Below are 111,648 nucleotides of genomic sequence, written 5' to 3'. Positions count from 1 at the left end.
ATCGGCGACCGTGGAGGTGATCACGCCGTCGGACATGAGCCGGTTGCTCCCGCATTCGTCGGCCCCTGCGATCCGGGCGGCACGGGGCTGAGCCGTAGCGCAGAATCGGGGAATGAAGCGCCTCGCCCGAATCCTCGACGCCTCGGATCCGGGGCAGGTACGGCTGCGCAGCGCGTCGGCGACGACGCTGACGGTGCTGTTGGCGATGGTGCTCACCACGCGCGCCATCGGTCAACCCGTGACCGTGGCGATGCTCGGAACCGTCGTGGCGATGCAGGCGTCTGCAGCAGTGAAGGACAAGGACCAGCGCAGTCGGCTGATCACCACCGCGCTGATGGCGCTGCCCGCATCGGCGGCGGTGGCGTTGGCGGCGTTGCTCTCCGAGCTCGGCAAGGTGGCCGACGTCGGATTCATCGTGGTGCTGTTCGCGGCGGTGTGGGTGCGCCGGTTCGGCCCCCGCGGTACGGCGCTGGGGATGGTGTCGTTCATTTCGTACTTCTTCGCGCTGTTCCTGCGCGCGACCCCGGGGCAGCTACCGATGTTGATCGCAGCCATCCTCGGCGGCTTGGTGATCGCCCTGTTCGTGCGAGCCGTCGTCTTCCCGGACCGGCCGGTCGTGGAGGTGCGCCGGCTGCTGTTCGCGATGCGGGCGGTATCGGCCTCTGTGCTCGAGGCGGCGTCGGCAGGGGAGAGCCGCGACCTGAACCTGGTGCGCCGCAGGCTCGATCGGCTCGGCAACACCGCGTTGATGATCGACGACTGGCTGGACCGACACGATGCCGGGCAGCTGCTCAGCGTCACCAGTGCCGATCTGTCACTGCGAGTGTTCGACGCCCAGATCGCGACCGAGCAACTCGTCAGCTCGCTGTGGGCTCTCGATCCCGCCAAGCCGTGGCCGACGTCCCTGGGACAGGCGACCACCGCGCTCGGGTCCTGTCTGCAGAACACACCGTCCTCGGAACAGCTGCGGGCGGCTCGCCGATTGGCGGCGGCAGCAGCCGAGCGAGCCGACCCGTCCACCCCCGCCGGCATCACGACGGTTTCTGCGCAGCGAGCCGTGCAGGCGCACATCGCGATTCATCACATCACCACCAATGCGGTTGCCGTCGATGCGGGTCCTCGAGTCGTCCCCGAACCTGCCACGAAGGACGCGCCCAGCGGACTGAACCCCAGCACGAAGGCCGCGATCCAGGTGGCCGTCGCCACCAGTGCGGCGACGGTGCTGGGTGAACTCGTCTCTCCCGACCGCTGGTACTGGGCGGTGCTGACGGCCTTCCTGGTGTTCACGGGGGCATCGACGCGGGGTGAAATCCTCACGCGGGCAGGTCAACGCGTTCTCGGAACGATCGCGGGCGTGCTCGCCGGGGTGGTGATCGCCGCTCTGGTGGGCAACGATCAACCCCTGCAGCTGGTGTTGATCGTCGTCTGCGTATTCTTCGCGTTCTACCTGGTGACGGTCGCCTATGCGCTGCTGTCGTTCTTCGTGACCATCCTGCTCGCAATGCTGTACGGGCTGCTGGGCACGTTCAGCATCGAGGTGCTCGAGCTTCGGATCATCGAAACCGCCGTCGGTGGTGCCGTCGGAATGGCGTCGGCGTACTTCATCTTCTCGACGAGTACTCGAAAGACGTTGATCGAGAAGGTCGATACGTACCTCGAACAGCTGGATGCGCTGATCGAATCGAGCGTCGAATCGGTTCTCTCACCGGGCGGCGCAACCGACCTGGTGGCGTCGACGCGGACGCTCGACAATGCGCTGAAAGATGTTCTGACATCAGGAAAGCCACTCGTGCTCGGGCCGACCACCCGCAGCAGACGTGGTGCCAAGCGACTGTTGCGGGTGCTGGCCGTCAGCAGTCGATCGGCGCACGCACTGGCCCGTGCCGGGGTGCTCGCCTCCCGCGCCGACACGCAGACGGCTCCGTCGGACGAGACTGCCCAGGCGCTGCGCGAGGCTGCGGCTCTGGTGCGCGACACCGTGCGCCAGGTGGAGGCAGCCGTTGCCGGGGAGCACGTCGACCCGCCCGAGAAGATCACCGAGACAACGGTATTGGATGTACTACTCACCTCCACCAACGCGCCCGGTCCGCTGCGGGGTGCGGTGCGGGCACTGAACACGATGAACCGAACACTGGCCGATGTGTTGACTCGGGCTTGACCTTCACACCGTGACAAGGTCTTGGCTGACCGTCATGAACTCGATGAATCTCGTAGGTGGGGCACTTCAGCACAGCAATCCGTCGGTGCGGCTTCGGGCCGCGCTCGACATCGGTACGACACCGGATCCGCGGCATCTCGACGCCCTGGTGCAGCGGTGCTCCGTCGAACCGGATTTTCAGGTGCGGGAGATGTTGACGTGGGCGTTGATCCGACTGCCCGCGTCACTGACGGTTCCGCGTCTGATCGATCAGGTGCGATCCGGCGGGGCACAGGCTCGCAGCCAGGCGTTGCACACGTTGTCCAAGATCCAGGACCCGTCGGCGTGGCAGGCGATCACCTCTTCCGTGCTTGCTGATCCGGACGACGAAGTGGCCCGCAGCGCATGGCGGGCGGCGGTGGTCCTGGTGCCGCCCGGGAGTGAACCAGCATTGGCGACGATGCTGGCCACTCGACTCGGCCGAGGTGGGCACGACGTCCAGCGAAGCCTCAGCCGTGCGCTCGTTGCGCTCGGATCGGTGATCGAACCGATGCTGCGGGAGGCCGCGTCGAGCAGGGATGTTGCCGTTCGCGCTCACGCGCGAGCGACCGAGGCGCTGCTGCTGGACCCGGATGCCGGGTTCGCCGTCTTCGAGGCCAAACGTGTCGATGCCCTTGGCGTAGTCGACTCGGCGGGGTGAGATAGAACGATGCTGATCGGTGAGGTGGCGCGGCGGTCGGGTGTCAGTGCGCGCATGCTCCGGCACTACGACCGGCTCGGTCTGGTGCAGCCGACGTCTCGCAGCGGCACCGGCTACCGCGAGTACTCGCCGGACGATGTGCGACGCCTCTTCCACGTCGAGTCTCTGCGTTCGCTCGGGTTGTCGCTGCACGACGTCGGTCGCGCGCTCGACGATCCCAGTTTCGCGGCGTCGGGACTCGTCGACGAGCTCGCTGCCCAGGCCGAGGAACGCATCGCTCGGGATACCGAGTTGCTCACGCGGTTGCGTCGAATCGGCGACCCGCGGCCGCAGGACTGGGAGGACGTACTCGGCACAGTGGCGATGCTGAATGACCTCGGGTCGGTCAGTGCTGGGAAGCGGCAGACGGCGGCACTGGCGTCCGCCGGCGATCGACCCATTCCGGCGGACGCTCTGGCCGAGGCGGTGCTGCGTGAGCCGGCACCGAATGTGGCCGGTGCGCTGCGGTGGGCTCTCGCGCACTCGGGTGGTGACGCGATCGGGCCGCTGCGGGAAGGGCTGAACTCACCGGACCCCGATGTACGACGCCGCGCCGTGGACACCGTCGTCGAGATATCCCACCCCGATTCCACCGTCGTGCTGCGGGAAGCGCTCTGTCACGACGACGATCAGGTCAGGCGGGTCGCTGCGCTGGAATTGGCGACTCGGGGCATCGCCGACGCCATCCCGACGCTGATCGAGATGGTCCACGACGGAACGAACGATGTGGACGCCGCCGATGCCCTGGGCATGCTGGGATCCGCCGACTCGATCGTGGCGGCATTGATGGATGGCATCGACGACTCCGTGGTGCGACAGAGAGTGGCGCAGGCGTTGGCGAGCATCCCTGGTCCGGCAGCAGTGCACGCGCTGCAGCAGTTGAGCCAGGATTCGGAACGATCGATTGCACTGACTGCCGAATACATCCTCGGCCGGAGGGAATGAGCCCTTTGGGTACCGTCGGAGTCATGAAGGCATTCGGGCTCCTCGCGGCATTGATGATCACGTCGACCCTGACTGCCTGCTCGACCGCAACCACCCCGGCCGCGCCCACCGAACCGGTCGCCGAGAACCAGGTCACCGTCGCGGATCGGATGTACTCGCCGAAAACGCTGACGATCTCCGTGGGAGACACCGTCACCTGGGTGTTCGCCGACCGCGGCATGGCCCACAACGTCGTCGCCGACGACAACTCGTTCCGGAGTCAATTGATGGAGACCGGTCAGTTCACGCACACCTTCGACACCGCGGGCACCTTCACCTACCACTGCACCCCGCATCCGGACATGACGGCATCTATCGTCGTCGAGCCCTGAAACTCCTAGGCTCAGGGGCATGACGGCACCGACCCGAGGACGCAGCATCGCCGCGCCCCTCGGCGTCGCCGCTGCCGCTGTCGGTGGGGCCGTACTGCTGCACGTCCGCGACCCGCGAACCTCGACATATCTGCCCTGCCCGCTCCACGCGCTGACCGGACTGTGGTGTCCCGGATGCGGCACGACCCGGGCTCTCGGCGACCTCACCCGCGGAGACATCGCGGCGGCCGCGTCGAGCAATGTCGTTGCGGTCGTCCTTGCCGTCGTCGCTGTGGCGGTGTGGGCACTGTGGCTGCGGGCTCGCTGGGCCGGACGCCCGCTGGTGCTCCCGCGATTCGACCGTTCGACGGTGGTTGTCCTGCTCGTTGTTCTGACCTTCTTCACCGTGGTGCGCAACACCCCGTGGGGCACCGCGATCGCCCCGACCTGACACCTCTAGGAGTTGGACATGCTGCTGGAAATCTTCTCGATCATCGTGCTGCTGGGCGTGCTCATCGCGCTCATCCCCACGGCCCGCCGCGTCTTCAAGAAGGGTGACGACGAATGAGCGACACACTGAAGGATCGCGTTCGCGCGAAACTCCTCGCACAACTCGCCGACGACGGAGGCACGGCCGCCGAACAAGCGGAGGGCGACGACCCGCGTCTGAACGCACTGCGCGACGACCTCGAAGCACTGGAGTCGGCGCAGGACGGGGATCCGGTGATCGACGACATCGCTGCGAGGCACTGGGTGCCCTGACTGCCCGGCCCCCTGGGGAGTCAATGTGACGTTCGGTGGCCTTTTCGGTAGTCAATGTCACGTTGAGTGGACTTTTGCGGGTCCCGAAATTGGTGCACAGTTGAGGTGCATCTAGTATCTATGTTGTGTCCGAGACGAAATCTGCCGCCGATACGGCGTATGTGACGGTCAAGGAGCTCATTGTCTCGGGTGAACTACCCGGCGGTGAGCTTGTCAGTGAGGGTGAGATCGCGACCCGGCTCGAGATCAGTCGCACTCCCGTACGCGAGGCATTTCTGCGTCTGCAGGTAGAGGGGTGGATGCGGCTGTACCCCAAGCGCGGGGCACTGGTGGTGCCGATCGCGGTGGGTGAGGCGGAGAGTGTCGTCGATGCGCGTCGCCTCGTCGAGGCAGGAAGTGTTCGCGCGTTCATCTCCGACGAGACGGCCCGCAGTACCGTCGTGCATGCGCTGCGCGAGAACCTGCAGTTGCAGGAGAAGCTGGCGGTCGACGGCACCGCCGCGCAGTTCAGCGCCGCCGACGCCGACTTTCACCGCATCGTCGTTCGAGCAGGGGGCAACCCCTTGCTCGACGCGTTCTACGACGGACTTCGCGAGCGTCAGCGCCGGATGACCGCAGCCTCGTTGACGCGTGATCCGGGCCAGATCTCCCGCATCGTCGACGACCATCGCCGACTCACCGACCTGATCGAGGCCGGCGACGCAGACGGATTCGAGCGGACCGTCGAACAACACATGCTCGGGGTGCACGGCCTCCGACCGGACAGAGGGGGAGCACGATGAGTGAAACGCTCACGAACGATCGCGACATCGAGCTGACTGCGCGACGCTGGCTGCTGGTGGCGTCGGGCATGTTCGCTGTTGCATGGGGCGGTAACGAGTTCACGCCGTTGTTGGTGATGTACCGGCTCGATCACGGCTTCTCGGCCGTGGTGGTCGATACGTTCCTGTTCGCCTACGTGCTGGGCATCATTCCGGCGATGCTGATCTGCGGGCCGCTCTCGGATCGACTCGGCCGACGCCCGATCATGTTGCCCGCCCCCGCCATTGCCGCAGCCGGGTCGATCCTGATCGCGGTGGGACCGGACAACGCGTACCTACTGTTCGGTGGTCGCGTGCTCAGCGGCATCGCACTCGGTATCGGCATGGCCGTCGGCGGCAGCTGGGTCAAGGAACTCTCCAGCCGCGACGCCACCGCCAAGCCCGGCGCCGGAGCGCGCCGCGCCGCGATGTCGCTGACGGCGGGCTTCGCGCTCGGTGCCGGAGTTGCCGGCGTGCTCGCACAGTGGGCACCCTGGCCGACGCACCTCGCCTACAGCGTGCACGTGCTCATCTGCATCGCCGCCGGCATCGGCATGCTCTCGGTTCCCGAAACCCGTACTGCTACAGCCGCATCCAAGAACAAGCGTCTGCTCGACGACCTGAGGATTCCGTCCGCATCGCATCGCCGGTTCCTCTTCGTCGTGCTTCCGTTGGCCCCGTGGGTGTTCGGTGCCGCCAGCGTTGCCTATGCGGTGCTGCCGTCACTGATGGCCGATGCTCTCGCCGACGAGCCCGGCGGCGGCTATCCCGTCGCCCTGTCCGCCGCGATGGCGGTGATCGCTCTCGGGTCCGGGTTCGCGATCCAGGCCGTCGGGCGTCGAATCGACACTCCGGCCAACGCGAGGGGCGCTCTGGTCGCGCTGACACTGCTGGTGGTCGGCATGGCTGTCGCGGCGTGGGCGGCGTCGGTGTTGACAATCGCCGCGGCGTTGATCGCGGCAGCAGTGCTGGGGTGTGGCTACGGCATGGCGTTGGTCTCGGGTTTGCAAGAGGTGCAACGCATTGCGGGCCCCGACGACCTCGCCGGCCTCACCGCGGTGTTCTATTCGCTGACGTACCTCGGCTTCGCGGTGCCTGCCGTTCTGTCGGCGCTGACCGAGACCTGGCCCGGCGTTGTCACGTATCCGATCATCTTCGGGTTCGGCGCGGTGATGGCCGGCATCTGCGGACTGGTGGTTCGGGCGAAGACGTCGGCTCACTTGCCGAGCGCGTAGGGGCGGTCCGGCTCTAGGATCAGCGGCATCATGCTGCAGTCCTCGCGCACTGCCCCGCCGCATCGGGTGCCTCCGACGGTGGCGTCCGCGGGTGCCACCGTATGGAACCGGCGCGAGGCGTACTGGTTCCTGATCGCCGTGATCGTGCCGGCGGCCTGCTGGTCGAGGTACCCCGCGCTGGTGCCGTACGTGTTCGCGATCGTTCTGCTCGGAGCCCTGGGGTTTCGCTGCAGACGGATTGCTCAATGGGTGTCGATGCTGCGTTGGGGCGTGATCGCCGACGTCGAGACCGTGGACACGGCGCTGCGCGGCGACCGCAACCTTCGCCTCGCGCACGCCACCGGCTGGAACGTCCAACGGCGTTGGTACACAGGAGTTGTCACCGAATCTGCGGTGCGGTATCGGGCCGGGGAGGCGCGCGGTCACCTGTTCGTTCGGGGACTGCCGTTCACCACCGGGGTGGTGCTCGCGCACTCGAAGAATCCTGGATCTGCCATGGCCATCAGCGACTTCCCCTGCGATCTGCAACTGGACGGCAGGGGACGCTGGGCGGCATCGTTTCCGACGGGCTTCTGGCGTCAAGCACTGGCAACGGCAGCGCTGTACGGCTACGCCGTGGCTGGGCTGATCATCTCGCTCGGGTAGCGATGAGGTGAACAGTCAGGTTTGCACCCCAAGGGGTTGACGGCCCCGCCGCCATTTCAATACTTTGGTTAAGGAAATGACGTGCTGAAACCGAAGGGGAATGATGACCAAGCGCAACGCATCACGCATCGCTACCGGAATCTTCGTCGCCGCAGCAGGATTCGGCTCCATAGTGGGGGCAGCAGTTCCTGCGCAAGCGCAGACCGTGGATTCGCCCGCCCTCGGAGTCGCCAAAACCAGTGACAGTGACTTCTCTGTGGCGTTGGTCGGCTACGACGTCGCAGTGGCAGACGACGGAACAGCCACGGCAAAAAATATCGAGACGGGTGCGACGGAGTCGCTGCCTACGCACGCCACCGCCGCAGATGGCAGTCAGGTCGAGGTTCAGTACGCCGTTTCGGGCTCCGCCCTCCGAGTGCACGCGGTGGCGGTGCCCAGCGACGGTGAGGTCACCACGCTGAGTATCGGAAATTGCCTGGCGGGGATCGGGGGAGGTGCGGTGTCCGGGGGCACCGCGGCCGGGCTCGCAGGAGCCGGTGTGGGGACCGTGACGCTCCCGGTCGTGGGTACAGTCGGAGGCGGCTTGGTCGGCGCAATCGGCGGAGCTGTCGGCGGTGGCCTGACCGGTGGAGCAACGTTCTGCTGAGGGAGCGAGCATGAAGTACAACTACTCCGGACCCTGGCCGATTTTCGCCGTGCTGGGCGTCATCGTGTGCTGGGTGCTGTTTCAGGTCGTGGCACTCGATGCGAGTGTCGGCCGTGCCATCGCGTCGCCGATCAATCTTTTCGCGTTGATGTCGGCTGGCTTCTTGACCATCGGCTACGCGCAGAAGCGGCGTCGTCGGGTCTGACCGGCGGATCGGCTCCCCGGATTCGGAAATATGCCTCCGATTGCAGGCCGATATCCGAAACTGGGGAGCCGATCTGCCGCCGAGACCTACGGCAACGACGGCAACTGCTTGTCGATCAACCATGCGTCCCACAGAGTTCGGGGGCAACCGAAGCGGGAGGCGAGGTCGGTGAAGTCCGCGGTCGCCACCGTCGAGTAGCGGTATTTGGAGGTCCATTCCTGGATCAGGCCGAAGAAGCGCTCGTCGCCGATGGTGCGTCGTAGTGCGTGCAGTGCCAGTGCACCGCGTTTGTAGACGCGGTCGTCGAAGATGCGTGCAGGCCCGGGATCGGTGAGCTGCATGTCCATGGCCAATCCGCGCTGAATGGTGTGCGCGCGCTTGGCCTTGTCGTGAGCCGTTGCGCCGCCGGAGTTCTCGGCCCAGATCCATTCGGAATAGCAGGCGAATCCCTCGTGCAGCCAGATGTCGGCCCACTTGCCGAGGGTCAGGGAATTGCCGAACCACTGGTGCGCCAACTCGTGCGCCACCAGACGCTCGTAGTACCGGGAACCGGAACAGTGATTGGCACCGAAGATCGACAGCCCCTGTGCCTCGATCGGAATCTCCAGATCGTCGTCGGTCACCACCACGGTGTACGACGCGAAAGGGTAAGGGCCGTAGAGCCGTACGAAAGTGTCCATCATCTGCGGCTGTCGACCGAAGTCGTGATCGAACTGCGTTCGCAGGCGCGGCGGAGTGATGGCCTTCATCGGCACCGGCCCCGGACTGACGATGCGATGCTCGTACGGACCGATCTGGATGGTCGCGAGGTAGCTGGCCATCGGCTCGGGCTGCTCGTACACCCACGTGGTGCGGCTGGCGCGAGTCTGCTTGCGCACCAACGTTCCGTTGGCCACCGCGTAGTACGGGGAATCGGTGGTGATGGTGATGCCGTAGCTGGCCTTGGACACCGGATGGTCGTCGCACGGAAACCACGACGCAGCACCGTTGGGTTGGCTGGCGACGAGCGAGCCCTCGGTGAGCTCTTCCCAGCCGACCTCACCCCACAAACCGTTGATGGGCTTGGGTGTTCCGCCGTACGCCACGGTCACCACCAGTGCCGCACCCGACGCGATGGGCTTGGCCGGGGTGATCTTCAGCTTGCCGCGCTGGTGGCTGAACTTCACCGAGCGTGAGCCGTTGACCGACACCTTCGACACGTTCATAGCCGGACCGAGATCGAGCGCGAACTTCGACACCGTCGCCGTGGTGACCGCGGTGATCTTCGCCTTACCCGTCAACCGGTTGCTCTCGACCTTGTACTCGAGGTCGAGTTCGTAGCGCGAGACGCGATAGCCGCGGTTGCCGTTCTGCGGAAGGTACGTATCGATCGGATTGTCACTGGAGTCGACGTCGAACACCGGTGCCACGAGCCTGTCCGGCACGGTAGATCACCCCTCGTTTCGGTCGTCGCGAATACGCGGGAAGGGATCACCCTTGGCCCACGGCGCGATCGGATTGCCCTGCCAACGAGTATGCGCGGGAACCGTATCGCCGCGCATCACCAGGGAGGCAGGCCCCACCGTCGCACCATCACCTATACCCGATGCAGGCAGCGCGACACAGTGTGGTCCCAGTGTTGCGCCTCTGCCGAGATCGACCGTGTCCATGGACATGATCCGATCATGGAACAGGTGCGTCTGCACAACGCACCCTCGGTTGACCGTCGCACCGTCGGCCAACGTCACCAGATCGGCCTCGGGAAGCCAGTACGTCTCACACCAGACGCCACGGCCGATGTCCGCACCGAGCCACCGCAACCACATGTTCAGCACCGCGGTGCCCTCCGCGGCGCGAGCGAACCACGGTGCGGCAACGGTCTCGACGAACGTGTCTGCCACCTCGTTGCGCCACACGAACGAACTCCACAGCGGATGATCGGTCTTGCCGATCCGGCCCACCCACAACCACTTCGCCAACGCCGACACCGCCGCGGCCACGAAACCGGCGACGAGCAGGACGACGCCACTGAGCAGTGCCGCCAACCAGTACCCGACGGCGTCGGCGAGCGCGGTGAGCGAGAACAGCACTCCGAGCCCGATGCCGAAGGTCACGACGACGGGGAGCAGTCGACAGGTCTCGACGAACGCCCGGGCGACCTTCAGCTTCCGCGGCGGATCGAACGTGCGCGACGAGTCCGCACTACCGGCGGCCCGGCGCAGCCGCACCGGCGGACTACCGAGCCACGAGGAGCCGGACTTCGCCTTGTCCGGCGTGGCGGACAGAACGGCGACGAGCCCGTTCTTCGGCACGGTTCGTCCCGGCCCGGTCATGCCGGAGTTTCCGAGGAACGCCCGCTTGCCCACCTTGGCGTCGCCCAGATGCATCCAGCCGCCGCCGAGTTCGTAGCTGGCGACCATGGTGTCGTCGGCGAGGAACGCGCCGTCGGCGACGGTGGTGAACTTGGGGATCATCAGCACCGTCGACGCCTCGACGTCCTTGCCGATCTTCGCGCCGAGGAGCCGGAGCCAATGCGGCGTCAACAGAGATGCGTAGAGCGGGAACAGAAAGGTGCGCGCGGAGTCCATCAGGCGTTCGGTGGCCCACACCTGCCAGCCGATGCGGCTGCGCACCGGGTGATAGCCGCCGACGAGACCGATGCTGAGCAACCGCACCGCGACTACGGTGATCACCGCGAACACCGCAAGCGAGACCATCGTTGCGACGGGCAACATCACCAGCCCACGTTCGAAGGCGTCGAGCACGGAGTCCGCGGTGTGAATCCACCAGCCCATCAGCACCAGGCTGACGCCGATCGAGAACAGTGCCATGCCGGACAGGAACAGCGACGCGACGCCGTACGCGAACACCCACTTCGTCGCGCGTGGCGGCGTTTCCGCGGGCCACGGATGATCGGCCTTGCCGACCTTCTGGGCAGGCGAACCGGACCACATCTGACCGGCCTTCACCCGTCCGACGACGGCGGAGCCTGCCGTCACGACGGCGTTCTTGCCGACCTTGGTGCCGGGCAAGAGTGTCGAGCGGGCACCGACGGTGGCACCGGCACCGATCTCGACGCCGCCGATGTAGACGAGATCTCCGTCGATCCAATGCCCGGACAGATCCACCTCCGGCTCGATGGAACAGCCGTCGCCCAGCTCGAGCATGCCGGTGACCGGCGGCATCGTGTGCAGGTCGACGCCCTTGCCGATCTTGGCCCCCAGAGCGCGCGCGTAGTAGACCATCCACGGTGCGCCCGAGAGGTTCGACGCACCGCTGGCATCGGTCAATCGTGTTGCCGCCCACAGCCTTATGTGCATGCTCCCGCCGCGTCGATACGCGCCGGGTTTCAGCCCGGCCAACAGGATGCGAGATCCGATCACCGAGATCGCCATCCGGCCGACCGGAGTGATGAACAGGACGAATGCCACGAGCACCCACCACCACGACAGCGTCGGAGCCCAGGGCACGTCGCCGAACCAGGACATGACGTTGAACAGCAGCCCGAGCCAGGTGACCCACTGCAATCCGGTGAGGGTGGTCAACGGAACCGTTGCCGCGATCTGCGCCCATTGCGCGGTGCGTGACGTAGGGGCGACCTCACGAGGAACGGCCTCGACGACAGGCTTCAGATCGTCGAGATACTGCGCCAGCGAACCCAGCCGCGGATGGTCGTAGAGCTGCGCGACGGTGATCTCGGGGAACCGCTCGCGCAACGCGGTCACCAACTGAGCGGCCGAGAGCGAACCGCCGCCGTTGGCGAAGAAATCGGCGTTCTCGTCGGAAACCTGGGCACCGAGGATGTTGGTCCACAGCTCCGCCACCCACCCTGCCGTCCCGCCGAGCGAGGATGCCCCCGCCATGCCGGGCAGGGGCCACGGCAGGGCATTGCGGTCGACCTTTCCCGAGGTGCGCGTGGGCATCTCGTCCACCAGCGCGAGCCGGGGGACCAGCGCTGCAGGCAACTGCTCGGCCAGCAATTCGCGAGCGGCTTCGAGGTCGAAATCGGGGTTGGTGCTGGCGAGGTATCCGACGAGCACCGAGTTGCCGGCGGCCGTCTTGCGGATGGCGGCCGCCGCACCGCCGACGCCCGGAAGTGCTTGCAGCGCATTGTCTATCTCGCCGAGCTCGATGCGTCGACCGCCGAGCTTGACCTGATCGTCGGCGCGACCCTGGAACAGCAGACCTTCGAGCTCGAGCTTGACCAGATCGCCGCTGCGATACGCCCGTTCCCACCCGAGGGACGGCATGGGGGCGTACTTCTCGGCGTCCTTGGCCGGGTCGAGATACCGAGCGAGTCCGACGCCGCCGATGACCAACTCACCGATTTCGCCGACCTGCACCGGGGTGCCGGAGCCGTCGACCACAGCCAGGTCCCACCCGTCGAGGGGCAATCCGATGCGGACGGGCCCCTTCCCGTCCATGATCGCCGCGCACGCGACGACCGTTGCCTCGGTGGGGCCGTACGTGTTCCAGACCTCACGGCCTTCGACGGCGAGCCGCTCGGCCAGCTCCGGCGGGCAGGCCTCGCCACCGAAGATGAGCAGCCGCACCGCTTCCAGCGCCACCGCGGGCCACAGCGACGCCAGCGTCGGCACCGTCGAGACGACACTGATGTCGCGGGAGACGAGCCACGGACCCAGATCGAAACCGGACCGAACCAACGACCTGGGCGCGGGAACCAGACACGCACCGTGCCGCCACGCGAGCCACATCTCCTCGCACGACGCGTCGAACGCCACCGAGAGCCCGGCCAGCACTCGATCGCCCGGACCGAGCGGGTCCTTCTGCAGAAACATGCGGGCCTCGGCGTCGACGAACGCCGCCGCGTTGCGATGACTGACCGCAACGCCCTTGGGAGTGCCGGTCGAACCCGAGGTGAAGATGACCCACGCGTCGTCCTCCGGGGTGGGCAGTCCGGCATTGCGTTCGGGGAGGTCGTGCTGAGGAACGTCCTGTTTGGGGGCAGTACCTGCGGCGATGCCGCCCGCAGTGACGATGGCCGTCACCTGTGCTTCGCCGAAGACCAACTCGGCGCGCTCCTCGGGATCGTCCGCATCCACCGGCACGTACGCGGCACCGACCGCAAGGATCGACAAGATCGCGACATAGAGGGAGAAGGAACCCGACGGCATGCGGATGCCGACGCGATCGCCGCGCCTGACGCCGGCATCGGCGAGCCACTTCGCGCCCTCGGCGATGTCGTCCAACAACTCCGAATAGCTGACCGACACGGCACCGTCGTCGATGGCGGGGGCGTCGGGAAAACGATCGGCGGTGTCACGGAGAACGTCGATGAGCGTCCGGGCGGGAGGGGCGAGAGACGAGCGAAGAAACTCCGCCGGTGCAGGCGCGACATCCGCGCTCGAACCCGGCAGATCGTTCTCTTGATGCACAGACAACCGGGCGCCCTTCTCGTTTCTTCTCGACATGACTCTGTGGTGCTGGCGAGCAGCAGCGCCGTTGGTTATCTCACGTTCTGTTTGCCAGCAGGTGAACGAGCGCGCCTTCCCACCGCGGGAATCCTACTGCTGCCCACGGGTGAGTTCCGGCTTGACAAAACCGCAGCGAGTTTGCAAATGTCTTCCCCACGGTCACGAGTACCAGCATCAAGCCCCGGCTCGCTGGTCGGCAACCCTCCTCCGCGGTGGGGTGCTCCGGGTGACGACCAGGCTGACGCCGGAAAACCGGCGCGGCAAGCGCGGACTCGTTCACGAACTCCTTTCGGTTGCGGGTCCCTCGAACGTGAGGGCTTGATCTGTCATGACATCCGTACTCTCCCGCCCCTGTGCTCCTTTTGCCCCTGTTTCGGGCACGGATCTACAGGTACCGCTGGTGCAGGGCGGCACCTGCACGTATGCCAACTTCGACTACGCGGCCAGCGCACCGGCTCTGGCGGCGGTGACCGATCGGATCGCGGAACTGCTGCCGTTCTACTCGAGTGTGCATCGCGGTGCCGGATACGCCTCACGGGTCTCCACGGCGGCGTACGAGAAGGCTCGGGTGACCGTCGCCGATTTTGTTGGTGCGCACAAGGATTCGGTGGTGGTGTTCACGCGGAACACCACCGACTCGCTGAACCTGCTGGCCGCGTGTGTGCCGGGCGACACCGTGGTGCTCGATATCGAACACCACGCGAACCTGCTTCCGTGGCGGGACCGAAGAGTGGTGGTTGCTGCGTCGACCCTGGCCGAGACCATCGAGCGTCTCGACGCCGAACTCGCCGCGAAACCCGCTGCGCTGCTGGCGATCACGGGCGCATCGAACGTCACCGGTGAAGTTCTGCCGATCGCGGAACTCGCGGCACTGGCGCACCGGCACGGCGCGCGGATCGCGGTGGACGGTGCTCAGCTGGTTCCGCATCGTCGGGTCGACATCGGCGCACTCGGCGTGGACTACCTCGCGTTCTCAGGGCACAAGCTCTACGCCCCGTTCGGCGCGGGAGTGCTTGTGGGCGCACGTGATTGGTTGGACCTCGGTGAGCCACACCTGGCCGGCGGTGGCGCGGTACGCAGCGTGGGCCTCGACCACACCGAGTGGGCTCCGGCACCGCAGCGGCACGAGGCGGGCACACCCAACGTGCTCGGCGTTGCCGCCTTGGCTGCGGCCTGCGAGGCCATTGCCGGATTCGACGATGCCGAGTTGCAGGCGCACGAGCGGGATCTGTCGTCCCGCTTGCGCGACGGGCTGGCCGCACTGGACGGTGTCGAGCAACTCGAGGTGTGGGCCGATGCACCCGACAGTGTCGGCATCGTCACCTTCACCGTCGCCGGACGCGACCCCGGTGAGGTCGCTGCATACCTCTCCGCCGAACACGGCATCGGTGTGCGCGACGGAAAGTTCTGCGCGCACCCACTGCTGAGCAGGCTGGGGCACGCGGCCGGAGCGGTTCGAGCCAGCATCGGACTCGGCAGCTCGTCCGCCGATGTGGACCGACTCGTCGACGCACTCGCCGCCCTGGTCGAGTCGGGACCGAACTGGCACTACTCGGAGGACGCCGGCTGGTGGAACCCCGTACCCGACCCGCGACCCTTCCCCGAGCTGGCCGACGGAGCCGCCGGGGTTGGATCCCCGTGCACCCCTGCCGACAGTTAGCATGGCGTCATGACCGTGAGTGTCGTGTGGACGGGCAACCGCCACTGGTGCAACAGATACGTGGATCTGTGCCGCACTGCGTCCGGTTCGTGTTCGAGTTCGGCTCCGCTCCGACCGAATACCACCGACTGAAGAATCAGGACCACCACTCATGTCGCACAACTTCACCCGCGTCGCCGTCGAGTTCACTGCAGGTTGGACCGAACTGACCGCCGCTCCCGAGACGGACGTAGTCCGAATCCAGGCCTCGGACCTGCGAGAATCCCAGCAACACCTGGCCCGGGTACGGGCCGAGGCAGTCGACCGCGGTGAATCCGCCGACAGCACGGCAGTGTTTCTCGACCTCGAGATCCACATCGCGGTCGATGCCCGGACGGCCCGTCGGGAATTCGCCGCACTGGATGCACCGACCAGCCCGTCGTCGATCCGTTACGTCGGAACACCGGCGGGATTGGCCAGTCTGATCTCCGACGTCACCGCGGCCGATGTGGCCGACGGTGTGACGTTGACAGTGCTCGGCGATGCGGCTCGGCAGTCGGTTCTGATCAACAACGCAGTACTGCCGCTGCTCGAATCCCGCGGCACCCGACTCGACATCGACGTTGTCGACGCGGTCCTCGGCGCACCGATCGCCCCGACGCTCGCGTCCTGATCAGACGGTCAGGTGACGTCGATCGCCAGACCTGCCGTGATGCGCACCAACTCGGTGAACGTGGACCGGAAGATCGTGTTGGTGTGACCGGCGGCCGCCCACACCTCGGCGTACCCGGCCAGATCCTGGTCGACGAACGTGTCCAGGTTGGTGGGGTGGCCGACCGGGGCGATCCCCCCGATCGGCTGCCCGGTGGCATGCTTGGCCGTGTCGAGAGGTGCGCGCGTCAACGTGCCGCCGAGACGCTCACCGGTGTGCTCGAGATGAACGTTGTGGGCACCGGAGACCAGTAGCAACACCGGCTCGTCGCCCAGCAGAAACACCATCGACTTCACGATCGCGCCCACCTCGACGCCCAGTGCCGCAGCAGCATCGGCGGCCGTGTGGGTGCCCTCAGGACTGTTCACCACCACCCCGTGATGACCACGTGAAATCAGAGTGTCGGCCACATGGGCTGCATTCGGATGAAGTAGCCGGGACATGAACCAACCCTATTGCCCCAGCCTTCTTTACGCAGAAGGCTTGCCAACTCCGGTCATTCCGCAGGCTCCACTCCTGCCAGATCACCGAACAGTCTCAATCGCGCCATGCCGCCGTCGGGGAAGATGTCCATCCGAACCTCCGAGACCGGAGTGTCGTGGTCGAGCACGAAACGATGCCGGGTGTCCGGCTGCAACGTCGTGCGCGGCAACAGTTCGATCCATTCGCCGTCGCCGAGGCGGCCCCGCAGCGATGCCGCACCCGGCGCGTTTCCGAGGAAGCAGGTGGTGTCGAGTTCGGCGAGAGAGATGTGCCCGGTACCGGCGAGCTGCACCTGAACCCAGTCGTTCGCGTCGTTGCGTCGACGCGAGGTCTCCCAGCCCTCACCCATCGACCGCGGGGGACCGGGGAAGAGCAGGTTGTTGGGTGAGCTGTAGAACATGTTGGAGCACGCCGAGACGTACGCGCCGTTCTCGAGGGCAGCCAGGTCGACCGGCCCGGCAGCGAGGAACTTGGGGTCGGGCTTGCCGCGGCCCAGCACCCGCAACCGCGCCACTCCGCCGTCGGGATAGATCGACAGTTTCACGTGCGTCCACCGCGCATCGGAGGCAACGGCGAACCTGTTCTCGCTGTCGCCGTTGACCGGGCTGCGCGGGACGATGGTGGTCCATTCGGTCTGGGCGTGCAGCTCTTCCGGTGACGGAAATCCGTCGACCTCGGCGGCCTCGATCGAGATCTCCGGCGGATAGTTTCCGGTGAACCACGCGGTGTCGACGACGACCGCCGAGACGACCCCGGGCGCTCCGAGACGCACGATCGCCTCGTCGTAGCCGGCCTCGCGTCGGCGTCGCGTCTCCCACCCGTCGTAGATCTGACCCTTGTGCCCGAACGTCGCCGTCGAATAGTCGGCTTTGCCCGGCCTGACCAGATTCTCCTTCTCCGCGAACGTCTCGTCGTTCGCCCACACGACTGCGCCTCCGAGTGTGCGGACGGCGAGATCGGGCAGTGGCAACGGGAAGGTGGAGGTCATGGGATCACACTTTACTGGTCTCGCGTGAGCTCACCGGGTTGTGTGCAGACCGACGCCGCAGGGACGCCGCAACCATCAGCAGCGCGCCGATCACGACGTAGAGCGTCAGGCCCAGTGCAGGCTGCCCCAGCCCGGTGCCCGAGAAGTACACGATGCTTCGCACGCCCTCGGTGCCGATGCCCGGGGTGATCCATCGACCGATCGACGCGTAGAGCGACGGTAGGACATCGGCCCCGAAAGCGCCTCCTGCGCTCGGGTTTCCGAGGATCACGAAGAGGACGATCGCGGCGGGAACCGCGGCGACGCCGATCAGTGCGCGCAGGCCCATGGTGAACAATCCGGTGGCGAAGACCACCGCGGTACCCAGCAGGGTGAGCGGAAACCAGTGGCCGGCAAAGGTTTCCAGGACATGAGTGGTGAGGAAGGCTCCGAGCGCACCCGATGCGGCCGAGTACACCGCGAGAATGCCGACGTGGACGCCGGTTTCGCGGCGCGAGGTCGGTGCGCCGATGAGCAATCCGAAGGCGGCGGCCAGCAGGTACCCGCCGACGACCCAGCCGACCGAGAGGTAGAAGCCGGACAGCCCTCGGTTGTCGTGCACGCCGACCGGAATCTCGTCTCGGACCACGAACTGGCGACCCTGCGCGGCGTCGACCTCGGTGAAGATCGATTCCAGCGCGGTGGCCACGGAACTGCCCGCCGCGCTCGCGGTGATGAGGGTGTCCGTTCCGTCGGCTCCGACGACGTAGGCCCCGAGAATGTCTCGATCGCGGAGCAGTGAACGGACCTCCGCGGTATCGGCCGCGGTGCGCGCCTCGAGCGGAGTGCCGTCGATGGCGTCGAGGCGGTCGGCGGTCTGTCGGTCCAGTCCTTCGGGGAGGCCGGCCTCGGTGACCACCGCGATCGGGATCGCGTGCGGAGTCGGCTGATGGAACGCCGAGACGTAGCTGAGGATGAAGCCGAGCTGAAGGACCAGCACCGCGGCGGCGAGCAGTGACATCTTGCGCATGGGTGACTCCTGAATCTTGTCGATACCCGAGGTATTCAATACTCTAGGTATCGTGAATGCCGACGAGCAAGAAAAGTGGGGGTCGACACAGGACCGGCGACGACCCCAACGCACCGACGTACGGGACCGGCTGCTCGCCGCGGCAGCCGACGAATTCACCGAACGTGGCTATGCCGCAGCCAAACTCACCGACATCGCAGACCGGGCCGGCTTCACCAAGGGAGCCGTCTACTCCAACTTCGAGTCCAAGCAAGCGCTCTTCGCCGAACTGCTCGCCCGGCGCTCCCTCGACCTCGCCGCCCGCGTGCTGGCCCATATTTCCGATCTGGACCCCGGCGCGGCAGCCGGAGCCGGCGGTGGAGAGATCGCGTCCTGGGTGGTCGCCGAACCTCGATGGCCGCTGTTGACCGTCGAGTTCGGCATCCTCGCCGGACGCGACCCGGCCGTCGCCGAGCGCTACCGCACCGACCGTCGAGCATTGCGGCTCGAGCTCGAACGCCTCATCGCCGAGCGAGCAGACTATTGGGGCGTCGGCGAGAACTTCGATGCCCGACGCCTCGCGACGTCACTGGCGGCATTGATCTCCGGATTGGCCGTCGAACATTCGGTGGATCCGGAGGAAATCGACGAGGGAGTCATCGCCGACGCGGTGTCGGAATTGTTCGCGGGAGCGATAGCTAGGGCACATCTCGATTGAGGGACACCGCACCGGGTAACCGGGGCAGATGAATGCTCAGAATCCGGATCCCGACGTCACCGCAGGACTCGAAGCGGGAGGCAGCGTCACGCCTGGAGACACCCCGCCCGCCGAAACGGGAATCGGCGGCCCCAACCACGAACCGCCGCAGCGCAGCCGCGTGATGCCGATCGTCATCATCTGTGTGGTGGTGTTGCTGGCGATCCTGATCGCGGGTGGCCTGATCGGTCGCGTCGTCGGTCTGTTCGGCTGACCCCGGTTCGGTTGCCGGCGGTCAGTACTGCGGCCAGCCGCCCTCTGGCCCCAGCATGCGATCCAGTCGGATGTGGTTGATCTTCGACATCTCGTCGCGCATGATCTTGCGCTCGGTCTGGTCGTCGTTGTCGAGACGATGGCCCAGATCCACCAGGATGTCGCGCGGCTCGAAGCCCTCGGGCTCGAACAACCGACTCGACACGTACGGGTAGCCGAACCGATCGTCGTACGCCCTGGCGGCAGTTCCCAATGCTCCGCGAGTGTCGGAATCCATGGCCGCGCACACCTTGCTCGGCTCCGGGAGTGTCTCGGCGAGCGAATCCACATCGGCGTCCGAGAGTTCGGCGAGTTCGGCGTCGCCTGCCGTGAACAGGTCTGTTCGAGAGCGATACCTGCGGCCGTCCGCCACCCTGGACGCCCACGCCACCGAGCAACAGCACGCGTACAGCGCATGCACCGCCTTGCGGCGCGGCAGATCGTTGAACGTCTCCAGGCCGAGTCCCTGATGCATCAGCATGAGTCGATGATGGGCTCGATTCGGCGTATGTACCAGAGCTGAGCAGGGACTTAGCGCAGACGTTACGCGCCGTAACATGCGGTGCGGGAATGTGCGACGCTGCCGCTAGGCTCGCAGGCATGACGGAACTAACCTGGAAAGCCTTCTCGGTGGAGATCGCGGACCACATCGCGCAAGTGACACTTCTCGGGCCCGGCAAGGGCAACGCAATGGGCCCCGACTTCTGGAGCGAGAGCACCGAGCTGTTCGCGCAGCTCGACGCCGATCCCGAGGTTCGGGCAGTGGTGCTCGCCGGCTCCGGCAAGAACTTCACCTACGGACTGGATCTGGCCGCGATGGCCGGAACGTTCGGTCCTCTCATGGCAGACCAGGCACTGGCCGGTCCTCGGACGTCCTTCCACGACACCATCAAGACGATGCAAAAGGCGATCAACGCCGTCGCGGACTGCCGCAAGCCCGTCGTCGCTGCGATCCAAGGCTGGTGCATCGGCGGTGGCGTCGACCTCATCACCGCCGCCGACGTGCGATACGCCAGCGCCGATGCGAAGTTCAGCGTGCGCGAGGTGCGGGTCGCGATCGTCGCCGACATGGGTTCTCTGGCCCGTCTCCCCGCGATCATCGGTGACGGCCACCTGCGTGAGCTCGCATTGACCGGCAAGGACATCGACGCCGCGCGCGCCGAGAAGATCGGTCTGGTCAACGACGTGTTCGAGGACCACGACGCCGCCCTCGCCGCTGCTCGCGACTGCGCCGCCGCCATCGCTGCCAACCCGCCTCTGGTGGTGCAGGGCATCAAGACGGTGCTGGATCATTCTCGCTCCTCCAGCGTCGACGATTCGCTTCGCTACGTCGCGGCCTGGAACGCCGCCTTCCTCGCCTCGCACGACCTCACCGAGGCGATCACCTCGGTGTTCGAGAAGCGACCGGCGCAGTTCACCGGTAACTGACGTGGTCGAGTTCGCCGAGGAACTGGGCACACAGCTGGTTCGGCTGCAACGCCTGCGTGAGCGCAACATCGCTGCGATCTCGTCCTCGGGAGGTGTGGACGGCGCTGCGTACGTATGCTTGTTCAGGCTCCTGCGCGACGGACCGATGCGGTCCAGTGAACTCGCCGCGATGGTGAATTCCGATCCGTCGACGGTGAGCAGGCAGGTGGCTCAGCTGGTCGAACGGGGGCATGTCGAGCGGCTGCCCGACGAACGTGACGGTCGAGCATTCGTGCTCGCGGTGACGGAGTCGGGTCGGGAAGCGGCGGCGGCGATCCAGCATCGACGAACCGACAATCTCGGACGAGTCATCGAGGGGTGGACACGGGAGGACAGAGAATCGCTGGTCGCGTTGCTCGATCGCTTCTTGACCGATTACGAAACGATCAGGCCGGACCTGCCCGAGCGGCGCGCCGGTAACGTCTGATGCGCAAATGAACGATCGCGCTACCTGACACGCTCGTCGACCGGCCGCCGCACAGGTCCGCATGCTCGCCCGAACAGTCAGAACGGACGGAGGGGAACGCGGTGCCATTCGATCGCGATCGACCGCCGCACAGACGGGTGAACGGGCCTCGACCAGGCTCGGTGCGGCTCGAACGATTCGTCGCCCTGGGAATCGCCGCCCTGGTTCCGTCGTTCGGTCTGATCGGGGTCATTGCGATGTTCTCCGCCGACGGACCCGAAGGCAATGCGGCCAAAATCGCCTGCACACTGGTGCTGATCTCGACCGTTCCGGTGGGGGCGTGGTGGTTTCTTCGCTCGGCGGACGTGTCGCACATGCCCGGATGGTTCGTGGTGTACGCCGACGTGGGCGTCGCGGCGATGCTGCTCACCTTCGCAGGCCGAGACCTCGCACTGAATGTGGCGGCACTGTTCGCGGTGATCGGCATCTACATCGTCTACTTCTCCCGGCGCCGAGTACTCGAATTCCACATGCTGTTCGTCAACGCAGTGGTCGTGGCGCTGGCAGCACTGGCATTCGCCGAGGACACACACGACCTGGCATCGACCGTCGCCAGAACTCTTGCCACGCTGTTGGTGGTCAACTCGGTGCTCGCGTTCCGGGCAGTGATCCAGCGTCAGCTCGATCTCGCCAACACGGACTCGCTGACCGGACTGCTCAACAGACGCGGCCTGGAATTGCGGCTGCAACGCATGATGAACTCGCTGGACGAGGAACGCTCGGTCGCGCTCATGGTGGTCGATCTCGATCAGTTCAAACGAGTCAACGACACCTACGGCCATGCAGCGGGTGATCGGGTTCTGCGCCGTACGGCCCGCAGGCTCAACGCGGTCACGGGCGGACGGCCGTGTGTGGCACGTACCGGCGGTGAGGAGTTCACGATCGCGCTACCGGTCGACGATGCCGCCGCGCACAGGATCGCCCACGAGATTCTCGAGTCCATTCACGACCCAGCCGACGACGTACCGGTGACGGTCAGTGTCGGGGTGGCCCTGCTGGACGGCGGCCGATGGTTCGCCGCCGCCGAGTCCGGTGACGGTGCCGACCTGGTCCACAACGTGCTGCTCGACGCCGACACGGCCATGTACGAGTCCAAGCACGCGGGCGGAAACAGAGCAACGGTGTACGCCGGCGAATGATTCGCAGGCGTACACCGTTCGACGTTCGGGGAAGAACGTGTGCCGTGCGTCAGCGCAAAGCGCTCTTGGGGTCGTTCCACAGCTGATCGGTGAAGTCCTCCAACGCGACGAGCACGATGGTGTCCTCGGTGCGGCGCAGGATCGACTTGCTGGCGCGCACCTGCACGATATCGCCGGTCTTGTCGGTCATCCGCCACAGAGAATCCGCGCGGGTGGCCACCGTCGTGAGGAACATGTCCGCGACGTTGACGCCCTCCGGTGCCCGGTCGGGGAAGATGTCGTGCAGGTGGAAGTCCTCCCGCTCGCTGCGGTCGAGACCGAACAGATCGTCGAAGGCCTCGTTCGCGAACACGATGGCACCGGTGGGATCGACCGCGAGGATCGGCACCGGGATCCGGTCGAGGACGACCGTCACCGGCAGATCGGGAAACTGCGTCGGATCCGAGATCGGTCGCGAATCGAGATTGCGCCGATCACCGTTGGAAGTGCTGTCGGTCATACGTCTCCCCAAACTATGTTTCGTCGGCGCACGGCCGAGACGAGGTGTGGTGCCGAAACGATCAGTGACCCGGATTGTCCGTCAAGCGCTTGAACGACGCAGCGATTTCGGCCTCGGCCTCGGCGCGGCCAACCCAGTCTGCCCCGGTGACGTGCTTGTTGGGTTCGAGATCCTTGTAATGGACGAAGAAATGCTTGATCGCGTCGAGCTCGAACGTCGAGACGTCGCTCAGATCCTGGATGTGATCCCAACGGGTGTCGCCTGCCGGGACGCACAGAACCTTGTCGTCGCCGCCTGCCTCGTCGACCATCTTGAACATCGCCACGGGGCGGGCCTCGACGATGACACCGGGGAAGACCGACTCCGGCAGCAGCACCAGTGCGTCGAGGGGATCGCCGTCCTCGCCGAGCGTGTTCTCGATGAAGCCGTAATCGGCTGGATACGCCATCGCGGTGTAGAGGTAGCGGTCGAGGCGAACACGTCCGGTGACGTGGTCTACCTCGTACTTGTTGCGCTGCCCCTTGGGGATCTCGATGGTGACGTCGAACGGCACGTGCAGTCCTCACTGTCTTCGTCGAGCCGAAACGGCCCGAGTCGTTGCGAATGTGTCGATGGTGGCGGCGCAAGGCTACCGGACCCGAGGATACTGTTGACTGAACGATCGTGGGTACGACCACGGCAGATACGGAGGAACAGTGGCGGGGCTGACACGGCGGTTTCTCGGCCCCACAGCGGGTCGACGGCGCAGGAAGAAGCGCATGATCCTGACGCTGTGTGCCGTGTTCGTGGTGATCCTCGCCGTGACGACCGCAGCGCTGGTGCTGCCGTCGGTGTCCGACGGTGCCGAGACCGCGATCGAGCCGCCACCCGACACCGTGCTGCCCGACCCGGCGATCACCCCGTTCCCGGAATCGGCACCGATGCCGAACGCGGCAGGTCTGGCAGCCGCACTCGCCCAGGTGGTCGACGATCCCGCCCTCGGCACGTTCACCGGAACCGTCGCCGACGCGCAGACCGGCCAGGTGCTCTGGTCCCAGAACCCCGACACTCCGATGACGCCTGCCTCGACCACCAAGGTGCTCACCGCGGCGGCTGCGATGCTCGCGCTCCCGGCGGATCACCGCGTCACCACCCGCGTGGTCCAGGGAAGCGGCGAGGGCAACATCGTGCTGATCGCGGGCGGCGACCCGACACTCACCGCGCTGCCGGTCGGAACCGACGGGTTCTATCCCGGCGCGGCGCGCATCGACGACCTGGTCGAGCAGATTCGGCGCAGCGGAACGGTGGTGCGCAGCATCGCCGTCGACACCTCGATCTATTCCGGTGACACGATGGCGCAGGGCTGGTTTCCCGCCGACATCGCCGCTGGTTCGATCACGCCGATCGAACCGATCATGCTCGACGGCGGAAGATCGGACCCGCTCGTCGACGAATCGCCGCGCAGCACCACCCCGGCACTGGACGCGGGCCGCGCGCTGGCCGCGGGGCTGGGCGTCGACCCGGCCGTGGTGACCACCGGCAAGGCGGCCGACGGGGCCGATCAGATCGCATCCGTCGAATCCGCTCCGCTGCGAAACCGCTTGCAGCAGATGATCTATCGGTCCGACAACGTCCTCGCCGAGGCCGTCGGACGTGAACTCTCGCTGGAGATGAACACGGCCGCAAGCTTTTCCGGTGCAGTGGCCGCGATCGGGCAGACCCTCTATTCCGCAGGCTTCGACATGGCCGGACTCCTGCTGGAGGACGCCAGCGGGCTGTCGGTCGACGGCAAGATTCCGGCCAGGCTGCTCGATCAGGTGTTGACCTCGGCCGCCGGAACCGAGCAGCCGGCGCTGCGTCCGATGCTCGACTACCTTCCCGTCGCCGGTGCCACCGGAACCCTGACGGATCGGTACGCCTCGGGGAATCGGACCGGAGCGGGCTGGGTTCGCGCCAAGACCGGGACCCTTTCTGCTGCAAGCGCTTTGGCGGGATATGTCGTCGACGTCGACGGCCGGATCCTGACCTTCGCTCTGATGTCCAACGACCGGCCACCCGACGTCAGTCGCCCCGCCCTCGATGCCGTCGCATCGACCCTGAGATTGTGTGGTTGCCAGTGAACACGGACGCAGCAGCGAAGACCGACGACAGCGAAGCCACCTCCGGTTTCGCCGGTGCCGTCGACTGGTCCGTGGCAGCCAAGGCCGGAGCCAAGCTGGCCCGCCCGGGCCCGGCCACCTCGCGCTACACCGCCGCTGCAGCCGTGGAAGAGCTTGCCGCCGCATCCATTCGGGCCGAGGGGCCGGTGCGCGAGACCACCGGCCTGGCCGACGGACTCCCCGTGCCCGACGCCCAGGTGGTCGACCGTGCCGGCTGGATCGCCGCGGCCGCGGCGTCGATGAAGCACCTGACCGGAGACGACGACGGTACGCCGCCGTCCGGGCTGCTCGGCGGGAAGCCGGCCGGACTGCAGGCCGGAGCGATGCTGGCCTTCCTGTCCAGCGCCATTCTCGGACAGTACGACCCGTTCACCGGCGAGAACGGAACCCTGCTCCTCGTCGCGCCCAACGTGATTGCCGTCGAGCGTGCACTTCGTGTGTCGCCCAGCGACTTCCGCCTGTGGGTGTGCCTGCACGAGGTGACCCATCGAGTGCAGTTCTCCTCCGCTCCGTGGCTCGGCGGCTACATGCGCGAGAACGTCGGGGTCCTCTCCGACGGCACCGACGAGCCGCTCTCCGATGTCGCCAACCGGCTCACCGGCGCGCTGAAGGCCCGAAAGAATCCGAGCGGGTTGTCCAAGTCCGAGGACGCAGGCATCGTCGGACTGCTGCGCGCCACCCAGCCGCAGCCTCAGCGCGACGCCATCGACCGGCTCCTGGTGCTCGGCACATTGCTCGAGGGCCACGCCGACCATGTGATGGACGCCGTCGGACCGGCCGTCGTGCCGACCGTGACGCAGATTCGCGGTGCGTTCGATCAGCGCAGGCAACGCAAGGTGAATCCACTTCAACGCGTCATCCGGGCACTGCTCGGCATGGACGCGAAGATGGCGCAGTACGTGCGCGGCAAGGCATTCGTCGATCACGTCGTCGCCACAGTGGGGATGGAACGCTTCAACACCGTGTGGACCGGGCCCGACACCCTGCCGTTGCTGTCGGAGATCGAGGACCCCGACGCCTGGATCGCCCGAGTTCTGGGCTAGTGCTCCTACCTGAGGGAGTGGAGCCTGCGGAACGACCACGAATGCCTGAAGGGCCTGCTCTGCTGGAGATCAGGCACGCAGTTCGGGGTTGGTTGTCGGTGCATCCCGGGCCGGTGGTCGTCGCATTGTCCGGTGGAGCGGATTCGTTGGCCCTGACCGCAGCGACCGTGGCCGAGGCTCCGAACGTGCGGGCGTTGATCGTCGATCACGGTCTGCAGGCCGGCTCTGCCGAGGTGGCCTCGATCGCGGCGGCGCGTGCCCTCGAGTTCGGCGTCGATGACGCACGTGTTCTGACGGTGCAGGTGACCGGTTCGGGAGGGATGGAAGCGGCCGCCCGAAGAGCCAGGTACGACGCGTTGAACCGGGCCCGCGGCGACGCGTCGGTGCTGGTGGCGCACACCCTCGACGACCAGGCCGAAACGGTGCTGCTCGGGTTGGGGCGCGGATCGGGACCGCGGTCGATCGCAGGCATGGCGGCATTCGATGCGCCCTGGGGTCGGCCGCTGCTCGGGGTTCGACGCAGCGTGACCCGAGCTGCCTGCGTCGAGCTGGGGGTCGAGCCGTTCGAGGATCCGCACAACACCGACACCGATTTCACTCGGGTGCGGTTGCGTCACGAGGTGCTGCCCTTGCTCGAGGACGTGCTCGGCGGTGGTGTCGCCGCGGCGCTCGCGCGGACGGCCGAGCAGTTGCGCGAGGACGGCCGGGTGCTCGACGCGATGGCCGAATCGGTCGTGGACACCGATTCACCGGACCTCGCGGTCGCGGCGCTCGACCCGCTCGATCCCGCAGTTCGCCGGCGAGTACTGCGCCGATGGTTGCTCGGCAGGGGTGTGACGTCCCTGACCGACCGGCAGATCCGGGCCGTCGATGCCCTCGTCGGACGGTGGACCGGCCAGGGCGGGGTTGCGCTGCCAGGCGGAACGCCCGACGCCAGGTTGGTGTGCTCGCGTCGACATGGCAGGCTGAGCGTCGGCCTGGAGAACGAATGAAGGGAAACCCCGTGTACGAGGGCGACATCGAATCGGTTCTCATTTCCGAGGAACAGATCAAAGCACGCACTGCGGAACTCGCAGAAGAGATCGCCCAGCGGTATCCCGAAGGCTCGCCGGAAGGTGACCTGCTCCTGGTCGGCGTCCTCAAGGGCGCGATCATGTTCATGACCGACTTCGCGCGCGCACTGCCCATCCCGGCGCAGCTCGAGTTCATGGCGGTCAGCTCCTACGGTTCGTCCACCTCGTCGTCGGGCGTCGTCCGGATTCTCAAGGACCTCGACCGCGACATCACCGGACGCCACGTGCTGATCGTCGAGGACATCATCGACTCCGGACTGACCCTGAGCTGGCTCAAGCGCAACCTCGCGACGCGCTCGCCCGCCTCGTTGTCGGTGGTGACGTTGTTGCGCAAGCCCGACGCCATCAAGGTCGACGTGGAGGTCGCGAACGTGGGCTTCGACATCCCCAACGAATTCGTCGTCGGCTACGGCCTCGACTACAACGAGCGCTACCGGGATCTGCCGTACATCGGCCTGCTCGATCCCAAGGTCTACAGCTGAGTCCGTTCCTTCGGTCCGCCCCGTTCGCGTGAATGGACCATTGCCGCGCCGAGACGTATGCAATGGTCCATCGATGCGGATAGGGTGCCCAAGAGGTGGGGAACTGCCGGGGGAGTGCAGTCGTTGGAGGGGTAGAAGCGTCGACGCAAACAGGTGCGTGGACGCACAGCGCCAGGTATGAGCGAGTCAGATGTCCGAGTCTCGCGCTAGCCTGGAGTATCCGGCGGGCAGGGAGCAGCCAGCGCGCGGGAGCGGACTGAAAGGACACGGCCGACTCGGCTGAAGCTGTATGAATCGGAAGACAGTAATACGAAATCTTGCCATCGTTTTCGGCATTCTGTTGGTGATCTATGCCTTCAGTTACTTCGGTAACGACACGCGGGACTGGAAGACGGTCGACACCTCGGTGGCGATCGCCCAGCTCGACGACCGCAACGTCGAGTCCGCGCAGATCGACGACCGCGAACAACAGATTCGGCTGACGCTCAAAGAGGCCAACGAGGCCTCGGGCAACGAAACTCAGATCATTGCGAAGTACCCGGACTCGGCGTCCGAGCAGATCTTCGACAAGGTCGACTCACAGGGTCTGACGAGCTACAACACCACCGTCACCCAGGAGAGCTGGTTCAGCTCGTTCCTGCTGCTGATCCTGCCGATGGTGCTGATCCTCGGCGTGATCATCTTCGTGATGAGCCGCATGCAGGGTGGCGGACGCGGTGGCGTCATGGGCTTCGGTAAGTCCAAGGCCAAGCAGCTGACGAAGGACATGCCCAAGACCACCTTCGCCGATGTCGCAGGCGCAGACGAGGCAGTCGAAGAGCTCTACGAGATCAAGGACTTCCTGCAGAACCCGGCGCGCTACCAGGCGCTCGGTGCCAAGATTCCGCGCGGCGTGCTGCTGTACGGCCCTCCCGGAACCGGCAAGACGCTGCTCGCGCGCGCCGTCGCAGGCGAGGCAGGCGTGCCGTTCTTCACCATCTCCGGCTCGGACTTCGTCGAGATGTTCGTCGGCGTCGGCGCGTCCCGAGTGCGCGACCTGTTCGAGCAGGCCAAGCAGAACAGCCCCTGCATCATCTTCGTCGACGAGATCGACGCCGTCGGTCGCCAGCGCGGCGCAGGCATGGGCGGCGGTCACGACGAGCGCGAACAGACGCTCAACCAATTGCTCGTCGAGATGGACGGCTTCGGTGAGCGCACCGGCGTGATCCTCATCGCCGCGACCAACCGCCCCGACATCCTCGACCCCGCGCTGTTGCGTCCGGGCCGCTTCGATCGGCAGATCCCGGTCGGTGCCCCCGACCTGGCAGGCCGTCGGGCGATCCTCAAGGTGCACTCGGCGGGCAAGCCCGTCGCGCAGGACGCCGACCTCGAAGGTCTCGCCAAGCGAACCGTCGGAATGTCCGGTGCCGACCTGGCCAACGTCATCAACGAGGCCGCACTGCTCACCGCTCGCGAGAACGGCACCGTCATCACCGAGGCGTCCCTCGAGGAGTCGGTGGACCGCGTCGTCGGTGGCCCGCGCCGCAAGAGCCGCATCATCAGTGAGCACGAGCGCAAGATCACTGCGTACCACGAGGGTGGCCACACTCTCGCGGCATGGGCGATGCCCGACATCGAGCCCGTCTACAAGGTCACCATCCTCGCTCGCGGTCGCACCGGCGGCCACGCAATGACCGTGCCCGAGGACGACAAGGGCCTGATGACGCGGTCGGAGATGATCGCTCGCCTCGTGATGGCCATGGGTGGCCGCGCGGCCGAGGAGCTCGTCTTCCACGAGCCGACCACCGGTGCGTCCTCGGACATCGACCAGGCCACCAAGATCGCTCGCGCGATGGTCACCGAGTACGGCATGAGCAGCAAGCTCGGCGCGGTTCGGTACGGGCAGGAACAGGGCGACCCGTTCCTCGGCCGTTCGATGGGCCAGCAGTCCGACTTCTCGCACGAGGTCGCCCGTGAGATCGACGAGGAGGTGCGCAAACTCATCGAGGCTGCGCACACCGAGGCGTGGGCCATCCTCAACGAGTACCGCGACCTGCTCGACACCCTTGCCTCCGAGCTGCTCGAACGCGAGACGCTCACCCGCAAGGACCTCGAGAAGATCTTCCACAGCGTCACCAAGCGGCCGCGCATCACCCTGTTCAACGACTTCGGTGATCGCAAGCCCTCGGACAAGCCGCCGGTCAAGACGCCCCGCGAACTCGCCGCCGAGCGCGGCGAGCCGTGGCCTCCGGTGCCGCCGGCCCCGAAGCAGCTTCCGCCGCAACAGTTTCCGCAGCCCAGCTACGCCGGTTCGCCGCAGCTGAGCAAGGGTGGCTACCCGAACGGGAGCAACGGATACAACGGTGCCCCCACCAACGGCGCGCCCACCAACGGCGCGCCCACCAATGGCGCTCCGGCGAACGGTGGCCCGGTCAACGGATCGCCGGGCACCGGAGACGTCAATGCGCCGAACAACGGTGACGGTCGACGCAGCGCCCCCGCAACCGGCGGTTTCAACGGCGGTGGCTACAACGGCGGGCCGAACGGAGGTTACGGCGGCCCGGCCAACGGAGGTGCTCCCAACGGGGGTGGGTACTCCGAGGGCTACCGCAGGCAGGAACCTCGCCCGAGCGGCCCCAGCCAGGGCTCGCGTCCCGATTACGGTGCCCCGGCAGGATGGTCGGCTCCGGGATGGCCTCCGCGTGACCAGTCCTCGGTTCCCCGTTACCAGGGACCGACCACGCCGCCGGCTGCGAATCAACCGAATCGCGAGCAGCCGGAATCGGATCGACCGGATCAGAGCCGGTACGAGCCGCCGCAGGGACAGCCGCCGACGTACCGACAGCACCCCACCTATCAGCAGCCGCAGGCATATCAGCCGCCGACCGCTGCGCCGTCGAACCAACCGCCGTCGAACCAACCGCCGGAATATCAGTCGCCGCAGTATCAGCCGGATCCGTTCCGGCCGGACGCTCGGGACCAGGGTCGTACCTCTCGGCACGAGCCGCCGTACGGCCAGAACCGGGACGATGCCGCGCCGGCCGAGGCGTCGCCTCCCACCTGGGAGGTTCCGACTCCATCGCAGAGCTACCCGCTGCCCGGAGACGATCGTCCCTCGAACAGCGCGCCCGAGGACTCGCGTCGAGACGAGCGAGCCGAGGACGACGGCGACGAAGGTCCGCGCACGCAACGCTGGGAAGGACCGGGCGGCTCGTACCGCTAGGTCGGTCATTAGGCTGACTGGGTCGACCGTTTCGGTCGGCCCAGTCCGTCGTTCGAACCGTGCTGTAGGTCGGCGCAGCTGCTCTGTGAAGAACAGGTGCAGTTCGGCCCAGCTGTCACATTCGCGGAGCCCAACCGGAGGTACGTTCTCGTGTCAGTCAACCGGACCGACGAGTCGTCGAACGACTCGGCAGAAGTCCCAGCAGCGCAGCAACGGGCAGTGGAACAGACAGTGGCCTACGCCACCGGTGCGGTCTTCGACCAGCCTCGGGCCGAGGCCGCCGTACGTGAGCTGTTGATCGCCGTCGGCGAGGATCCCGACCGTCCAGGTCTGCTCGACACCCCGGCCCGCGTCGCGCGCTCCTACCGCGAAATCTTCGCCGGGCTCTACACCGACCCGGACACGGCGCTGAACACGACGTTCGACGAGGGACACCAGGAACTGGTCCTCGTCCGCGACATCCCCATGTTCTCCACGTGCGAGCATCACCTGGTCTCGTTCCACGGCGTCGCACACGTCGGCTACATCCCGGGCAAGAGCGGCAAGGTCACCGGCCTGTCGAAGCTCGCGCGCGTGGTGGACATGTACGCCAAGCGTCCGCAGGTGCAGGAGCGTCTGACCAGCCAGATCGCCGACGCGTTGATGCGCAAGCTCGACCCGCGCGGTGCAATCGTCGTGATCGAGGCCGAGCACCTGTGCATGGCCATGCGCGGGATTCGCAAGCCCGGTGCCAGCACCACCACCTCGGCGGTGCGGGGTCTGCTGCAGTCCAGCGCGGCATCGCGTTCGGAAGCTCTGGACCTGATTCTGCGGAAATGACGCGGCCGGTCGATTCCCGATGAGCCCGGCGCGGAGTATCCCCCCGGCACCCGTCGTCATGGGTGTCCTCAACGTCACTGCCGATTCGTTCTCCGACGGCGGTCGATACCTCGATGTCGAGGCCGCCGTCGAACACGGCCTGGCGATGCATCGTCGCGGAGTCGACATCGTCGATGTCGGTGGTGAGTCGACGCGTCCCGGAGCCGACCGGATCGATCCGACCCTCGAGGCGCGGCGCGTCGTGCCGGTCATCGCCGCGCTGGCCGCAGCAGGGGTGACCACCAGCGTCGACACGATGCGCGCCTCGGTCGCCGAGGCCGCGATCGACGCCGGGGTCTCGATCGTCAACGACGTCTCGGGCGGCCGGGCGGATCCGAACATGGCCGAGGTGGTTGCGGCCGGCGGATTGCCGTGGATCCTGATGCACTGGCGGGCCGCCGGATCCGAATACCGGCACGCAGGTCCGGCCGATCGATACGACGACGTGGTCGCCGACGTTCGCAGCGAACTGCTCGAACAGGTCGATCACGCAGTGGCGGCGGGAGTGGACCCGGCGATGCTCGTGCTCGACCCCGGCCTCGGATTCGCCAAGAACGCCGATCACAACTGGCAACTGCTGCGTGGCCTTCCCGACCTGGTGTCGGCCGGGTTCCCCGTTCTCGTCGGTGCTTCCCGTAAGCGCTTCCTCGGGTCGCTGTTGGCGGACGCCGACGGTTCTCCGCGGCCACCGGACGGACGAGAGGTCGCCACGGCGGTGGTGTCGGCGCTCGCCGTCGCCGGGGGAGCGTGGGGTGTGCGTGTGCACGACGCCCGCGCGTCACTCGACGCGGTTGCCGTCGTACGGGCATGGCAGGGTGATCGAGCATGAGCGAGATCAGCAGCCGCGCCAGCGCAGGGACGCGTCGCGGCGACCGCATCGAGCTGCGTGGCCTGACGGTGCGCGGCAATCACGGGGTTTTCGACTTCGAGAAGCGAGACGGGCAGGACTTCGTCGTCGACATCACCGTGTGGATGGACCTGCGTCCCGCGGCCGAGACCGACGACCTGACCCGAACGCTGCACTACGGAGAACTGGCCGAGCACGCTGCCGCCGTCGTCGCGGGCCCGTCCAGGGATCTGATCGAGACGGTCTCGGCCGAGATCGCCGAGGTCGTGTTGGCGTACGACTCGCGCGTCGAGGCGGTGGAAGTGGTGCTGCACAAGCCGTCGGCCCCCATTCCGCTGACGTTCGGGGACGTTGCCGTGGTGGCGTACCGGGAGCGGCCGTGACCCGTGCGGTGCTGTCCATCGGCAGCAACATCGGTGATTCGCTCGCCCACTTACGCTCTGTCACAGCCGAATTGGGTTCGCGGCTGGTTGTGTGCTCGCCGGTGTACCGCTCCGCACCCTGGGGTGGCGTCGAGCAGCAGGACTTCCTCAATGCCGTGGTGGTGGCCGAGGACGACGGTTTCGACGCCTGGGATTGGTTGAACTTCGGTCAGCGCCTCGAAGAGGCGGCCGATCGCGTCCGAGTGCAGCGGTGGGGGCCGCGGAGCCTCGACGTCGACGTGATCGTGTGCGAAGACGTGATCAGCGACGACCCTCGTTTGATCCTTCCGCACCCGCGCGCACACGAACGAGCGTTCGTCCTGCTGCCCTGGCTGGACGTCGAACCGGACGCAACCCTGCGCGTCGGCGACGACGACGTGCCGGTGTCCGAGTTGCTCGCGCGATCGAGTGCGGAGGAGCGGGCCGGAGTCGTACGTCTCGACGGCAGCGGTGATCGCCTGTGGTGACCAATCCCACCAAGGTCTGGGATGTCCTGGGTCTTTTCCTGGTCGCCTCGATCGGCACGTGGCTGCTGGTTCGGGTCTTCTACGGCTCCTTGCCGCCGATTCCGGTGTACGCCGGCGCGTCGTTGTATCTGGTCGCGGTGGTGCAGGTGGTCACTGCGGTGATCGTTCGCAACCGCATCGCCGAGCATCGGGTGGGCGGCGGTCTGCACGATCTGCATCCGTTGACGGTGTTCAGGGCGCTGGTGCTGGCGAAGGCATCGATGCTGGTGGGAACCGCTGTCGTCGGGGTGTGCGTCGGATTTCTGGTGTACGTGATGCCGCGTGCGGCGACGGTGCGGGCAGCGTCGTCGGATCGGGTCGGAGCCGTCGTTGCGCTCGTGGCCGGACTGGCCGTCGTCGCCGCCGCTGTGTGGCTCGAGCAGTGCTGCCGGACCCCGAAAGACAATGACGACGAGCGTTCTCGGTAACGCCCGAAACATTTGATTGTTACCTCGGTTGTGTAAGTGATCGGTCGAGGATGACTATTTGCGAACGATTTGCCGGTTACCCTTGTGAACATGACAGATCAGACTCGCGCAAAGAAGGGGCGCCGTAAGAGGCGTAGTGCGAGCCAGCTGTTCCTCGCGGCGCTCGTCGTGTTCGGCATCATCGCCAGTGTGTTGTTGCTCTTCACCGAGAGCGTGCAGTGGATGAGGGTCGGTGTTCTCTCGGCGCTGTGGGCTGCGGTGATCGGTGCATTCGCGATGACCAAGTACCGGCGTGAGGCGGCCGCCGATCAGACCAAGGCCAAGGACCTGCAGACGGTCTACGAGCTGCAGTTGGCCCGGGAGATCTCGGCGCGACGTGAGTACGAGATGAGCGTCGAAGCTCGGGTTCGCGGCGAATCGCAGCTCGAGATCGACGAGGTCGCAGCGCTACGCAACGAACTCGCCGCCCTCCGCCAGAACCTGCAGGTGCTCTTCGACGGCAATCTGCCCACCGAGCGCGTCGCACTGCGGGCCGAGGCGATGAGGATGCAAGAACTCGGCGGACGCGGATACGACAGCTACCAACCTGCGCCGTCCGGCCTGTACGTCCCCGGTCGCGGGAACGGCAACGGTTCGATGGCACCGGGAACCGGCCTCAACGGCGTCGGCACTCCGTACGACGAGCCGGTCACGGCGGAGACGTCGGTGGTGTACCCCGAGGATCCGGACGAGATGCCGCAGGCCACGGCTTCGGTAGCGCCGCCGGCGGCTGCCGAGTCGGCTCAGGATCCGTACGACGAAGATGCGTTCGAGCGAACAGGTTACGACACGGACGCCTCCGACGCAGCCGAGGAACCGTTCGAGCGGCCTGCAGCGCAGGCACGTCCCTACGGTGCTCCGAGACCGGCGGGACGCGTCACGCCGCCCAGCTCGCCTTTCACCGCATACGACTTCGAGCAGACACGTCGACCTGCTGCAGAACCGGAACCTGCGGCGGAGTTCGAGCCGCAGGCCACCACCGAGACCTACGAGACCGGGCATGCGGAGGCCGATTCGATCGGTTCGTATCCCACGGAGTCGTTCTCGGCCGAGTCGTTCTCGGCGGAGTCTGCCTCGGAGCCGGCCGAGCAGTACGCAACCGAGCCCGAACACGGATCGGACGCGGTCCCGAACGGCGACGCCCTCTCGGAGTCTCGCGCCTCGTTGCGCGACTCGGCCGACGCGTTCTTCGCGGCCGATCACGACTACGAGACATCGGCCGAGGACACGTCCGTCTCGCCCCGGCGAGGTCGCAGGCGCGCGGAGTCGAGCGACGAGGATGCCACGGGAGCGCACTCCAACGGCCGATCCGTCGCCGAGATCATGGCCGGTCTGCAGGGTGGTGACTCGTCCGACGTGACCACAACGGATCCGGGGACGCGTCGCCGCCGCCGTCGCGCAGACTGAGAACCAGATCACACTGCTCTTCCATGGCCCGCGAGGGCTCACTGTCGCTATTGTTCCCTGCAGGACGTCTGGTACCCGCCACGCGGGACTGGAACGAACGAGAGGAAATTTTCGGTGACCTTTTCTGGCACCGGTGGTCTGTCTCCGGCTCGCTTGACGGTTGGTGTCGTCTCGGCGGGACGGGTCGGTACCGCATTCGGTGAGGCGCTCGAACGCGTCGGGCATGTTGTCGTCGGTGCCGCCGCGGTGTCCGATGCGTCTCTCGCGCGGGTGCGTGGGCGGCTTCCCGAGTCCCAAGTTCTGCCCGTGGACGAGGTTGCTCGTCGCGCGGAACTGCTCGTTCTGGCCGTACCGGACAGCGAGTTGGCGTCGATCGTCGCGGGCCTGGCGTCCACCGGGGCGGTTGCACCGGGGAAGTTGGTGGTGCACACCTCGGGAGCGAACGGAATCTCGGTGCTCGAGCCTCTGGCTGCTCTCGGTGCCGTGCCCTTGGCCATCCACCCGGCCATGACGTTCAGCGGCGGAGCCGAGGACACCGACCGGATGACGGCCGCGTGCTTCGGCATCACTGCAGGCGACGAGATCGGCTACGCAGTGGCGCAGGCTCTCGTTCTCGAGATCGGCGGCGAGCCGGTGCACGTCCCCGAGAACAACCGGGCGCTCTACCACGCCGCGCTCGCGCACGGCAGCAATCACCTCGTCACACTGGTGGTCGACGCCGTCGAAGCGCTCCGAGTTGCGTTGGCCGGACCGGGTTTTCCCGGTTCGGATTCCGAACGCGGTGTGCCCGAGCGTGTTCTGGCCCCGCTGCTCGAAGCTGCGCTGGACAATGCGCTGCGCAACGGCCAGTCGGCGCTCACCGGGCCGGTGGCCCGCGGCGACACCGCTGCAGTCGGCAAGCATCTCGACGTGCTCGAGTCCGTGGATTCGCGGATCGCAGCCGGATACCGCGCGCTGTCGTTGCGATCGGCACAGCGCATCGGCGCCAAGGCAGACCTGATCGAACTTCTGGAAGGGAATCGATGACCCTCGCGGGCAGCTACACCAAGGGGCAGTTGACGGTTCACCACGATCCTGCGGTGATCACGTCGGTGTCGAAAGCACTGCGAGGCGTCGGGAAGCAGGTTGCTCTCGTCCCGACCATGGGTGCCCTGCACGCCGGGCACCTGCAGCTGGTGCGGCAGGCCAAGCTCACCGGGGCAGTGGTGATCGTGTCTATCTTCGTCAACCCTCTGCAGTTCGGTGTGGGCGAGGACCTCGATGCCTACCCGCGGACTCTCGACGCCGATGTGGCACTGCTGCGTGAGGAGGGCGTCGAACTGGTCTTCGCGCCGTCGGCGTCGGACATGTATCCGTCGGGTCCGCGCACCACCGTCAATCCCGGTCCGCTCGGCGCAGAACTCGAAGGTGCAAGCAGGCCTACGCATTTCGCAGGAATGCTCACCGTCGTGGCCAAACTGCTGCAGATCGCTGCACCGCATCGCGCCTACTTCGGCGAGAAGGACTACCAGCAACTGACGTTGATCCGGCAGATGGTGCGCGATCTGAACTTCGACGTCGCCGTCATCGGGGTTCCGACGGTTCGCGAGCAGGACGGACTGGCCTTGTCCTCGCGTAACCGGTATCTCGATGCCGAGCAGCGCGATGCTGCGATGGCGCTGTCGGCCGCGCTGGTCGCCGGGGCACACGCCGCGGCAGGCGGCAGCGAGGCCATCATCGCCACTGCGCGTGCCGTGCTGGACGAGGCACCTCTGGTGCAGGTCGACTACCTGGAGGTACGCAACCCGCATCTCGGACCCGCTCCCGAACGTGGCGACGGCAGACTGCTCGTGGCAGCCAAGGTGGGCACCACGAGATTGATCGACAACGTCGGTGTCGCCGTCGGCACCGGTTTCTTGGAGTACCCGGACGATCCGAAAAGTGGAGAGTGACACGATGTTTCGTACCATGATGAAGTCCAAGATCCATCGCGCCACCGTGACGCATGCAGACCTGCACTACGTGGGCTCGGTGACTGTCGATCAGGATCTGATGGAGGCGGCCGATCTGCTCGAAGGCGAGCAGGTCACCATCGTCGACATCGACAACGGCGCTCGGCTCGAAACGTACGTGATCACCGGTGAGCGCGGCAGCGGTGTCATCGGAATCAACGGAGCTGCAGCGCATCTGGTGAACCCGGGCGACCTGGTCATCCTGATCGCCTACGGGGTGATGAACGAGCAGGAGGTTGCCGACTACGCGCCGCGGGTGGTGTTCGTCGACGAGAAGAACCGTCCGGTCGAGTTGGGCAGCGACCCGGCTCATGCGCCTGCGGGCTCGGGTCTGATCACTCCGCGCGATCTGCGGGCCGATTCCGTGCTGGTCTGATTCGATGCTCCTCGCGATCGATGTGCGCAACACCAGCACCGTGGTCGGTCTGTTCACCGGCACCGGTGATCACTCGAAACTGCTGCGCGATTGGCGAATTCGGACGGACCCGCATGTGACGGCCGACGAGTTGGCTCTGATGTTGCGCGGTCTGCTGGGTGAGGACTCCGAACGGATCACCGGAGTCACTGCGCTGTCGACCGTGCCGTCCGTGCTGCGGGAGATGCGGACGATGCTCGCGCGCTACTGGGATCACGTGGTGCACGTGATGGTGGAACCCGGTGTGCGCACCGGAGTGCCGTTGCTGGTCGACAATCCCAAAGAGGTCGGAGCGGACCGTATCGTCAATACCCTTGCCGCACACGACTTGTACGGGTCGGCGTGCATCGTGGTCGACTTCGGAACCACCACCTGCGTCGACGTCGTCTCGGCCAAGGGCGAATTCCTCGGCGGTGCCATCGCCCCAGGACTCGAGATGTCGGCGTCGGCCATGTCGACTCGCACTGCCACGCTGCGCGAGGTGGAGATGATCCGGCCTCGTTCGGTGTTGGGCAAGAACACTGTCGAATGCATCCAGTCGGGCACCATCTTCGGTTTCGCCGGTCTGGTGGACGGCCTGGTCGGGCGAATTCGACGGGAGGTTCCCGAGCTGACCGGAACGGATGTCGCCATCATCGGGACCGGCGACATCGCTGCGCTGATCCTGCCGGAATCGACGACCATCGAGCACCACGAACCGGATCTGACGCTCGAGGGTCTCCGTCTGGTCTACGAACGTAACATGGCAAAACGGCGTCCGCGCTGAATGTTTGAGCGGCGGCCACGCTGAATGTTTCGGATCAGCGCTGGCGGATCCGGCGTTCGTGTGTCAGAATCGTCGGCGTGATGACGTGCATGGCCACCCAGGAGTGTTGTCGAGGCTGAACCCTGCCTCGTTCGTAACACACCCCTGGAGTAGAGCTTCATGCTTTCCACACCTGTATTTTCTGCACCCTCCCGTACCCGGTTGTCGTCGCGTTCGGTCTCGACGTTGCCGACGCGGCTGCGTCCTCCCGACCTGCTGCGCATCACCGACCAGGGCGCATCCGACGTCCTCGAGGGCCGCTTCGATCACCTGCTTCCCGACGGTGGCCGCTGGCCGACGGACGAGCGCTGGGCCGTCCGTCTGCATTCCGACGACGACCTCGACGTCTGGTTGATCAGCTGGGTTCCCGATCGGTCCACCGAACTTCACGATCACGCGGGGTCGCTCGGTGCGCTGACCGTGCTCAGTGGCTCGCTCCTCGAATATCGTTGGGCTGGAACGGGACTGAGGCAGCGTCACCTCGACGCCGGTGATCAGGCGTCGTTCCCGCTCGGGTGGGTGCACGACGTGATGCACGATCCGGCGTCGGACACGACGGGTCCCACTCTCAGCGTGCACGCCTACTCGCCGCCGCTGACGGCGATGTCCTACTACGAAGTGACCGAACGGTCCACGCTGCGTCGTACCCGTAGCGAGCTCACCGACGAACCCGAGAAGGCCACACTGTGACCATCCAGACCATGACCATTGTCGACATGCTCGAATCCGCGCGCGAGACCATCGATCGCATGACCGTCTTCGAACTGCGAGACGCCGTCGAGCGAGGTGCCGTCGTCATCGACATCCGCCCCCAGGCGCAGCGAGCAGTCGAGGGAACGCTGCCCGGCGCACTCGCCATCGAACGCAACGTCCTCGAATGGCGTCTGGACCCGACGAGCGATGCGCGCCTGGCGATCGCCGTCGACCACGACGTGGAGTGGATCGTCATCTGCTCCGAGGGCTACACCTCCTCGCTCGCCGCCGCGTCGCTGCAACAGCTCGGTTTGCACAAGTCCACCGACCTGGTCGGCGGCTACCAGGCGCTGAAGTCGGCTGGACTGCTCGGGGTACTCACGCAGGCCAAGCACTGCGTCCGTGAGGCCGAGGCCGTCGCTGCGCACTGATCGTCCTCACTCGCTCGGACTGTAAAGTGTGTGCGCGTGACTGACACAGCTTCTCCCCAGCAGGCCGACGACACCCCGGAGCAACTACGGATTCGTCGTGCCAAGCGCGCCGCGCTGCTCGAGCGCGGGGTCGAGGCATATCCGGTGTCCGTCCCGCGGACCCATTCGCTGCTCGAGATCCGCACCGAGTTCCCCGAACTCGAACCCGATACGACCACCGGCCTGATCGTCGGAGTCGTCGGCCGCATCATCTTCGTCCGCAACACCGGCAAGCTGTGCTTCGCCACCTTGCAAGAGGGTGACGGCACCCAGCTGCAGGCGATGATCAGCCTGGCGGGTGTCGGCGAGGACGCTCTCGCGGAATGGAAGTCCGACGTCGATCTCGGCGACTTCGTGTTCGTGCACGGCGAGGTCATCAGCTCCCGACGCGGCGAGCTGTCCGTCATGGCCGACGCCTGGCAGATCGCGTCGAAGTCGCTGCGGCCCCTGCCCGTCGCGCACAAGGAACTGAACGAAGAGACGCGAATCCGGCAGCGCTACCTGGATCTGATCACCAACCCGACCTCGCGTGAGACCGCCCGCAAGCGCATCGCCGTCGTCCGGGAACTGCGTAACGCACTCGAGCGTCGAGGATTTCTCGAGGTCGAGACGCCGATGCTGCAGACGCTGCACGGCGGCGCGGCTGCTCGCCCGTTCGTCACCCACTCGAACGCGATGGACACCGATCTGTACCTCCGCATCGCGCCGGAGCTGTTCCTCAAGCGTTGCGTCGTCGGCGGCATAGAGAAGGTCTTCGAGATCAACCGCAACTTCCGCAACGAGGGTGCCGACTCCTCGCACTCGCCGGAATTCGCGATGCTCGAGACGTACGAGGCGTACGGCACGTACGACGATTCGGCGAAGATGACGCGTGAACTGGTCCAGGAAGTGGCCATGGCCGCCCTCGGATCCACGGTCGTGACGCTTCCCGACGGCACCACCTACGACCTCGGCGGCGAATGGACGACCCTCGAGATGTACCCGTCGCTGTCGGAATCGCTCGGATTCGACGTCACGCCCGACACCACCGTCGACGAGCTCCTGGCGATCGCCGACAAGGTGGGCGTCGAGGTTCCGCGCAAGGACGGCGTCCCGATCTACGGTCACGGCAAGCTCGTCGAAGAGCTGTGGGAACACCAGGTGGGCGACGCGTTGACCGAACCCACGTTCGTCCGCGACTTCCCGGTCGAGACGTCTCCGTTGACGCGTCAGCACCGCAGCAAGCCGGGCGTCACCGAGAAGTGGGATCTGTACGTCCGTGGGTTCGAGCTGGCCACCGGCTACTCCGAGCTGGTCGACCCGATCATTCAGCGCGAGCGTTTCGAGGACCAGGCGCGCCAAGCCGCTGCCGGCGACGACGAGGCGATGGTGCTCGACGAGGACTTCCTCGCCGCGATGGAACAGGGCATGCCGCCGACCACCGGAACCGGCATGGGCATCGACCGTTTGTTGATGGCGCTGACCGGGTTGGGCATCCGCGAAACGATCCTGTTTCCCATCGTCAAGCCGTCCCAGGCCTGATCGGACGGTGAACGGCTGTTCGCCAGCAGCGGACAGTGAACGGGAAACGTTTTGCATAGTGCCTGCGTTATGAACAGTAAGCAGGCAAGGCAGTCCGTATGTGCGGGCGGTTGCGCAGCATTTCAGGGGTGGAGGGTCGGCGTTCGTAACGTCGGCCAACTACAGTGAGAACCAGTCTTACCTTCAAATGCACAAGCGACCTCAGCGTATGGACACTGCGGCGCTAGAAGAACTGGTGGGCGAGCTACCACCCACCAAGAAGTGAGGGAGAGCGATGTTCGAGAGGTTCACCGATCGCGCGCGGCGTGTTGTCGTCCTGGCTCAAGAAGAAGCCCGGATGCTCAACCACAACTACATCGGCACGGAGCACATTCTGCTCGGCCTCATCCACGAGGGCGAAGGCGTCGCAGCCAAGTCTCTCGAGTCGCTGGGCATCTCCCTCGAAGGAGTACGCAGCCAGGTCGAGGAGATCATCGGCCAGGGTCAGCAGGCTCCGTCCGGTCACATCCCGTTCACCCCGCGCGCCAAGAAAGTACTCGAGCTCAGCCTGCGTGAAGCACTGCAGCTCGGCCACAACTACATCGGCACCGAGCACATTCTGCTGGGACTGATCCGCGAAGGCGAAGGCGTCGCAGCTCAGGTTCTGGTCAAGCTCGGAGCCGACCTCAATCGCGTGCGCCAGCAGGTCATCCAGCTGCTGTCGGGCTACCAGGGCAAGGAACCGTCCGAGAGCGGCAGCAGCCGCGGCGAGGCGGGCACCCCGTCGACGTCACTGGTTCTCGACCAGTTCGGACGCAACCTCACCCAGGCCGCACTCGAAGGCAAGCTCGACCCGGTCATCGGTCGCGCGAAGGAAATCGAGCGCGTCATGCAGGTGCTCTCGCGTCGTACCAAGAACAACCCTGTTCTGATCGGCGAGCCCGGTGTCGGTAAGACCGCAGTCGTCGAAGGCCTGGCTCAGGCCATCGTCAACGGCGAGGTCCCCGAGACCCTCAAGGACAAGCAGCTCTACACCCTCGACCTCGGCTCGCTCGTGGCCGGCAGCCGTTACCGCGGTGACTTCGAGGAGCGCCTGAAGAAGGTGCTCAAGGAGATCAACACCCGCGGCGACATCATCCTGTTCATCGACGAGCTGCACACGCTCGTCGGCGCAGGTGCCGCAGAAGGTGCCATCGACGCAGCGTCGATCCTCAAGCCGAAGCTGGCTCGTGGCGAACTGCAGACCATCGGTGCCACCACCCTCGACGAGTACCGCAAGTACATCGAGAAGGACGCGGCCCTCGAGCGTCGTTTCCAGCCCGTCCAGGTCGGCGAGCCGACCGTCGAGCACACCATCGAGATCCTCAAGGGTCTGCGCGATCGCTACGAGGCACACCACCGCGTCTCGATCACCGACGGTGCCCTCGTCGCGGCTGCCACCCTGGCCGACCGGTACATCAACGATCGGTTCCTGCCCGACAAGGCAATCGACCTCATCGACGAGGCGGGCGCGCGGATGCGCATCCGCCGGATGACCGCGCCGCCGGACCTGCGCGAGTTCGACGACAAGATCGCCGACGCGCGCCGGGAGAAGGAATCGGCCATCGACGCACAGGACTTCGAGAAGGCTGCGAACCTGCGCGACAAGGAGAAGACCCTCGTCGGTCAGCGTGCCGAGCGTGAGAAGCAGTGGCGCTCCGGCGATCTCGACGTCATCGCCGAGGTGGACGACGAGCAGATCGCCGAGGTTCTGGGCAACTGGACCGGCATCCCCGTCTTCAAGCTCACCGAGGAAGAGACCACTCGTCTGCTCCGTATGGAGGACGAGCTGCACAAGCGGATCATCGGTCAGGTCGAGGCAGTCAAGGCCGTCTCGAAGGCGATCCGTCGTACCCGTGCAGGGCTGAAGGACCCGAAGCGTCCGTCGGGCTCGTTCATCTTCGCCGGCCCGTCCGGTGTCGGTAAGACCGAGCTGTCGAAGGCGCTCGCGAACTTCCTCTTCGGCGAGGACGACGCACTGATCCAGATCGACATGGGCGAGTTCCACGACCGCTTCACCGCGTCGCGCCTGTTCGGTGCTCCTCCCGGATACGTCGGCTACGAAGAGGGCGGCCAGCTCACCGAGAAGGTCCGCCGCAAGCCGTTCTCCGTCGTGCTGTTCGACGAGATCGAGAAGGCCCACCAGGAGATCTACAACACGCTCCTGCAGGTCCTCGAAGACGGCCGTCTCACCGACGGCCAGGGACGCACGGTCGACTTCAAGAACACCGTGCTGATCTTCACCTCGAACCTCGGTACCTCGGACATCTCGAAGGCAGTCGGCCTCGGCTTCTCCTCGGGTGAAGGCACCGGATCGAACTACGAGCGGATGAAGCTCAAGGTCAACGACGAGCTGAAGAAGCACTTCCGCCCCGAGTTCCTGAACCGTATCGACGACATCGTCGTGTTCCACCAGCTCACCAAGGACGAGATCATCCAGATGGTCGATCTCATGCTCAACCGAGTCGAAGGTGCGCTCAAGAACAAGGACATGGCGATCGAGGTCACCGAGAAGGCGAAGTCGTTGCTCGCCAAGCGCGGATTCGACCCCGTCCTGGGTGCGCGGCCACTGCGTCGCACCATCCAGCGCGAGATCGAGGACCAGTTGTCGGAGAAGATCCTCTTCGGCGAGATCGAAGCCGGCCAGATCATCCTGGTCGACGTCGAGAACTGGGACGGCGAAGGCGCAGGCGAGGACGCGAAGTTCACCTTCCGCGGCGAGAAGAAGGCCATCATCGTCCCCGACGAGGTCCCGGTCGATCTGGCCAAGGCCGCCGGAGACAGCGACAGCGAGTAAGTTTCACAGCTCCACACAACGGGCGATCCTCTTCGGAGGGTCGCCCGTTGTCGTATGTCCGCCCGCCCCTCCCGTTCGCGTCAATGGACCCTTGCACCGCCCAGACGTATGCAAGGGTCCATTCACGCAGGTAGCCGTCGGGCGTGAATGGACCGTTGCAACGGTCAGACGTGTGTAGTGGTCCATTGACGCAGGGCCCGAGCACCGAGGGCAACGGCGATGAGGGCAAGTTCAGCGAGCAGAATCCAGAACAGCAGCGCGATGTCAGGAGCCCAGCGGGCCAGGGTCGAGATCGGCGCACCGGCGAGCATCGGCATTCCGAAGTACAGCACTCCTCCGGCAATGGCTGCCATCAGGATGTGCACAGGTGTCCATCGGCTCGGGGGAGTCTTGATGCGAAACATGATTCGGCCCGCGCACAGTGCTAGCAACACCGCAAGTGCGCTCGACGCGATCAGCGCGATCTCGTACATGCCGAGGCCGGTGGTGCGAGGTTCGTCGATGCCGAGTCGGGCGAGCACGAGGGAGCGGGCCGCGGAGGCGAGCTTGTCGGCTTCGAGTTCGCCGTATCTGTTGGTCGCGAAGACCACGGCCAGGTGTCGTTCCGGAACGAGTGCAACGTGAGTGAAGTAGCCCAGTACCGCCCCGGAATGCCAGCGCATCTCGGTGCCGTCGGGCAGCGTTTCGATGTACCAGCCGTAGCCGTAGGCCGCGGCCGAACCCGTCGGCACCGTATCGGGACTGTTCGACGCCGGAGCGGTCAGTTGCCTGGATGCATAGCGTGAGAGTTCGTCGATGGAGCCGCTCAGGTAGCCGTAACCCATTCCTGCGGAGTCGATTCCGATATCGATGCTGCGGGGAAAGGTGAAGAACGGCACGTGGCCGGGCGCGACGGTGCCTGCGGTGTGCACTCCGGTCTCGCGGGCCACGACGTCGGCGAAGGGCTCGGTGGTGACCTTCTCGACGATCGCCTGCAGCAGTAGATAATTCAGGCTCGAGTAGCGGAAGGTGCCGCGGTCGGTGACGGTGACGTCCAGGGTGGGGACGACGTCGAGCGCTCGCGCCGTACGCCCCCATGCATCCAGTTCGGTGACGTCGTGGGGGAGACCGCTGGTGTGGTGGATCAGGTTCTCGATCGTGACATCGTCGGGAACGATCGAATCACTCTCCGGCAGAATCGAATTGACGGTCTGATTCAGGGCGAGATCTCCATGTTCGGCGAGTGAGTACACCGTCGCCGCCGTCACCGATTTGGATACCGAACCCCATACGAACGGCGTACTCTCGTCGACCGCCGCACCGTCTCCGTCCAGCCCGTACTCGACGTTCTCCAACACCTCGTGCTTGGACACGACACGGAACGCGACCCCCGGCAGTCCCAGTCCTTCGGCGACAACTTCGATGTCCGACGCCATGCCGGGGTCCGGTGAGGTGGGGGAACCTGCGGTCAGCACTGCTACGACGGTGAGCAGAGCGTGGGCGATGCGCATGGATGGAGTGAACCAACCTCATCGGGGGCGACGCCTCGGTGAACACCCTGATTTCACACCTGAGATCAGCTGCGCCTATCGGGTCGTTCCTGCAGGCTCCACTCCTGCCTATCGGGTCGTTCCTGCAGGCTCCACTCCTGCGTCAACCAGCCCGGCGATCCAGGGCAGGACATCTTGATAAGCCGCCAAAGCCCCGGGTAGGTGGTTCGCGCCCTCGACCGGGATGGCCGGGAGGTCGTATTCGCGGTAGGTGATGTCTGCGCCCAGGTCTTGCCAGCGCTCGAGCAGGGTGCGGCTCTGCTCGATGGGTACGGTGTCGTCCTCGACTGCGTGCGACAGGTACACCGGCATGGCGGGGGCGATGCGCCCCACGGTGTTCGTATCGGTGATGTCGGACAGAACCGGGTTGCTCAATTGCTCGGTGAGTGGTCGGCCGTCGCGGGTCAGTTCGGCCGTTCGCACTGTCGCGGTGGCCGCGGAGTCGGTGGTGCACCAGTTCTGAGCGGCGTCGAGCGGCGACGCCGTCGGAGTCGAAGAGGTCGCGGATACTCGCTGCTCGTTCCGGGTAGGCGTTGATCATCCCGTCGACGGCGAAGAGCACGGCGCTGCCGAGACCGGTGTTGTCGAGTGTGTCGATGTTGAGCGTCGGATCTGCCGGTGGCGCACCGACATACGCTCCTCGAATGTTCAGCTCCGGGGCGTAGGTGGCGGCGAGTTCGGCGGCGGATGCGGACGCGAACCCGCCTTCGGAGTAGCCGAACAGCACCACCGGCGTGGTGGGTTCGACGTCTGCGGTTCTGGCGGCGTCGAGCAGGGCTCGGCCCGAGGCGATCCGGTTCAGGTACGTGTGCCCGCCGGGGGTGCCCAGTCCCTGGTAATCGGTTGCGACGACGCGATACCCGGCCAGCAGCAGCGGCAGGATGGCCGGGGACGAGCCGACCGTGCCGAGAACGGCCGATCCGGCGCATCGGTCCGCCATGCCGGAAGTGCCGGGCGCGTAGGCGATCACCGGCCGGGGGCCTGGTCCGGTCCACGGAGCCGTGGGGGTCATGGTGTAGCCGGATACGACCGTGGGTCGATCGTGCGTGTCGGTGGACCGGTAGAGAATGCGTTCGATGTCGAATCCGAGTCCGAACCCCTTGGGCGAGTTGACGGGCAGACTTCGGACCACCTCGCCGAGCGGCGCAGTGCCGAGCGTCGCCACCGGCTCGTCATAGAAGTCCGTCAGGGGACCGGCCCCGGCGATCGGCGTCGAACATCCCACGATCGACAGGATCGCGATTGCCGCGATCGTTGCTGCGCGCGCGACGCTTCTCGTTTGTTGCACCCTTCGTGTCGACATCGTCGCACTCGGTAGCCCGCTCACGCTGCTGACGTTAGCCTGAGAATTGGGCCTGCACAGGGTCGACTACGAAAGGATTCGGTTCGATGCCAACTCGTACTTCACGCACAGCTTGGAATGGAACTCTGGAACAAGGTTCCGGCCAGGTAGAGCTGTCCAGTTCAGGCGCAGCGACTTTCGATGTGTCGTTTCCCAAGCGCGCCGCCGAGAAAGCCGACGGCACCACCAGTCCCGAGGAATTGATCGCCGCGGCTCATTCGAGTTGCTACGCGATGCAGCTGTCGGCGTTGATTGCCGAGGCAGGCGGTACCCCGCAGAGCCTCGAAGTCACTGCCGATGTTTCGCTCGGTCCCGACGAGCCCGGCTTCAAGCTCACCGGCATCAAACTCACGGTGCGAGGCGAGGTCGAGGGTCTCGACGCAGACGGCTTCGCGAAAGCTGCCCAGGCAGCAAAAGAGACATGTCCCGTCAGCAAGGCACTCACCGGAGTCGACATCACGTTGGACGCGGCCCTCGAAGGTTGAACGGACAAATCACCCGATGTGAGACTGGCGAACAATCGCCAGGTTTGAAATAGTTCGTTACTTGACCCATCTGCAGGGTGATTCGGTAACGAATCGAGGTCAAACGTCGGGTTCGATCGGCTGATGCGTACGTTCGGGGTATGCACCGACCGGCCTAGGAAGGATCAGCCCCACTATGTTGTGGACGCGCTTCCTGGGCCTCGGTGTACTCGCCGTCGTGGCGTACGCGATCGCCCCGCGCGGAATACCCCAAGGTGCGATATACGCAATCGTGCTTCTGGCCACAGTTGCTGCGTTCGGGTATCGCTACTTTCGGGAACCCGGGCCGGACAAGCGGACATGGAAGCACATGGCCGTCGGCGTCGGCTCCTGGGGCATCGGCGACGCGCTGATCGCGACGGTGCAGGCCGGCGGTGGACAAGTGTCGACGTTCTCCTCGTCCGACATCTTCTATCTGCTCGGCTATCTGGTGATCGCCGTGGGTTTCGCCCGAGCCGCGGACGAGAACGGGCTCGTGTTCGGGATCGAAGAGCTACTCGAATGCCTGGTGGTTGCCGTCGGTTTCGGCCTCGCCACATGGGTGTTCGTGATCTCCGACGATGCGGCGTGGTCGTTCTCGTCGGCCATCGAACTGTGGCCGGCGACGGTCTATCTCACCATCGATGCATTTCTGCTGACGCTCGTCGGCAGTCTGTACCTGCTGACCCGGTCGACCACGGTGCCGTTTCTGGCGGCCGCGGCCGGCGTCGTGTTCCTCGTCTCGGCCGACTTCGCGTCCTATGCCGCGGTCAACGCCTCCGAGCTCTACCGTTCGACTCTCCTGAACACGCTGTGGCTGGCAGCCTATGTGTGTTTCGGAGTGATCGCGCTTCATGTTCCCGAGCAGGCCGTGTCGCGGATCGACCGGTCCAGCCCTTTCAGATTCGGGCGCGCGAGATTCCTCGGACTCACGCTCGCGGTCGCCGTGACACCCCTCGCGATGGCCGTTCAGCTGGCCCGCGGAATACCCGTGCAACAGTGGGGTTGGGTGATCGTGGTGTCCTCGGCACTGGTCATCGCCCTCGTCGGGTGCCGCATGGCGTGCTTCCTGAACACGCTGCGGCTGCAGACCGCGGTACTCGAGGACGTGGCTCGGACGGACGCTGTCACCGGACTGGCCAGCCGCCGACTGCTCCGAGAGCGGCTGGACACGATGCTCGCCACCCGCGGTGATTCGGACGTCTTCACGCTCGTGGTGGATATCGATCGCTTCGCCCAGATCAACGAGACCTTCGGGTACAGCGTCGGAGACAGTGTGCTGCGCGAGATCGGTCATCGCCTCGTCGCATCGGTGCGATCCGACGACCTCGTCGGTCGGCTCGGTGGGGACCAGTTCGTCGTTGCCATGCGCAGGCGGCCGGCTCGGATCGACGTATCGGACACCGCCGAGCGGCTCCAGTTCGCAGTCAGCAGAACGATGTTCGTGCACGACATCAACGTGGCGCTCGACGCGGCCGTCGGAATCGCGTCGACCGAGGTTCCGACGGCGAGTCAGGTCGACGGTGAGGCGATGCTTCAGCGTGCCCACGTGGCGTTGACGGCCGCGAAGGCCGGCCACACCCGCGTCGGTCGTTACGAACCCGACATGGATCGCGACCGCCACGATCAGATGCGGTTGTTGGGGGAACTCGACACGGCCATTCGTGACCACCAGCTTCGAGTGTTCTTCCAGCCGTGCCTGGACCTGGAATCCGGCAGTGTCGATCGCGTCGAGGCGTTGCTGCGGTGGCAGCATCCACGTGAAGGTCTGATCGGACCGTCGATGTTCCTGCCCGACGCAGAGCGCACCGGCATGTTGCCCGCCATCACCGCGCTCGTGCTGGACGAGGCGTTGGCGCAGTGCAGTGCGCTGCGCCGCCGCGGTGTCAATCTGTCTGTCTCGGTGAATCTTTCGGTCCGAAATCTGCTCGACGAGACGCTCACCGAACAGGTGGTGGCCGCGCTGGCGAAATATTCGGTTCCCGCGCATGCCTTGGAATTCGAGGTCACCGAGACGACGGCGATGACCGATCCGGTGCGTTCGGTGAACGCGTTGACGTCCCTGCGTGGCCTCGGCGTCACCATCGCGATCGACGACTACGGCACCGGCTACAGCTCGTTGGCCTACCTGCAGACACTGCCGGTGCAGACGCTCAAGATCGACCGCTCGTTCGTGTCGAAGATGAACACCGACGAAACCGACGCGTCGATCGTGCGATCCACCATCGACCTCGCTCGAAGCCTCGGGGTGCGGGTGATGGCAGAGGGGGTCGAGGACGCGGGCACGTTGGATGCACTCCGAGAGTTGGGCTGCGACGGTGCCCAGGGTTACTTCCTCGGGAAGCCGATGTCCGCTGAGTTCCTCGTCGACGCTGTGGCGAAACTGGATTCGGAGATGCCGACGAAACTCGAATGGGAGCTCGCCCGCGAACGCATCTGAGCGGACGCGTGCGCTCTCACGACGTGGCAGGCACGTCCAGTACGACCTCGAATTCGAGCAGTGATGCTCCGGACGAGACCGGCTTGGCGGCGCTGGGTCCTGCGTGAGCCTCCCGCGACGGTCCTGCCGACCACGCCTGGAACGACTCCTCGTCCTCCCACTGGGTGACGACGAAGTAGCGCGATTCGCCCTTGACCGGCCGCAGCAGTTGGAATCCGAGGAAGCCCGGAGAGCCGTCGACCGACCCGGCGCGCGCGGCGAAGCGCTTCTCGAGTTCGGGGCCTGCGCCCTCGGGTACGTCGATCGCATTGATCTTCACAATGGCCATGCCCGCGAGATTACTCCGCCGTTATGCTCGGCGGTGATGCTCTACGACGAGGGTGGATCCGGCCGTTCGATTCTGCTGCTGCACGGGCTGATGGGCAGCGCCGCCACCTGGCGGCGGCAGGTTCCGTGGCTGCGAGAATTCGGTCACGTGCACACCTACGATGCGCCGGGGCACCGTCGCCCCCCTCCTGCCGAGCTCACGACCGAGTTCTTCGTGGCCGACCTGCTCGAGCATCTCGACCGGTTGGGTCCCAGTGTGCTGATCGGTCATTCGATGGGCGCACTGCACGGTTGGTGTGCGGCCGCCGAGCGACCCGACCTGGTCACCGCCGTGGTGGTCGAGGACATAGCCCCGGACTTCAGGGGCCGCACCGCAGATGACTGGGCCGCGATGATCCGTGCGTGGCCGCAACCCTTTCCCGACGCCGATGCGGTGCGGGCGTTCTTCGGAGATGTTGCGGGACAATACTTTCTGGATTCCTTCGTGCGAAGCGACGACGGCTGGCGGCTGCACGGTGAGGTGGACTTCTTCGAAGCGATCTCGCAGGAGTGGGGCAACCGGCACTTCTGGGACGAGTGGGATGCCGTCGACGCTCCGGTGTTGCTGATCGAAGGTGAACACACCATCACCCCGGCCGGTCAGATGCAGCGGATGCACGCGCGCAAGCCCGGATCGGTGTACGTGCGGGTCGAGAAGGCGGCGCATCTGATTCACGACGAGGCACCCGAGCGGTATCGCACGGCGGTCGAGGAGTTCCTGCGCGCACTAGGATGATCCGAATGCCGCTCGCGAAGCTCAACGGAATCGACCTCAACTACGACGTCACCGGCGACGGTCCGCTCGTGGTGTTGGTGATGGGCACCGGTAGCCCTGGACGAGTCTGGCGAACCCATCAGGTTCCGGTGCTGGTGAAGCAGGGGTACCGGGTCGTCACCTTCGACAATCGCGGTATCGCACCGTCTTCCGAGTGCGCGAGCGGGATGACGCTGGACGACCTGGTTGCCGACACCGCTGCCCTCATCGAACACCTCGGCGGCGGTGCAGCACGCGTCGTCGGCACCTCGATGGGTGCCCGCGTCACCCAGGAATTGGCTTTGGCCAGGCCGGATCTGGTCTCGCATGCAGTGATGATGGCCACCTTCGGCAAGACCACCACCTTTCGTGCGCAGATGTCGAAGGGGGAGAAGGACCTTCACGACTCCGGAATCGAACTACCCGCGTCGTACCGGGCTGCGATGACTGCGATGCAGAACTTCTCGCCGAAGACGCTGGCCGACGATACTGCGATCGGTGACTGGCTGGCGATCCTCGAATACTCCGGCGGCAAGAAGACGGCGGGTATGCGGGCGCAGATCGGACTCGAAATGCGCATCGGGACAGACCGATTGGCTGCGTACCGCGCAATCAGGTCGAAGTCTCTGGTGATCGGATTTGCCGATGACCGCATGATCCCGGTGCAGCAGTGCCGCGACGTCGCCGACGCGATACCGGGTGCGCAGTACGTCGAGATCGCCGACACCGGCCATTTCGGCTACCTCGAACGCCCCGACGCGGTCAACGCCGCGCTCGTGGAATTTCTCTCTCGGTAGCGACATTCTGCGCGGCGGCGGGCTACGAGGTGAGTGCGCCGAGGCGCTCCCGTGTCTGCTCGAGTTCGGCTCGTCGTCGCTCGAGGCGGGCCGAGATCGCGTCCACCTCGGCGCGAAGTCGAGGACACATGTCCAGGTTGACGCCGTGGTCGCCCGTTCGTGCGCAGTCGAGGTACCGACCGATGATGTCCGTGGTGAGCCCCGCGGCGATCATCGACCTGATCTGCAGCACGCGCGGTACGTCCGCCTCGGCGTACACCCGGTAACCGTTGGCGTCGCGGTGCGGAACGAGTACCCCGTGACTGTCGTAGTGGCGTAGGGCGCGCGCCGACACCCCGGTTCGCGCAGCGAGCTCGCTGATCAACATCTGTTGCCTCCCGGACTTGACCTTCTCGCCGGCGTCAACCCTTATCGTCCGGCACTATGGCACTCACAACCAGCAGACGAGCCGTGATCTTCCACGGCTACCGGGCGGCGCCCGATGATCATTGGTTCGGTTGGCTCGCCGAACAATTGGACAGCACTGGAATCTCGACGCACATCCCTCCGCTACCGGATCCTGCGGCGCCGGATCGCGATCGCTGGCAGGCAGAGGTAGCGGCGGTGCTCGGAACGCCCGGGCCCGACACGATCGTGGTCGCGCACAGCTTGGGTTGTCTTGCCGTCCTACGGCACCTCGCCACCCTCGTGGGGCCGTGGCGGATGGGGGCGCTCGTACTGGTGTCGGGGTTCGTCGACCCTCTACCTGCGCTACCCGTTCTCGACGGCTTCGTTGCCGACGGCGTGATGCTGTCCGGGATGCCGGACCACATCGGGTCGATCTCGATCCTGCGCTCGGACGACGACCCGATCGTTCCCCCCGCACACACCGATCGTCTGGCTCGACTGCTCGACGCGCCGGTGCAGATCGTCCCCGGCGCGGGCCACTTCCTCGCCGCCGACGGAGTCACCTCCCTGCCTGCCGTCCTGGACGCCGTCACCTGACGTGGCTGCCCTGTCAGCCGTCCGAACCCTCACCTGCGAGTGCGAACAGTCCCGACTCCGTCTGTTCGATCAATCCGTCGGTCAGCAGTGAATCGAGAGCTCGGTCGCGTTGTGTCGGGTCGGTGGGCCAGACGATGTCGAGTTCGGCGCGCTCGACCGGGCCGGTGCTCTCGCGCAGTACCGACATGAGCTTGCCTCGAACCTGACGATCCGTGCCCGCGAACTTCTGGACCTTCTTGGCAGGGCCGGTGTGCGCGGGTCTACCCGCCTCGATCCAGGCGCACTCCGGGAGCGGGCACAGCAGGCATGCCGGATTCTTGGCCGTACAGATCAGTGCGCCCAGTTCCATCAACGCCGCGGAGTAGCGGGCGGCACGCGGGACGCTCTCCGGGAGCAACTGTTCGACGTCGGCGAGATCCCTTGTCGTGGATGGATTTCCAGGCTCGGCGTTACCGTGCAACGCACGCGCGACAACGCGTCGAACATTGGTGTCGACCACCGGAACTCGCTGACCGTAAGCGAAACACGCCACCGCGCGCGCGGTGTATGCACCGATACCCGGCAGACCCAACAGCGTCTCGACGTCGGCGGGCACCTCGTCGCCGTACTCGTCGGCGAGAACGCGGGAGCACTCGTGCAACCGCAGTGCTCGACGCGGATAGCCCAACTTGCCCCACGCGCGAAGCACCTCGGCCTGCGAGGACGAGGCCATCGCAGACGGCACCGGCCAACGCTGCACCCACTGCTCCCAGATGGGCGCGACCCGCACCACCGGCGTCTGCTGCAGCATGATCTCGCTCATCAGGATCTGCCACGCGCTGACGCCGGGCTTCCGCCACGGCAGATCGCGTCCGTCGGAGTCGAACCACCCGACCAGAGCGTCGGCATCGATCGGCAAGTGGTCGCCCTTCTCGTCAGGTCTGTGATCGGTCTCAACAGTAGCCAACCCGACTCGCCGGTAGCCCGATCCACATGGACCCAACTCGCCGTGCGCCCGCTGCGCGTGCACAATGAAACCCATGCCTGCTTCGAATCCGATCGCTGCCTGGAAGTCCCTCAAGGAAGGCAACCAACGGTTTGTCTCCGGGGAGGTCCTGCACCCGTCGCAGGGCATCGAGGATCGCGCCCGCCTCGAAAGTGCTCAGCACCCCAGCGCCATCCTGTTCGGTTGCGCCGACTCTCGTGTTGCTGCCGAGATCATCTTCGACCAGGGCCTGGGTGACATGTTCGTCGTGCGCACCGCCGGTCACGTGGTCGATTCCGCTGTCCTGGGCTCCATCGAGTACGGCGTCGCCGTGCTCGCGGCCCCGCTGATCGTGGTGCTCGGCCACGATCACTGCGGCGCAGTCAAGGCGACGGTCGACGCACTCGAGAGTGGTGACGTACCCGGTGGCTACATCCGCGACGTCGTCGAACGCGTCACCCCGTCGGTGCTCTCGGCCCGCCGCGACGGCTACCAGGCCGTCGACGAGTTCGAGGCCCGCCACGTCGAGGAAACCGGCAATCTGCTGATGCAGCGTTCGCGGATCGTCGCCGAGAAGGTCGAAGCCGGGGAACTCGCGATCGTCGGCCTCACCTACCAGCTGTCGAAGGGGCATGCGCAGCTGCGTGAGGTCATCGGCGACATCGGCGAAATGCCTGCCTGAGTCGACTCGGATCCCATCTCGGTGAGTTCGCCGGCGCGACACGCCGTGTGGGCTCAGGGATAGCGTGGCCTCGGCCGCATACGGTTGATTCGTGTTGGAACCGACCGGGCCTTTGCCTCCCGAAATCTATTGGCGACGCCGTGCGCTCGCCATCGGTGCGGCCGTTGTCGTCCTCGGATTGATCGTGTGGTTCATCGCCTCGCTCAGTGGCGGTTCCGACGACACCGAGGCCGCTCCCGCAGGTGTCGTTGCGGCTCCGGCAACGTCCTCGTCCCTGCCCTCACCCAGTTCTTCTGCCACCGACGGTGATTCGGGCAGTTCCGGTGGTTCGGGCGGTGGCTCGGGTGGTTCCGGCGGCTCGGGTGGCGGAACGGACTCCGCTGCCGGTGGTGGCGCAGCTGCCACGACCAGCGGTGCGCCGGCTCCCGTGATCTCCAATCAGTGCCCGGATCAATCGCTCGCGATCAAGGTGACGCCGGAGCAGGCCACCTACCGTCTGGGCGAAGAGCCCGTGTTCACCGTGGTCATCACCAACATCGGCTCCACCGAATGCCAGCGTGACGTCGGTGCCGGGTTGCAGCAGGCGCTCGTCTACACCCTCGACAATCAGCGCATCTGGTCCAACATCGACTGCTTCCCCAACGCCGCATCTGATCTGCGTACCTTCAAGCCCGGCGAACAGGCCGGCTTCACCGTCAAGTGGTCCGGCACCAATTCGGTTCCCGGATGCGGCGAAGAGCGCATCCCGGTCGGTGTCGGTGCTTACCAGGCGATCGCCCAGCTCGGTGAACTCAAGAGCGCGCCGGAGCCGTTCAACATCACCGGCTGAGTACGGTCGAATGTCATGACCACTTCGACAGCTCTCGCTCGCTCCGCCTACAAGACGCTCGAACCCTTTCACGTCACCGCGTACTTCAACCCCGAACTGGGTGCGGCATACGAGGACACCGGCCTCGACGGTCACGCCTGGTACGTCGGAGCTCGGGCGGCCCCGATGGGACCGTGCGCGCCGAGTGTCGTCGCCGCTGCGTTCTACAACTTCAATCCGGTACTGATCGAGCGTGCGTGGCCTGCTGCCGTGGCCGTCGGCCTGGAGACGGTGTCCGATCGTCGATGGGCCCTGCTCGACTCCGTTCTCGGAACGGCTCTCGGCTCCTTGGCGGCCGACCCTGCTTTGGCCACGTTGGCAGGCCGTCTGGGCGACATCGGCGACACCGCCTCGTTCGCGGGCCGACCGCTCGCGGCCGCATGGCACTCCGCCGCTCGACCCGAGACGCCGCATCTCGCCCTCTGGCACTCGATCACCGTCCTTCGCGAATGGCGCGGCGACGGACACCTCGCCGCTTTGATCGACGCAGAACTCGACCCGACGGAAGCCGCCGTCTTCCACGAGGCCGACCGCACGACCCCGCAGCCCGGCCGTCGGGCGCTCGGCAAGCGCATCACGCAGCTGACCAGGCAGTGGTCCGAGAGCGAATGGGGTTCTGCTGCAGAGCGACTCGCTGCCCGCGGGCTGATCACCATCTCTGCCGAGGGTGAGATGTTGACCGATGACGGCGCCGCGCTCGATCAGCACATCGAGGATCGCACCGACATCATGGCCTCGGCCGTGTGGAAGAACGTCGCGGACGCCGAGCAGTTGATCACCAGCGCCCGGCCGTACGTCAAGGCCGTGATCGACGCAGGCTTCCTGCCGGGTACGAAGAAGGCTTCGGCACCGCCGTCCTAGGTGTCAGTCCCGTCGGAGCACGAGAGTCTCGAGGGGGATTCGTTCTCGAGGCTCGTTCTCCTTCTCGGCGGTACCGGCATCGAGGGCATCGAGCGAACCGGCGGCTCCGACGGCGGTGATGGTGCGCGGCACGAGGTGGGCCGAGAGTCCCAGCAATTCAGCGGCCCGTGCGGCGTCGAAGCCGGCCATCTGCCTCGCTACCAGGCCGAGGTGGTGCGCTTGGATCACCAAACATGCGACGGCCTGGCCGGTGTCGTAATCGGCGGTCTTGTAGGGCTTTCCATCCGGAGCGGTGTCGACCCGGACTGCGAGCACGAGCATCGACGCGCGTGGTGCCCAGAGGCGATTGCCGGCACCGAGCACCGACGCCAACAGATCGAAAGTCTCGGTTCCGCGGACGCCGACGACGAAGCGTCGGGGTTGACTGTTCGATCCCGACGGTGCCCACCGGGCCGCCTCGAGCATGGAGGAGACCGATTCTGCGTCGATGACGTGGTCGGGATCGAACGATCGAGGGCTCGACCGATCCGCCAGAATTCGGGCTATGGGTGCCTCTGTCCGGGCGGACTCCTTGTAGGACTTTCCGAGCGTTTTCACCGACGTACCTTTCGCGTTGTCGTCATCGGCGGTGTTCCGCCCTGGTCAGCGTTAGACCGTTGCCAATACTTGCAGTCAGTGCAACACTGCATTGAGTGCAAGTTTAGCCCATTTCGGGTCCGCGAGCGCGCAGAGGAGAAGGCTCATGCCGAAGGTAGCCAGGCTCGGTCACGTCGGCCTGTTCGTGAACGATCCGGAGATCATGCTCGAGTTCTACTCGCGGTTTCTCGGCATGACGGTCATCGACAGAGACGATCGACGTGTCTTTCTCGCCTCGTGTCCCGACGAAGATCATCATGACCTGTTGCTCGCCGAAGATCGGGAACGGTGCAACGAACCGCAACGGTTGTCGTTCGTCCTCGACACTCTGTCCGATCTCCGAGAGTTCTATGCGCAGATACTCGAGCGCGGTTACCAGATCGATCGGGTCAGCAACCACGGCAACGCGATCGGATGCTACTTCCGTGATCCCGAGTTCAATCGGGTCGAGGTGTACTGGCACACCGACATCGACTGCCCGCAGCCGTGCAACGACACCATCGACCTGACGCTGTCCGAGGATCGGATACTCGATGTGCTCGACGAGATGGAGGCATCGGCGGGCCTGCTGTTGCCCCGAACGATGGCGTCCTGCTGATCGATCGTTTCGCCGCCGCTGCGGGCCGAAGTTACTGCTCGTCCGTCAGCAACAGGGCGAATTGGTGGATGACGCCTGCCATCGCGTCTCGTCGCGACAGGGTGTCGTTCTGCCCGTCCGACAGCCAGTCGTCGACGCCGAACCGGATTGCACCGCCGACGATCGTCACCAGCAGTCGCGCTTCTTCTCTCGGAGTTACCCCCCGTCCCAAGCGTCGCCGTCCTGGACGTGCTGCGAACTCCTCCTCGACGACGATGATCAGCTCGTTCTCGAAACGGTCGATGGCTGAGCGATGCACGTGGAGAAGCTCGGGGGTGGACTGGATGAGAGCTTTACGCCTGCGCTGGAGTTCGGAAGAACCGTCGAGTGCGGGTGCGCAGGCGTCGAACACGTCTATCGTGCCCTGCAGTACGGTCGGTGCCTCGGCCAGTTGCCGTCGGATCTCGTCGAGATCTCCCAGTGCGATGGTGGGGCCCGAAATCGCCTCGTCGCGCTGAGGGAAGTAGTTGAACATCGTCCGCAAGGACACATTGGCCGCGTCGGCAATCGCCTGTGCCGTCGTGCCCGCATATCCGTGTTCGGTGGCGATGCGGATGGCGGCTTCTTCGATCGCTTCCCGAGTTCGTTCCTTCTTGAGGGAGCGAAGGCCCTGGCTGGGAGCGTCGAGTTGCATGAAATGCAGTGTTGCACTCAATGCAATGAAGGGCAAGGGACGTACCCGCGGAATGTGAAGCCAGTCCTGCCGCCCAGGTCGCGAAAGTCCGTCGAGGTAGTCTCGAGCCCAGTTGTGTGCTCGTTGTCGGCCGGGAGGACACGGTTGAGTAAGTCGAATTCGGTCCGTTCGATCGATGTGGTGTCCGTGGTCGATCAAGTCACCGCGGAGATCAGGCGATCGATCTACTCGGGAGACCTGCACCCGGGCCAGGAGTTCTCGCTGCGTCAGATCGCCGAGCAGCTCGGGGTGAGTCTCATTCCGGTCCGTGAGTCCCTTCGGCGGCTCGAATTCCAGGGACTGATCGTCACCCGTCGGGCCAAGAGCGCCTTCGTCGCGCCGCTCGACCCTCAGGAATTTCGCGACATCTACCGGTTGCGGCTGCGCATCGAGCCGGAGCTCGTCGAGCGCGCGTGCGTGTTGCTGACGCCCGCCGACTTCGAGCGTTTGGATGTCATGCAGCGTGCGCACGCTGCTGCGCGTGACAGCGATGAGCGGTGGGAAGCGCACGTGGCCCTGCACAGCGAGATCATTCGGCCGGCAGCAACGACCTGGGACATGCGTGTTCTCGAAACCCTGTGGCACGCGTCGGAGCGGTACGTTCGGTATGCCTTCGGCCGGCTGGAAGCGGAATCGCGCGAACCGGAACGTCGAGACCACGCGCACGGTGAGCTTCTGGCGGTGTTGCGTACCGGTGATCCCGAGGGGTCGTACTCGGCAATCGAAGCGCATTTGAGGAACACCGAGGAGATCGTCCTCCGCGCCCTCGCGGATGCACCCATGACGGCAGCGCCCCGCATTCACTGATCTCGTTCTGCCGATCGTTCGGTGCGTTTCTTGCCCGGTTTGCTGTTATCAAATGTTCCGAGATCTTATTGCAGTGCATGCAATTTTGCTGTTACTGTCCTCACAGACCGGGCCAGGTGTTAGCCCGCTCACATCTTGTGATCCGTTCTCAGCGTGATCTCCCCGACCCGATTGGATGACCATGAAGTCGTCGACGACATCGTCCAGGATCCACCGAACGCCCGTCTGGCTGGCCATGACCAGCTGCGTGATCGTGGGTGTTGTGGCTTGCAGCAGCGGCACCTCTGCCGAATCGGCCGGAGGTGAGACCGCTGCGGCGGGCGATGACGCTGCCGTGAGCACTGAGGTCGTGTGGACCGCCGCCCCAGCGGGTTACCTGGAGGCCGGCGGTGTCGAGCTGCCCAGCTCGTACCCGGAGCCGACCGGAAGTCCGGGAGAGAACTGCAAGATCGGTTACATCACGCCGACCAACGCCATTCCCGGCATCCAGAAGGAGATCGACGGGGCTACCGGCGTCGCAACGGAATTCGGCTGCAGCATGGTCGTCAAGGACGGTCAGCTCAGTCCGCAAACCCAGGTCACCGCCGTTCAGTCCCTACTGGCCGAAGGTGTCCGCGCGATCATCGTCAACCCGGTCGATCCGGCCGCGCTCGCCGCACCGATCGAGCAGGCAAACGGGGCGAACGTGCCGGTGATCACCGTCGACGCGCCTCCGGGGCCCGGTGACGAGAACCTCGCAGGTGTCACGAGCACGGTTCTTCAGTCTCGCGACATGGCCGCATTCGAGATGGCCGCCGCGGTCGCCGAAGCCCAACCCGACGGCAAGGTCGGGATGATTTATCCGGCATTCCAATCGAAGAACCTTCAGTACCAGGTGGAACGGTTCCAGTACTGGGGCGAGGAACTCGGCCTCGAATTCGTCGCTCAGGAGGAAGTCGCCGCTCATTCTCCGGAGTCGGTCTCGACGGCGACAAGCGCTCTGCTGCAACAGAATCCGCAGATCACCGCGGTCATGGCCTACAACGACTCTGCGGCGTCGGCAGCAGCTGCAGTCGTACGCACTTTGGGGCGTACGGACATGGTGGTCACCGGAGTCAACGGCGACTCGGGAACGACAGGCCTTATCGCGGACGGCAGGATTCTGGCTACTTGGGCCTTCGACAACACATCCATGGGCGAGCAGGAAGGTCGAGCGGCAATCAATGCAGCCAACGGGGTCGAGATTCCGGAAAAGGTGCTTTCTCCCGGTGCGGTCATCGACAAGAACAACGTCTCCAGCTACGAGCCCCAAGCCTGACCGGGTTCATGCAAAAACCGTTTCCTCTCGCACGAACGATCACTGACACGAAGGTGAAGTCGCCAGCATGACCTCGACCCCGGAACAAGTAACAAGACCCGAAAAATTGCGAGCAGAAGCTTCCGGCGTATCGCTGGTCGATCGGCCGCCTGCGCTCGTGAGGCTGTGGAAGTCGAGCCGCCATCTACTCCCCGTAGTTTCGCTTCTGGCCTTGATCTTCATCGTTTTCTCGTTCACGAACGAGTACTTTCTGACCGCGGCGAACATGAAGATCCTGATGACGAGCAGTACCGCGCTCTGGGTGATCGCGCTCGGGATGACCTTCGCGATGATCAGCGGCGCTGTCGACCTGTCCATCGGTGCACTGATAGCCCTTCTCGCGATCATGTTCGCAACGCTGATCAACATGGGGTTGCCCAGTGTGCTTGCGTTCGTCGTGACAGTCATCGCAGGTGCACTCATCGGTGGCTTGGTCAACGGAGTCCTCATCGGACGACTACAACTTTCGTTCCTCCTGGTGACCATGGCGACACTGACGGCGTTCACCGGATTCGTCAATATCTGGTCGGACACCAGGTCGATCCCGGTGACCTCGACGGTCACCGACGTCATCGCCTTCGGCGACATCATGGGAATCAATGCGTCGATCTTCATCATGATCGTCACGTTCGCCGTTGCTCTGTTCGTACAGTCGCGCACCTTCTTCGGACGCGACGTGTACGCCGTGGGTGGCAACCCTGTTGCAGCCCGGTTGGCCGGAATCAACGCCACACGCTCCACCATCGCGGTCTTCGCGATAGTCGGCATGACAGCCGCGATCGCCGCCGTGGTCGGGATCGGTCGGTCCGCCGCGGCCAGTCCGACGGTGGACAACCTCTTGCCGTTGCAGGCCATCGCCTGCGTTCTGCTCGGGGGTACTGCGATGACCGGCGGATCGGGCGGGGTCGGCGGAACGGTGCTCGGCGTCCTTTTCCTGGCGACGTTGGGGAACGGGCTGAGCCTGTCCGGCATATCGAGCTACTGGCAAGGTGTCGTCACCGGCGTCATCCTGGTGGGAGCCGTTCTTCTCAACAGACTGTCCGGCGGCGCGATGACCCGCCGGCCGATACGCCGATATCACGGAAGTCTCGCGAGAGGACCCGCGAAATGACCGAACACAGTCTGCTGTCGCTGAAGAACCTCGCCAAGCGCTTCGGCGGAGTCCACGCCCTGCGTGACGCCAGCATGAGCATTTCGGCCGCAGGAATGGTGCACGGTCTCATCGGGGCGAACGGCTCAGGGAAGTCGACCCTGCTGGGGATACTTTCCGGTCAGACTTCCCCCGACGAGGGCGAGATCTCCATCGACGGCCGTACCGTCACGCTGTCGTCGCCGACCAAAGCGTTGAGCCTCGGCATCGCCATGGTGTCGCAAGAAACCGCGTACGCACCAGATCTCACCGTGGCCGAGAACGTTCTGATGGGCCGTCGGCTGGAGCGGTCGATGTTCGGAATCGACTGGCGCGCAAGCAACGAGAAGGCAGCCCGAATCCTGAAGGATCTCGAGCTGGAACTCGACATCGACAGGTTGGTACGGGATCTGCGTCCCGATCAGCGTCAGATGGTCGAAATCGCCAGGGCGATATCGATGAACGCACGCATTCTGGTTCTCGACGAGCCGACGAGCTCTCTGGACGGTCACGAAGCCCAGGCACTGTTCGAAGTCGTTCGGAGCCTGAAAAGTCAAGGGGTATCGGTGGTTCTGGTGTCACACCGACTCGATGAGCTCTTCGACATGTGTGACAGTCTCACGGTGCTGCGAGACGGGGTGACCGTCGCAGAGGGGCCACTCGACGACTTCACGCCGGACGCGGTGATCGACGCGATGATCGGTCGACATCGAGCGCAGGCCGTGACTCGCATCGGTGGTACTCCCAGGGCAGACCAGCCGCCGGCCCTGGTGGTCGAGCAGCTGAGTTCGCCGCGCGCCCTGCACGAGGTGTCGTTGTCCGTGCGGCCGGGGGAGATCGTCGGGCTTGCGGGTCAGGTCGGCTCAGGGCGGAGCGAGCTTCTCGAATGCATCTTCGGTACCCGGTTCGTGTCGTCCGGCGATCTCGCAGTCGGCGGTACGCCACACGTGCCGTCGAACTCGGCTGCGGCGATCAGGGCAGGGCTGGCCTTCGTCCCGCCCGACCGCAAGGGCCAAGGATTGGTGTTGTCGGGTTCCATCCGATCGAACCTGATGTCGGTGGCCATGGCCGACCGAGCCCGCCTCGGGATGCCGAGCATCAAGACCGAGGACGGAATCATTGCCGACCTCGTCGAGCGCATGAGCATCCGGATGCACGGAGTCGAGGATCCGGTCAGCACGCTCAGCGGCGGAAATCAGCAGAAGATCGCCATCGGCAAGTGGCTGACTCGGTCGCCTCGCGTGATCATGCTGGACGAACCGACACGAGGCGTCGATGTCGCCGCGAAGGCCGAGGTTCACGGTTTGCTTCGTGACATCGCCGCCGAGGGTGCAGCGCTGTTGGTCAGCTCCAGTGAACTGCCCGAGCTTCTCGGACTGTGTGATCGGATCCTGGTGATGGCTCAGGGCCGGATCGTCGCGTCGGCAGCGACGGCCGACGCACCGGACGAGGCCACGCTGATCCGATACATGACCATGGTTCGAGCGTGATAACGCGAGCTCCTGGCACGAAGACGGTTCGGCAGGGCGTCTAGTCGTAGGGTCCCGAGATCGAGGCCTCGGCAAGTCTGGAGAGGCCCTCGCGGATGTGGCGAGCCCACAGGCCACCGATACCGTCGACGGACTGCAGGTCGGCTGCGGTGGCCGCGAGCAGCCCCTGCAGGGTGCCGAACGCGCCGACGAGTCGGTGAATCTGGCTGAACTGCAACCTCGGAACTCGGGTGAGTACTCGGTACCCGCGAGGGCTCATCGGGGTGTCGAGGGCCTCGATGGTCGCGGGATAGCCGAACGCGCGGGCCAGCGTCGTCAAGTCCAGTAGATCGACATCGGTCAGCTTGTCCAGTGCGGCGAGCGCCTTCTCGACCCCGGTGGTGCTCGACGGTTCGTTGCCGGCGAGGTAGTCGCGCACGATCAGTTGGCGATCGACGTCGTTGTCGCCCAACAACTCTTCGAGCTGAAGAGCGAGCTGGCGGCCGTCGGTGCCGAGTTCGAGGACGTTCTGCTCGATCTCCACCGACACCCGCCGCACCATCTCGAGCCGCTGCGCGACGGTCAGGGCGTCGCGCAGGGTCACGAAGTCCTCGATCTCGACCACCGAGAGCTGCCTCGTGTTGTCGTCGAGACGGGCCTTGTATCGCTCGAGGGTCGCGACGGCCTGATTGGCGCGCGAGAGGATGGTGGCCGAGCCCTCGACGACGTGTCTGATGCCGCCGATGTACACGCTGACGATGCTCATCGATTGGCTCACGGAGACAACGGGATAGCCGGTCTGCATTGCGGTTCGTTCGGCGGCGCGGTGCCGGGTACCGGACTCGACGGTGGGAATCTTGTGGTCGGGGACCAGCTGGACGTTGGATCGGACGATGCGCTTGCCGTCGGTCGAAAGCACCACTGCGCCATCCATTTTCGACAATTCTCGAAGCCTGGTGGGCGCGAATTCGACATCGAGCTCGAAACCGCCGTCGCAGATCGCTTCGACTTCCTCGTCGTAGCCCAGGACGATCAACCCGCCGGTGCGGCCGCGCAGAATTCGTTCGAGGCCGTCCCGCAGGGCGGTTCCCGGTGCGAGCCGGGCAATGGTCTCGCGCAACGCTGGGGACGGTGTGGTGCCCTCCATGGCCAACCCCCTCGTGTCGTTCAAGCGCGGCCGAGTGTCTGCTCGTGCGGTGGGTATGTCCCGTGCGGATAAAGAGTACTGCGCTGCCGCATGCGGGCGGCCCGACAAAGAATACTTCCCGGTGTCATACGGGTCGCATACGCGTGTAGGTCAATGCCTCGCCGACGTTGGTGACGGTCTTGACCTTGATGCCGTCCGGAATGGGTCCGGCGTCCTCCGGGACGATGGCGTAGTTGAACCCCAATCGGGCGGCCTCGGCGAGACGGCGACCCAGCCCGGCCACTCGGCGTACCTCGCCGGCCAGACCCACTTCTCCCAGAATGACCATGCCCGGGGGGAGTGGTTGATCGCGGACCGCCGATGCCACCGCCGCAGCGAGCGCGAGATCGGCGGACGGTTCGCTGGTGCGCATTCCGCCGACCGTCGCGGCGTAGACCTCCGCCTTGGACACCTTGACTCCGCAGCGGCGTTCCAGCACGGCCAGGATCATCGCCACGCGGGCGTGATCGAGACCGCTGACCGCGCGCCGGGGCGACGGCATCGCGGTGTCGACGATCAGTGCCTGCAGCTCGGCCAACAGGGGTCGTTTGCCGTCCATCGTGACGGTGACGGCTGTTCCCGGCACGGCGTCGCCCCGATGGTGCAGGAACAACCCGGACGGATCGCTGATGCCGACGATCCCGGTTTCGCGTAGCTCGAAGCAGCCGACCTCGTCGGATGCGCCGAACCGGTTCTTGACGCCGCGGATCATCCGCAGAGTCGAGTGCTTGTCGCCCTCGAAGTTGAGCACCACGTCGACGAGGTGCTCGAGCGACCGCGGACCGGCCACCGCGCCCTCCTTGGTGACGTGCCCGACGAGCAGTACCGCAACCCCGGTGGTCTTGGCCAGCGTGGTCAACGCGCTCGTGATGGCGCGAACCTGGGTGACGCCGCCGATGACGCCGTCGACGTCCGCGGCGAGCATCGTCTGCACGGAATCGACGATCAGTAGGCTCGGCTTGACCTGCTCCACGTGGCCGAAGACGGTGGCGAGGTCTGACTCCGCGGCGAGGAAGACACGCTCGTGTACCGCGCCGGTGCGATCGGCGCGCAACCGCACCTGACCCGCCGATTCCTCACCCGTGACGTAGAGCGCACGGCGATCGGGTGCCGAGCGGGCCCACCGATGCACCACCTCGAGCAGCAGTGTCGACTTGCCGACTCCGGGCTCGCCGGCCAGGAGCACGACCGAACCGGGGACGAGGCCGCCACCGAGAACGCGATCGAACTCGTCGATCCCGGTGGTGTTGGCCTGCGAAGTGGCACTGCTGATGGTCGTCAGAGCTGCGGCCGGCGTGGTGGGAATCATCGCCCCGCCGCCCGAACGCAGAGCCGATGCGCCTGCGCGGGTCGCAAGGGGAGCAGCAGTGGCCTGGACCTCGTCCATCGAGCCCCAGTCACCGCATTCGGGACAGCGACCGACCCATTTCGAGACCGAGTGACGGCACGCGGAGCAGCGGTAGCTCGACTTCAGTTTGACCACGCCGGCAGCCTAACGATCGGCACCGACAGGATCGGGGCGGCGGTTATTCGCCTTCGCTGTGCTCGGTCACCGCGGACGGGTCGCGCTCGAGCTCGATACCGGCATCGACGGGAACGTTGACGACGACCTCGCCCGCGTTCGCGAACTCGAACGTGACCGGCAGCGTCAGGCCCGGTCGAACGTTCTCGGAGATGTCTGCCATCTCGACCTTGATCAGCTGGATCGGCAACAGCGGATCGTCGAGCTGAACGTCCGCGGGCGAACCCGCGCCGAGCGCGGTCAGCGGAGCGATCTCGTTGCTGCCCGCTTCCGCTTCGTCGACGATGGTGACCCGAGCCTCGGGGGAGGAGATGCCGGTCAGCTCGTCGGCCACGCTCGTGTTGGAGTTGATGGCCGTGAAGCCCAGCTCGACGGTGCCGCCGGAGGTGATGCTGTATTCCTCGGAAGTGGGGTACACCACGTGCACGTTGCGCAGCTGGATGTCCCCGACGTCGGCGGAGTTGCCGTTGACCGCAGCGACCTGAGTGGCCGTCTGGGAGATCTGACCTGCGCCGCACGCGGTGAGGGCGAACGCGCCACCGGCGAGAAGAGCGAGGGCGGCGGCCGTCCTGCGATGGCGGCCAAGCGGTGTCGCAGCGTCGATTGCAGTCACTTCGGTCGTCCTCCATGTGGTGCCGGGCCGGCTCGGTCCATCTCGTCCACTAGGCAGAGTAGTAGTGCTCGTCCACCGGGCGCTCGTGGGGTCTGCCGGCGGCCCGATGACGCCAGGTGAGGGTGCCTGTCAGGAGCGACGGCTGCGGAACGACGCAGGTGAAAATGTGGCCCCGGATACACGTCGATCCCTCTGTGTCAACCCCTGATTCGGCACCACTATGCCCCTGACCTGCACCGTTGATATGAGCCGTGGTATTCTGGGTAAATCGAAAGGGGCACTTGTCACATGATTTTCAAGGTCGGAGACACCGTCGTTTACCCCCATCACGGAGCGGCGCTGATCGAAGCGATAGAGACACGCACCATCAAGGGTGAACCGAGAGAGTACTTGGTTCTCAAGGTCGCGCAAGGCGACCTCACCGTTCGAGTTCCCGCGGACAATGCAGAGTACGTAGGCGTTCGCGACGTCGTCGGGCAAGAAGGTCTCGACAAAGTCTTTCAGGTGCTTCGCGCGCCGCACACCGAAGAGCCCACCAACTGGTCGCGTCGGTACAAGGCCAACCTGGAGAAGCTTGCTTCCGGTGACGTGAACAAGGTTGCCGAGGTCGTCCGCGATCTCTGGCGACGTGAGCAGGACCGCGGACTGTCGGCAGGCGAGAAGCGCATGCTCGCCAAGGCACGGCAGATTCTTGTCGGCGAGCTCGCACTCGCCGAGGGAACCGATCAGGCCAAGGCCGACACCATGCTCGACGAAGTTCTCGCTACCGCTTCCTAGAGTGGACGGTACCGCCGGCGACGTGGTCGCCCTGGTACCCGCTGCAGGCAAAGGCCTTCGGCTCGGACACGACGAGCCGAAGGCATTCGTCTGTCTGGGTACCGACTCTCTTCTGAAACGGTCCGTCGACGGTCTCCGGGCCTCGGGTGCCGTCGATCGCATCGTCGTCATAGTGCCGGCCGAGTTGCTCGACGCGGCCCGCCGTCATGTCGACAACGACGTCACGGTCGTGGCCGGAGGGCTCGAGCGCACCGATTCGGTGCGTGCCGGTCTCGCTGCGGTCGGCGACGCAGCCGTCGTACTCGTCCACGACGCCGCCCGCGCCCTCACCCCGCCGACGCTGATCGCCCGCGTCGTGGCCGAGGTACGAGCCGGACGCTCGGCCGTCATCCCGGTTCTCCCGGTCGTCGACACCATCAAGGAAGTCGACATCATGGGTGCGGTTGTCGGTACCCCCGACCGCGCGAGTCTGCGCTCGGTACAGACCCCGCAGGGCTTCGACGCCGACGTCCTGCGACGCGCCTACGACGCGACCTCCGATATCTCCACCGACGACGCGGGCCTCGTCGAGCGCATCGGCGAGACGGTGCACTCCATCGTCGGCGATGCACTCGCGTTCAAGATCACCACGCCACACGACCTGCTACTGGCCGAGGCCCTGACGAGAGGCGAGTCATGAGAGTCGGCATCGGTACCGACGTGCATCCCATCGCCCCCGGTCGGCCCTGTTGGCTGGCCGGATTGCTCTTCGAGGACGCGGACGGGCTCGAGGGACACTCCGACGGTGACGTCGCCTCCCACGCTCTGTGCGACGCGTTGCTGTCCGCGGCAGGTCTCGGCGATCTCGGATCGGTGTTCGGGACGGGGCGACCGGAATGGGACGGGGTCAGCGGAGCCGCCATGTTGACCGAGGTCAAGCGGCTGCTCGACGCGGATGGATTCTCGATCGGTAACGCCGCGGTGCAGATCATCGGCAACAGGCCCAAGATCGGACCGCGCCGCGTCGAGGCCCAGGAAGTTCTCTCGCGGGTGCTCGGTGCGCCGGTGTCGGTGTCTGCGACCACCACGGACGGCCTCGGGCTGACCGGTCGTGGTGAAGGAATCGCGGCCATCGCGACCGCACTTGTCATGGCGAGGTAAAACCACCGGTAGCATTGCTGGTCGTGACCCTTCACCTACACGACACCGAGACGAGGGCCCTGCGGGAATTCACCCCCTTGGTCCCTGGCCATGTATCGGTGTACCTGTGTGGGGCGACGGTGCAGGGCGAACCACACATCGGTCACGTGCGCAGCGGCGTCGCGTTCGACGTACTGCGCCGCTGGTTGCTGGCGCACGATTACGACGTCGCCTTCGTCCGCAACGTCACCGACATCGACGACAAGATCCTCAACAAGGCGCGCGAGGCGGGCCGTCCGTGGTGGGAGTGGGCTGCTACCTACGAGCGATCCTTCACCTGGGCGTACGACCGACTCGGGGTACTTCCGCCATCGGCCGAGCCACGCGCCACCGGGCACATCACGCAGATGGTCCGGATGATCGAGCGCCTGATCGAACGCGGCCACGCCTACGCCGACGAGTGCGGCGACGTCTACTTCGACGTGCAGAGCTTCCCGAGCTACGGCGCGCTGTCCGGTCACAAGCTCGACGACGTGCACCAGGGCGAGAGCGTCGCCGAGGGCAAGCGCGATCCCCGCGATTTCACGCTGTGGAAGGGTGCCAAGCCCGGCGAGCCGTCGTGGCCGACGCCGTGGGGCCCCGGTCGGCCTGGTTGGCACCTCGAATGCTCGGCGATGGCAGAGAACTACCTCGGTTCGGATTTCGACATCCATTGCGGTGGGCTCGATCTGGTGTTTCCGCATCACGAGAACGAGCGAGCCCAGTCGATGGCGGCCGGTGACGGCTTCTCGCGGTACTGGCTGCACAACGGCTGGGTGACGATGGGCGGCGAGAAGATGTCGAAGTCGCTCGGCAACGTCCTGTCGGTACCGAATGTGCTGAAAAAGGTTCGGCCGCAGGAGCTTCGGTTCTACCTCGGTGGCGCGCACTACCGCTCGATGCTGGAGTATTCCGATACCGCGCTCGAGACCGCGGCCGTGACGTACCGGGGCATCGAAGGGTTCGTCCGACGAGCCGTCGAACGTGCCGGCGACGTACCGATGGGCAAGTGGACCACAGGATTCGCCGCGGCCCTCGACGACGACCTCGGAGTTCCCAAAGCGTTGGCCGAGATTCACGCCACCGTCACCCTCGGCAACACCGCGCTCGAGTCCGGTGATCTACCGGCCGCGGTGGAGTACGCAGGCAGTGTGCGGGCGATGCTCGACATCCTCGGTGTCGACCCGCTCGATCCGCACTGGATCAGTGACAGTGGTTCCGACGCAGCAGCTCTCGGCGCCCTCGGCGTCCTGGTCGAGGCCGAGCTGGAGCGTCGAGCAACGGCGAAGGCGACCAAGGACTGGGCCGCCGCAGACGACATACGGACACGACTGGCCAAGGCCGGAGTCGACGTGACAGATACACCCAACGGGCCGGAATGGTCGCTGGGTACGAGCAAGACCGACGAAGCAGGTTTGTGATGGCAGGCAATTCGAGTAGGCGCGGCGCGATCCGCAAGGACGGCACCAAGAAGGGGCAGGTCGCCGGTTCCGGAGGCAAACGTCGTAAGGGCCTCGAGGGCCGCGGCGCGACGCCTCCCGCCTCCGAGCGCACCAAGCACCCCGCCGCGCGTCGGGCCAAGCTCGCCGAGAAGTCCGCGCAGAATCGCGGTGCCACCACGGGCGGCCGCGCGGGCGGACGACCGGCAGGACGCAAGGCCGAAGACGGTCCCGAGGTGGTGCTCGGTCGCAACCCGGTCGTCGAGTGCCTGCGTGCAGGCGTGCCCGCCACCGCACTGTGGGTCGCCGTCGGTACCGACAGCGACGATCGGCTCAAGGAAGCCGTGCAGCGCGCAGGCGATGCGCGGATCTCCATCCTCGAAGTTCCCCGTTCGGATCTGGACAAGCTCAGCGCCAACGGACTGCACCAGGGCCTGGCCCTGCAGGTGCCGCCGTACCGCTACGCGCACCCCGACGATCTGATCTCGAACGCGCGCACGCACCAGGAACCCGCGTTGCTCGTCGCGCTCGACAACATCACCGACCCGCGCAACCTCGGTGCCGTCGTGCGATCGGTCGCTGCCTTCGGCGGCCATGGCGTCGTGATCCCGCAGCGGCGCAGTGCGAGCGTGTCCGCAGTGGCGTGGCGTACCAGCGCCGGTGCCGCCGCTCGCCTGCCCATCGCGCGAGCAGTGAATCTCACTCGTACGCTCAAGGATTGGCAGTCCAAGGGAGTCACCGTTGTCGGCCTCGATGCCGGTGGCGACACCGAACTCGACACCTTCGATGGTAAGGGTCCGGTCGTCATCGTCGTCGGATCCGAGGGCAAGGGCCTCTCGCGTCTGGTCAGCGAGACCTGCGATCACATCCTGTCGATCCCGATGGCCGGGCCGGTCGAGTCGCTCAATGCCTCCGTGGCTGCGGGCGTCGTGCTGGCCGACATCGCGCGGCAACGCCGCGGGTAGACCCTAGGTTCTGATACGGGCGGCGGTGTCGTGCATCGCGGGGACGACGGTGTCGATCATGTCAGTCGGAGTGTAGTTACTCGCGTGTAGTGACGTGTTCAGCGCCGCCACGACGGTGCCGTTGCTGTTGCGCAAAGGCACTGCGCGGGGTCAGGGCTTCGATGGGTGCCACGGCGAGATAGTGTTCGAGCGCGCTCTCGGGGAGGGCTGCGAGCAGCACTCGACCCGATGATGTTGCGTGCGCGGGAATCGAGTGCCGACGTGATGACGACCCGCAGCATACGCGACGACGGAACGCGCGCCACATAGACGATGTCGAACCCGTCGAGAATGGCCACCGAGGTCGTTTCGCTCAATTGTCGAGCCAGCGCACAGATTGATAATCACATTGAGATCCAAATGGAGGACGGTTGACCGTCGGCTACGTGGCCCCGGCGTGACCAAAACGACGATGCCTACCGCGGTTATCTCTATCGATCAACCCATCGACTCCCGGATCCCGCGAAGTCGGCCTCATTCTGCCGGTCAGCTCAGAGTATTTCGCTCGACAAACGCAAAACTTGAGGGTCCTTTTGCTGATAGCCCGGTTCTCTTCCGCTGGTGACTTCGGGGTGGACGGATCGGGTGACTTACCTAAAAGTCGTCTCCAATCCGTCCACCCGCAGGCTCGTACGCATCGGGCTTTGAAGTTGTCGAGCCAACAGTGTCTGAGTCAGTTATTTTTCTGACTTGCTTGCACCGAAGTAGAACCCGCTGGCAGCCCCAAACAAACCCGCAACAACACTGAGCAATGACTGAATGAACAACGTGCGAGCTTCCAGTCCTGGATCGGACTCACCAACACCAGGCGGTGGGTGATATACGAGCACAAAACCGAGTACAACAATGGCAGCAAGAATCGCTAGTAGACCAAGCGCGATTATGGCTCGAACTTTGTCACGGCCCTGCTCCAGATCTCGAGTTGGCGGCTTGGTGAGTTGCGTTATCGAACCGCCGAGATCGAGCTCAACTGGACCTATGACATCTGCTGCCTTGCTGGATTCCGCGCTACCGCCGGCCGCGTCAATGCTGCTGGACGGTTGGCTCCGCTCCTCGGGCGGGTTACTGACCACGAGCCGGGCCGGTCCGGTAGGACGGGGTACCGATGAGTTCCCTGTCGCTTTCACCCTTGTGCTTGAGGAGGAGTTTCGTACCGCGATCTTGCTCTTCCTGCAAAAATTTCTGAGTAGCAAGAGCTTGACGGAGCAGCTCGGTCATCGAGATTCCCTGTTCGTCAGCCCTACGCTTCATGTCCTCGACGATGTCCTCGGCAAGGTTAGCTGAAATCTTGACCATTCCCATTTTCGCTGCAGTTCCTTTCGCTGGATTTGGTCGCACCGTCGCTGCTCGTGTGGCAGCCAGCGGCGACGGGCAGACCATACCTCCGATGGTGCGTGATTGCCATACGTTGCGCACCTGATGTGATCATCGTACACTCCAAGCAGATCCCTGGAGAGGTGATGCAAGTGACACGATTGAGTCGAGCTGCCGCAGGCTTCAGCGCTTGTTTTCCCGATGTCACACTCAACCCTGATGCGTTCGCCTCAGCAGTTCGGGCGCTGCGATCCCCCGGCCCCCGCCCGGTCCCTCAGCTCGGGGCTTTCATATTTGCAATGGTGTCAACACCTCCTGTGGACAGCATGCTGCTCCCTTTCGTCCAGGCAATGGGCGTGAGGGCAGCCTTAGAGCTAGGACTGTCGGCAAGCGACGCGGAGAGCGTGGTGACGAGCGTCCTAGCCCAAGTCACCGCGGACCTACCGTTGAGCGGTCTTGTAGTCGCAATAGGTGCTCCCCGGGGAGCAATTGGCATCGACAATCTCGCGGACCACGACCGTTTCATCGAGGGGCTACACGATGAGCTCTCGTTATGTGGAGCAGTGCCCCTGGGGCCGCAAGAGCACCCGCAGAGCGGTCCGGAAGGACTTAGTGGAACCAGCAATCAGTGGAGGGGCCACATAACGACGCACTGTGAGCCGGTGTTCAAGCATGATGCTCTCGTTGCAATTGAGGGTCCGTCGCTGGGGCTAGGAGAATCAGTCGACATTGCTCGTCGACTAGGTGTCCCAATATTTGGAGTGCAGTGGACCCCGCGGGCAACGGACTGGTCAGTGGGTGGTCCGGAAGAGGTCCGGGCTCATTCCTCTTGTCGCATGCAACCCGATGGTCGCGCTGTTATGACCTCGATCAGCGTGGCTGCCGGCGACCCGGATGCGCCGCGAGAAGTTGCAAGGGCACTGTCGGAGTCAGCTGCGTTAATCCGTACCCGGCAACGTAGACGCCATCTTGCGGTGGCCAAGATTCACGGCTACCGCATGTACTTGATGAAGTTCCTGAACGACTTGGACGGTGGCATGTGTCAGCCAGAAGTCTCGGACCCGATGCGGTTCTCCGCATTATCAGAGATTGAAAGAGAGTCGATAGCCGATGCGGCTGGCGCGATGACGTATTCCGACTTTACCGCTATGAGACGCTTGCCGCGCGCAACCCGGTCCGCGTTCGAGTCGGCAGCCTCCGGGCTCGGCTCACGCCAACGGGCAGAGCTATTGAGAGTCGGCACAGATGAAATGCTTCAGTCAGCAACTGACCTACGAGCACAGCGCCGGACAAATTGGAACTTGAGCCTGACGTGGCATCACCTTCATCAAGACATAGTCCGGAATCCGATATGAGGCTGCTAGACGAGGCGCTCGCGCAGTTGCCTTCCGGTCGGCCAGCGACCCCGCCGGATCTGGATCAGATCGTGTGTGAACTCGACGCGATACTGACTTACTCAAGAAGGCGCAGGGCATTTGATGGTGCGACCGACCTCAGCTCGTCGCGGCCAGTTATCGAACTCGCGTGGGTAAACCCCTCGGAAAGTCGGTCATTGCTGCCTCGGACGCAAGGTTCCAGTTTGGGTAGAGCAAGGCCTCACCACTACGATGCTCGTTCAAGATTTACCCTGGCCCACGAAATCGCGCATGTACTAGTCCATAGGTTGGGGCAAGTTTCAGATGCTCCTAGTATGCTCAGTCCGGCGGCACTTGAGAAATTCTGTGATTCCTTGGCGGCACACATCCTGATGCCGGAGGATTGGTTCCTCAATCAGATCGGTCCCAGGGCTGACCTCGCGGCATTGCGGCGTACTTCGATGCGTGCTGGCGTGTCAATATCGGCGACTATTGTTCGCTGCAGGAGTCTTGATGTTCAAACTGGGGCCATTTTTTTGTCAAATTCGGACGGAGAGTGGCAGATGTTACGAGCATATGGAATCGGAAGTCCTGCACAGCTACGGTTCGGTCGCTCTGCACAATCAAGTTTGTGTAAGGCGCAAATTAAGGAAGTGTCGGATTGCGTGATCGAAGTCAGATGTGGCGATCACAACCACGAATTGATTGGCCAACTCCGACGCACTTATCACAGCGCTGTTGTGGTAGTTGCCTTTATAGATAGCGATCGGATTCCGTCGCCTAAGGTCTGGCGGTGTCGCTATTAGATTTTCTGGCTGCCCCAGCGTCGAGATGTATGTCAGTGGAGTCGTGTAAACAGAAACGAAGCGCGGAGCCGGGCGTCAGCTGCGCGGCAGCGGACACGTCTGCCGCGGCAACGACGGCGATCACCGGATAGCCGCCCGTGACGGGATGGTCGGCGAGGAACAGTACCGGCTGTCCGGACGGCGGAACCTGTAGTGCCCCGAGAACCATTCCTTCGCTGGACAATTCGTCGTCTCGTGCCCGGCTCAAGGGTTCGGTACCGTCCAGCCTGATCCCGACGCGATCCGAATCCTGCGTGACCGTCCACGGCTGCTGGACCAGTAGCTCTCGGGCGCGTTCGGTGAACCAGTCCTCGCGTGGCCCGAAGGTGATGTGCAGTGTTTCTCGGATTGTCGGCGGAACACCGAAATCTGCAGCGGGCCAGCACAATCTGTCGTTGCCGACAGGCAGGGCGGTGCCGGGGGAGAGAGCGGACGGGCCGATGCCCGACATCGTGTCCGTCGAGCGACTGCCGAGGACGACGGGCACGTCGATCCCGCCCCGTACGGCGAGGTAGCTGCGCAGACCCCATGTCGGCGCAGACAGTTCCAGCTCCTGCCCGGCGCGGATCGCCAGTGTCGAATACAGTCCCTGCTCCGTGCCGTCGATCCGGCAGGCCACGTGCGCACCGGTGACTGCGACGAGAGCGTCGAACTCGGCGCGCAGCTTCAGTCCACCGAGGGTCACTTCCAGTGTCGCGGCATGGGAATCGTTGCCCACCAAGCGGTTTGCGGCATCGTGCGCGAGCAGGTCTGCGGCACCGGAGCGGCCGACTCCGATCGATGCGTGCCCCGGGCGGCCACGATCCTGCACGGTGCACAGTGGCCCCGTCCGCAGCACGGTGAGGGCTCTCATGCCCGCTCGAATCGGACGGTGGTGCCGGGGCGCAGTAGTGCGGGTGGGTCACGGTCGAGGTCCCACAATTGCGCGTCGGTATGCCCGATGAGCTGCCAGCCGCCGGGGGAGGAGCGCGGGTAGATGCCCGAGAACTCGCCCGCCAGCCCCACCGAACCGGCCGGGACGCTCGTGCGCGGTGACGTGCGCCGCGGGACGTGCAGTCGTGTATCGGTGCCGACGAGGTAGCCGAACCCGGGGGCGAAACCGCCGAAGGCGACGGTCCACGTCTGAGCGAGATGAGCCGCAACAACTTCCGTGGTGGTCAGGCCGGTCAGACCGGCCACCTCGTCGAGGTCTTCCCCGTCGTAGACCACCGCGATCACGACGGTCTCCCCCTGGTCATCATCGATCGAGGCGGAGGGCGTCACTGCCGAGATCCACTCGAGAATCGGCTGCCGTGCCCCGTCGAACATCACCAGCACGGTGCGCGCGGCGGGAACGAGGTCGACAACGGCAGCCGGTGGGTCCTGAGCCAGCGCACGGTAGTACGCCATCGTCTCGTCCAGCCCGTCGAATTCGACGAGGGTGGCATTGTCGCCGGCCGGGAGGATACGCATCAGACGAAGGCTGTGATGTCGATGTGGTTGGCGCGCAGCAGTTCCGAGACGGCGGTGGCCATCGCGACTGCGCCGGGGGAGTCGCCGTGCAGGCAGATCGACTCGGCCCGGACGTCGACGGTCGAGCCGTCCACGGCCACGGCGGTGCCGTCGGTGACCATGGTCAGCACTCGCTGTGCCACCGCGTGGGGATCCGACAGCACGGCACCGGGTTCCGAGCGCGAGACCAGCGTTCCCTGCGGGGTGTAGGCGCGGTCTGCGAAAGCCTCTGCGACGGTGCGCAGTCCGGCCCGCTCGGCCTCCTCGAGGAAGACCGAACCGGGGAGCCCGAGGACCGGCAGGGTCGCGTCGTACGAGGTGACGGCGTCGACCACGGCCCGGGCCTGCTCGCGGTGATGCACGATTGCGTTGTACAGCGCCCCATGCGGTTTGACGTAGGCAACGGCCGAGCCGGCTACCTGGGCGAGCGCATCGAGTGCGCCCATCTGGTAGATCACGTCGGCAGTGAGGTCGGCGGGAGAGACGTCGAGAAAGCGTCGGCCGAACCCGGCGAGGTCGTGGTAGCCCACCTGCGCTCCGATCCGCACGGCTGCTCGAGCTGCCGAACGACACGTTCGCAACAGAGTGGTGGGATCACCGGCGTGAAAGCCGCACGCGACGTTGGCGCTCGACACGACGTCGAGCATGGCGTCGTCCTCGCCCAGAGTCCACGCACCGTAGCTTTCGCCGAGATCGGCGTTGAGATCGATGGCCGTCACCCTCGACATCCTAGGCGGCGACGAGCCGTCCGGAATTGGCCTTGCGCGTCGCACCCACAGCGCGGCAGAGCAGGTAGATGACGAACGAGATGGTCGTGACGAACGTCGAGACGGGAAGTCCAGGAGCGAGGGAGAGCAAGATGCCACCGACTGCGGCGATCTCTGCGAACAGGATGGACAGCAGCGTCGCCTTGAGCGGACTGGCCGTGACGCGCGCGGCAGCTGCGGCGGGAGTGATGAGCAGCGAGAGCACCAGCAGAGCTCCGACGATCTGAACGCCGAGCGCACATGCGACGCCGACGAGCACGGCGAAGACCACCGAGAGTGCGCGGACGGGGACGCCGCGGGCCAGCGCCACCTCGGGGTCGGTGCTGGCGAACAGCAGCGGCCGATAGACCACGGTGAGGACGATCAGTACCAGGACCGCGCACACCAGCAGCAACTGGATGCCGCTCTGCCCGACGCCGACGATCTGGCCGATCAGCAGTGAGAAGCTGGTTCCGGTTCGGCCGGGGTAGAGCCAGATGAACAACACCGACAGGCCGAGGCCGAAGGACATGATGACGCCGATGACCGAGTCGCGGTCGCGGGCCTTGCTTCCGAGCAGGGCGAACATCACCGCCGCGACCACGGACCCCACGATGGCTCCGAGGCCGACGGTGATGCCGACGAGCAGTGCGGCGGACGCACCGGTGAGCGAGAGTTCACTCGATCCGTGCACCGCGAACGCCCACTGGCGGCTGACGATCAGCGGACCGAGTGCACCGGCGAGCAATCCGAGGATCGCGGCGGCGAGCAGCGCCTGCTGGACGAAGTCGTAGGTCAGCAGATTGGCTGTGGTGTCGAAGTCGAGCATCTTCGAGAATGCGTCGAGAACTTTCTCGTTCATGCCTTGTCTTCTCTGTCGTGCGGCACGGGTGGGTGGTGTGCGCCTGCCGAGCCGAGCGCATCGATCGAGTCGCCGGTTCCGACCACGACGAGCCGGCCGCGAACCTTCAGGACCTCGACCTCGGTGCCGTACAGCTCGGAGAGCACCTCGGTGGTCATGACCTCCTCGGGAGTTCCGATGCGGAACCGGCCGTCGACGATGTAGACGATGCGGTCGACGAGCGGCAGGATCGGGTTGATCTCGTGCGTCACGAACAGCACTGCCGTGTCGTGCTCACGCCGTCGGCGATCGATGAGGCTCGAGACGAGTGATTGGTTGGCGAGGTCGAGGCTGAGCAGAGGCTCGTCGCACAGCAACACCGACGGATCGCCGACGAGTGCCTGGGCGATGCGCAGACGCTGCTGCTCACCGCCGGACATCGAGCCGACGGGTGCGCCCGCGAAGGAGTTGGCGTCGACCTGATCGATCGCGCGCTGCACCGTCTCCTTGCGCTGCCGCATGCCGCGCAGGCCCATGCCCCATTTGTGGCCGTCCCAGCCGAGACCGACGAGATCGCGTCCACGCAGGGGGAGATCGTCGTCGATGTTGCGTTGCTGGGGCACGTAGCCGACGCCCGACTGGCCGCGGCGGACGGGATGGCCGTCGATCGCGGCTGTGCCGGACGTGAGCTGATTCTGGCCGAGCAGCACCTTGAGCAGAGACGTCTTGCCCGACCCGTTGGGGCCGAGAACGGCGACGAACTCGCCCTTCTCGACCGCCAGATCCAGGTTCTGCCACAGCGTGCGCTCGCCGAACGCCAGTCCGGCATCGCGCAGTTCTACAGCAGGCATGTACTACAGCTTTCCATCAGCAGGTCCGAGATCAGGAGTCGGACCGGCTCAAGGGGCGGTTGCGAGGGCGGCCTGCAGATCCGTTGCTGCCTTGGTCTGCCACTCGATGTACGTCATCCCGGCGGGCAGAGTTTCCGTGACCTCGACGACGGGGATGCCCGCGGCTTCGCTGGTGGAGCGAATGTCCTGCGTCACAGCATCTTCGGTCTGAATGTTGTAGACCAGCGCGCGGACTGACTTCGAGGTGAACAGATCACGCGTCGCAGCGATCGATGCCGGAGACGGGTCGTTGCCCTCCTCGATGGAGTTCTTGAAATCCTCGGGGGTGCGATCGTCGAGCTCGGACTCCTCGATGAGGTAGTGCGCGATCGGCTCGGTCTGCGCAACCGGTGCGTTCGGGTGGTCGGCGGCGATCTTCGCCGTCACGTCGGTGATGCCGTGCACCTGCTCGTGGAAGGTCTCGGCGTTGGCGGTGTACTGCGCAGCGTTGTCGGGATCGAGCTGACCGAGCTTGTCGGCGATCTCCTCGGCGGTGTGCGCTGCCACCTCGGCGTTGTACCAGACGTGTTCGTTGACCTCGCCGTGCGAATGGCCGTCACCGTCCGTTGCCTCTGCTTCCGGCGTCGCTTCGTCGGAGGCGGGCTCGGAATCGTGATCGTGGCTCTCGTCCAGCAGCGTGAAGGCATCGACCGACGGCACGTCCTTGCCCTCGGAACCGAGGATGTCCTCGATGAACTGGTCGTAGCCGCCGCCGTTGTAGACCACGAGCGACGCCTCGGCGACGGCGGCTGCGTCGGCGGGGCTCGCCTCGTAGGAGTGCGGGTCCGCGGAGGGATCGGAGATGAGCGAGGTCACTGTCGCCAGATCGCCTGCCACCGCTTCGGCGACGCTTCCCCAGACGTTGGTGGACGCGACGATCGTGATCGGTCCGTCGACAGGGGTGGCCGGGGCGGACTCGATGCTCGCGGAGTCGGTGGAGCTGCATGCGCTGAGCGTGAGGGCTGCGGCGCAGGTCAGGCCGAGTGCGGCCGTGAGTTTGGTCCGGGACGCGCGACGGATGGACGACATCGATGTACTCCTGAAGGGCAAGGCTTGACGCTAATGGAAACCGTTACCGTTGTACTCTAGCGTTCGACGGGCCTTTGTTCGAATCGGACGAAGACGACCTCGAGTTTCTTCGCGGTGCGTAGTGGGACTAACGTCCCGGTTATGGTCAGGTCAAGCGAACCGCGACGTCAGGCGACGTTGGCGTCGATCGCTGCCGAACTGAAGGTATCTCGCACCACCGTCTCGAACGCCTACAACCGACCCGATCAGCTCTCCCCTGAACTCCGCGAACGCGTCCTCCAGGCCGCCAAGCGTCGCGGATACGCAGGCCCCGACCCCGTCGCGCGATCGCTGCGCACCCGCAAAGCCGGGGCCATCGGACTGCTCCTCACCGAAGCTCTGAGCTACTCCTTCCGCGACCCGGCCGCGATGAGCTTCCTCGCCGGACTCGCCGAATCCTGCGAAGCCGCCGGACAGGGCCTACTGCTCATCCCCGCCGGAGCCGAACGCGACGACGTGCAAGCCGCAGCCGTCGTCCAACAAGCAGGAGTCGACGGCTTCGTCGTCTACTCCGTCGCCGACGACGACCCCTACCTCGCGGCCGTTCGCGAACGCCACCTACCGATCGTCGTCTGCGACCAACCCCGCAATATCCCCGAAGCGGCCCTCGTCGCCATCGACGACCGTGGCGCGATGAAAATGCTTGCCGCACATCTGATCTCGCAGGGGCACGAGCACCTCGCGGTGCTGTGCATGAGGCTCGGACGCGACCGCCGCGATGGCGTCGTACCCCCGGGGCGGTTGGCGGACAGCCACTTCCACGTCCAACGCGAACGCATCGCCGGCGTCCAAGCAGCCATGATCGACGCCGGACTCGACCCCGACATCCTCACCGTCGTCGAACGCTTCGACCACACCGTCCGCTCCGGACACTCCGCGGCCGCCCAAGCCCTGCAGGCGAACCGCGAAACCACCGCCCTGCTGTGCACCACCGACGTCATCGCCCTCGGCGCACTCAACTTCGCCCGAGTCTCCGGAATCGATGTGCCGGGCCAACTCTCGGTCACCGGATTCGACGGCATCTCCGACGCCATCCGCGAGAACCTCACCACCGTGCGCCAGGACGCCGAAGAAAAAGGCCGTCGAGCAGGCAAACTGGTGCTCTCGTCCTCGCACTCGGGCATCGTCGCCGCCGAAACCCTGCCGACCGAACTCTTCCGCGGGCGAACCGCAGGACCGCCGCCGAAACAGCCGCCCGCTATCGCCTGAGCTGAGCCGCCCGCCCCGTTCGCGCGCCCGCCCCTTTTCGCGCGCCCGCCGCCCGCCCCGTTCGCGCCGCCCGCGCCCCCTTCGCGTCAATGGACCGCTGCACGGCTCAGACGTATGCAATGTGCCATTCACGCAGCAGACCCCAGTGGGTGAATGAACCATTACAGGGCTCAGACGTATGCAGTGGTCCATTGACGCGGAGCCGGAGCCGGAGCCGGGGCGGGGTCAGGCAGGCTGAGCGCTGAGCAATCTCGCGCAACGCAGCAGACCCAGGTGACTGTAGGCCTGCGGATGGTTGCCGAGTGATCGTTCGGCGATGGGGTCGTATTCCTCACTGAGCAGTCCGGTGGGGCCTGCGGCACTGACGAGTTGAGCGAACAATGCTTCGGCTTCGGCGCGTTGTCCCACCAGGAGGTATGCCTCCACGAGCCAGGCCGCGCAGAGATGGAAGCCGCCCTCGCCGCCGGGGAGTCCGTCGTCGTGGCGGTAGCGGTAGACGGTGGAGCCGCTGCGTAGTTCGGCTTCGGTGGCGGTGACGGTGGCAGCGAAGCGTGGGTCTGCCGGGTCGATCAGGCCGGACAGTCCGATGAACAACGTCGCGGCGTCGAGGTCGGTGCCGTCGTAGGCGGCGGTGAAGGACTGCACCTCCTCGTTCCAGCCGTTGGCGAGCACTTCCTCGCGGATGGTCTCGCGCAGAGCCGCCCAGGCGGGTTCTGTTGTGCGACCGAAGGTTTCGGCCAGACGGATGGCCCGATCGACGGTGATCCAGCCCATCACCTTGGAGTAGACATGATGACGGGGGTTGTCGCGGATTTCCCAGATGCCGTGGTCGGGCTCGAACCAGCGACGTTCGACGGCTTCGACCATGGCGCGGACGAGTTCCCAGTCGTCGTCGGAGAGACCGTTCTCGGACCCCTTCGCCTTGCGTGCGTGGGCGAGAGCGGACACCAGTTCGACGATGGGGCCGAAGACGTCGAGCTGAACCTGTTGATTGGCAGCATTTCCCACGCGCACCGGACGCGAGCCGGCGTAGCCGGGCAGCTCGTCGATGACGGCCTCGGGCGGAAGTCCGAGACCCCAGATGGTGTAGAGCGGGTGCAGACGCTCGGGGCCGGAGACCGATTCGAGTACCCCATGAATCCAGGAGAGGTAGTTCTCGGCCTCGGCCGTCGATCCGACGTCGACCAGCGCGGCTGCGGTGAGTGCGGCGTCGCGCAGCCAGCAGTAGCGGTAGTCCCAGTTACGGACTCCGCCGATGTCCTCGGGCAGTGACGTGGTGGCCGCGGCCATGATCGAGCCGGACTCGGCGTGCACGAGTCCACGGAGGGTCAGTGCCGATCGCTTCATCAGATCGCGCTTGAGTGGAGGCAGGTTCAGGCCGTCGGCCCAGTCCTTCCAGTACGCCTCCGATGCGCGGCGACGCTCCACCTCGTCCCATGGGTGCTGACTCAGATCGTTTGTGCCGAGCCGCAATTCGAGAACGATCGGTCCGTCGGACGGATCGACCTCCGCGTGTGCCGTCTGCTGGGATCCGTCGGAGACGATGTTCCAGGTGACGCCGGGGCTGCGCAGCACCATCGGATCTGCCGTACCGACGATGCGCAGGCCGTCGACATCGGGTTCGATCGAGGCCCATGCCTTTCCGAATTCCGGACGCGGTGCGAAGGTCACCACAGCGGTTGCCTTGCCGGTGATGACTCGCGTCAGCGCGGTCTGGCCCTGGCCGATGTCGTGCGGCAGGTAATCGGTGACCTGCAAGCTGGCCCACTTGGTCTGCACCGTCATCGTGCCGTCCACGTACTGCTGACTCAGTGGAAGTGATACGCGGGTGGGTCCGACGCTGAAGTGGCCGGCCTGATCGCCGCCGAGCAGGTGCGCGAACACGGCTGCGGAATCGGGCTCGGGGTGACACAGCCAGGTGACGTCGGCGTCGGGGGTCAGCAGCGCAACGGCATTGGGGCTGGCGAGCATCGTCAGTCGTTCGATGCGCGGGGCGTCGGCTCCCGAAAGCCACTGCCGGCGCTCTTCGAGTAGGAATGCCAGGGCGAGCGCGACGTGCTCGGTGCTGTCGATGCGGAACTCCGCGAGGGTGTCTCCCGGTCCGATCTTGACGCCGATATCCGGCCCGTGCAGGTGTCCGAAGGCCTTCTCGTCGGTGACGTCGTCACCGAAAAAGACTGCGGCAGTAGCGGCCTCCTGGTGCCGAAGAATGTCGAGGGCGACACCCTTGTCGGTGACGATGACTGCCAGCTCGATGACGGACTTGCCCTCGGTGACCTGAACGCCGTCCCGTGCGGCCGCGCCGGATCGCACTGCTGCGAGCGCTTCGTCACCGGCGGCGGTCTCGGCGTTGCGGACGTGCAGCGCGACGCTGGCCGGCTTGGTCTCGATGCTGACGCCGGGATGGGCGTCGGCGATGGCCTGGAGCTCGCCGGTGATGACGGTGAGGAGCTTCTTGGCGTTCTCGTCGATGGCGTTGATGAATCCGGCGTCGAACTCACTGCCGTGGCTGCCCACCAGCTGTACCTCGGACGGCAGCCGGGAGAGGATCGCGAGATCGCGGAGGGCACGTCCGGAGATGACGGCAGCGTTGGTGCCGGCCAGGGAAGCGAGCCCGCGCATGGCGCTGACCGACTCGGGGTGAGGGAAGGCCTTCTGTGGGTCGGAGACGATCGGTGCCATGGTGCCGTCGTAATCGGACGCGACGAGCAGACGCGGAGTCCGAGCTACTCCGACGAGTGCGCGGCGAAGTTCGAGCGGCAATTCGAGAGCAGTCACCCGTCGAATCTAGGCGATGAACCCCGCCTCGGCGTACCTGGCTTTGTGCGCTCGACGCATCACTGCTGGTCGGGGACCAGACCGGGCGACGGAGTCACACCGGAGGCCGCCGACATCGAGGCCGCGGACTTGGTGACGATGGCCAACATGGCTCGCTGCGCGCCGTCTGCGTCGCCGGATTGGATCGACGACGCGACCACGCCGTGCAGTCGGATCGCCTCCGGGTCGGCCTGCCGCGACATCAGTGCGTGGCGGGTGCGGCCGGCGAGCACCTCCACCACGATGTCGGACATCGACCGCAACATCGGGTTGCCCGAGGCCGCCAGCAACGTGCGATGGAAGTTGCTGTCGTGTTCGAGGTAGGCGTCGGAGTCCGCGGCCCGGGACGTCGACGACATTCCGATGACGGCGGCCGTCAGTGCGCCGCATTGCTCGGGCGTTGCTCGATGCGCGGCGAGCTTGGCTGCCAAAGGCTCGATGCCCGAACGTAACTCGCTGAGCAACAGCAACTGCTCGGCGCGGGCGGGCCCGGCCAGTTGCCAGCGGATGACCACCGGGTCCAGGGAGTTCCAGTTCTGCGAGCCCTGCACGGTGATCCCCACGCGTCGACGCACGGTGAGCAACCCAAGCGATTCCAGGACGCGGACCACTTCCCGGACGACGGTCCGTGACACGGTGAACCGCACGGCGACGTCGTCGGCCGAGATTCGGGTCCCGCTCGGGATCGCGCCGCTCACGATGTCGCGACCGAGCTCGTCGAGCACCGAATCGTGAAGCTGGCGGAAGTCGCTGGTCTCGCTCATGTCCGGTCGATCGTCCCACGGGTCGCCCGGTTTCTCGCGTCTGTCCGATCCGCGCGGGCGTGATGGAGCAGTATCGAGGGATGGCAGCACAGACGACAGGCAGAGCACATCATCCGGTTCTCGTGGTGATGGGAGTGTCCGGATCGGGTAAATCCACGGTGGCGGGCATCCTCGCCGGAGCATTGAAATGGGACCTGCAAGAGGGCGACGACCTGCATCCGGACGCCAACGTGGCGAAGATGGCGTCGGGTCAGCCGTTGACCGACGAGGACCGGTGGCCGTGGCTCGACATCATCGCCGAGTGGATCACCGATCACACCACCACGGGCCGATCGGGAATCGTGACGTGTTCGGCACTGAAGCGGACGTATCGGGACGTGCTCGCTGCTGGGTCGAGGGAGGGCTCGGAGGTGATCTTCGTGCATCTGGCCGGAACCAAGGATCGGATCAGCGGTCGCCTCAACGCTCGGATGGACCACTTCATGCCGTCCTCGCTGCTCGACACACAGATCTCGACCCTGGAGCCACTGGGTGAGGACGAGAACTCCATCGTCGTCGACATCGGTCCACCCCCGACCAAGATCGCCGAGCAGATTCTGCTCGAACTCGAGAAGCGGGCGGGAATGTCGGAAAGTCACTGAGAAGACCGACTGGGGCACAGGTCGCCCCGCAGCGACTGCCATCGGACGCCTTGTCAGGTTCACTCCGCCCGGACGCGTGAATGGACCATTGCACACGTCTCGGCGGTGTGCAATGGTCCATTGACGCGGCGCTGGGTTACGCCGCGACAGCCTCACGGCGGACAGGGCGCACGGCGCGATCGGTGAGGAACGCGAACGCCAACCCCAGCGCGAGCCACAGGGTCGCCTGGGTCGCCAGGGACGACAGGCGGAATTCCCAGAGCAGGGTTGCCGGGAAGTCCGCGCCGACCTCGTTGACAGTGGGCAACAGTGCATAACCGATGCCGACGATCACCAAGAACGCCAGCAACGGCGCGCCGACACGGACTGCCACCGAAGTCTGCGACGCCACCGCCTTCGCCACGTAGATCCCGACTGCGACGGCCAGCAGCCCGAGAATCACCGTCGCCAACCACAGCCAGGTGCGCTGGGTGATGGTCTCGGGATCTCCGACGGCCGGCGGGTTCGCCGGGTACTTGAAGAACGGGACTGCTTCGATGGCCACCCATCCGGCACCGGCCCCGACGAGCGCGAGGACCGAACCGGGCAGTGAGGTGAAGCGTCGCCCGTAGTGCAGTGCCGAGGCGAAGATCGCGCCGAGCGCCAGGCCGGCGAGTCCGGTGGCGAGGAACAGTCCGACGCGTTGTCCGTCCCGACTGACCAGTGCCTCCTCGTCGCCGTGGGAATGCGCCGCCGGGGCGGCATCGGTGTCGGTGTGATGGGTGTCGGTGCCGGCTGCTTCCTCGATGGCGATGGCCGAGTCGATGTGCGGTTCACCGACGACGTAGGCGACTGCTCCGGCGAGCAGGCCTGCGAGGAGTCCGGCGAGCAGGCCTCGGAGCAGGAGTTGGACGAATGTGCCCTGCAGCGTCGGGCCGTGGGTGTCGGTCAGTGGCATGGCAGGCCCAGCAGGTGGCGGCCGTCGTGCATCAACTCGTGCATGTACATGCCACTGCGGGAGATCGCGCCCTGATCGAAACCGACGAGGTAGAGCACGACGAAGGCGAGCAGGATCGTTGCGATCATCACGGTCGAGGCCGCGATCTTTTGCAGGGCGGTGTCGGGTGCTGCGGACAAGGTGGTCATGGGATGTACCGCTTTCGGGTGGTGTTCGAGTGTGTTTTCGAGATTTCAGGTGCGGGCCGGATCGATGCTCACGGGTTCGAGATGCGCCTTGTGGTGGTCGCGATCGGGTGGTGTTGCGAGCACTGTCTCGGTTCGTTCGTCGAGAACCGCGTCGCTGAGCAAGCCGCTACCCGAAAGTCGTGTTTCCAGTGCCGTGAGCCAGTGTTCGTAGTAGGACCAGGGTGATTCCTCGGCCGGATCGTTCCGTTCCTCCCACGACTTGATCGACTCGATCAACGAGAGCTGAAATTCCGACCACTCGAACTGGCGGGCATCGTAGGCCGCGACGGCCATGGCGAAGGCGCGTATCTCCCAGGGTTTGGTGAAGGCGGTGTCGCCACCCGGTACATCGGGGAGGCTGCAGACGAGCTTCTCCACCCGGCGGCGTGCATCGCCGAGTTCGGTTGCGTCCCGGCGGATTGTCGTCGTCATGCCGTCGCCTCGATAGCGGGACCGACGCCGATCATGCTGTCGCGACTGACCAACTCGGCCAGCTGATCCTCGGTCCATCCGTCGGTACCCGCAGGACGCGCAGGAAGTACCCAGTACCGCATCTCGCTGCTCGAGTCCCAGACCCGAATCTCCACGTAGTCGGAGACCGTGTAACCGAAGCTCTCGGCCAGTACCTTGCGCGGCTCGCGCACGATCGCGGCCCGGTACTGGGGCTCTTTGTACCAGTTCGGCGGCAGTCCGAGAACGGGCCACGGGTAGCACGAGCAGAGAGTGCAGACGATCACATTGTGGACTTCGGCGGTGTCTTCCACGACCACCATGTCTTCGCCCTGCAATCCGCCGATGCCGAGTTCGGCGCACGCGCCGGTCGCGTCGGCGAGGAGTCGAGCCTTGAACTCCGGGTCGGACCATGCTTTGGCCACGACCTTTGCACCCAGCTGCGGGCCCACTTCGTTCTCGTAGATCTCGACGAGACGATCGATGGCCTGGGTGGTCATGATGCCCTTCTCGATCAGCATCGATTCCAAGGCCTTGACGCGTGCAGCGATCTCTTCCTGGCTGCGAACAAGTCCACTCATACTGCCTGTGCTCCTTCGGTTTTCACGAGTTCGATGTAGGGTTCCCAGACGTCGAAATACACGGCTTGATTGGCGTCAGCGGTCTCCGTGCCCCACAGTTCGTCGGCTTCGAAGCGGACGTTGTAGACGTGCTCGGGACAGTCGCCGAGGTTGTTGCCCGCGGTATCGGGATAGATGAATGTGCCGTGTGCCATCACGATTTTCCCGGTTGCGCCGCGGATGTAGCGCGCTTTCCTGGTGTGTCCGCGGGGTGAGCCGCGCAGCACGCGAACCGTGTCGCCGACCGCGAAGCGTGCGACTTTGTCACTTTCCCTCTTGGCCGGTGCGCCTGCGGGTACGACGGCGTCGATGAAGGCCAACAGTTCGGGATCGTCGGCATGATCGGGCAGCGGAGCGTCGGGGTTCTTCAGGAAGTGCTCGGTTCGGCGATCGAGTTCGTCGAGGTCCAACTTTCCGGTGCGCTCACCGTGGTACTCGACGGTGTGGATCCAATGTTCGTAGTACGGCGACTTCAGATAGACCGCGGGGTCGATCAGCTCCATGCCGTAACGAAATTGGTCGACTCCGAAGAATCCGCCACGGAAGCACATGGAGAACATGCCGAAAGCGACCTTTTCCCATTCCGCTCGAAATATCGGTTCGTTCTCGGGGACGACAACGGTTCCGATTCCATCGGTTCCGCCGAGGTCGAATACTCCGTTCATCTGTTTCTCCTTCGATGTGATGGGTCGTCAGGGCGACGTGAGGGCAACGCGGCTTCGCGCAGAATCGGGCGTGGGAAACCCGCCGACGAGTTGTTCGTATGCATGACCCACACGCAGCACCGTGGCGTCGTCGAAGTGCTTGCCGACGATCATCATTGCGGCAGGGAGGCCGTCGACCAGATCCGCCGGAACAGACAGCGCCGGGTGTCCGGTCACATCCAACGGGGCTGCGTTGACGACCATCCCGAGGGCCTTGGTGAGGTAGGTGGCACGGTCGATGCCGGCTTCGGGCAACTCGGTGGCGGTATAGGGAAGAGTGGGCATCACCAGTACGTCGTAGGCTTCGAGCGCGGTGTCGTACGCGGCACGAGCCGTCGGAACGAGGTTGCGGGCCTTACCGTAGATCGCCGATCCCAGTGTGGTTGTTCCGTGATGTCCGCACAGCGCAACGAGTTTGACGGTCTCGGACAGTTCGTCGGCGTGCTCCATTCGTCGGCCGGCGAAGTACGCCATCTGTTCCGGGTCGTACAGACCACTCGCGTTGAGCCCGTAGCCGTTACCGTCGAGCATCTGGTACGCCGCTCCGTCGGTCGCGATGACGTTCCAGACGTGGAAGGCGTGTCGATGCCACGGAATGCTCACCTCCTCGACCACCGCACCGGCCTCGGCGAAGCGCTGCACTGCAGCTCGTACTGCGGCGTCGACCGCGGGCTGGGAGGACTCGTGTCCGAAACCTTCTGTGACGACGCCGATTCGGAGCCCCTCCACCCCGTGGTCGAGACCCAGGGTGTAGTCGACGGTGGACACGTCCGCGGGCTGGCGGGGATCGTTGCCGTCGGATCCGGCGATGACCGACAGCATCAGGGCCGCGTCGGCGACCGTCCGGGCGATCGGGCCGACGTGGTCGATGGTGCGCTCTATCGGGAAGGCTCCCGTGTACGGAACCAGGCCGAACGTCGGCTTGTGGCCGACGACTCCACAGAACGCGACCGGAATGCGGATGGACCCACCCTGGTCCCCGCCGATCGCCATGTCGACATCGCCGTTGGCGACCAAAGCGCCGCTGCCACTGGAGGACCCACCCGCTTCGCGACCGAGATCCCACGGGTTTCGCACCGGTCCCGACGCGGAGGTGAAGCTCGAACCGGAGAAACACAGGTCCTCGCACACCGACTTGCCGACGATCTCGGCTCCGGATTCCAGCAGGCGCGTGACGACGGTGGCGTCGCGTGAGGGGACGAAGCCTTCGAGGGTGCGTGAGCCGTTCATCATCGGCACCCCGGCCACGGCGACGTTGTCCTTGATGGCGACGCGTTTTCCGGCGAGGCGGTCGTCCACCGGCTCGGCCGATCGGATCGCGGTGGTGACGTACCAGGCTCCGAGCGGATTCTCGGCTTCGGCGAGGACTCGATGTTCTCGATCGGGGATGCTGGGCGCGATCTGTGCGTACAACTCGTCCACGACGTCGTAGGACCCGAGAGCCCCGTCGACCAACCCGGCGAACTCCTCACGGTCCGAGGCGCTCAGATCGATCCCGAAATGCTCTGCGGCCGAACCGATCGCATCCGGATCCGGGCGTGAAACTGTCATGTCGTCTCCTGTCGAAACAGCAAGTCGTGTCGGTGTGTCGGAGGGGCGAACGCGCCCCTACCCACCGAGGTTCTCTGTACTCGGATCAGGCGACGCTAAAGCAGTTCGAGTCAATGCGTCAATATGTATCGACATATTGGCCGGTAAATTCTGTGTTGCGTCGAGTTCACGCGAATTCAGGGGTGACGAGAAGTGCGTATCGGCTTCTCGCCGGTGTGTGGGCTACCGCGGCCGAAAGATGCCGCCCTGCGAGACGGCCAGCATGATGGCGGGCCCCGTCGGACCTTCGTCGACGCGACTCGATGTCGACCGGTCCGACAGGCGTCGACGAAGCGTCTCTCGATCGAGCTCGCTGCGGGTCGCCCCGAGTATCCGAGCGTAGGCAGCGATCGCCTCGTACGTCGTTTCGGACAGTGAGCTCATGGGCGGCTTCGGGCCGGCTTGCAGTGCGTTGTAGCGGTTTTCGAGATCTTTGTGCAGGTCGGTGGCACCCTGGAAGTACGCGAACGCCGCCCATACTCCGTCGGAGGCCGAGGTGCCGATCAGCTGTTGGGTTGCTTCGTCGAGCACCAGGGCCAACGTGCGCGTTGTCGACCGCAGGCCCGCGTCGAAGCATTGTTGCTCGAAGACGACCTCGTCGTGGCCCACCAGCGACGACAGAATCAGCTCCGCCCCGGAGCGCTCGATGTCAGCGATGGTGGAGGAGAAATCCTCGGTCCCGAGGGGCAGGTACGCATCGCCGAGGACCGAACCGTTGTTCTCTGCGACAACTCGTCGCGCAGCCCAGTGCGCGCCGTACGACCAGGAGTACCGGTGTCCGACGAAAAACCATGTACGGCTGTCGGTCTCGGTCATCAACGCAGGAATTCCGGCGCGCGCCTGCGCGAGTGGGCGTTCGCCGAGCCGCACTATGCCGGGATCCGGGCGCCCGCCTTCGTTGAGGACGGTATGCACCACCAGCACATCGCTGTCGTGCAACGCCGACGCCGCAGCGTTGAACGTTGCCGAGGTGACGCAGGCAAAGATGATGCGGCAGCCACTGCGAAGCAGGCGGCGCGTGGCGGTAGCCCCCGCCCGTGAGTCGGATGCGTCGTCGCCTATCAGCAGTTCGACGGGTAGACCGCGAATTCCGCCATCGGCATTGATCTCGTCGACGGCCAATCGAGCCAGGGTCTCGGTGGCTTGCGCGAACACCGCTGCCGATCCTGATTTGCTGACCAGGAGTCCGATGCGGTGGCGGTCCGGCCGAAGTGGTTCGGGGGGACCGTAACCACGTTTGTGCGCCAGCCAGGCCACGCCGTCTCGATCGAGACCGGACTCGAGTACCAATCGGGTGCCGGTGCCGTCGGGGTGGAATCGCAAGGTCAACCGGCCTCGCCAAGGCTGATGATGGACCACCACCACCGATTTCGCCGGTCGCACTGCCGCGACGTGGCCGAGCAGCGTGATGGGCATGCCGGATGCTCCCGTCCCGCCCACCGGCAGGGACACCGACACCGCGGCCCCGACGACCAGCCGGGTGCACTCGAGGTCGAGCAGATTCCCGTCGAGAAACTGCTGATACGCAACCGCGGGCGGGTGAGGTACGTGGATTTGCGCCGTCACGGACAGGTCGGACATCACGCCACCACGGTCATGTCGATCGAACGCGGACTCCCGGTGTCACGCGCGCCGGCGAGGCCGAGCTTCCGATGCGGCGTCATCGGTGCGGTCGGTACTGGGCGCATCGCTGGGTGCCTGTGCCGCCACCAGGGACCGCTCGAGCACATCACGCAGAAACTGTAGAGCGTCGTTGGCCGGACCGGCTGGGTCCACGGAGAAAAAACGGTTTCGACCGGCACGCCGTTCGACGATGACCCCGGACATCTTGAGGGCTTTCAGATGAGCCGACACGGTGGTGCGCCCTACCGACGAGATGTGTTCGCTGATGAACCCTGCGCTGCACTCACCGTGCGAGGCCAGGGTGTCCAGGATTTCGCGACGGACCTGATCGGCAAGAGCTGCGAACACCAGCTCTCGACTCTGTTGATCACCGACGTCCATCACTGTCCTCGTCCTGGAATTGGTTGCACCCCGAATAGGTCGACTGGCATCAACATATCGCACGTGGTCGAGGGTCGAAAGCTCTGTCGGTGCATCCGATGTCGCTGATATCCGGTAACGCCCGCCCGAGAGTCGGGTGCCCTTCGGTTCCGAACGGGGAATTCAAGCAAGCATGCTTGCTTTTAAGTACTACGAATGACTGAAAGGACTTGTAAAAGTATGACGAATGCGAGATAGTGAGCTTGTTCACTTTTCAGTGAGGAGACAGCTCATGGTGCGAGGCGCACCCGCCAGGCCGGTCCAACTACCCGTCCCCAACGCAGATGTCTGGGACTGGCAACTCGACGGCCTGTGTCGCGGACTGGACTCGTCCGTGTTCTTCCACCCCGAAGGTGAACGAGGCCGCGCTCGCACCTCGCGCGAGAAATCCGCCAAGCAGGTCTGCGGCCGCTGCCCGGTACTCGAACAATGCCGCCAGCACGCCCTCGAGGCGAACGAGCCCTACGGCGTGTGGGGCGGAATGTCTGCGCACGATCGCGCCGACTTCTACCGCGGAGCAATCCGAACCGCTTGATCCCTGAGCGGCTTCGGTGCGGTGGCAGTGGGGGATTGTGGCAAATGCGCGCGCATTCGCCAGGCGCGTTCACAATTGTCGATGCTCGCATAGCGATTCCGCGCGCCCCTGGCAAACGCGCGCGCGTTCGCGAAGACTGCTGGGCGGACAACACCGGGCCGCAACGAGGCGATCAGAATCCGCAGGTCTCCTCGGCCTTACCTCCGGCGCACTCGCTGTCGACACTGCTGTGAAGCCCGGCATGATCGACATTCGCCGCGGCGACGCATCGTTCGCGCCGCCTTCGAGCCCTGACCGTCGCAGTCTTCACCGAACTTGTCGGTGGCTTCGTGTTTCATGACGACCCATGAACAAGGTCCTGCGTGCGACGCTCGTCAGTGCGGTCGTCATCACCACCGTCATCGGAATTGCGTCGTTCGTGCTGAGTTTCGCAGCACTGTGGGATCTCGCCACGATGGCAGGCGTTCCGCGTTCGCTGTCGTGGCTGTGGCCGGTGATCGTCGACGGCACCATCCTGCAGGCCACGATCTCCGTCATCGCGCTCGCCCAATTCGAGGATCAGCGCAGTGGCCGACGCTTCTTCTGGGGCGTGTTGATCACGGCGGCTCTGGTGAGTATCGGCGCAAATGCCATGCACGCCTTCATTTCCGACGCCGGAACCCTGCATCCCGCCTTGTCGGCGGCCATTGCGACCGTCGCCCCGGTGAGTCTGTTGGCCGCGACCCACGGACTCGGCATCCTCGTTCGGGTACCCGCAGAACTGCCGAAGACCATCGACATCGTCGACGACGAAAAACCTGCCGTCGACGAGTGGGCTTTCGTCCCGCAGGCCGAACCCGTGACACCTGCGCCCGAATTCCCCACACCCGAGATACCGGCACCCGCGCCGACAGAGCGCGCCGAGAAGCCGGTCCGCACCGAACCGGTCCGCACCGAACACCGCCCGCCCGAATCTTCGGTCACCTCGGTGCGCACGGTCGAGCCTCTCGACGACGTCGATCGCTGGATTCTCGACGAGGAACGGGTGGACGATCTCTATCCCGTCGACGCTCCGTGACACCCGGTGGCACCATCGAAGTATGAGTTCACATCTGCCGAGATCCGTTGTTCCCGAGAAGCCGAAGCCGGGCCAGGAGTCCGTCTGGGACTACCCCCGTCCGCCCAAGCTCGAGTCCTCGAACCGTTCGCTCGTCGTTCGGCTCGGCGGCGAGGTGGTCGCCCGCACCACCGCCGCGTACCGAGTACTGGAAACGAGCCACCCACCGACCTGGTACATCTCGCCCGCAGACGTGGTTCCGGGTGCGTTGACCCCCTCGGACGCCCGGTCGACGCACTGCGAATGGAAGGGTGCCGCCACCTACTGGGACGTACACGGCGGAGATGCCGTCGCAGCCGCCGCGGGGTGGAGTTACGAGAACCCCACTCCTCGGTTCACCGAGATCGCCGGATACCTGGCGTTCTCGCCCAGTCGCCTCGACTGCGAGATCGACGGCGAAGCGGTCCGGCCCCAGGAAGGCGGGTTCTACGAGGGCTGGATCACCGACGACGTCGTCGGGCCGTTCAAAGGTATCCCGGGCTCCTACGGCTGGTGACGGCCTAGCTGCCAGGCAACTCCGCGCGAGCGATGATCTGAATCGAACTGCTCGCGCCGGGGTCGCTGCCGGTCACCAGCACGTCCCCGGTGCGCGGATCGACAGCGACCGAATTGGCCTGCGTCACCGTCGGAACATCGCCCAGAGTTCGCGGAGCAGCGGGATCCGATACGTCGACCACTCGCAGTACGTTCGATGCGGTCAGCGTCACGAACAGCAACCGGCGTTCGGGATCGACGGCCAGCCCATACGGGTTACCCGGCGCATCGATCGACGCGATCTGACGAATGTCCCCGGCAGCATCGACCGCTGCGAGAAGGACCGCACCGCCGTCGGTGTCGGCGAACGCGGCCACCGTCTGATTCACCGTCACCGCATGCGTGAGCTTGACGCCGATCGGAGCCTGCGCCACCTCCCGCTGCGTTGCGCCTTCGTAGACCCACACACCGTTGCCCTGCACGTCCGCGACGGCCGCGAACGGACCGAGAGCGGCGACACCACCGGGTTGGACGGGACCCGGCGGTAGTTCCGACACGACCGAACCGTCACGCAGGAATATCACCCCGCCGCCCATCTCGTTGGTGGCCACGATCGTGCCGTCGGAGGTCCGCACTGCATCGTGTGGTTGACGGCCGACTCCGGTGGCCGTCGACAGAATTGCGCCGTCGGCGAGCGAGATCTCGAGCAATTCGTCGCTGCCCTCGAGTGGAACCAACACCGGGCCGTCCGGACCGGCCAGTGAGAGATGACGCGGCGCACCCGTCGTCGTGACCATCTGCCGCACGGCACCGGTGGCCGCGTCGAACAGTACAACGCCGTCGGGCTCACGCACCCCGGCAGCAGCGATCCCGGACGTTCCGACCACAACACCTTCGGGAGCGCCCGCAAGTGGAACGACGGTGCCGATCGGGTCGGCCGAATCCGGGGCCTGTGCAGGCTCGGCAGCGGGAGTGGTTGCCGGAGTGGACGGTTCGGTCGGGGACTCGGCTGCAGAGCAGCCGGCCACGAGCAGGCAGGCAGTGGCCACCGCAACCAGGCGCGCGCGCATCATCGGCGGTACTGCTCGAAGTGCAGGGCGTCGTCCAGCGGGCGGCGGGTGCGCCAGCCGAAGCGTTCCAGATCGGGTACCTCCTGGAACGATTCGACCGGGCCCACACACAGCCAGGCGATCGGGCGGACCGGCGCGGGGATGTCGAGCAGTTCGGTGAGATACGGCTCGTCGTAGAACGATACCCAGCCGACGCCGACGTTCTCGGCTATTGCTGCGAGCCAGAGGTTTTCGATGGCGAGTACGGCAGAGAACAGGCCGGTGTCGTCGACGGTGTCGCGGCCGAGGACGTGCCGTCCTCCACGGTCGGGATCGTAGGTGACGACCACACCGGTTCCGCTCGTCTCGATTCCCTCGATACGGATGGGGTCGAACGTCTTTCGGCGCTCGGCGTCGAGCTTGTCCGCGAAATCTTGTCGGCATCCGGCCACGTGCGCGGCGAATGCGCTCAGTGTGTCGGGCTTGCGGACGACGACGAAGTCCCAGGGCTGGGTGTTGCCGACACTCGGGGCCTGATGCGCCGCTCCGAGGATTCGGCGCAGAGTCTCGTCGTCGACGACGGTTCCGTCGAACTCGGCGCGAACGTCGCGGCGAGATCGAATCGCGGCGTACACCGACAGAGCTGCCTCGGTCATGATATCCGTTCTCCTGTAGCAGTGTTCAGACGCGCGTCGATTTCGGCGACGAGGGCGGGTAGTCGGTCTGCCGAGGTGGGACGGCCGAGATGGTAACCCTGCGCTCGTCCGCACCGTAGCTCGCGCAACGTCGTCATCGTCACCTCGTCCTCCACTCCCTCTGCCGTCACCGACAATCCCAGCGTACGGGCGAGTTCGACGGTCGATCGCACGATGGCTTCGTGCGCCGGGTTGTGTGCCATGCCGCCGATGAAGGTGCGGTCGATCTTCAACTCCTGTACCGGCAACCTCTCGATGTACGCGAGCGAGCTGTAGCCGGTGCCGTAGTCGTCGATGGCGACCTGCACACCCATCGCATGCAGAATCGACAGCGCCTCGGTCGCGCCGACCGGGTCGGTCATCGCCGAGGTCTCGGTCACCTCCAAGGTCAATCGACCAGGTGGACAATCGAATTCCTTCAGCGCCGTGCACACCTGTCCGATGAGGGTGTCGTCGAACAGATTGCGGGTCGAGATGTTGACGGCGATGCTCAACTCCAGTCCGTCGGACATCCACTGCCTGCGTTGGGCGAGGGCGTGGGTGAGGACGTAGCTCGTCAGTGGCCGGATCAGTCCGGTGCGTTCGGCGGTGGGCAGGAATGCACTGGGGGACAGGACGGTGCCGTTCGGATGGTGCCACCGCAGCAGTGCTTCCACGCCGACGACGGTCATCGTCGTGAGGTCGACCTGCGGTTGATAGTGCAGTCGCAGTTGATCCGTTTCCAGTGCTGTGGTGAGTTCGCCGAGCATGATGAGTTGCTCGCTCTTGTCCCGGTCCATCGATCGGTCGTAGTACGCGACGCGCGACTGAGCTGCTTTCGCGGCCTGGACGGCGAGGTCGGCGCGCTGGACGAGGCGATCGGGTGTCGCCTCGTCCTCACCGTCTCCGGTCGGAGAAGTCGACGCGACGCCGACGCTCGCTTCGATCAGTAGGGTCATGTTCCCCACCTCGAAGGGTGTGGCGAACCGGAGCTGGATCTCGTGTGCCAACGCGGCCGGATCCATCGACTCCGATGCCCCGCACAGGGCGAATTCGTCACCGGCCAAGCGTGCCAACAGAATCGAGTCGTCGGCGACCCCTCGCAGGCGCTCGGCGACCAGCACGAGGACCTGATCACCGAGGCCGCGTCCGAAGGTGTCGTTGATCTCCTTGAAACGGTCGATATCGACGGTCAGCACAGTCGATTCACCCGCATTGCCCCAGAGTCGATGTTCGAGGGCGCGCAGGTTGGCCAGGCCGGTGAGGTGATCGGTATCGGCGACGGCACGGAGTTGGACGGTCTGAGTGTGCAACAACCGCAACAGATCGGTGATGCGGATGATCACCAGGACCACCAATGCCAGAGCGCAGAGCAGCACCGCCCATCCCCACTGGGCGATCGGCTCGTCGCGAACGACCTCGATGAACATCACGATCGGCGCAGTCAGGGTGGCCGCGGTCAGCACGACGACCGTGGGAGTGGTGAACGACGCCATCAGGTGGGCGTTGGATTCGATGTTCGGGTTGGTGATGCGTCGCATGGACGGGTGAAGGGCGGCGACGCCGATCAGGACGTACGAGATGATCCATCCGACGTCGAACAGGGACCTGTCGGACGAGGAATCCGAGACGATCGCGAAATTGTTCACGGTGTCGGTGACGACCAGCAGTGCAACGGCCACGGTGAGCAGCCGATAGGACAGGGCCCGCCACTGCCTCGAGCCCACGAAGTGCGCCAGCAGTCCCAGCAGGAAGATGTCCATTGCGGGGTACGCGACGTCGACCAGACCTGCGATCCCGGAGATACCCTCGCCGCCGAGCGACGGCTGCACGGCGAACACCCAGGTGAGCAGTCCGAACGCGACCATGACGATGGCGCTGTTGGCGACGTGGCCGCGTTCGCTCGCTCGCCACTTGTGGCGAGCGAGCAGGAACAGGCCGAAGCCGTAGATCGGATAGCCGAGGAGGTACAGCGCATCGGCCAGTGATGGATACGGCACGCTGCCGCGGGTGACGTGAATCCATTCGTAGACGATGTCGCCGAGCACCCACAGTGCGGTTCCGGCGGCGATGGCCAGCCAGGCTCTGCGGTTGGCCGGCCGATGCATCCTGGTACCGATCACGGTGGCAGCGACGGCGGAGGCCCCGACGAGGGCGAAGACGGACTGGGCCCAGACGATCGTCGGGACGAGGAAGTAGACGACGCAGCCGACTGCGCCGAGCGCTGCGTACCACCGCCACCAGGCCGTCACGATTTTCTCCAGCCGTTCACGCCGATCCGACGGCTTCAACAATGTCACACGGACGTGATGTAGGTCACCTGCGCTGCGCGTCCAGTGACAGAAGTATGCCTCAGCGCTACGCTCGGTAAGCGGTACGAAACTGTTTCGATTCGATAAGGGGGCACGGATGAGCGTCGACGCCCCGCGTCGGTCGAGGGTGAGTGTGGAGCGCGAGGGCGAATTTCTCGACGCCGCACTACTGTGCCTCGGCGAGGTCGGTTACGACTCTCTGTCGATGGACCTGGTTGCCGAGCGAGCGCAGTGCAGCAAGGCCACCCTCTACCGGAGATGGTCGAGCAAGGCCGAGATGGTGGTCGCGGCCATCGAATCGGTCGGCCCGCCCCCGTTCGTCGGCATCGATACCGGAGACCTTCGCGGAGATCTGCTCGAGTTGATGAATCGGGTGTCCGAGGGGGCAGAGCACGATCAACGTTTCGCTGCGGCGATCCACCACGCGGTGATGGTCGACGAACAGTTGGCGGCAGCGGTGCGGAGAACGTTCCTCGAACCCGAGGCCAGATTCCTCGAGTCGGTCGTCGTGCGCGCGGTGCAGCGGGGGGAATTGTCGAGCAGACCGAGATCGGCAGACTTTCTGCAGTACATGGTGTTCAGCGCAATCATGACGGGCCCATTGACCGACGCCAAGCCTTTGGATTCGGAATACCGAACGCGAATTATCGACGAAGTAATTCTGCCGTCACTTCGCTCGACGACCGGCTGACGGCGTTTGTACAACATGTGCACGTAATCGATTGACCCGCAACACAACTGAAAAATTGAACCGACCGGCGTCCGACTGGGGCGCCGGATCGAGTTCGTTCGAAATTCCACTGCTGCCAGGAAATGAACGGCTGAATTGGCAGGAAACTGCCAGCTTCTGAGGTGGAGATTCCGTCCAGATTGTCTCTAGGGTTAACGGCATCCGAACAAACGGTAAACAGCACTGATTGCGGATGTAGGCGCGTGGGTCACGCGCTCCCCGGTAACCAGTGCGGAATTCGACTCAACTCGATCGGAATGCGATGAATTTCAACATTCAAGACCTGAGCGGGACGTTCTCGACGTTCGACATCGTGGTGTCTCTGACACTGTCGTTCGTTCTGTCGGCCATCATCGGCTGGGTCTACCGACTCACCCACAAGAACGTCTCGTACAGCCAGTCCTACGTACAAACTCTCGTCACGGTGGGCATGGTCATCAGCTTGATCATGCTGGTCGTCGGATCGAACGTGGCACGGGCGTTCGCCCTCGTCGGTGCGTTGTCCGTCGTCCGATTCCGCAACGCCATCAAGGAGACTCGCGATGTCGGCTTCATCTTCCTCGTCATGGCGATCGGCATGGCCACGGGAACTCGCTTCTACGTGTTGGCCATTGCGGCCACGTTTGCCATCTGCTTGGTCATGGTGGTGATGAGCAAGTTCAACTGGTTCAAACTCGATGTGCAGCGCCAGGTCGTCAAGGTGCAGGTTCCACCCGACGCCGATTACACCGATCTCGTCGAGGACGTACTGATCAAGTACTGCAAGGAGTTCGAGCTCGTCAGTACCGAATCGGTGCGATCGGGGGCGCTGACCGAGTTGTACTTCACGGCCCAACTCAGATCGGGCAAGAAACCCGGTGAGTTGATCGCAGCGCTCAGTGAGGTCAATACCGGACAACGGGTTTCGGTACTCACCGGATACGACCAGACGGACATCTGATCGTGGCCGACCCGAACGCGAACTTTCCCACCGCTCCGACAACCCTGCGAAGGAGGCTCGTCCACCGAGTGCCTCGGACGGTGCGGCAGCATTGGAAAATTGCTGCCACACTGCTGGTGTTCGTCGTGGTGATGGCGACCGTGTTCGGGTCGACCCGGATCCGCCCGTACATCACCGGCGATGCAACCGTCATCGCCTCCGAGATCACCGAGAACGTCCAGGGTACGGTCGATCTGTTCGATACCACTGTGTCGCACTCGATTTCGGTGGATATCGACGCCGGCGACTACCAGACCCTGAAGGACTCGTTCCAGAACGAGGGTGTCAAGGAATCGGTACCCGCAGACATCACCATCGACGGCACCCTGATCTCGGACGTCGGTATTCGGTTGAAGGGCAACTCGACGCTGAGCACGCTGAGCAACGACGACGGCACGATGCCGGGACGCGGTGGTGGCAACGCCGGCGCGGACGCCGCAGCAGCTCCTGCGGACGGCGCAGCCATGCCCGAGGGCGGGGGAATGCCGGAGGGCGCAACCATGCCGGACGGCGTAACCATGCCGGAGGGTGTAACCATGCCGGAGGGTGCAGCACCTGCGGATGGCACAGCACCTACCGATGGTGCAGCCATGCCCGAGGGCGGGGGAATGCCCGGTGGTGCCGGGATGGCCATGTTCGGTGAACCGCTCAGTTTCGATGAGCCCGAGGACCTTCCGTTTCTGATCGACTTCGCCGAGTACTCCGAGGGCCGGGCGTATCAGGGTCACACCACGCTCTCGCTGCGGCCGTACACTCCGGCGTTGAACGAGTCGGTCTCCCTTGCGATCACCGAGGCTTCGGGCCAGGCGACCCAGGACTTCTCCTACACCACGTATTCGGTGAACGACTCGACCGAGACGACGCGACTGGTGGTCGTCGCTCCTGACGACGACTACGCCAATTCTCTGCACGACGGCGACGGGGTGTTGTACAAGACCGGCGCAAATGCGAGTTTCACGTATCAGGGCGACGATCAGACCACCTACGCCGAGCAGTTCACCCAGATCAATGCCCGCGGCACAGCGGACCTGCAACCGATCATCACGCTGCTGAAGTGGCTCGACGGTGCCGACCAGGCCGAGTTCGATGCGCATCTGGCCGACTACGTCGACGTCGACTCGCTGGCGAATTACCTTGCACTGCAGAACTTGCTGAGCAACGGCGACGACATGGGCGGACCGGGAAAGAACTTCTACCTCTACTACGACCTGGACACGAAGAAGTTCTCCGTCGTGTCGTGGGATCTCAACCTGGCTCTGAATTCCGATTCCACCGCCGGGGCGCACGACGAAGTCTCGATGATTCCCGGTGGCGGAGGAGCCGGAGGCGGTGGCATGCCGCAGATGCCCGAGGGCTTCACACCACCGGAGGGAATGGAGATCCCGGAGGGTGGGGGCATGCCCGAAGGTGGCCCGATGCTGGGTAATTCGCTCAAGGACATGTTCTTGGACTCGACGGAATTCACCGACGAATACGACGCTGCGTACCGCACGATCTACGACGAGTTGTGGGCCAGTGGTCGAGTACTCGACATCGTCGACGAGGTTGCCGCATCCGTTCCCACGTCGGCCGGGCTCACCCAGGAGGAGATCGACGCCGACGCTGCCGAATTGAAGTCACGGCTGCAGATCCGAATCGATGCACTCGCCGACGATCCTGTCGTGACGGGATCGTCGTGATGTCCCGGCGGTCAGCGCAGGGTCAGGGTGTCTGCCGGGGAAACCTCGCGGCGGGGGTCGCGCAGCGGCATGCCGTTGATCAGGACCATTCCCTCCATCACGAAGGAGGCGGCCTGCGACAGCGTGCGCGCAGTGCCTGTGGCAACCAGCAACTCGGGAACAGAAGTTCGACCGTTCATGACCTGATGCTGCTCCCGAGCGGTGACCGTCGACGCTCGATCGCGTGGCGGGTAGGCGACAGTCAGGTGAACACTCGGAGACGGCGGGTCGGCGTGATGGTCGCTGCGTGCGGGGTCGGTGCCTCGGTACTCGCGTCGTGCACCTCGGCCCAACCCCCAGCGGCCGAACCCTCGGCAGCCCAACCCTCAGCCGCCGCGGGATTCGAAACCTGGTGCACCCCCACCGACTCGGGCCTGTCCGAGTTGTCGGGTCTGGCGTGGACGGGCGATACCGGCTACGCGATCGGGGACCGCGGCAGCGACGATCGGCTGGCGGTGCTCGACCGTTCCTGCGAGGTGACCGGGTGGATCGACGTCGGAGTCGAGACGGTCGACGTCGAGGACATGGCCGTCGACAGCGCAGGGATCGTGTGGCTCGCCGACACCGGTGACAACGACGGTGAACGCGAGAGCGTCACCCTGATCGGCGTCGATTGCCGGTCCGATCGTCGCACCTCCGTCTCTCTGCGCTACCCGGACGGCGCACACGACGTCGAGGCGTTCGCTCTGACGCCCACCGGGCAACCGGTGTTGATCACCAAGGTCTCGGGCGGTGCGTCCGCAACGATCTACTCGTCCGACGAATCCGTCACCGGCGCAGCAGACACCGTGGATCTGGTTCGCGTCGGAGCGGTGGCCGCAACTGCTGCGGACGGGTCGAGTCGGCCGATCACCGGTGCAGCCGTCGATGTCGACGCGACCGTGGGGGCACTGCGAACGAAGAAGGATCTGTTCGTCTTCGATATCGCCGACGGCGATGTGGCCGCGGCATTCTCGGGCGCTCCCGCCGGTGTTTTCGAGGGCCCCGATCAACCACAGGGCGAGGCCGTCGCCTTCACCGACGCGGGTGAACTACTGCTCGCGTCCGAGGCCGACGGAGCCACCGAACTACCCCCGATCGTGTTCGCCGAGCCGAACTGAACGCGGCGTCGCCCGACCGTCACACCCACCGAAGGAAGGATCGCTCCATGAGTCTGTTCGACAAATTTCGGCCCAAGGCCGCACTGGAGAAACAGGGTGCTTTGCCGGAAGACCTCAATACCGAGCCCACCGGTTATCAGCAGACTGCCAGCAAGCTGCACTCGTTCAACAGGTACGAGATCAAGTACTTCGTCGCCGAAGCCGACGTCGAACAGGTTCGTGAAGAGTTGACGGCGCGGATGGACACCGATCCGTTCTCGCCCAAGGGCGGCTACCCGGTCACCTCCCTGTACTACGACACCACCGACCTGCGGTTCTACTGGGAGAAGATCGAGGGCCTGAAGTTCCGCCGCAAGGTGCGGGTGCGGCTGTACGGGGCACCGTCCGAATGCACGGACGACACACCGGTGCAGATCGAGATCAAGCAGCGCGTCAACAGAGTCACCCAGAAGCGTCGAATCTCGTTGCCCTACGACGTTTCTCAGCGGTGGTTGAACGGCCGTGAGGAGATCGAGTGCGATCCGAGTCAGCGTCCGTTCGTCAACGAGGTCAGCACGTTGATCGCCAACCTCGACCTGCGTCCGATGGTCACCACCGGCTATCTACGCGAGGCCTACGTCGGCCGCGAGGCCGATCTCGGTCTGCGGGTGACGATCGACCACAAGGTGCACGGTCGGGATCGCGATTTCCGATTCGATTCCGGTGCCCAGAACCGCTTCATCATTCCGCCCAAGCTCGCGATCCTGGAGATCAAGGCCAACGAGCGAGTGCCGTACTGGGTGACCGACATGACGGCCCGGATGAACATGTCCGTCATCCGAGTCTCGAAGTACTGCCAGTCCATCGAGGCGTTCGAGATGGCACCGCGATCACGCGCCGGTGCGCCCGAACTCGTCCTTCCCGCCGATGCCGACCATCGCGTGCCGTCGGATCTGCTCGAGCCCTACGCCGGCGCTCGCCGGTAGCCGCCGTACCCCTAGGAGACGGAAGATGTTCGCACGCTTCAAACCCAAGTCCGTTCTGTTCTACGACCTGTTCAACTCCTCTGCTCAGCTGCTGGCCACCGGAGCCAAGACGTTGACCGAACTGCTCGAATCCGCACCGGAGATCGATGCTGTGGCGCGTCGCATGGTCGATCTCGAGCACGAAGCCGACAGCGTCACCCACGACCTGTTCCGCACCTTGAACTCGAGCTTCATCACCCCGTTCGATCGCACCGACATCTACGTCCTCGGTTCGAGCCTCGACGACGTCATGGACCACATGGAAGCGGCGACACATCTGCTCTCGCTCTACCGAATCGGCGAACTCACCCCACACATGCACGACATGATCGACATCCTCGACCGGTCGGCGAAGGTCACGGCGGAAGCCATGCCGAGGTTGGCGTCGATGAAGGATCTCGAGCGCTACTGGATCGAGATCAACGAGCTCGAGAACCGGGCCGATCATGCCTATCGGACATTTCTGGCGGATCTGTTCGACGGCCGTTTCGACGCATTGACAGTGATGAAGCTCAAGGGAGTGGGCGACGAACTCGAAGACGCCGCAGACGCTTTCGAGAAGGTAGCGCACGTCATCGAATCCATCGTGCTGAAAGAGACGTGAGTGCGCGGTGGTAGCACTCGTTCTGGTCATCACCCTGGCGATGGCGTTCACCTTCACCAACGGCTTTCACGATTCGGCCAATGCCATCGCGACATCGGTGTCCACGCGCGCACTCACACTGCGGACGGCACTGGTCATGGCCGCGGTGGGAAATCTGCTGGGTTCCTTCTTCGGCGCGAAGGTCGCCTCGACGGTGGGGGAGGGAATCATCGCCCTCGACGTCGGATCCGACGCGTTGCTCGTGGTCGGGTGCGCCCTGGTCGGTGCCATCGCCTGGAATCTGATCACGTGGTGGTTCGGGTTGCCGTCCTCGTCCTCGCACGCATTGGTCGGCGGCATGGTGGGAGCTGCACTGGCCGGCGGCATGACCGTGCTGTGGGGTGGCGTCGCGACCAAGGTGATCCTCCCGATGATCGTTTCTCCTGCAGTCGGTTTCGTGCTCGGAAGCGCCGTGATGGTGGCCATTCTGTGGATGTTCCGGCGGTCGTCTCCCAGTGCCACCAGCCGGGGGTTCCGGCGCGCTCAGACCTGCTCGGCCGCGGCCATGGCCTTCGGGCACGGTATGCAGGATGCAGCCAAGACGATGGGCATCGTGGTTCTGGCTCTGGTCGTGTCCGGCAATCAGGTCGACTACACGATTCCCCTGTGGTGCTACTTCCTCACCGCGACGGTGCTGGCGCTCGGAACAGCGACCGGTGGGATGCGGATCATGCGCACCCTCGGCCGCAAGATCATCGAACTCGACCCACCCCAGGGCTTCGCGGCCGAGGCGACCGCGTCCGCGGTTCTGTACGTGGCCTCGATCGGACTGGGAGCGCCGGTATCGACGACGCATGTCATCTCGTCGGCGATCATGGGCGTCGGGGCGACCAAACGCACGACGGCCGTGCGCTGGGGAACGGCGGGAAACATGCTCGCGGCGTGGGTCACCACGCTGCCCGCGGCGGCTGCTGTCGCCGCGCTGACCTACGTGATTGCAGGGGTGTTCTCGTGAAGCGGCGAGCGGGTTGGACATTGGTGAGTGCTGCACTGTGCATGGTGGCACTGAGCTCGGTGACCGGCTGTGGTTACGAGATGACGTCGACGGACACCGGCAGCGGCATCTCTCGTGACGTGCAGGAGGCCAGGGACGGCTTTCTCGAGACCCCGGGAATGGCCGAACTGTTCGACGACCTCTACGGGCAGGGCATCGGCACGACCGTCAACGAGGTGTTCGCACTGGGCATCTACATTCCGGGCTTCTGCGAGACCCGCGCTCAGCAGGGATTGTCCGAGGAGGAGGCCGTCGCGGAAGTGACCGATTCTCTCGGTGCGACCTACGAGAAAGGGACCGGCGAGCCCTGGGCCGAGCCGATAGTCCAGGCCGCGGAGCAGCACGTCTGCGACTGACCCGGGCATCGGTGTCGGTGGCCTGTGCAAGCATGGAACGGTGGAGTCCACCGGCAGACCCGTGGCGAGCATCATGCACGCCGACCTGGACTCCTTCTATGCCTCGGTGGAGCAGCGTGACGATCCGCGGCTGCGCGGTATGCCGGTGATCGTCGGCGGGGGAGTGGTGCTCGCCGCCAGCTACGAGGCCAAGGCCTTCGGGGTGCGTACGGCGATGAGCGGCGGGCAGGCACGCGCGTTGTGTCCGCAGGCCATCGTGGTCCCGCCGCGCATGGAGGCGTACTCGCAGGCGAGCAAGGACGTGTTCGACGTCTTCTACGACACCACCCCGCTGGTGGAGGGCATCTCCATCGACGAGGCGTTTCTCGACGTCGGCGGGTTGCAGAAGATTGCGGGCAGTGCCACGGAGATCGGACAACGTCTGCGGCAGGAGGTCGCCGAACAGGTGGGGCTGCCCATCACCGTCGGGATCGCCACCACCAAGTTTCTGGCGAAGGTGGCCAGTGCTTTCGCCAAGCCCGACGGCCTACTGCTCGTGCCGCCCGGCGGCGAACTCGAGTTCCTGCATCCGCTGAACATCGAAAGGCTGTGGGGTGTCGGCAAAGTGACCGCCGAGAAGCTGCACGTACTCGACATCAGAACGGTCGGCGACATCGCGGCCTACGGCGAGCGTTCGTTGGCCTCGGTGCTGGGCAAGGGTGCGGGTGCTCATCTGTACGCGCTGGCCATGGGCCGAGATCCCCGACGCGTCCAGCCCGGGAAGTCCCGCAGTTCCATCGGCGCACAGCGGGCACTCGGCCGCGGCAGGCACGACGCAGCCGAGGTGGAGGCCTCGTTGATCGGGCTCGTCGATCGCGTCACGCACCGTATGCGCGCAGCGGAGCGAACCGGTCGAACCGTGATGTTGCGCTTACGTTTTGCCGATTTCACTCGCGCCACCAGATCGCACACGCTCGATCGCGCCACCGCCGATACCCGAGATATTCTCGACGCCGCACTCGAATTGCTGCGCGACGCGGCACCGTTGATCTCGGAGAAGGGCATCACCCTCGTCGGTGTCACCGTTTCGAGTATCGACAAGGGCGGCGCGGAACAACTCGAATTGCAGTTCGACGCACCGTCGGTACGGACGCCGCCGGAGGCATCGGCTCTCGACCGCGCGCTCGACGGGGTGCACAAGAAATTCGGATCTACCTCGCTCACTCGCGGGGTGCTGCTCGGTCGCGATCCGGGAATCTCGGTTCCGCTGTTGCCGGACTGACTACTGTCGGGTCGTCGGTTGTACCCGAAAGCCGGTGGGCATCATGGTCAGTCGCTCCTCGACCCGCAGGCGGTACGACGGGTCGGCTCGCAGATCGAAACGCTGGAGAATCGTTCCGAGGACCAGGACCGCCTCGTGAATGGCGAATTGCCGTCCGATGCAGGCGCGTTCGCCGGTGCCGAATGGCTTGTAGGCATGGGCCGGTCTGGCTTTGATGCGGTCGGGTAGAAAGTTGTCCGGGTCGAACTCGTCGGGGCGATCGCCCCACACCGGATCGCGATGCAGGGCCGTCACCAGCACGATCGCCCAGTCCCCGGCCGCCATTCGGTAGCCGTCGCCGACGATGGTCTCCGTCCGTGCTCCCCGGCCGAACGCGGGAACCGTCGGCCACAGGCGCAGCGATTCGTCGAGGACTCGGCGGACGTACCGCAGCTTGGGGACCTGCCCGAACTCGGGCTCACCCGCACCCCAGACCTCGTCGACCTCGGCGCGGGCCCGCTCGAAGACCTCCGGATGTGTCGCCAGGTAGTACAGCGCGAACGACAGTGCACCGGAGGTGGTCTCGTGTCCGGCGATCAGGAACGTCAGGATCTGATAGCCGATGTTGGCTTCGCTCAATGCATTCGGATTGTCCACCTCACGTGCCGCGTCCATCATGATCTGCAGCAGGTCGGCGAAGTCTTCGGTGGACCGGCGCCTGGTCCGGACGACATCTGCGAGGACGTCGGCCAGGTACTGCTTGTTGTGTGCGTATTCGCGGTCGGACCGGGCGAACAGGGGCTTGGCGAACGCGGGGATCTTCAGCAGTGCCCGCCTCTGGTTGTAGGTCAGGGCACCGACCATGGCCGAGACGAACGGATGCGGCTCGGTTCGCTCGAACGAGCCGAAGCTGTAACTGAATCCGGTGCGACCGATGGTCTCGAGCGTCAGCTTCGTCATGTCCGAGGACACGTCGGTGGTTGCGCCGGCGCGTGCGCGGTCTTCCCAGTGCCGAACCAGATCGTCGGCGACGTCGACCATGATCTCGTGATAGCCGCGCATGGCACCGGCGGTGAAGGCCGGACGCAACAGATCGTGGGCCCGTTGCCAGTTCGGTTCGTGGTTGTAGGCGGTGAACAGCCCGTCGGCCCCGATGTCGCGCAGATTCTCGACGCCGGGAGGCAGAAACTTCTCGAACCGTTTCTCATCGCACAGTTCGCCCACCACGTCGGCACCGGAGGCGAAGACGAAGCGTCGACCGAGGATGTTCCGCTCGAACATCGGGCCGAGGCGGCCGGCCATGGCGGTCGAATCCTGGACCGGGGTGCGCGGGTCGACGCCGACGATGTCGCCGAGTACGGGAACTCGGTACGGGGGATGCGGTAGAGCGCCGTTTCGTACCGCGAACTCTGTCGACATCGCCACTCCATCGTTCGGCTTGTTGAATCGGTGTCCAATAGTGACCGTACTCACTGTTGAACTCGTGTCAAGTAAAGTTCGAGGCCCATGACCACACCTCGCAAGCGGATGACGCCGGCGCAGCGGCGTGCGCAACTCCTCGAGATCGGCTCGGCACTGTTCGCCGAGCGGCCCTACGAGGACGTGTGGATCGAAGAGGTCGCCGATCTGGCGGGCGTCTCACGCGGGCTGATGTACCACTACTTTCCGTCCAAGCGGGAGTTCTTCGTCGAGATCGTGCGCACCGAGTCCGAGCGGAACCTCGACCTCACCGCACCGGACACCTCGCTTCCGGTCCTCGAACAGATCGCCGCCGGGCTCGATGCCTACATCTCCTACGCCGACGAGCACGCGCACGGCATTCGAGCCGTCAACCGCGGGTCCCTGCTGGGAGACCAACGGATCGACGACATCCTCACGCGCGAGTTCGAGATTCAGCAGGAGCGGATCCTGGCTGCTCTGCCCGAGAGATTTCGCGACGACGACATGGTCCGCACCGCATTGCGCGGGTGGGTGGCCTTCGTGCGAGCAGTGTGCCTGGACTGGGTCGAGCGCAGAACTCTCGACCGGGAACAGGTCCGTGCGCTGTGTCTTCGTGCCGTTGCAGGCCTTCTCGAGGTGTGACCTGCGGGGTTATCGTCGACGCATGTGCCGAAACATCACCACCCTGCGAGGCTTGGAACCCCACGCCACCGACGAGGAGATCGAAGCGGCCGCGCGTCAGTACGTCCGCAAGATCAGCGGCGTGCAGAAGACGTCCGACGCCACCCGTGACGCGTTCGAGCGTGCCGTCGCCGAGGTGACGGCAACGACGCACCGGCTCCTCGATGCGCTTCCGGAGCGGCGTCAGCCGCCGCCCACGGTGCCGCCACTGCGGCGTCCGGAGGTGCAGGCGAGGATTGCGGCGGCGGGAGTGGCGCCTGCGGAACGACCCAAATCAGCGGCGAACACCGGGTCCTAGTGGGTGCTGTCCGGCGGCACCGCGGGGAGTCCTTCGCTCACGCGGAGCTTCTCGGCCATCGAGCTGAGCAGGTTCTGGGACTCCTCGGACAGATCGAATGCCCGGGCGGACAGGCGGCGTAGGCCGTATCCCTGCAGCTGGGTGAGCAGTTCGAGGTCGTGATCGACCTTGGCCGCGTAGATGTCGTCGAAGAAGTAGTCGGGCTTGACCTTGAAGAACGTGGCCAGTGCCGCCACGGTGTCCGCAGACGGATTGGCGCGCTGCCCCGACCGCAATTGCGAGATGTACGGCTTGGAGATCTGGTGCCCGCGCAGGGCGAGAGCGTCGGCGACCTCGGCATTGGTGTGTGGCTTGCGTCCGGTCGGGTGGATCGTGGAGAACAGATGGTTCAGGCGTGCGGCGAAATCAGCGGACATCGGGGATGTGTGTGCCTTCCTGATACAGCCGCTGCCCACCCGGGCAGATCGGTCCGCCGCGGACCGAACCGGCTCATAGTAGCCGCTGCCGCGGATCCGGCGAACCATGGCTGACCTGCAGAAATTCGTCGAAAATCGTACTGATCGGTTTCATGCATCGGACGACGTGCCGGGGCGAGTCCGGGCAGCCCGGTGCCTCGGACACCGGATCGATCGAATGGTTTTCCGTAGAATCGGACACGTGATCAGAGCCTCGGTGGCAGACTGTCTTGCCAGGCGGAGGGGGTGGAGATGACCGATCGTCGACGGCGAACGTTCGATTCACGAGACGGTGACGCGGAGGTGGTCGAGCCACTGCTTCGCGCAGTGCTGTCCTACGCGCCGCGGGACGAGTCGCCCACGCCGCACCCGTCCGAGGGAATCACGCTCCGGGCCGAGGACGGCTCCGGGTTCGTTCGACTCGGACTCGCCATCGCAGACCATCTCGGCGCAGGCATCCCGGGGCCGTTCGGGTCCAGGTTCTACGAATGTGGATCGTTCGAAGTCATTGTGCCGCAACGAGATCCTCGGGACGGCGCGCTGTTGATGATCCACCTGCTCGACGCGCGAGCACCGCACAGATTCGAGTTCTCGACGTCCATGCCGCCCCGGTGGAGCCTGCGGCTCGAGCGCGACGGCTCGGTGTCGGTACTCGACGATGTGGGCGATGCAGTGATATTCATCGGCCGCCCTTGGGCTTTCGACTCCGACCTGCAACCGGTTCGCGTGCACTACACCATCGAGAACGGCCTCATGGTGCAGAACGTCGAGGCCACCGCCGACACCGGATATCCGATCCTGATCGACCCCGACCCCGATGCGATCATCACCGGAGACGGTCGACTGGTGACCGAGACCTGGACGCCGCGACTGGTGGCCGGCGGAGTGGTCGAGGACATGCCGCCGAAGTCGCTGTCCGGCTGAGGGCTTGCGGCGCAGGGCTTTTCAGAGCGGGTCGTGCTGAATGTGCTCCATCGGCGTGCCGACCCTGCGGAGGGCGTAGATCGTCGTGCGCACCATCGACGGTGACCCGCAGATCTGAATCTGCCGATCGGCCCACGAACCGAATCGAGTGACGACCTTGCCCACCGCGCCGTGCAGACGGTGGTGCATTCCCCACGGTAGTTCGCGAGGTGTGCCCGAATACCACCACGGATTCTCGAGTTCCTCGGTCACCGGAACCACCGTCAGCCACGGATTCGACAGCGATAACTGCCACAGAGTGTCCAGATCGTAGAGATCGCACGGATACGTTCCGCTGACGAACAGGTGCACCCGCGGATTGTTGCTGCGCTGCGCCATCTCCATCACCTGCGCGCGCAGCGGGGCCAAGCCGGTGCCACCCGCGATCATCAGCACGTCCTCGCGGATTGCGCGATCGACGTGCATCCCGCCCAGCGGCGGACTGATGGCCCAGCGATCACCCACGGCGGTCTCGGTGACCATCGCCGGCGACACCCAGCCACCGGAGACGCGTCGAACATGGAACTCGATCTCACCGTACGGATTGCTGGGGATGGCAGGGGACAGGTACCGCCACAGCTTGGGCCGCTGCGGAATCTGCACACTGACGTACTGCCCGGGGAAGTACGGGATCTCGCCGTCGGTCTTCAACCGCACCACCGCGAGGTCGTCGAGCACGCGCTGATGTTCTACGACGGTGGCACTCCAGAACGGCGGCAGTTCGTCGTTGTCGGCGGCGTCGGCCATCGCATTGCTCACCACGGTGAGGGCGTCGTTCCAGGCCGTCTCGACCTCGTCGGTCCATACCTCGTTGCCGGCGAAGGTGCGGAACGCGTTGATCAGAGCCGAGCTGCCCGCGCGGAAATGTGCGCCGGAGATTCCGTGTTTGCGGTGGTCCCGGCCGAGTTGCTCGAGGAACGGCTCGACGCGGTCGGGTTCGTCGAGGTGCTCGAAGACGTAGCCGAGGGCCATGACGAAGTGCTCACGCAACGCGTCCATCGATGCCGGGAACAGGGTGCGGAAGTCGGGATGCTCGGCGAAGAGATGGCCGTAGAAGGACCGGGACAGCCGCGCCGGCCCGTCCTGGGCGGCCACGACGGATTTGAATCCGGTGCGAACGAGGGAGATCGTGCGTGCGTCGAGCATAGATCCACCTCCACCCCACCGAATCACTGCCGATGACCCAGCCACCGTCGACCGTCACCAAAGTAGACCGATCGAGGATATCCCGCATTTCGCCGAATGTGGATAAGAACAAGGTTGAGCGGAACAGACTCAACTTGTCTATGGTTGTACCCAGCGACAGTCTCGAATCCCACTCTCGGAAGAAGGTGACCGGTGGACAGTTTCACTCCCACCACGAAGTCGCAGGCGGCGCTCTCTGCTGCCCTGCAGGCCGCATCCGCGGCCGGTAACCCGGACATCCGTCCGGCACATTTGTTGGTGGCGTTGCTCG

General features: G+C 65.3%; 117 protein-coding genes, 2 pseudogenes and 1 riboswitch (2 of these 120 cut by a window edge). Of the genes and pseudogenes, 75 read left to right on the top strand and 44 right to left on the bottom strand.

The window, feature by feature from the left end:
• The 12 genes from ABZ677_RS02905 to ABZ677_RS02850 form a co-directional block, all read left to right on the top strand.
• Positions 1–91: the 3' end of a GAF domain-containing protein gene (locus ABZ677_RS02905; protein WP_358366452.1), read on the top strand. Its footprint begins 1,205 nt before the window's first position; 91 of the gene's 1,296 nt are visible here — the last part of the coding sequence; its start codon lies beyond the left edge, outside the window; its stop codon occupies positions 89–91.
• A 21-nt stretch (positions 92–112) separates the two neighbouring features.
• Positions 113–2,158 carry an FUSC family protein gene (locus tag ABZ677_RS02900; protein ID WP_358366451.1) on the top strand — a complete coding sequence of 682 codons (2,046 nt, stop codon included), beginning with the start codon at positions 113–115 and terminating at the stop codon, positions 2,156–2,158.
• 34 nt (positions 2,159–2,192) lie between these two features.
• Complete coding sequence (locus ABZ677_RS02895; RefSeq protein WP_358366538.1) at positions 2,193–2,837, top strand: HEAT repeat domain-containing protein; 645 nt, start codon at positions 2,193–2,195, stop codon at positions 2,835–2,837.
• 9 nt (positions 2,838–2,846) lie between these two features.
• Positions 2,847–3,821 (top strand): HEAT repeat domain-containing protein, encoded by a 975-nt coding sequence (locus tag ABZ677_RS02890; RefSeq protein ID WP_358366450.1) that lies wholly within the window; start codon positions 2,847–2,849, stop codon positions 3,819–3,821.
• A gap of 23 nt (positions 3,822–3,844) precedes the next feature.
• Positions 3,845–4,192 (top strand): plastocyanin/azurin family copper-binding protein, encoded by a 348-nt coding sequence (locus tag ABZ677_RS02885; RefSeq protein WP_358366448.1) that lies wholly within the window; start codon positions 3,845–3,847, stop codon positions 4,190–4,192.
• Positions 4,193–4,211: 19 nt separating this feature from the next.
• Positions 4,212–4,622 carry a DUF2752 domain-containing protein gene (locus ABZ677_RS02880; RefSeq protein ID WP_358366446.1) on the top strand — a complete coding sequence of 137 codons (411 nt, stop codon included), beginning with the start codon at positions 4,212–4,214 and terminating at the stop codon, positions 4,620–4,622.
• Positions 4,623–4,735: 113 nt separating this feature from the next.
• Positions 4,736–4,933 carry a hypothetical protein gene (locus ABZ677_RS02875; protein WP_358366444.1) on the top strand — a complete coding sequence of 66 codons (198 nt, stop codon included), beginning with the start codon at positions 4,736–4,738 and terminating at the stop codon, positions 4,931–4,933.
• Positions 4,934–5,058: 125 nt separating this feature from the next.
• The gene (locus tag ABZ677_RS02870) at positions 5,059–5,715 is read left to right on the top strand and encodes a GntR family transcriptional regulator (RefSeq protein ID WP_358366442.1); all 657 of its coding nucleotides are present in this window, start codon (positions 5,059–5,061) and stop codon (positions 5,713–5,715) included.
• Complete coding sequence (locus ABZ677_RS02865; RefSeq protein ID WP_358366441.1) at positions 5,712–6,968, top strand: MFS transporter; 1,257 nt, start codon at positions 5,712–5,714, stop codon at positions 6,966–6,968. Before ABZ677_RS02870 ends, ABZ677_RS02865 begins: the two co-directional genes overlap by 4 nt.
• Before the next feature lie 30 nt (positions 6,969–6,998).
• Positions 6,999–7,613, top strand: coding sequence for a hypothetical protein (locus ABZ677_RS02860; protein ID WP_358366440.1), 615 nt, complete (start codon positions 6,999–7,001; stop codon positions 7,611–7,613).
• Positions 7,614–7,716: 103 nt separating this feature from the next.
• Complete coding sequence (locus ABZ677_RS02855) at positions 7,717–8,259, top strand: hypothetical protein (RefSeq protein ID WP_358366438.1); 543 nt, start codon at positions 7,717–7,719, stop codon at positions 8,257–8,259.
• 10 nt (positions 8,260–8,269) lie between these two features.
• Positions 8,270–8,464, top strand: coding sequence for a hypothetical protein (locus ABZ677_RS02850; RefSeq protein ID WP_094640899.1), 195 nt, complete (start codon positions 8,270–8,272; stop codon positions 8,462–8,464).
• Between the two features lie 86 nt (positions 8,465–8,550).
• Here ABZ677_RS02850 and ABZ677_RS02845 read toward each other — a convergent pair whose 3' ends face one another.
• The gene (locus ABZ677_RS02845) at positions 8,551–9,888 is read right to left on the bottom strand and encodes a M1 family metallopeptidase (protein ID WP_094632467.1); all 1,338 of its coding nucleotides are present in this window, start codon (positions 9,886–9,888) and stop codon (positions 8,551–8,553) included.
• Between the two features lie 6 nt (positions 9,889–9,894).
• Positions 9,895–13,875, bottom strand: a complete 3,981-nt coding sequence (locus ABZ677_RS02840) for a Pls/PosA family non-ribosomal peptide synthetase (protein ID WP_358366435.1) — start codon at positions 13,873–13,875, stop codon at positions 9,895–9,897.
• Between the two features lie 160 nt (positions 13,876–14,035).
• A riboswitch (SAM riboswitch) is annotated at positions 14,036–14,151 on the top strand.
• Between the two features lie 55 nt (positions 14,152–14,206).
• On the opposite strand from ABZ677_RS02840, the gene ABZ677_RS02835 reads away from it, so the two are divergent.
• Both ABZ677_RS02835 and ABZ677_RS02830 read left to right on the top strand, forming a co-directional pair.
• The gene (locus ABZ677_RS02835; RefSeq protein WP_358366433.1) at positions 14,207–15,538 is read left to right on the top strand and encodes an aminotransferase class V-fold PLP-dependent enzyme; all 1,332 of its coding nucleotides are present in this window, start codon (positions 14,207–14,209) and stop codon (positions 15,536–15,538) included.
• A gap of 151 nt (positions 15,539–15,689) precedes the next feature.
• Entirely contained in the window at positions 15,690–16,190 is a 501-nt protein-coding gene (locus ABZ677_RS02830; RefSeq protein ID WP_358366432.1) for a hypothetical protein, read from the top strand.
• Between the two features lie 8 nt (positions 16,191–16,198).
• Here the strand turns inward: ABZ677_RS02830 and ABZ677_RS02825 are convergent, their stop codons facing one another.
• From ABZ677_RS02825 to ABZ677_RS02815, 3 genes are read right to left on the bottom strand one after another with little or no spacing between them, the layout of a single operon-like run.
• On the bottom strand, positions 16,199–16,672 hold the full coding sequence (locus ABZ677_RS02825) for a YbaK/EbsC family protein (protein ID WP_037194994.1): 474 nt from the start codon (positions 16,670–16,672) through the stop codon (positions 16,199–16,201).
• 53 nt (positions 16,673–16,725) lie between these two features.
• The gene (alc, locus tag ABZ677_RS02820; RefSeq protein ID WP_358366431.1) at positions 16,726–17,700 is read right to left on the bottom strand and encodes an allantoicase; all 975 of its coding nucleotides are present in this window, start codon (positions 17,698–17,700) and stop codon (positions 16,726–16,728) included.
• Between the two features lie 4 nt (positions 17,701–17,704).
• Entirely contained in the window at positions 17,705–18,709 is a 1,005-nt protein-coding gene (locus ABZ677_RS02815) for a hypothetical protein (protein WP_094632475.1), read from the bottom strand.
• A gap of 52 nt (positions 18,710–18,761) precedes the next feature.
• Between ABZ677_RS02815 and ABZ677_RS02810 the strand changes: the two genes are divergently transcribed.
• Entirely contained in the window at positions 18,762–19,406 is a 645-nt protein-coding gene (locus ABZ677_RS02810; RefSeq protein ID WP_358366429.1) for a TetR family transcriptional regulator, read from the top strand.
• 28 nt (positions 19,407–19,434) lie between these two features.
• Positions 19,435–19,659: a DUF6480 family protein gene (locus ABZ677_RS02805; protein ID WP_037194997.1), complete on the top strand. Its 225-nt coding sequence runs from the start codon at positions 19,435–19,437 to the stop codon at positions 19,657–19,659.
• A 21-nt stretch (positions 19,660–19,680) separates the two neighbouring features.
• On the opposite strand, the gene ABZ677_RS02800 is transcribed toward ABZ677_RS02805, so the two are convergent.
• Positions 19,681–20,178, bottom strand: a complete 498-nt coding sequence (locus ABZ677_RS02800) for a 2-oxo-4-hydroxy-4-carboxy-5-ureidoimidazoline decarboxylase (RefSeq protein WP_358366428.1) — start codon at positions 20,176–20,178, stop codon at positions 19,681–19,683.
• Positions 20,179–20,297: 119 nt separating this feature from the next.
• Between ABZ677_RS02800 and ABZ677_RS02795 the strand changes: the two genes are divergently transcribed.
• The 3 genes from ABZ677_RS02795 to ABZ677_RS02785 all read left to right on the top strand — a co-directional run bounded on the left by ABZ677_RS02795 (position 20,298) and on the right by ABZ677_RS02785 (position 22,769).
• Complete coding sequence (locus tag ABZ677_RS02795) at positions 20,298–21,125, top strand: crotonase/enoyl-CoA hydratase family protein (protein ID WP_358366427.1); 828 nt, start codon at positions 20,298–20,300, stop codon at positions 21,123–21,125.
• A gap of 1 nt (position 21,126) precedes the next feature.
• Positions 21,127–21,591 carry a MarR family transcriptional regulator gene (locus ABZ677_RS02790; protein WP_037195003.1) on the top strand — a complete coding sequence of 155 codons (465 nt, stop codon included), beginning with the start codon at positions 21,127–21,129 and terminating at the stop codon, positions 21,589–21,591.
• A gap of 161 nt (positions 21,592–21,752) precedes the next feature.
• Complete coding sequence (locus ABZ677_RS02785) at positions 21,753–22,769, top strand: GGDEF domain-containing protein (RefSeq protein WP_230596469.1); 1,017 nt, start codon at positions 21,753–21,755, stop codon at positions 22,767–22,769.
• A 49-nt stretch (positions 22,770–22,818) separates the two neighbouring features.
• Here the strand turns inward: ABZ677_RS02785 and ABZ677_RS02780 are convergent, their stop codons facing one another.
• Complete coding sequence (locus ABZ677_RS02780; RefSeq protein WP_037195005.1) at positions 22,819–23,268, bottom strand: PAS domain-containing protein; 450 nt, start codon at positions 23,266–23,268, stop codon at positions 22,819–22,821.
• A 61-nt stretch (positions 23,269–23,329) separates the two neighbouring features.
• On the bottom strand, positions 23,330–23,821 hold the full coding sequence (locus tag ABZ677_RS02775; RefSeq protein WP_037195007.1) for an inorganic diphosphatase: 492 nt from the start codon (positions 23,819–23,821) through the stop codon (positions 23,330–23,332).
• Positions 23,822–24,026: 205 nt separating this feature from the next.
• On the opposite strand from ABZ677_RS02775, the gene dacB reads away from it, so the two are divergent.
• The 19 genes from dacB to ABZ677_RS02680 all read left to right on the top strand — a co-directional run bounded on the left by dacB (position 24,027) and on the right by ABZ677_RS02680 (position 44,423).
• On the top strand, positions 24,027–25,367 hold the full coding sequence (gene dacB, locus ABZ677_RS02770) for a D-alanyl-D-alanine carboxypeptidase/D-alanyl-D-alanine-endopeptidase (RefSeq protein ID WP_358366426.1): 1,341 nt from the start codon (positions 24,027–24,029) through the stop codon (positions 25,365–25,367).
• Positions 25,364–26,449 carry a zinc-dependent metalloprotease gene (locus tag ABZ677_RS02765; protein WP_358366536.1) on the top strand — a complete coding sequence of 362 codons (1,086 nt, stop codon included), beginning with the start codon at positions 25,364–25,366 and terminating at the stop codon, positions 26,447–26,449. The genes dacB and ABZ677_RS02765 overlap by 4 nt, the downstream gene beginning before the upstream one ends.
• Positions 26,450–26,490: 41 nt before the next feature.
• Positions 26,491–27,441, top strand: coding sequence for a tRNA lysidine(34) synthetase TilS (gene tilS, locus ABZ677_RS02760; RefSeq protein WP_037195011.1), 951 nt, complete (start codon positions 26,491–26,493; stop codon positions 27,439–27,441).
• Between the two features lie 11 nt (positions 27,442–27,452).
• Positions 27,453–28,004 carry a hypoxanthine phosphoribosyltransferase gene (gene hpt, locus ABZ677_RS02755; protein WP_032395535.1) on the top strand — a complete coding sequence of 184 codons (552 nt, stop codon included), beginning with the start codon at positions 27,453–27,455 and terminating at the stop codon, positions 28,002–28,004.
• Positions 28,005–28,293: 289 nt separating this feature from the next.
• Positions 28,294–31,206 (top strand): ATP-dependent zinc metalloprotease FtsH, encoded by a 2,913-nt coding sequence (gene ftsH / locus ABZ677_RS02750; RefSeq protein WP_358366425.1) that lies wholly within the window; start codon positions 28,294–28,296, stop codon positions 31,204–31,206.
• A gap of 219 nt (positions 31,207–31,425) precedes the next feature.
• Positions 31,426–32,025, top strand: a complete 600-nt coding sequence (gene folE / locus ABZ677_RS02745; protein WP_037195562.1) for a GTP cyclohydrolase I FolE — start codon at positions 31,426–31,428, stop codon at positions 32,023–32,025.
• A 19-nt stretch (positions 32,026–32,044) separates the two neighbouring features.
• Positions 32,045–32,893, top strand: coding sequence for a dihydropteroate synthase (gene folP, locus ABZ677_RS02740; protein ID WP_358366424.1), 849 nt, complete (start codon positions 32,045–32,047; stop codon positions 32,891–32,893).
• Positions 32,890–33,294, top strand: a complete 405-nt coding sequence (gene folB / locus ABZ677_RS02735) for a dihydroneopterin aldolase (RefSeq protein ID WP_052048042.1) — start codon at positions 32,890–32,892, stop codon at positions 33,292–33,294. Before folP ends, folB begins: the two co-directional genes overlap by 4 nt.
• Positions 33,291–33,800: a 2-amino-4-hydroxy-6-hydroxymethyldihydropteridine diphosphokinase gene (gene folK, locus ABZ677_RS02730; RefSeq protein ID WP_358366423.1), complete on the top strand. Its 510-nt coding sequence runs from the start codon at positions 33,291–33,293 to the stop codon at positions 33,798–33,800. The genes folB and folK overlap by 4 nt, the downstream gene beginning before the upstream one ends.
• Complete coding sequence (locus ABZ677_RS02725; protein ID WP_037195566.1) at positions 33,797–34,267, top strand: DUF3180 domain-containing protein; 471 nt, start codon at positions 33,797–33,799, stop codon at positions 34,265–34,267. Before folK ends, ABZ677_RS02725 begins: the two co-directional genes overlap by 4 nt.
• A gap of 90 nt (positions 34,268–34,357) precedes the next feature.
• Positions 34,358–35,713: a DUF6779 domain-containing protein gene (locus ABZ677_RS02720; RefSeq protein WP_358366422.1), complete on the top strand. Its 1,356-nt coding sequence runs from the start codon at positions 34,358–34,360 to the stop codon at positions 35,711–35,713.
• Positions 35,714–35,827: 114 nt separating this feature from the next.
• Complete coding sequence (locus tag ABZ677_RS02715; RefSeq protein WP_358366421.1) at positions 35,828–36,739, top strand: DUF2520 domain-containing protein; 912 nt, start codon at positions 35,828–35,830, stop codon at positions 36,737–36,739.
• Entirely contained in the window at positions 36,736–37,644 is a 909-nt protein-coding gene (gene panC, locus ABZ677_RS02710; protein WP_358366420.1) for a pantoate--beta-alanine ligase, read from the top strand. Before ABZ677_RS02715 ends, panC begins: the two co-directional genes overlap by 4 nt.
• A gap of 4 nt (positions 37,645–37,648) precedes the next feature.
• Positions 37,649–38,080 (top strand): aspartate 1-decarboxylase, encoded by a 432-nt coding sequence (panD, locus tag ABZ677_RS02705; RefSeq protein ID WP_032380718.1) that lies wholly within the window; start codon positions 37,649–37,651, stop codon positions 38,078–38,080.
• A 4-nt stretch (positions 38,081–38,084) separates the two neighbouring features.
• Complete coding sequence (locus ABZ677_RS02700) at positions 38,085–38,885, top strand: type III pantothenate kinase (protein ID WP_358366419.1); 801 nt, start codon at positions 38,085–38,087, stop codon at positions 38,883–38,885.
• A gap of 159 nt (positions 38,886–39,044) precedes the next feature.
• Positions 39,045–39,614, top strand: coding sequence for a cysteine dioxygenase family protein (locus tag ABZ677_RS02695; RefSeq protein WP_082323837.1), 570 nt, complete (start codon positions 39,045–39,047; stop codon positions 39,612–39,614).
• Between the two features lie 11 nt (positions 39,615–39,625).
• A complete protein-coding gene (locus ABZ677_RS02690) occupies positions 39,626–40,048 on the top strand; it encodes a rhodanese-like domain-containing protein (protein WP_037195570.1) in 423 nt (140 codons plus the stop codon).
• A gap of 36 nt (positions 40,049–40,084) precedes the next feature.
• The gene (lysS, locus tag ABZ677_RS02685; RefSeq protein WP_037195025.1) at positions 40,085–41,608 is read left to right on the top strand and encodes a lysine--tRNA ligase; all 1,524 of its coding nucleotides are present in this window, start codon (positions 40,085–40,087) and stop codon (positions 41,606–41,608) included.
• Between the two features lie 274 nt (positions 41,609–41,882).
• Positions 41,883–44,423, top strand: a complete 2,541-nt coding sequence (locus ABZ677_RS02680) for an ATP-dependent Clp protease ATP-binding subunit (protein ID WP_094632504.1) — start codon at positions 41,883–41,885, stop codon at positions 44,421–44,423.
• 164 nt (positions 44,424–44,587) lie between these two features.
• Here ABZ677_RS02680 and ABZ677_RS02675 read toward each other — a convergent pair whose 3' ends face one another.
• The 3 genes and pseudogenes from ABZ677_RS02675 to ABZ677_RS02665 all read right to left on the bottom strand — a co-directional run.
• Complete coding sequence (locus ABZ677_RS02675) at positions 44,588–45,913, bottom strand: serine hydrolase domain-containing protein (RefSeq protein ID WP_358366418.1); 1,326 nt, start codon at positions 45,911–45,913, stop codon at positions 44,588–44,590.
• Between the two features lie 108 nt (positions 45,914–46,021).
• Positions 46,022–46,378, bottom strand: a pseudogene (locus ABZ677_RS02670) (lipase family protein); the annotation flags it as partial.
• 127 nt (positions 46,379–46,505) lie between these two features.
• Positions 46,506–46,892, bottom strand: a pseudogene (locus ABZ677_RS02665) (alpha/beta fold hydrolase); the annotation flags it as partial.
• Positions 46,893–47,341: 449 nt separating this feature from the next.
• On the opposite strand from ABZ677_RS02665, the gene ABZ677_RS02660 reads away from it, so the two are divergent.
• Both ABZ677_RS02660 and ABZ677_RS02655 read left to right on the top strand, forming a co-directional pair.
• On the top strand, positions 47,342–47,779 hold the full coding sequence (locus tag ABZ677_RS02660; protein ID WP_037195028.1) for an OsmC family protein: 438 nt from the start codon (positions 47,342–47,344) through the stop codon (positions 47,777–47,779).
• Positions 47,780–47,954: 175 nt separating this feature from the next.
• Positions 47,955–50,237, top strand: coding sequence for a bifunctional diguanylate cyclase/phosphodiesterase (locus tag ABZ677_RS02655; protein WP_358366417.1), 2,283 nt, complete (start codon positions 47,955–47,957; stop codon positions 50,235–50,237).
• A gap of 16 nt (positions 50,238–50,253) precedes the next feature.
• Here ABZ677_RS02655 and ABZ677_RS02650 read toward each other — a convergent pair whose 3' ends face one another.
• Positions 50,254–50,565 carry an antibiotic biosynthesis monooxygenase gene (locus tag ABZ677_RS02650; RefSeq protein WP_037195030.1) on the bottom strand — a complete coding sequence of 104 codons (312 nt, stop codon included), beginning with the start codon at positions 50,563–50,565 and terminating at the stop codon, positions 50,254–50,256.
• 36 nt (positions 50,566–50,601) lie between these two features.
• Between ABZ677_RS02650 and ABZ677_RS02645 the strand changes: the two genes are divergently transcribed.
• Together ABZ677_RS02645 and ABZ677_RS02640 are read left to right on the top strand one after the other, a co-directional pair.
• Positions 50,602–51,339 carry an alpha/beta hydrolase gene (locus tag ABZ677_RS02645; RefSeq protein WP_358366416.1) on the top strand — a complete coding sequence of 246 codons (738 nt, stop codon included), beginning with the start codon at positions 50,602–50,604 and terminating at the stop codon, positions 51,337–51,339.
• A 5-nt stretch (positions 51,340–51,344) separates the two neighbouring features.
• A complete protein-coding gene (locus ABZ677_RS02640; RefSeq protein WP_358366415.1) occupies positions 51,345–52,154 on the top strand; it encodes an alpha/beta hydrolase in 810 nt (269 codons plus the stop codon).
• A 22-nt stretch (positions 52,155–52,176) separates the two neighbouring features.
• On the opposite strand, the gene ABZ677_RS02635 is transcribed toward ABZ677_RS02640, so the two are convergent.
• Positions 52,177–52,521 (bottom strand): MerR family transcriptional regulator, encoded by a 345-nt coding sequence (locus ABZ677_RS02635; RefSeq protein WP_358366414.1) that lies wholly within the window; start codon positions 52,519–52,521, stop codon positions 52,177–52,179.
• A gap of 56 nt (positions 52,522–52,577) precedes the next feature.
• Between ABZ677_RS02635 and ABZ677_RS02630 the strand changes: the two genes are divergently transcribed.
• The gene (locus tag ABZ677_RS02630; protein WP_358366413.1) at positions 52,578–53,138 is read left to right on the top strand and encodes an alpha/beta hydrolase; all 561 of its coding nucleotides are present in this window, start codon (positions 52,578–52,580) and stop codon (positions 53,136–53,138) included.
• Between the two features lie 13 nt (positions 53,139–53,151).
• Here the strand turns inward: ABZ677_RS02630 and ABZ677_RS02625 are convergent, their stop codons facing one another.
• On the bottom strand, positions 53,152–54,036 hold the full coding sequence (locus tag ABZ677_RS02625; protein WP_358366412.1) for an A/G-specific adenine glycosylase: 885 nt from the start codon (positions 54,034–54,036) through the stop codon (positions 53,152–53,154).
• Positions 54,037–54,157: 121 nt separating this feature from the next.
• On the opposite strand from ABZ677_RS02625, the gene ABZ677_RS02620 reads away from it, so the two are divergent.
• The 3 genes from ABZ677_RS02620 (at position 54,158) to ABZ677_RS02610 (ending at position 56,513) form a co-directional block, all read left to right on the top strand.
• Positions 54,158–54,784, top strand: a complete 627-nt coding sequence (locus ABZ677_RS02620; RefSeq protein ID WP_037195038.1) for a carbonic anhydrase — start codon at positions 54,158–54,160, stop codon at positions 54,782–54,784.
• 91 nt (positions 54,785–54,875) lie between these two features.
• The gene (locus ABZ677_RS02615; RefSeq protein WP_094632518.1) at positions 54,876–55,613 is read left to right on the top strand and encodes a hypothetical protein; all 738 of its coding nucleotides are present in this window, start codon (positions 54,876–54,878) and stop codon (positions 55,611–55,613) included.
• A 15-nt stretch (positions 55,614–55,628) separates the two neighbouring features.
• Entirely contained in the window at positions 55,629–56,513 is an 885-nt protein-coding gene (locus tag ABZ677_RS02610; RefSeq protein WP_358366411.1) for a hypothetical protein, read from the top strand.
• Between the two features lie 3 nt (positions 56,514–56,516).
• Here ABZ677_RS02610 and ABZ677_RS02605 read toward each other — a convergent pair whose 3' ends face one another.
• Positions 56,517–57,110, bottom strand: coding sequence for a nitroreductase family protein (locus tag ABZ677_RS02605; protein ID WP_094740958.1), 594 nt, complete (start codon positions 57,108–57,110; stop codon positions 56,517–56,519).
• A gap of 145 nt (positions 57,111–57,255) precedes the next feature.
• Here ABZ677_RS02605 and ABZ677_RS02600 point away from each other — a divergent pair, with 145 nt between their 5' ends.
• Positions 57,256–57,747, top strand: coding sequence for a VOC family protein (locus ABZ677_RS02600; RefSeq protein ID WP_358366410.1), 492 nt, complete (start codon positions 57,256–57,258; stop codon positions 57,745–57,747).
• Positions 57,748–57,778: 31 nt separating this feature from the next.
• Here ABZ677_RS02600 and ABZ677_RS02595 read toward each other — a convergent pair whose 3' ends face one another.
• Entirely contained in the window at positions 57,779–58,420 is a 642-nt protein-coding gene (locus ABZ677_RS02595; protein ID WP_052048048.1) for a TetR/AcrR family transcriptional regulator, read from the bottom strand.
• A gap of 144 nt (positions 58,421–58,564) precedes the next feature.
• Here ABZ677_RS02595 and ABZ677_RS02590 point away from each other — a divergent pair, with 144 nt between their 5' ends.
• The 4 genes from ABZ677_RS02590 (at position 58,565) to ABZ677_RS02575 (ending at position 63,221) form a co-directional block, all read left to right on the top strand.
• Positions 58,565–59,266 (top strand): GntR family transcriptional regulator, encoded by a 702-nt coding sequence (locus ABZ677_RS02590; protein WP_230596473.1) that lies wholly within the window; start codon positions 58,565–58,567, stop codon positions 59,264–59,266.
• Between the two features lie 334 nt (positions 59,267–59,600).
• Positions 59,601–60,563 carry a sugar ABC transporter substrate-binding protein gene (locus ABZ677_RS02585; RefSeq protein WP_358366409.1) on the top strand — a complete coding sequence of 321 codons (963 nt, stop codon included), beginning with the start codon at positions 59,601–59,603 and terminating at the stop codon, positions 60,561–60,563.
• Between the two features lie 211 nt (positions 60,564–60,774).
• Entirely contained in the window at positions 60,775–61,713 is a 939-nt protein-coding gene (locus ABZ677_RS02580; protein WP_358366408.1) for an ABC transporter permease, read from the top strand.
• Positions 61,710–63,221, top strand: a complete 1,512-nt coding sequence (locus ABZ677_RS02575) for a sugar ABC transporter ATP-binding protein (RefSeq protein ID WP_358366407.1) — start codon at positions 61,710–61,712, stop codon at positions 63,219–63,221. The genes ABZ677_RS02580 and ABZ677_RS02575 overlap by 4 nt, the downstream gene beginning before the upstream one ends.
• A gap of 40 nt (positions 63,222–63,261) precedes the next feature.
• Here the strand turns inward: ABZ677_RS02575 and disA are convergent, their stop codons facing one another.
• From disA to ABZ677_RS02560, 3 genes are all read right to left on the bottom strand, one after another.
• Entirely contained in the window at positions 63,262–64,347 is a 1,086-nt protein-coding gene (disA, locus tag ABZ677_RS02570; protein ID WP_037195049.1) for a DNA integrity scanning diadenylate cyclase DisA, read from the bottom strand.
• Positions 64,348–64,471: 124 nt separating this feature from the next.
• Positions 64,472–65,869 carry a DNA repair protein RadA gene (gene radA, locus ABZ677_RS02565; protein ID WP_037195051.1) on the bottom strand — a complete coding sequence of 466 codons (1,398 nt, stop codon included), beginning with the start codon at positions 65,867–65,869 and terminating at the stop codon, positions 64,472–64,474.
• Positions 65,870–65,912: 43 nt separating this feature from the next.
• The gene (locus ABZ677_RS02560; RefSeq protein ID WP_037195054.1) at positions 65,913–66,521 is read right to left on the bottom strand and encodes a hypothetical protein; all 609 of its coding nucleotides are present in this window, start codon (positions 66,519–66,521) and stop codon (positions 65,913–65,915) included.
• 288 nt (positions 66,522–66,809) lie between these two features.
• On the opposite strand from ABZ677_RS02560, the gene ABZ677_RS02555 reads away from it, so the two are divergent.
• From ABZ677_RS02555 to rlmB, 5 genes are read left to right on the top strand one after another with little or no spacing between them, the layout of a single operon-like run.
• The gene (locus ABZ677_RS02555; protein ID WP_027494344.1) at positions 66,810–67,298 is read left to right on the top strand and encodes a CarD family transcriptional regulator; all 489 of its coding nucleotides are present in this window, start codon (positions 66,810–66,812) and stop codon (positions 67,296–67,298) included.
• Position 67,299: 1 nt separating this feature from the next.
• Positions 67,300–67,977: a 2-C-methyl-D-erythritol 4-phosphate cytidylyltransferase gene (ispD, locus tag ABZ677_RS02550; protein ID WP_052048050.1), complete on the top strand. Its 678-nt coding sequence runs from the start codon at positions 67,300–67,302 to the stop codon at positions 67,975–67,977.
• Positions 67,974–68,438 (top strand): 2-C-methyl-D-erythritol 2,4-cyclodiphosphate synthase, encoded by a 465-nt coding sequence (ispF, locus tag ABZ677_RS02545; protein WP_037195056.1) that lies wholly within the window; start codon positions 67,974–67,976, stop codon positions 68,436–68,438. The genes ispD and ispF overlap by 4 nt, the downstream gene beginning before the upstream one ends.
• Before the next feature lie 23 nt (positions 68,439–68,461).
• Positions 68,462–69,877, top strand: coding sequence for a cysteine--tRNA ligase (gene cysS, locus ABZ677_RS02540; RefSeq protein ID WP_094740964.1), 1,416 nt, complete (start codon positions 68,462–68,464; stop codon positions 69,875–69,877).
• A complete protein-coding gene (gene rlmB / locus ABZ677_RS02535) occupies positions 69,877–70,860 on the top strand; it encodes a 23S rRNA (guanosine(2251)-2'-O)-methyltransferase RlmB (RefSeq protein WP_037195058.1) in 984 nt (327 codons plus the stop codon). The genes cysS and rlmB overlap by 1 nt, the downstream gene beginning before the upstream one ends.
• Before the next feature lie 76 nt (positions 70,861–70,936).
• Here rlmB and ABZ677_RS02530 read toward each other — a convergent pair whose 3' ends face one another.
• Both ABZ677_RS02530 and ABZ677_RS02525 read right to left on the bottom strand, forming a co-directional pair.
• A complete protein-coding gene (locus ABZ677_RS02530; protein ID WP_358366406.1) occupies positions 70,937–71,167 on the bottom strand; it encodes an IclR family transcriptional regulator C-terminal domain-containing protein in 231 nt (76 codons plus the stop codon).
• Between the two features lie 794 nt (positions 71,168–71,961).
• Complete coding sequence (locus ABZ677_RS02525; RefSeq protein WP_358366405.1) at positions 71,962–72,201, bottom strand: hypothetical protein; 240 nt, start codon at positions 72,199–72,201, stop codon at positions 71,962–71,964.
• Positions 72,202–73,564: 1,363 nt separating this feature from the next.
• Here ABZ677_RS02525 and ABZ677_RS02520 point away from each other — a divergent pair.
• Complete coding sequence (locus tag ABZ677_RS02520; protein WP_358366404.1) at positions 73,565–74,374, top strand: ImmA/IrrE family metallo-endopeptidase; 810 nt, start codon at positions 73,565–73,567, stop codon at positions 74,372–74,374.
• Here the strand turns inward: ABZ677_RS02520 and ABZ677_RS02515 are convergent.
• Genes ABZ677_RS02515 through ABZ677_RS02490 form a run of 6 tightly spaced genes read right to left on the bottom strand, consistent with a single transcriptional unit; the run spans position 74,349 to position 79,410 of the window.
• Complete coding sequence (locus ABZ677_RS02515) at positions 74,349–75,266, bottom strand: biotin-dependent carboxyltransferase family protein (protein ID WP_358366403.1); 918 nt, start codon at positions 75,264–75,266, stop codon at positions 74,349–74,351. The two genes, ABZ677_RS02520 and ABZ677_RS02515, sit on opposite strands and share 26 nt — an antisense overlap.
• Entirely contained in the window at positions 75,263–75,865 is a 603-nt protein-coding gene (pxpB, locus tag ABZ677_RS02510; RefSeq protein WP_358366402.1) for a 5-oxoprolinase subunit PxpB, read from the bottom strand. Before pxpB ends, ABZ677_RS02515 begins: the two co-directional genes overlap by 4 nt.
• Positions 75,865–76,623 (bottom strand): 5-oxoprolinase subunit PxpA, encoded by a 759-nt coding sequence (locus ABZ677_RS02505; RefSeq protein WP_358366401.1) that lies wholly within the window; start codon positions 76,621–76,623, stop codon positions 75,865–75,867. Before ABZ677_RS02505 ends, pxpB begins: the two co-directional genes overlap by 1 nt.
• 10 nt (positions 76,624–76,633) lie before the next feature.
• Positions 76,634–77,512: a metal ABC transporter permease gene (locus ABZ677_RS02500; protein WP_358366400.1), complete on the bottom strand. Its 879-nt coding sequence runs from the start codon at positions 77,510–77,512 to the stop codon at positions 76,634–76,636.
• Positions 77,509–78,342: a metal ABC transporter ATP-binding protein gene (locus tag ABZ677_RS02495; RefSeq protein ID WP_358366399.1), complete on the bottom strand. Its 834-nt coding sequence runs from the start codon at positions 78,340–78,342 to the stop codon at positions 77,509–77,511. Before ABZ677_RS02495 ends, ABZ677_RS02500 begins: the two co-directional genes overlap by 4 nt.
• Positions 78,343–78,390: 48 nt before the next feature.
• Positions 78,391–79,410, bottom strand: a complete 1,020-nt coding sequence (locus tag ABZ677_RS02490; RefSeq protein ID WP_358366398.1) for a zinc ABC transporter substrate-binding protein — start codon at positions 79,408–79,410, stop codon at positions 78,391–78,393.
• Between the two features lie 141 nt (positions 79,411–79,551).
• Between ABZ677_RS02490 and ABZ677_RS02485 the strand changes: the two genes are divergently transcribed.
• On the top strand, positions 79,552–80,658 hold the full coding sequence (locus tag ABZ677_RS02485) for a LacI family DNA-binding transcriptional regulator (RefSeq protein ID WP_037195065.1): 1,107 nt from the start codon (positions 79,552–79,554) through the stop codon (positions 80,656–80,658).
• Between the two features lie 225 nt (positions 80,659–80,883).
• Here ABZ677_RS02485 and otsB read toward each other — a convergent pair whose 3' ends face one another.
• Positions 80,884–83,436, bottom strand: coding sequence for a trehalose-phosphatase (gene otsB, locus ABZ677_RS02480; RefSeq protein WP_358366397.1), 2,553 nt, complete (start codon positions 83,434–83,436; stop codon positions 80,884–80,886).
• A 59-nt stretch (positions 83,437–83,495) separates the two neighbouring features.
• Complete coding sequence (locus ABZ677_RS02475) at positions 83,496–84,239, bottom strand: FCD domain-containing protein (RefSeq protein ID WP_037190693.1); 744 nt, start codon at positions 84,237–84,239, stop codon at positions 83,496–83,498.
• Positions 84,240–84,319: 80 nt separating this feature from the next.
• On the opposite strand from ABZ677_RS02475, the gene ABZ677_RS02470 reads away from it, so the two are divergent.
• Entirely contained in the window at positions 84,320–84,880 is a 561-nt protein-coding gene (locus ABZ677_RS02470; protein ID WP_037190692.1) for a gluconokinase, read from the top strand.
• 136 nt (positions 84,881–85,016) lie between these two features.
• Here ABZ677_RS02470 and ABZ677_RS02465 read toward each other — a convergent pair whose 3' ends face one another.
• The 8 genes from ABZ677_RS02465 to ABZ677_RS02430 all read right to left on the bottom strand — a co-directional run bounded on the left by ABZ677_RS02465 (position 85,017) and on the right by ABZ677_RS02430 (position 91,412).
• Positions 85,017–85,817: a CbtA family protein gene (locus tag ABZ677_RS02465; RefSeq protein ID WP_358366396.1), complete on the bottom strand. Its 801-nt coding sequence runs from the start codon at positions 85,815–85,817 to the stop codon at positions 85,017–85,019.
• On the bottom strand, positions 85,808–85,945 hold the full coding sequence (locus ABZ677_RS02460; RefSeq protein WP_255139041.1) for a CbtB domain-containing protein: 138 nt from the start codon (positions 85,943–85,945) through the stop codon (positions 85,808–85,810). Before ABZ677_RS02460 ends, ABZ677_RS02465 begins: the two co-directional genes overlap by 10 nt.
• Before the next feature lie 105 nt (positions 85,946–86,050).
• Entirely contained in the window at positions 86,051–86,476 is a 426-nt protein-coding gene (locus tag ABZ677_RS02455) for a nitrile hydratase accessory protein (RefSeq protein WP_358366395.1), read from the bottom strand.
• Positions 86,473–87,075, bottom strand: a complete 603-nt coding sequence (gene nthA, locus ABZ677_RS02450) for a nitrile hydratase subunit alpha (protein ID WP_358366394.1) — start codon at positions 87,073–87,075, stop codon at positions 86,473–86,475. Before nthA ends, ABZ677_RS02455 begins: the two co-directional genes overlap by 4 nt.
• Positions 87,072–87,779 carry a nitrile hydratase subunit beta gene (gene nthB, locus ABZ677_RS02445; protein ID WP_037190497.1) on the bottom strand — a complete coding sequence of 236 codons (708 nt, stop codon included), beginning with the start codon at positions 87,777–87,779 and terminating at the stop codon, positions 87,072–87,074. The genes nthA and nthB overlap by 4 nt, the downstream gene beginning before the upstream one ends.
• Positions 87,780–87,806: 27 nt before the next feature.
• Positions 87,807–89,369 (bottom strand): amidase, encoded by a 1,563-nt coding sequence (locus ABZ677_RS02440; protein ID WP_358366393.1) that lies wholly within the window; start codon positions 89,367–89,369, stop codon positions 87,807–87,809.
• A gap of 222 nt (positions 89,370–89,591) precedes the next feature.
• Positions 89,592–90,989, bottom strand: a complete 1,398-nt coding sequence (locus tag ABZ677_RS02435; RefSeq protein WP_094632552.1) for an ABC transporter substrate-binding protein — start codon at positions 90,987–90,989, stop codon at positions 89,592–89,594.
• Between the two features lie 42 nt (positions 90,990–91,031).
• The gene (locus ABZ677_RS02430) at positions 91,032–91,412 is read right to left on the bottom strand and encodes a metalloregulator ArsR/SmtB family transcription factor (RefSeq protein ID WP_037190493.1); all 381 of its coding nucleotides are present in this window, start codon (positions 91,410–91,412) and stop codon (positions 91,032–91,034) included.
• Between the two features lie 271 nt (positions 91,413–91,683).
• Here ABZ677_RS02430 and ABZ677_RS02425 point away from each other — a divergent pair, with 271 nt between their 5' ends.
• From ABZ677_RS02425 to ABZ677_RS02415, 3 genes are all read left to right on the top strand, one after another.
• Positions 91,684–91,986 (top strand): WhiB family transcriptional regulator, encoded by a 303-nt coding sequence (locus tag ABZ677_RS02425; protein WP_032397411.1) that lies wholly within the window; start codon positions 91,684–91,686, stop codon positions 91,984–91,986.
• Positions 91,987–92,332: 346 nt separating this feature from the next.
• Positions 92,333–93,043, top strand: a complete 711-nt coding sequence (locus ABZ677_RS02420; RefSeq protein ID WP_358366392.1) for a DUF2637 domain-containing protein — start codon at positions 92,333–92,335, stop codon at positions 93,041–93,043.
• Positions 93,044–93,065: 22 nt separating this feature from the next.
• A complete protein-coding gene (locus tag ABZ677_RS02415; protein WP_358366391.1) occupies positions 93,066–93,578 on the top strand; it encodes a DUF427 domain-containing protein in 513 nt (170 codons plus the stop codon).
• A 4-nt stretch (positions 93,579–93,582) separates the two neighbouring features.
• Here the strand turns inward: ABZ677_RS02415 and ABZ677_RS02410 are convergent, their stop codons facing one another.
• The 3 genes from ABZ677_RS02410 to ABZ677_RS02400 are packed head-to-tail and all read right to left on the bottom strand — an operon-like array spanning position 93,583 to position 97,579.
• Positions 93,583–94,629, bottom strand: a complete 1,047-nt coding sequence (locus ABZ677_RS02410) for a hypothetical protein (protein ID WP_358366390.1) — start codon at positions 94,627–94,629, stop codon at positions 93,583–93,585.
• On the bottom strand, positions 94,626–95,246 hold the full coding sequence (gene bluB, locus ABZ677_RS02405; RefSeq protein WP_170945919.1) for a 5,6-dimethylbenzimidazole synthase: 621 nt from the start codon (positions 95,244–95,246) through the stop codon (positions 94,626–94,628). The genes ABZ677_RS02410 and bluB overlap by 4 nt, the downstream gene beginning before the upstream one ends.
• A gap of 11 nt (positions 95,247–95,257) precedes the next feature.
• Positions 95,258–97,579 carry a bifunctional diguanylate cyclase/phosphodiesterase gene (locus ABZ677_RS02400; RefSeq protein WP_358366389.1) on the bottom strand — a complete coding sequence of 774 codons (2,322 nt, stop codon included), beginning with the start codon at positions 97,577–97,579 and terminating at the stop codon, positions 95,258–95,260.
• Positions 97,580–97,688: 109 nt separating this feature from the next.
• Here ABZ677_RS02400 and ABZ677_RS02395 point away from each other — a divergent pair, with 109 nt between their 5' ends.
• The 3 genes from ABZ677_RS02395 (at position 97,689) to ABZ677_RS02385 (ending at position 100,979) form a co-directional block, all read left to right on the top strand.
• Entirely contained in the window at positions 97,689–98,282 is a 594-nt protein-coding gene (locus ABZ677_RS02395; protein ID WP_358366388.1) for a TetR/AcrR family transcriptional regulator, read from the top strand.
• 301 nt (positions 98,283–98,583) lie between these two features.
• Positions 98,584–99,261 (top strand): DUF4956 domain-containing protein, encoded by a 678-nt coding sequence (locus ABZ677_RS02390; protein WP_037190487.1) that lies wholly within the window; start codon positions 98,584–98,586, stop codon positions 99,259–99,261.
• Positions 99,262–99,263: 2 nt separating this feature from the next.
• Positions 99,264–100,979 carry a CotH kinase family protein gene (locus ABZ677_RS02385; RefSeq protein ID WP_358366387.1) on the top strand — a complete coding sequence of 572 codons (1,716 nt, stop codon included), beginning with the start codon at positions 99,264–99,266 and terminating at the stop codon, positions 100,977–100,979.
• 11 nt (positions 100,980–100,990) lie between these two features.
• Here the strand turns inward: ABZ677_RS02385 and ABZ677_RS02380 are convergent, their stop codons facing one another.
• Complete coding sequence (locus ABZ677_RS02380; RefSeq protein WP_155292901.1) at positions 100,991–101,158, bottom strand: S4 domain-containing protein; 168 nt, start codon at positions 101,156–101,158, stop codon at positions 100,991–100,993.
• Positions 101,159–101,224: 66 nt separating this feature from the next.
• Between ABZ677_RS02380 and ABZ677_RS02375 the strand changes: the two genes are divergently transcribed.
• From ABZ677_RS02375 to dinB, 6 genes are all read left to right on the top strand, one after another.
• Positions 101,225–102,118, top strand: a complete 894-nt coding sequence (locus ABZ677_RS02375) for a hypothetical protein (protein WP_358366386.1) — start codon at positions 101,225–101,227, stop codon at positions 102,116–102,118.
• A 47-nt stretch (positions 102,119–102,165) separates the two neighbouring features.
• Entirely contained in the window at positions 102,166–103,083 is a 918-nt protein-coding gene (locus ABZ677_RS02370) for a polyphosphate polymerase domain-containing protein (RefSeq protein WP_358366385.1), read from the top strand.
• 25 nt (positions 103,084–103,108) lie between these two features.
• Positions 103,109–103,726 carry a DUF47 family protein gene (locus ABZ677_RS02365; RefSeq protein ID WP_037190484.1) on the top strand — a complete coding sequence of 206 codons (618 nt, stop codon included), beginning with the start codon at positions 103,109–103,111 and terminating at the stop codon, positions 103,724–103,726.
• Between the two features lie 7 nt (positions 103,727–103,733).
• A complete protein-coding gene (locus ABZ677_RS02360; RefSeq protein WP_037190482.1) occupies positions 103,734–104,720 on the top strand; it encodes an inorganic phosphate transporter in 987 nt (328 codons plus the stop codon).
• Complete coding sequence (locus ABZ677_RS02355) at positions 104,717–105,115, top strand: hypothetical protein (RefSeq protein WP_358366384.1); 399 nt, start codon at positions 104,717–104,719, stop codon at positions 105,113–105,115. The genes ABZ677_RS02360 and ABZ677_RS02355 overlap by 4 nt, the downstream gene beginning before the upstream one ends.
• Positions 105,116–105,188: 73 nt before the next feature.
• Positions 105,189–106,376, top strand: coding sequence for a DNA polymerase IV (gene dinB / locus ABZ677_RS02350; RefSeq protein WP_358366532.1), 1,188 nt, complete (start codon positions 105,189–105,191; stop codon positions 106,374–106,376).
• On the opposite strand, the gene ABZ677_RS02345 is transcribed toward dinB, so the two are convergent.
• Positions 106,377–107,774 (bottom strand): cytochrome P450, encoded by a 1,398-nt coding sequence (locus ABZ677_RS02345; protein WP_094741173.1) that lies wholly within the window; start codon positions 107,772–107,774, stop codon positions 106,377–106,379.
• An 87-nt stretch (positions 107,775–107,861) separates the two neighbouring features.
• Here ABZ677_RS02345 and ABZ677_RS02340 point away from each other — a divergent pair, with 87 nt between their 5' ends.
• Positions 107,862–108,437, top strand: a complete 576-nt coding sequence (locus ABZ677_RS02340) for a TetR/AcrR family transcriptional regulator (protein WP_358366383.1) — start codon at positions 107,862–107,864, stop codon at positions 108,435–108,437.
• A gap of 22 nt (positions 108,438–108,459) precedes the next feature.
• Complete coding sequence (locus ABZ677_RS02335; protein WP_094632566.1) at positions 108,460–108,774, top strand: DUF2277 domain-containing protein; 315 nt, start codon at positions 108,460–108,462, stop codon at positions 108,772–108,774.
• Here the strand turns inward: ABZ677_RS02335 and ABZ677_RS02330 are convergent.
• Complete coding sequence (locus ABZ677_RS02330; protein ID WP_037190519.1) at positions 108,771–109,190, bottom strand: helix-turn-helix domain-containing protein; 420 nt, start codon at positions 109,188–109,190, stop codon at positions 108,771–108,773. The two genes, ABZ677_RS02335 and ABZ677_RS02330, sit on opposite strands and share 4 nt — an antisense overlap.
• Before the next feature lie 291 nt (positions 109,191–109,481).
• Between ABZ677_RS02330 and ABZ677_RS02325 the strand changes: the two genes are divergently transcribed.
• Complete coding sequence (locus ABZ677_RS02325; RefSeq protein WP_358366382.1) at positions 109,482–110,153, top strand: hypothetical protein; 672 nt, start codon at positions 109,482–109,484, stop codon at positions 110,151–110,153.
• A gap of 21 nt (positions 110,154–110,174) precedes the next feature.
• Here ABZ677_RS02325 and ABZ677_RS02320 read toward each other — a convergent pair whose 3' ends face one another.
• On the bottom strand, positions 110,175–111,338 hold the full coding sequence (locus tag ABZ677_RS02320) for a globin domain-containing protein (RefSeq protein ID WP_358366381.1): 1,164 nt from the start codon (positions 111,336–111,338) through the stop codon (positions 110,175–110,177).
• Between the two features lie 192 nt (positions 111,339–111,530).
• On the opposite strand from ABZ677_RS02320, the gene clpB reads away from it, so the two are divergent.
• Positions 111,531–111,648: the 5' portion of an ATP-dependent chaperone ClpB gene (gene clpB / locus ABZ677_RS02315; RefSeq protein WP_358366380.1), read on the top strand. The gene runs 2,429 nt beyond the window's last position; 118 of the gene's 2,547 nt are visible here — the first part of the coding sequence; the start codon lies at positions 111,531–111,533; its stop codon lies beyond the right edge, outside the window.

Origin of the sequence: Rhodococcus sp. NPDC006774 (assembly GCF_040636045.1) — a bacterium.
GTDB lineage: Bacteria > Actinomycetota > Actinomycetes > Mycobacteriales > Mycobacteriaceae > Rhodococcoides.
Note: the sequence above shows the minus strand (reverse complement) of the source record. Positions and strands in the feature narration are given on the sequence as shown.

What these genes read in the sequence shown, in the direction of transcription:
- ABZ677_RS02600 (WP_358366410.1), top strand. Translation starts at nt 57,256, where the DNA reads ATGCCGAAGGTAGCCAGGCTCGGTCACGTCGGCCTGTTCGTGAACGAT.
- ABZ677_RS02495 (WP_358366399.1), bottom strand. Translation starts at nt 78,342, where the DNA reads ATGCCTGCTGTAGAACTGCGCGATGCCGGACTGGCGTTCGGCGAGCGC.
- ABZ677_RS02805 (WP_037194997.1), top strand. Translation starts at nt 19,435, where the DNA reads ATGAATGCTCAGAATCCGGATCCCGACGTCACCGCAGGACTCGAAGCG.
- ABZ677_RS02895 (WP_358366538.1), top strand. Translation starts at nt 2,193, where the DNA reads ATGAACTCGATGAATCTCGTAGGTGGGGCACTTCAGCACAGCAATCCG.
- ABZ677_RS02835 (WP_358366433.1), top strand. Translation starts at nt 14,207, where the DNA reads ATGACATCCGTACTCTCCCGCCCCTGTGCTCCTTTTGCCCCTGTTTCG.
- ABZ677_RS02640 (WP_358366415.1), top strand. Translation starts at nt 51,345, where the DNA reads ATGCCGCTCGCGAAGCTCAACGGAATCGACCTCAACTACGACGTCACC.
- ABZ677_RS02390 (WP_037190487.1), top strand. Translation starts at nt 98,584, where the DNA reads ATGAATTTCAACATTCAAGACCTGAGCGGGACGTTCTCGACGTTCGAC.
- ABZ677_RS02630 (WP_358366413.1), top strand. Translation starts at nt 52,578, where the DNA reads ATGGCACTCACAACCAGCAGACGAGCCGTGATCTTCCACGGCTACCGG.
- ABZ677_RS02650 (WP_037195030.1), bottom strand. Translation starts at nt 50,565, where the DNA reads ATGGCCATTGTGAAGATCAATGCGATCGACGTACCCGAGGGCGCAGGC.
- ABZ677_RS02595 (WP_052048048.1), bottom strand. Translation starts at nt 58,420, where the DNA reads ATGCAACTCGACGCTCCCAGCCAGGGCCTTCGCTCCCTCAAGAAGGAA.
- ABZ677_RS02900 (WP_358366451.1), top strand. Translation starts at nt 113, where the DNA reads ATGAAGCGCCTCGCCCGAATCCTCGACGCCTCGGATCCGGGGCAGGTA.
- ABZ677_RS02700 (WP_358366419.1), top strand. Translation starts at nt 38,085, where the DNA reads ATGCTCCTCGCGATCGATGTGCGCAACACCAGCACCGTGGTCGGTCTG.
- ABZ677_RS02890 (WP_358366450.1), top strand. Translation starts at nt 2,847, where the DNA reads ATGCTGATCGGTGAGGTGGCGCGGCGGTCGGGTGTCAGTGCGCGCATG.
- disA (WP_037195049.1), bottom strand. Translation starts at nt 64,347, where the DNA reads ATGGAGGGCACCACACCGTCCCCAGCGTTGCGCGAGACCATTGCCCGG.
- ABZ677_RS02655 (WP_358366417.1), top strand. Translation starts at nt 47,955, where the DNA reads ATGTTGTGGACGCGCTTCCTGGGCCTCGGTGTACTCGCCGTCGTGGCG.
- ABZ677_RS02380 (WP_155292901.1), bottom strand. Translation starts at nt 101,158, where the DNA reads ATGAACGGTCGAACTTCTGTTCCCGAGTTGCTGGTTGCCACAGGCACT.
- dacB (WP_358366426.1), top strand. Translation starts at nt 24,027, where the DNA reads ATGATCCTGACGCTGTGTGCCGTGTTCGTGGTGATCCTCGCCGTGACG.
- alc (WP_358366431.1), bottom strand. Translation starts at nt 17,700, where the DNA reads ATGACCTCCACCTTCCCGTTGCCACTGCCCGATCTCGCCGTCCGCACA.
- ABZ677_RS02575 (WP_358366407.1), top strand. Translation starts at nt 61,710, where the DNA reads ATGACCGAACACAGTCTGCTGTCGCTGAAGAACCTCGCCAAGCGCTTC.
- ABZ677_RS02840 (WP_358366435.1), bottom strand. Translation starts at nt 13,875, where the DNA reads ATGTCGAGAAGAAACGAGAAGGGCGCCCGGTTGTCTGTGCATCAAGAG.
- panC (WP_358366420.1), top strand. Translation starts at nt 36,736, where the DNA reads ATGACCCTCGCGGGCAGCTACACCAAGGGGCAGTTGACGGTTCACCAC.
- ABZ677_RS02610 (WP_358366411.1), top strand. Translation starts at nt 55,629, where the DNA reads ATGACCACTTCGACAGCTCTCGCTCGCTCCGCCTACAAGACGCTCGAA.
- ABZ677_RS02720 (WP_358366422.1), top strand. Translation starts at nt 34,358, where the DNA reads ATGACAGATCAGACTCGCGCAAAGAAGGGGCGCCGTAAGAGGCGTAGT.
- ispF (WP_037195056.1), top strand. Translation starts at nt 67,974, where the DNA reads ATGAGAGTCGGCATCGGTACCGACGTGCATCCCATCGCCCCCGGTCGG.
- ABZ677_RS02795 (WP_358366427.1), top strand. Translation starts at nt 20,298, where the DNA reads ATGACGGAACTAACCTGGAAAGCCTTCTCGGTGGAGATCGCGGACCAC.
- ABZ677_RS02515 (WP_358366403.1), bottom strand. Translation starts at nt 75,266, where the DNA reads ATGAGAGCCCTCACCGTGCTGCGGACGGGGCCACTGTGCACCGTGCAG.
- folP (WP_358366424.1), top strand. Translation starts at nt 32,045, where the DNA reads ATGAGCCCGGCGCGGAGTATCCCCCCGGCACCCGTCGTCATGGGTGTC.
- ABZ677_RS02440 (WP_358366393.1), bottom strand. Translation starts at nt 89,369, where the DNA reads ATGACAGTTTCACGCCCGGATCCGGATGCGATCGGTTCGGCCGCAGAG.
- ABZ677_RS02320 (WP_358366381.1), bottom strand. Translation starts at nt 111,338, where the DNA reads ATGCTCGACGCACGCACGATCTCCCTCGTTCGCACCGGATTCAAATCC.
- ABZ677_RS02695 (WP_082323837.1), top strand. Translation starts at nt 39,045, where the DNA reads ATGCTTTCCACACCTGTATTTTCTGCACCCTCCCGTACCCGGTTGTCG.
- ABZ677_RS02485 (WP_037195065.1), top strand. Translation starts at nt 79,552, where the DNA reads ATGGTCAGGTCAAGCGAACCGCGACGTCAGGCGACGTTGGCGTCGATC.
- ABZ677_RS02490 (WP_358366398.1), bottom strand. Translation starts at nt 79,410, where the DNA reads ATGTCGTCCATCCGTCGCGCGTCCCGGACCAAACTCACGGCCGCACTC.
- ABZ677_RS02875 (WP_358366444.1), top strand. Translation starts at nt 4,736, where the DNA reads ATGAGCGACACACTGAAGGATCGCGTTCGCGCGAAACTCCTCGCACAA.
- dinB (WP_358366532.1), top strand. Translation starts at nt 105,189, where the DNA reads ATGCACGCCGACCTGGACTCCTTCTATGCCTCGGTGGAGCAGCGTGAC.
- ABZ677_RS02830 (WP_358366432.1), top strand. Translation starts at nt 15,690, where the DNA reads ATGTCGCACAACTTCACCCGCGTCGCCGTCGAGTTCACTGCAGGTTGG.
- ABZ677_RS02865 (WP_358366441.1), top strand. Translation starts at nt 5,712, where the DNA reads ATGAGTGAAACGCTCACGAACGATCGCGACATCGAGCTGACTGCGCGA.
- ABZ677_RS02855 (WP_358366438.1), top strand. Translation starts at nt 7,717, where the DNA reads ATGACCAAGCGCAACGCATCACGCATCGCTACCGGAATCTTCGTCGCC.
- ABZ677_RS02520 (WP_358366404.1), top strand. Translation starts at nt 73,565, where the DNA reads ATGAGGCTGCTAGACGAGGCGCTCGCGCAGTTGCCTTCCGGTCGGCCA.
- ABZ677_RS02675 (WP_358366418.1), bottom strand. Translation starts at nt 45,913, where the DNA reads ATGCGCATCGCCCACGCTCTGCTCACCGTCGTAGCAGTGCTGACCGCA.
- ABZ677_RS02660 (WP_037195028.1), top strand. Translation starts at nt 47,342, where the DNA reads ATGCCAACTCGTACTTCACGCACAGCTTGGAATGGAACTCTGGAACAA.
- ABZ677_RS02555 (WP_027494344.1), top strand. Translation starts at nt 66,810, where the DNA reads ATGATTTTCAAGGTCGGAGACACCGTCGTTTACCCCCATCACGGAGCG.
- ABZ677_RS02340 (WP_358366383.1), top strand. Translation starts at nt 107,862, where the DNA reads ATGACCACACCTCGCAAGCGGATGACGCCGGCGCAGCGGCGTGCGCAA.
- ABZ677_RS02680 (WP_094632504.1), top strand. Translation starts at nt 41,883, where the DNA reads ATGTTCGAGAGGTTCACCGATCGCGCGCGGCGTGTTGTCGTCCTGGCT.
- ABZ677_RS02470 (WP_037190692.1), top strand. Translation starts at nt 84,320, where the DNA reads ATGGCAGCACAGACGACAGGCAGAGCACATCATCCGGTTCTCGTGGTG.
- ABZ677_RS02395 (WP_358366388.1), top strand. Translation starts at nt 97,689, where the DNA reads ATGAGCGTCGACGCCCCGCGTCGGTCGAGGGTGAGTGTGGAGCGCGAG.
- ABZ677_RS02415 (WP_358366391.1), top strand. Translation starts at nt 93,066, where the DNA reads ATGAGTTCACATCTGCCGAGATCCGTTGTTCCCGAGAAGCCGAAGCCG.
- ABZ677_RS02370 (WP_358366385.1), top strand. Translation starts at nt 102,166, where the DNA reads ATGAGTCTGTTCGACAAATTTCGGCCCAAGGCCGCACTGGAGAAACAG.
- ABZ677_RS02850 (WP_094640899.1), top strand. Translation starts at nt 8,270, where the DNA reads ATGAAGTACAACTACTCCGGACCCTGGCCGATTTTCGCCGTGCTGGGC.
- ABZ677_RS02860 (WP_358366440.1), top strand. Translation starts at nt 6,999, where the DNA reads ATGCTGCAGTCCTCGCGCACTGCCCCGCCGCATCGGGTGCCTCCGACG.
- ABZ677_RS02885 (WP_358366448.1), top strand. Translation starts at nt 3,845, where the DNA reads ATGAAGGCATTCGGGCTCCTCGCGGCATTGATGATCACGTCGACCCTG.
- ABZ677_RS02645 (WP_358366416.1), top strand. Translation starts at nt 50,602, where the DNA reads ATGCTCTACGACGAGGGTGGATCCGGCCGTTCGATTCTGCTGCTGCAC.
- ABZ677_RS02460 (WP_255139041.1), bottom strand. Translation starts at nt 85,945, where the DNA reads ATGATCGCAACGATCCTGCTCGCCTTCGTCGTGCTCTACCTCGTCGGT.
- ABZ677_RS02815 (WP_094632475.1), bottom strand. Translation starts at nt 18,709, where the DNA reads ATGCGCAAGATGTCACTGCTCGCCGCCGCGGTGCTGGTCCTTCAGCTC.
- ABZ677_RS02410 (WP_358366390.1), bottom strand. Translation starts at nt 94,629, where the DNA reads ATGATGCGCGCGCGCCTGGTTGCGGTGGCCACTGCCTGCCTGCTCGTG.
- panD (WP_032380718.1), top strand. Translation starts at nt 37,649, where the DNA reads ATGTTTCGTACCATGATGAAGTCCAAGATCCATCGCGCCACCGTGACG.
- ABZ677_RS02780 (WP_037195005.1), bottom strand. Translation starts at nt 23,268, where the DNA reads ATGACCGACAGCACTTCCAACGGTGATCGGCGCAATCTCGATTCGCGA.
- ABZ677_RS02420 (WP_358366392.1), top strand. Translation starts at nt 92,333, where the DNA reads ATGAACAAGGTCCTGCGTGCGACGCTCGTCAGTGCGGTCGTCATCACC.
- ABZ677_RS02325 (WP_358366382.1), top strand. Translation starts at nt 109,482, where the DNA reads ATGACCGATCGTCGACGGCGAACGTTCGATTCACGAGACGGTGACGCG.
- tilS (WP_037195011.1), top strand. Translation starts at nt 26,491, where the DNA reads ATGCCTGAAGGGCCTGCTCTGCTGGAGATCAGGCACGCAGTTCGGGGT.
- ABZ677_RS02530 (WP_358366406.1), bottom strand. Translation starts at nt 71,167, where the DNA reads ATGTGGCGCGCGTTCCGTCGTCGCGTATGCTGCGGGTCGTCATCACGT.
- nthB (WP_037190497.1), bottom strand. Translation starts at nt 87,779, where the DNA reads ATGAACGGAGTATTCGACCTCGGCGGAACCGATGGAATCGGAACCGTT.
- ABZ677_RS02620 (WP_037195038.1), top strand. Translation starts at nt 54,158, where the DNA reads ATGCCTGCTTCGAATCCGATCGCTGCCTGGAAGTCCCTCAAGGAAGGC.
- ABZ677_RS02465 (WP_358366396.1), bottom strand. Translation starts at nt 85,817, where the DNA reads ATGCCACTGACCGACACCCACGGCCCGACGCTGCAGGGCACATTCGTC.
- ABZ677_RS02475 (WP_037190693.1), bottom strand. Translation starts at nt 84,239, where the DNA reads ATGAGCGAGACCAGCGACTTCCGCCAGCTTCACGATTCGGTGCTCGAC.
- ABZ677_RS02500 (WP_358366400.1), bottom strand. Translation starts at nt 77,512, where the DNA reads ATGAACGAGAAAGTTCTCGACGCATTCTCGAAGATGCTCGACTTCGAC.
- ABZ677_RS02425 (WP_032397411.1), top strand. Translation starts at nt 91,684, where the DNA reads ATGGTGCGAGGCGCACCCGCCAGGCCGGTCCAACTACCCGTCCCCAAC.
- ABZ677_RS02455 (WP_358366395.1), bottom strand. Translation starts at nt 86,476, where the DNA reads ATGACGACGACAATCCGCCGGGACGCAACCGAACTCGGCGATGCACGC.
- ABZ677_RS02880 (WP_358366446.1), top strand. Translation starts at nt 4,212, where the DNA reads ATGACGGCACCGACCCGAGGACGCAGCATCGCCGCGCCCCTCGGCGTC.
- ABZ677_RS02525 (WP_358366405.1), bottom strand. Translation starts at nt 72,201, where the DNA reads ATGGGAATGGTCAAGATTTCAGCTAACCTTGCCGAGGACATCGTCGAG.
- folB (WP_052048042.1), top strand. Translation starts at nt 32,890, where the DNA reads ATGAGCGAGATCAGCAGCCGCGCCAGCGCAGGGACGCGTCGCGGCGAC.
- ABZ677_RS02800 (WP_358366428.1), bottom strand. Translation starts at nt 20,178, where the DNA reads ATGCTGATGCATCAGGGACTCGGCCTGGAGACGTTCAACGATCTGCCG.
- ABZ677_RS02635 (WP_358366414.1), bottom strand. Translation starts at nt 52,521, where the DNA reads ATGTTGATCAGCGAGCTCGCTGCGCGAACCGGGGTGTCGGCGCGCGCC.
- rlmB (WP_037195058.1), top strand. Translation starts at nt 69,877, where the DNA reads ATGGCAGGCAATTCGAGTAGGCGCGGCGCGATCCGCAAGGACGGCACC.
- ABZ677_RS02330 (WP_037190519.1), bottom strand. Translation starts at nt 109,190, where the DNA reads ATGTCCGCTGATTTCGCCGCACGCCTGAACCATCTGTTCTCCACGATC.
- ABZ677_RS02690 (WP_037195570.1), top strand. Translation starts at nt 39,626, where the DNA reads ATGACCATTGTCGACATGCTCGAATCCGCGCGCGAGACCATCGATCGC.
- pxpB (WP_358366402.1), bottom strand. Translation starts at nt 75,865, where the DNA reads ATGCGTATCCTCCCGGCCGGCGACAATGCCACCCTCGTCGAATTCGAC.
- ABZ677_RS02435 (WP_094632552.1), bottom strand. Translation starts at nt 90,989, where the DNA reads ATGTCCGACCTGTCCGTGACGGCGCAAATCCACGTACCTCACCCGCCC.
- ABZ677_RS02430 (WP_037190493.1), bottom strand. Translation starts at nt 91,412, where the DNA reads ATGGACGTCGGTGATCAACAGAGTCGAGAGCTGGTGTTCGCAGCTCTT.
- ftsH (WP_358366425.1), top strand. Translation starts at nt 28,294, where the DNA reads ATGAATCGGAAGACAGTAATACGAAATCTTGCCATCGTTTTCGGCATT.
- ABZ677_RS02825 (WP_037194994.1), bottom strand. Translation starts at nt 16,672, where the DNA reads ATGTCCCGGCTACTTCATCCGAATGCAGCCCATGTGGCCGACACTCTG.
- ABZ677_RS02335 (WP_094632566.1), top strand. Translation starts at nt 108,460, where the DNA reads ATGTGCCGAAACATCACCACCCTGCGAGGCTTGGAACCCCACGCCACC.
- nthA (WP_358366394.1), bottom strand. Translation starts at nt 87,075, where the DNA reads ATGAGTGGACTTGTTCGCAGCCAGGAAGAGATCGCTGCACGCGTCAAG.
- ABZ677_RS02365 (WP_037190484.1), top strand. Translation starts at nt 103,109, where the DNA reads ATGTTCGCACGCTTCAAACCCAAGTCCGTTCTGTTCTACGACCTGTTC.
- ABZ677_RS02345 (WP_094741173.1), bottom strand. Translation starts at nt 107,774, where the DNA reads ATGTCGACAGAGTTCGCGGTACGAAACGGCGCTCTACCGCATCCCCCG.